This is a genomic window from Pseudomonas sp. SWRI111 (assembly GCF_014268555.1).
GTDB lineage: Bacteria > Pseudomonadota > Gammaproteobacteria > Pseudomonadales > Pseudomonadaceae > Aquipseudomonas > Aquipseudomonas hamedanensis.
On sequence record NZ_JABWQQ010000017.1, the window covers coordinates 1 to 114,159 of the forward strand.

General features: G+C 60.8%; 104 protein-coding genes and 1 pseudogene. 47 read left to right on the forward strand and 58 right to left on the reverse strand.

The genetic code is table 11. From position 1 onward, the window contains the following. Positions 1-168 precede the first annotated feature (168 nt). The 7 genes from HU755_RS19005 to HU755_RS19035 all read right to left on the reverse strand — a co-directional run bounded on the left by HU755_RS19005 (position 169) and on the right by HU755_RS19035 (position 5,231). Positions 169-981: a DUF3618 domain-containing protein gene (locus tag HU755_RS19005; RefSeq protein WP_186635416.1), complete on the reverse strand. Its 813-nt coding sequence runs from the start codon at positions 979-981 to the stop codon at positions 169-171. Then, complete coding sequence (locus HU755_RS19010) at positions 978-1,406, reverse strand: phage holin family protein (RefSeq protein ID WP_186546572.1); 429 nt, start codon at positions 1,404-1,406, stop codon at positions 978-980. The genes HU755_RS19005 and HU755_RS19010 overlap by 4 nt, the downstream gene beginning before the upstream one ends. Then, positions 1,406-2,053: a hypothetical protein gene (locus HU755_RS19015; RefSeq protein ID WP_186635419.1), complete on the reverse strand. Its 648-nt coding sequence runs from the start codon at positions 2,051-2,053 to the stop codon at positions 1,406-1,408. Before HU755_RS19015 ends, HU755_RS19010 begins: the two co-directional genes overlap by 1 nt. A 202-nt stretch (positions 2,054-2,255) precedes the next feature. After that, positions 2,256-3,392, reverse strand: coding sequence for a sensor histidine kinase (locus HU755_RS19020; RefSeq protein ID WP_186635422.1), 1,137 nt, complete (start codon positions 3,390-3,392; stop codon positions 2,256-2,258). Between the two features lie 160 nt (positions 3,393-3,552). Next, positions 3,553-3,855 (reverse strand): antibiotic biosynthesis monooxygenase, encoded by a 303-nt coding sequence (locus HU755_RS19025; RefSeq protein WP_186635425.1) that lies wholly within the window; start codon positions 3,853-3,855, stop codon positions 3,553-3,555. A gap of 35 nt (positions 3,856-3,890) precedes the next feature. Beyond that, complete coding sequence (locus tag HU755_RS19030) at positions 3,891-4,865, reverse strand: zinc-dependent alcohol dehydrogenase family protein (protein WP_186635428.1); 975 nt, start codon at positions 4,863-4,865, stop codon at positions 3,891-3,893. A gap of 63 nt (positions 4,866-4,928) precedes the next feature. Further along, positions 4,929-5,231: a helix-turn-helix transcriptional regulator gene (locus tag HU755_RS19035; RefSeq protein ID WP_186546582.1), complete on the reverse strand. Its 303-nt coding sequence runs from the start codon at positions 5,229-5,231 to the stop codon at positions 4,929-4,931. 254 nt (positions 5,232-5,485) lie between these two features. On the opposite strand from HU755_RS19035, the gene gstA reads away from it, so the two are divergent. Beyond that, positions 5,486-6,097: a glutathione transferase GstA gene (gstA, locus tag HU755_RS19040; RefSeq protein WP_186635431.1), complete on the forward strand. Its 612-nt coding sequence runs from the start codon at positions 5,486-5,488 to the stop codon at positions 6,095-6,097. Between the two features lie 183 nt (positions 6,098-6,280). Here the strand turns inward: gstA and HU755_RS19045 are convergent, their stop codons facing one another. Beyond that, on the reverse strand, positions 6,281-7,150 hold the full coding sequence (locus HU755_RS19045; RefSeq protein WP_186635434.1) for a LysR family transcriptional regulator: 870 nt from the start codon (positions 7,148-7,150) through the stop codon (positions 6,281-6,283). Between the two features lie 123 nt (positions 7,151-7,273). Here HU755_RS19045 and HU755_RS19050 point away from each other — a divergent pair, with 123 nt between their 5' ends. The 3 genes from HU755_RS19050 (at position 7,274) to HU755_RS19060 (ending at position 8,694) form a co-directional block, all read left to right on the forward strand. Continuing rightward, entirely contained in the window at positions 7,274-8,041 is a 768-nt protein-coding gene (locus HU755_RS19050; RefSeq protein ID WP_186635437.1) for a TSUP family transporter, read from the forward strand. Positions 8,042-8,131: 90 nt separating this feature from the next. Then, a complete protein-coding gene (locus tag HU755_RS19055; protein WP_186546596.1) occupies positions 8,132-8,371 on the forward strand; it encodes a hypothetical protein in 240 nt (79 codons plus the stop codon). Positions 8,372-8,445: 74 nt separating this feature from the next. After that, a complete protein-coding gene (locus tag HU755_RS19060) occupies positions 8,446-8,694 on the forward strand; it encodes a DUF6555 family protein (protein WP_186546597.1) in 249 nt (82 codons plus the stop codon). Positions 8,695-8,778: 84 nt separating this feature from the next. Here HU755_RS19060 and HU755_RS19065 read toward each other — a convergent pair whose 3' ends face one another. Together HU755_RS19065 and HU755_RS19070 are read right to left on the reverse strand one after the other, a co-directional pair. Continuing rightward, the gene (locus HU755_RS19065) at positions 8,779-9,159 is read right to left on the reverse strand and encodes a nuclear transport factor 2 family protein (protein ID WP_186635440.1); all 381 of its coding nucleotides are present in this window, start codon (positions 9,157-9,159) and stop codon (positions 8,779-8,781) included. Between the two features lie 58 nt (positions 9,160-9,217). Then, positions 9,218-9,643 (reverse strand): VOC family protein, encoded by a 426-nt coding sequence (locus HU755_RS19070; protein ID WP_186635443.1) that lies wholly within the window; start codon positions 9,641-9,643, stop codon positions 9,218-9,220. A 137-nt stretch (positions 9,644-9,780) separates the two neighbouring features. Here HU755_RS19070 and HU755_RS19075 point away from each other — a divergent pair, with 137 nt between their 5' ends. Beyond that, on the forward strand, positions 9,781-10,662 hold the full coding sequence (locus HU755_RS19075) for a LysR substrate-binding domain-containing protein (RefSeq protein WP_186635446.1): 882 nt from the start codon (positions 9,781-9,783) through the stop codon (positions 10,660-10,662). Between the two features lie 87 nt (positions 10,663-10,749). Here the strand turns inward: HU755_RS19075 and HU755_RS19080 are convergent, their stop codons facing one another. Beyond that, on the reverse strand, positions 10,750-11,199 hold the full coding sequence (locus HU755_RS19080) for a helix-turn-helix domain-containing protein (protein WP_186635449.1): 450 nt from the start codon (positions 11,197-11,199) through the stop codon (positions 10,750-10,752). 135 nt (positions 11,200-11,334) lie between these two features. On the opposite strand from HU755_RS19080, the gene HU755_RS19085 reads away from it, so the two are divergent. After that, positions 11,335-12,591, forward strand: coding sequence for an MFS transporter (locus HU755_RS19085; protein ID WP_186635452.1), 1,257 nt, complete (start codon positions 11,335-11,337; stop codon positions 12,589-12,591). A gap of 23 nt (positions 12,592-12,614) precedes the next feature. Here HU755_RS19085 and HU755_RS19090 read toward each other — a convergent pair whose 3' ends face one another. From HU755_RS19090 to HU755_RS19160, 15 genes and pseudogenes are all read right to left on the reverse strand, one after another. Then, entirely contained in the window at positions 12,615-12,761 is a 147-nt protein-coding gene (locus HU755_RS19090) for a hypothetical protein (RefSeq protein ID WP_186546607.1), read from the reverse strand. A 143-nt stretch (positions 12,762-12,904) separates the two neighbouring features. Next, entirely contained in the window at positions 12,905-13,360 is a 456-nt protein-coding gene (locus tag HU755_RS19095; RefSeq protein WP_186546609.1) for a DUF421 domain-containing protein, read from the reverse strand. Between the two features lie 7 nt (positions 13,361-13,367). Further along, entirely contained in the window at positions 13,368-13,886 is a 519-nt protein-coding gene (locus HU755_RS19100; protein WP_186635455.1) for a hypothetical protein, read from the reverse strand. Continuing rightward, positions 13,883-14,392 (reverse strand): CinA family protein, encoded by a 510-nt coding sequence (locus tag HU755_RS19105; protein WP_186635457.1) that lies wholly within the window; start codon positions 14,390-14,392, stop codon positions 13,883-13,885. Before HU755_RS19105 ends, HU755_RS19100 begins: the two co-directional genes overlap by 4 nt. A gap of 916 nt (positions 14,393-15,308) precedes the next feature. Further along, positions 15,309-17,942 (reverse strand): excinuclease ABC subunit UvrA, encoded by a 2,634-nt coding sequence (locus HU755_RS19110; RefSeq protein WP_186635460.1) that lies wholly within the window; start codon positions 17,940-17,942, stop codon positions 15,309-15,311. Between the two features lie 77 nt (positions 17,943-18,019). Beyond that, positions 18,020-20,131, reverse strand: coding sequence for a PAS domain-containing sensor histidine kinase (locus tag HU755_RS19115; RefSeq protein ID WP_186635463.1), 2,112 nt, complete (start codon positions 20,129-20,131; stop codon positions 18,020-18,022). Positions 20,132-20,265: 134 nt separating this feature from the next. Then, positions 20,266-20,355, reverse strand: a pseudogene (locus tag HU755_RS19120) (GntR family transcriptional regulator); the annotation flags it as partial. 243 nt (positions 20,356-20,598) lie between these two features. Beyond that, positions 20,599-21,258 carry a DUF799 domain-containing protein gene (locus tag HU755_RS19125; RefSeq protein ID WP_186546630.1) on the reverse strand — a complete coding sequence of 220 codons (660 nt, stop codon included), beginning with the start codon at positions 21,256-21,258 and terminating at the stop codon, positions 20,599-20,601. Continuing rightward, on the reverse strand, positions 21,255-21,623 hold the full coding sequence (locus HU755_RS19130; RefSeq protein WP_186546632.1) for a DUF4810 domain-containing protein: 369 nt from the start codon (positions 21,621-21,623) through the stop codon (positions 21,255-21,257). The genes HU755_RS19125 and HU755_RS19130 overlap by 4 nt, the downstream gene beginning before the upstream one ends. Positions 21,624-21,651: 28 nt before the next feature. Next, positions 21,652-22,338, reverse strand: a complete 687-nt coding sequence (locus tag HU755_RS19135) for a CsgG/HfaB family protein (protein ID WP_186635698.1) — start codon at positions 22,336-22,338, stop codon at positions 21,652-21,654. A 380-nt stretch (positions 22,339-22,718) separates the two neighbouring features. Continuing rightward, positions 22,719-25,817 (reverse strand): error-prone DNA polymerase, encoded by a 3,099-nt coding sequence (locus HU755_RS19140; RefSeq protein WP_346655439.1) that lies wholly within the window; start codon positions 25,815-25,817, stop codon positions 22,719-22,721. Next, the gene (locus HU755_RS19145) at positions 25,793-27,208 is read right to left on the reverse strand and encodes a DNA polymerase Y family protein (protein ID WP_186635469.1); all 1,416 of its coding nucleotides are present in this window, start codon (positions 27,206-27,208) and stop codon (positions 25,793-25,795) included. Before HU755_RS19145 ends, HU755_RS19140 begins: the two co-directional genes overlap by 25 nt. Positions 27,209-27,215: 7 nt before the next feature. After that, positions 27,216-27,833, reverse strand: coding sequence for a translesion DNA synthesis-associated protein ImuA (gene imuA / locus HU755_RS19150; RefSeq protein WP_186619692.1), 618 nt, complete (start codon positions 27,831-27,833; stop codon positions 27,216-27,218). Then, a complete protein-coding gene (gene lexA / locus HU755_RS19155) occupies positions 27,833-28,450 on the reverse strand; it encodes a transcriptional repressor LexA (RefSeq protein ID WP_186546639.1) in 618 nt (205 codons plus the stop codon). The genes imuA and lexA overlap by 1 nt, the downstream gene beginning before the upstream one ends. Before the next feature lie 196 nt (positions 28,451-28,646). After that, positions 28,647-29,564, reverse strand: coding sequence for a LysR family transcriptional regulator (locus tag HU755_RS19160; protein ID WP_186635472.1), 918 nt, complete (start codon positions 29,562-29,564; stop codon positions 28,647-28,649). Positions 29,565-29,667: 103 nt separating this feature from the next. On the opposite strand from HU755_RS19160, the gene HU755_RS19165 reads away from it, so the two are divergent. Beyond that, complete coding sequence (locus tag HU755_RS19165) at positions 29,668-31,410, forward strand: amidohydrolase (RefSeq protein ID WP_186635475.1); 1,743 nt, start codon at positions 29,668-29,670, stop codon at positions 31,408-31,410. Positions 31,411-31,596: 186 nt separating this feature from the next. Then, complete coding sequence (locus HU755_RS19170) at positions 31,597-32,334, forward strand: TorF family putative porin (RefSeq protein WP_186635478.1); 738 nt, start codon at positions 31,597-31,599, stop codon at positions 32,332-32,334. 165 nt (positions 32,335-32,499) lie between these two features. Here HU755_RS19170 and HU755_RS19175 read toward each other — a convergent pair whose 3' ends face one another. The 4 genes from HU755_RS19175 to HU755_RS19190 form a co-directional block, all read right to left on the reverse strand. Then, positions 32,500-33,465, reverse strand: coding sequence for a Gfo/Idh/MocA family protein (locus tag HU755_RS19175; RefSeq protein ID WP_186635481.1), 966 nt, complete (start codon positions 33,463-33,465; stop codon positions 32,500-32,502). Positions 33,466-33,475: 10 nt separating this feature from the next. Next, the gene (locus tag HU755_RS19180; RefSeq protein WP_186635484.1) at positions 33,476-34,363 is read right to left on the reverse strand and encodes a Dyp-type peroxidase; all 888 of its coding nucleotides are present in this window, start codon (positions 34,361-34,363) and stop codon (positions 33,476-33,478) included. An 84-nt stretch (positions 34,364-34,447) separates the two neighbouring features. Further along, the gene (locus HU755_RS19185; RefSeq protein WP_186635487.1) at positions 34,448-35,185 is read right to left on the reverse strand and encodes a DUF72 domain-containing protein; all 738 of its coding nucleotides are present in this window, start codon (positions 35,183-35,185) and stop codon (positions 34,448-34,450) included. A 10-nt stretch (positions 35,186-35,195) separates the two neighbouring features. After that, entirely contained in the window at positions 35,196-36,983 is a 1,788-nt protein-coding gene (locus tag HU755_RS19190; protein ID WP_186619706.1) for a thiamine pyrophosphate-requiring protein, read from the reverse strand. Between the two features lie 183 nt (positions 36,984-37,166). Here HU755_RS19190 and HU755_RS19195 point away from each other — a divergent pair, with 183 nt between their 5' ends. Together HU755_RS19195 and yghU are read left to right on the forward strand one after the other, a co-directional pair. Further along, the gene (locus HU755_RS19195; protein ID WP_186635490.1) at positions 37,167-37,667 is read left to right on the forward strand and encodes a cupin; all 501 of its coding nucleotides are present in this window, start codon (positions 37,167-37,169) and stop codon (positions 37,665-37,667) included. A 211-nt stretch (positions 37,668-37,878) separates the two neighbouring features. Continuing rightward, positions 37,879-38,718 carry a glutathione-dependent disulfide-bond oxidoreductase gene (gene yghU / locus HU755_RS19200; RefSeq protein WP_186635493.1) on the forward strand — a complete coding sequence of 280 codons (840 nt, stop codon included), beginning with the start codon at positions 37,879-37,881 and terminating at the stop codon, positions 38,716-38,718. 104 nt (positions 38,719-38,822) lie between these two features. Here the strand turns inward: yghU and HU755_RS19205 are convergent, their stop codons facing one another. Beyond that, complete coding sequence (locus HU755_RS19205) at positions 38,823-39,755, reverse strand: AraC family transcriptional regulator (protein ID WP_186635496.1); 933 nt, start codon at positions 39,753-39,755, stop codon at positions 38,823-38,825. Between the two features lie 562 nt (positions 39,756-40,317). On the opposite strand from HU755_RS19205, the gene HU755_RS19210 reads away from it, so the two are divergent. The 4 genes from HU755_RS19210 to HU755_RS19225 all read left to right on the forward strand — a co-directional run bounded on the left by HU755_RS19210 (position 40,318) and on the right by HU755_RS19225 (position 44,239). Beyond that, positions 40,318-41,667: an MFS transporter gene (locus HU755_RS19210; protein WP_186635499.1), complete on the forward strand. Its 1,350-nt coding sequence runs from the start codon at positions 40,318-40,320 to the stop codon at positions 41,665-41,667. A 99-nt stretch (positions 41,668-41,766) separates the two neighbouring features. Continuing rightward, positions 41,767-42,459 (forward strand): fumarylacetoacetate hydrolase family protein, encoded by a 693-nt coding sequence (locus HU755_RS19215; protein WP_186635502.1) that lies wholly within the window; start codon positions 41,767-41,769, stop codon positions 42,457-42,459. A 33-nt stretch (positions 42,460-42,492) separates the two neighbouring features. Next, on the forward strand, positions 42,493-43,251 hold the full coding sequence (locus HU755_RS19220; RefSeq protein WP_186635505.1) for an SDR family oxidoreductase: 759 nt from the start codon (positions 42,493-42,495) through the stop codon (positions 43,249-43,251). A gap of 31 nt (positions 43,252-43,282) precedes the next feature. Further along, positions 43,283-44,239, forward strand: coding sequence for a 2-hydroxyacid dehydrogenase (locus tag HU755_RS19225; RefSeq protein ID WP_186635508.1), 957 nt, complete (start codon positions 43,283-43,285; stop codon positions 44,237-44,239). Between the two features lie 770 nt (positions 44,240-45,009). Here HU755_RS19225 and HU755_RS19230 read toward each other — a convergent pair. Together HU755_RS19230 and HU755_RS19235 are read right to left on the reverse strand one after the other, a co-directional pair. Next, the gene (locus tag HU755_RS19230; protein ID WP_186635511.1) at positions 45,010-45,351 is read right to left on the reverse strand and encodes a hypothetical protein; all 342 of its coding nucleotides are present in this window, start codon (positions 45,349-45,351) and stop codon (positions 45,010-45,012) included. 86 nt (positions 45,352-45,437) lie between these two features. Further along, entirely contained in the window at positions 45,438-46,082 is a 645-nt protein-coding gene (locus HU755_RS19235) for a class II glutamine amidotransferase (protein WP_186635514.1), read from the reverse strand. A 167-nt stretch (positions 46,083-46,249) separates the two neighbouring features. Here HU755_RS19235 and HU755_RS19240 point away from each other — a divergent pair, with 167 nt between their 5' ends. Both HU755_RS19240 and HU755_RS19245 read left to right on the forward strand, forming a co-directional pair. Then, the gene (locus HU755_RS19240; RefSeq protein WP_186546676.1) at positions 46,250-46,495 is read left to right on the forward strand and encodes a hypothetical protein; all 246 of its coding nucleotides are present in this window, start codon (positions 46,250-46,252) and stop codon (positions 46,493-46,495) included. A gap of 32 nt (positions 46,496-46,527) precedes the next feature. Next, a complete protein-coding gene (locus HU755_RS19245; protein WP_186546677.1) occupies positions 46,528-47,022 on the forward strand; it encodes a PaaI family thioesterase in 495 nt (164 codons plus the stop codon). A gap of 58 nt (positions 47,023-47,080) precedes the next feature. On the opposite strand, the gene HU755_RS19250 is transcribed toward HU755_RS19245, so the two are convergent. Next, entirely contained in the window at positions 47,081-49,276 is a 2,196-nt protein-coding gene (locus tag HU755_RS19250; protein WP_186635517.1) for an OsmC domain/YcaO domain-containing protein, read from the reverse strand. A 222-nt stretch (positions 49,277-49,498) separates the two neighbouring features. On the opposite strand from HU755_RS19250, the gene HU755_RS19255 reads away from it, so the two are divergent. Beyond that, on the forward strand, positions 49,499-52,108 hold the full coding sequence (locus tag HU755_RS19255) for an EAL domain-containing protein (RefSeq protein ID WP_186635520.1): 2,610 nt from the start codon (positions 49,499-49,501) through the stop codon (positions 52,106-52,108). 3 nt (positions 52,109-52,111) lie between these two features. On the opposite strand, the gene cydB is transcribed toward HU755_RS19255, so the two are convergent. The 5 genes from cydB to HU755_RS19280 all read right to left on the reverse strand — a co-directional run bounded on the left by cydB (position 52,112) and on the right by HU755_RS19280 (position 55,946). Beyond that, positions 52,112-53,113, reverse strand: coding sequence for a cytochrome d ubiquinol oxidase subunit II (gene cydB / locus HU755_RS19260; protein WP_238350013.1), 1,002 nt, complete (start codon positions 53,111-53,113; stop codon positions 52,112-52,114). A 12-nt stretch (positions 53,114-53,125) separates the two neighbouring features. Beyond that, a complete protein-coding gene (locus HU755_RS19265; protein WP_186635526.1) occupies positions 53,126-54,499 on the reverse strand; it encodes a cytochrome ubiquinol oxidase subunit I in 1,374 nt (457 codons plus the stop codon). Between the two features lie 8 nt (positions 54,500-54,507). Next, positions 54,508-54,897 carry a VOC family protein gene (locus tag HU755_RS19270; RefSeq protein WP_186619719.1) on the reverse strand — a complete coding sequence of 130 codons (390 nt, stop codon included), beginning with the start codon at positions 54,895-54,897 and terminating at the stop codon, positions 54,508-54,510. Positions 54,898-54,921: 24 nt separating this feature from the next. Next, positions 54,922-55,137: a hypothetical protein gene (locus tag HU755_RS19275; protein ID WP_186546683.1), complete on the reverse strand. Its 216-nt coding sequence runs from the start codon at positions 55,135-55,137 to the stop codon at positions 54,922-54,924. A gap of 200 nt (positions 55,138-55,337) precedes the next feature. Then, positions 55,338-55,946: a tRNA-(ms[2]io[6]A)-hydroxylase gene (locus tag HU755_RS19280; RefSeq protein ID WP_186619721.1), complete on the reverse strand. Its 609-nt coding sequence runs from the start codon at positions 55,944-55,946 to the stop codon at positions 55,338-55,340. Between the two features lie 158 nt (positions 55,947-56,104). On the opposite strand from HU755_RS19280, the gene HU755_RS19285 reads away from it, so the two are divergent. Next, positions 56,105-56,968, forward strand: a complete 864-nt coding sequence (locus HU755_RS19285) for a universal stress protein (protein ID WP_186546685.1) — start codon at positions 56,105-56,107, stop codon at positions 56,966-56,968. A gap of 90 nt (positions 56,969-57,058) precedes the next feature. Here HU755_RS19285 and HU755_RS19290 read toward each other — a convergent pair whose 3' ends face one another. Continuing rightward, complete coding sequence (locus HU755_RS19290) at positions 57,059-57,529, reverse strand: DUF1289 domain-containing protein (protein ID WP_186635529.1); 471 nt, start codon at positions 57,527-57,529, stop codon at positions 57,059-57,061. A 467-nt stretch (positions 57,530-57,996) separates the two neighbouring features. Here HU755_RS19290 and acnB point away from each other — a divergent pair, with 467 nt between their 5' ends. Next, positions 57,997-60,606, forward strand: a complete 2,610-nt coding sequence (gene acnB, locus HU755_RS19295; RefSeq protein WP_186635702.1) for a bifunctional aconitate hydratase 2/2-methylisocitrate dehydratase — start codon at positions 57,997-57,999, stop codon at positions 60,604-60,606. Between the two features lie 252 nt (positions 60,607-60,858). Here the strand turns inward: acnB and HU755_RS19300 are convergent, their stop codons facing one another. From HU755_RS19300 to HU755_RS19310, 3 genes are all read right to left on the reverse strand, one after another. Next, on the reverse strand, positions 60,859-62,139 hold the full coding sequence (locus HU755_RS19300) for an HAAAP family serine/threonine permease (protein ID WP_186546706.1): 1,281 nt from the start codon (positions 62,137-62,139) through the stop codon (positions 60,859-60,861). 244 nt (positions 62,140-62,383) lie between these two features. Further along, positions 62,384-62,566 (reverse strand): hypothetical protein, encoded by a 183-nt coding sequence (locus HU755_RS19305; RefSeq protein WP_186546687.1) that lies wholly within the window; start codon positions 62,564-62,566, stop codon positions 62,384-62,386. A 58-nt stretch (positions 62,567-62,624) separates the two neighbouring features. Next, positions 62,625-62,819 (reverse strand): hypothetical protein, encoded by a 195-nt coding sequence (locus tag HU755_RS19310; RefSeq protein ID WP_186622627.1) that lies wholly within the window; start codon positions 62,817-62,819, stop codon positions 62,625-62,627. Positions 62,820-63,067: 248 nt separating this feature from the next. On the opposite strand from HU755_RS19310, the gene HU755_RS19315 reads away from it, so the two are divergent. The 5 genes from HU755_RS19315 to HU755_RS19335 all read left to right on the forward strand — a co-directional run bounded on the left by HU755_RS19315 (position 63,068) and on the right by HU755_RS19335 (position 66,637). Continuing rightward, entirely contained in the window at positions 63,068-63,451 is a 384-nt protein-coding gene (locus HU755_RS19315; RefSeq protein WP_186622628.1) for a tautomerase family protein, read from the forward strand. Between the two features lie 216 nt (positions 63,452-63,667). Beyond that, positions 63,668-64,192 carry a cysteine hydrolase family protein gene (locus HU755_RS19320; protein WP_186635532.1) on the forward strand — a complete coding sequence of 175 codons (525 nt, stop codon included), beginning with the start codon at positions 63,668-63,670 and terminating at the stop codon, positions 64,190-64,192. Positions 64,193-64,554: 362 nt separating this feature from the next. Continuing rightward, complete coding sequence (locus tag HU755_RS19325) at positions 64,555-65,052, forward strand: DUF4822 domain-containing protein (protein WP_186635535.1); 498 nt, start codon at positions 64,555-64,557, stop codon at positions 65,050-65,052. A gap of 18 nt (positions 65,053-65,070) precedes the next feature. After that, positions 65,071-65,496, forward strand: coding sequence for a hypothetical protein (locus HU755_RS19330; protein ID WP_186635538.1), 426 nt, complete (start codon positions 65,071-65,073; stop codon positions 65,494-65,496). A 172-nt stretch (positions 65,497-65,668) separates the two neighbouring features. Continuing rightward, positions 65,669-66,637 carry a 2-hydroxyacid dehydrogenase gene (locus HU755_RS19335; protein WP_186635541.1) on the forward strand — a complete coding sequence of 323 codons (969 nt, stop codon included), beginning with the start codon at positions 65,669-65,671 and terminating at the stop codon, positions 66,635-66,637. On the opposite strand, the gene tssA is transcribed toward HU755_RS19335, so the two are convergent. From tssA to HU755_RS19360, 5 genes are read right to left on the reverse strand one after another with little or no spacing between them, the layout of a single operon-like run. Then, positions 66,634-67,716: a type VI secretion system protein TssA gene (tssA, locus tag HU755_RS19340; RefSeq protein ID WP_186635544.1), complete on the reverse strand. Its 1,083-nt coding sequence runs from the start codon at positions 67,714-67,716 to the stop codon at positions 66,634-66,636. The genes HU755_RS19335 and tssA overlap by 4 nt on opposite strands. Beyond that, positions 67,713-71,537, reverse strand: a complete 3,825-nt coding sequence (locus HU755_RS19345) for a type VI secretion protein IcmF/TssM N-terminal domain-containing protein (protein WP_186635548.1) — start codon at positions 71,535-71,537, stop codon at positions 67,713-67,715. Before HU755_RS19345 ends, tssA begins: the two co-directional genes overlap by 4 nt. After that, complete coding sequence (locus tag HU755_RS19350; RefSeq protein WP_186635551.1) at positions 71,534-72,298, reverse strand: DotU/TssL family secretion system protein; 765 nt, start codon at positions 72,296-72,298, stop codon at positions 71,534-71,536. Before HU755_RS19350 ends, HU755_RS19345 begins: the two co-directional genes overlap by 4 nt. Positions 72,299-72,316: 18 nt before the next feature. Next, positions 72,317-73,648: a type VI secretion system baseplate subunit TssK gene (tssK, locus tag HU755_RS19355; protein ID WP_186635554.1), complete on the reverse strand. Its 1,332-nt coding sequence runs from the start codon at positions 73,646-73,648 to the stop codon at positions 72,317-72,319. A gap of 45 nt (positions 73,649-73,693) precedes the next feature. Further along, positions 73,694-74,140, reverse strand: a complete 447-nt coding sequence (locus tag HU755_RS19360) for a type VI secretion protein (protein WP_186635557.1) — start codon at positions 74,138-74,140, stop codon at positions 73,694-73,696. A gap of 227 nt (positions 74,141-74,367) precedes the next feature. On the opposite strand from HU755_RS19360, the gene tssB reads away from it, so the two are divergent. The 12 genes from tssB (at position 74,368) to HU755_RS19420 (ending at position 88,224) form a co-directional block, all read left to right on the forward strand. After that, complete coding sequence (gene tssB / locus HU755_RS19365) at positions 74,368-74,910, forward strand: type VI secretion system contractile sheath small subunit (RefSeq protein WP_186635560.1); 543 nt, start codon at positions 74,368-74,370, stop codon at positions 74,908-74,910. 30 nt (positions 74,911-74,940) lie between these two features. Further along, the gene (gene tssC / locus HU755_RS19370) at positions 74,941-76,419 is read left to right on the forward strand and encodes a type VI secretion system contractile sheath large subunit (protein ID WP_186635563.1); all 1,479 of its coding nucleotides are present in this window, start codon (positions 74,941-74,943) and stop codon (positions 76,417-76,419) included. Positions 76,420-76,700: 281 nt separating this feature from the next. Beyond that, the gene (locus tag HU755_RS19375; RefSeq protein WP_186635566.1) at positions 76,701-77,198 is read left to right on the forward strand and encodes an Hcp family type VI secretion system effector; all 498 of its coding nucleotides are present in this window, start codon (positions 76,701-76,703) and stop codon (positions 77,196-77,198) included. 15 nt (positions 77,199-77,213) lie between these two features. Beyond that, positions 77,214-77,657, forward strand: a complete 444-nt coding sequence (gene tssE / locus HU755_RS19380) for a type VI secretion system baseplate subunit TssE (RefSeq protein WP_186635569.1) — start codon at positions 77,214-77,216, stop codon at positions 77,655-77,657. Continuing rightward, positions 77,641-79,434 carry a type VI secretion system baseplate subunit TssF gene (gene tssF, locus HU755_RS19385; protein ID WP_186635572.1) on the forward strand — a complete coding sequence of 598 codons (1,794 nt, stop codon included), beginning with the start codon at positions 77,641-77,643 and terminating at the stop codon, positions 79,432-79,434. The genes tssE and tssF overlap by 17 nt, the downstream gene beginning before the upstream one ends. Continuing rightward, the gene (gene tssG, locus HU755_RS19390; protein ID WP_186635575.1) at positions 79,398-80,423 is read left to right on the forward strand and encodes a type VI secretion system baseplate subunit TssG; all 1,026 of its coding nucleotides are present in this window, start codon (positions 79,398-79,400) and stop codon (positions 80,421-80,423) included. Before tssF ends, tssG begins: the two co-directional genes overlap by 37 nt. A 1-nt stretch (position 80,424) precedes the next feature. Next, positions 80,425-82,965, forward strand: a complete 2,541-nt coding sequence (tssH, locus tag HU755_RS19395) for a type VI secretion system ATPase TssH (RefSeq protein WP_186635578.1) — start codon at positions 80,425-80,427, stop codon at positions 82,963-82,965. 79 nt (positions 82,966-83,044) lie between these two features. Continuing rightward, positions 83,045-84,016, forward strand: a complete 972-nt coding sequence (locus tag HU755_RS19400) for a hypothetical protein (protein WP_186635581.1) — start codon at positions 83,045-83,047, stop codon at positions 84,014-84,016. An 88-nt stretch (positions 84,017-84,104) separates the two neighbouring features. Further along, on the forward strand, positions 84,105-84,695 hold the full coding sequence (locus HU755_RS19405; RefSeq protein ID WP_186635584.1) for a hypothetical protein: 591 nt from the start codon (positions 84,105-84,107) through the stop codon (positions 84,693-84,695). A 29-nt stretch (positions 84,696-84,724) separates the two neighbouring features. Next, complete coding sequence (locus tag HU755_RS19410) at positions 84,725-85,639, forward strand: endonuclease/exonuclease/phosphatase family protein (RefSeq protein WP_186635587.1); 915 nt, start codon at positions 84,725-84,727, stop codon at positions 85,637-85,639. A 20-nt stretch (positions 85,640-85,659) separates the two neighbouring features. Further along, on the forward strand, positions 85,660-87,669 hold the full coding sequence (tssI, locus tag HU755_RS19415) for a type VI secretion system tip protein VgrG (protein ID WP_186635591.1): 2,010 nt from the start codon (positions 85,660-85,662) through the stop codon (positions 87,667-87,669). Between the two features lie 12 nt (positions 87,670-87,681). Beyond that, the gene (locus HU755_RS19420) at positions 87,682-88,224 is read left to right on the forward strand and encodes a toxin-antitoxin system YwqK family antitoxin (protein ID WP_186635594.1); all 543 of its coding nucleotides are present in this window, start codon (positions 87,682-87,684) and stop codon (positions 88,222-88,224) included. Between the two features lie 116 nt (positions 88,225-88,340). On the opposite strand, the gene HU755_RS19425 is transcribed toward HU755_RS19420, so the two are convergent. Continuing rightward, positions 88,341-88,736 (reverse strand): DUF4280 domain-containing protein, encoded by a 396-nt coding sequence (locus HU755_RS19425; RefSeq protein ID WP_186635597.1) that lies wholly within the window; start codon positions 88,734-88,736, stop codon positions 88,341-88,343. A gap of 190 nt (positions 88,737-88,926) precedes the next feature. On the opposite strand from HU755_RS19425, the gene HU755_RS19430 reads away from it, so the two are divergent. Then, on the forward strand, positions 88,927-89,994 hold the full coding sequence (locus HU755_RS19430; protein WP_186546691.1) for a phosphotransferase family protein: 1,068 nt from the start codon (positions 88,927-88,929) through the stop codon (positions 89,992-89,994). 37 nt (positions 89,995-90,031) lie between these two features. Next, positions 90,032-90,799, forward strand: coding sequence for an SDR family oxidoreductase (locus HU755_RS19435; protein WP_095120260.1), 768 nt, complete (start codon positions 90,032-90,034; stop codon positions 90,797-90,799). A gap of 1,100 nt (positions 90,800-91,899) precedes the next feature. Here HU755_RS19435 and HU755_RS19440 read toward each other — a convergent pair. From HU755_RS19440 to HU755_RS19455, 4 genes are all read right to left on the reverse strand, one after another. Beyond that, positions 91,900-92,157: a DUF1652 domain-containing protein gene (locus HU755_RS19440; RefSeq protein ID WP_186622633.1), complete on the reverse strand. Its 258-nt coding sequence runs from the start codon at positions 92,155-92,157 to the stop codon at positions 91,900-91,902. Between the two features lie 138 nt (positions 92,158-92,295). Continuing rightward, on the reverse strand, positions 92,296-93,792 hold the full coding sequence (locus tag HU755_RS19445) for a helix-turn-helix transcriptional regulator (protein WP_186635600.1): 1,497 nt from the start codon (positions 93,790-93,792) through the stop codon (positions 92,296-92,298). Positions 93,793-93,993: 201 nt separating this feature from the next. Further along, positions 93,994-95,277, reverse strand: coding sequence for a Zn-dependent hydrolase (locus HU755_RS19450; protein ID WP_186635603.1), 1,284 nt, complete (start codon positions 95,275-95,277; stop codon positions 93,994-93,996). Positions 95,278-95,405: 128 nt separating this feature from the next. Continuing rightward, positions 95,406-96,890 (reverse strand): NCS1 family nucleobase:cation symporter-1, encoded by a 1,485-nt coding sequence (locus HU755_RS19455; RefSeq protein ID WP_186635606.1) that lies wholly within the window; start codon positions 96,888-96,890, stop codon positions 95,406-95,408. Positions 96,891-97,514: 624 nt separating this feature from the next. Between HU755_RS19455 and hydA the strand changes: the two genes are divergently transcribed. The 3 genes from hydA (at position 97,515) to preA (ending at position 101,754) form a co-directional block, all read left to right on the forward strand. Further along, a complete protein-coding gene (gene hydA, locus HU755_RS19460; protein ID WP_186635609.1) occupies positions 97,515-98,954 on the forward strand; it encodes a dihydropyrimidinase in 1,440 nt (479 codons plus the stop codon). 157 nt (positions 98,955-99,111) lie between these two features. Continuing rightward, positions 99,112-100,479 carry an FAD-dependent oxidoreductase gene (locus HU755_RS19465; protein WP_186635612.1) on the forward strand — a complete coding sequence of 456 codons (1,368 nt, stop codon included), beginning with the start codon at positions 99,112-99,114 and terminating at the stop codon, positions 100,477-100,479. Next, the gene (gene preA, locus HU755_RS19470; RefSeq protein WP_186622651.1) at positions 100,480-101,754 is read left to right on the forward strand and encodes an NAD-dependent dihydropyrimidine dehydrogenase subunit PreA; all 1,275 of its coding nucleotides are present in this window, start codon (positions 100,480-100,482) and stop codon (positions 101,752-101,754) included. 115 nt (positions 101,755-101,869) lie between these two features. On the opposite strand, the gene HU755_RS19475 is transcribed toward preA, so the two are convergent. The 3 genes from HU755_RS19475 to HU755_RS19485 all read right to left on the reverse strand — a co-directional run bounded on the left by HU755_RS19475 (position 101,870) and on the right by HU755_RS19485 (position 105,436). Further along, entirely contained in the window at positions 101,870-102,490 is a 621-nt protein-coding gene (locus HU755_RS19475; protein ID WP_186635614.1) for a TetR/AcrR family transcriptional regulator, read from the reverse strand. A 151-nt stretch (positions 102,491-102,641) separates the two neighbouring features. Further along, a complete protein-coding gene (locus HU755_RS19480; protein WP_186635617.1) occupies positions 102,642-103,784 on the reverse strand; it encodes an HlyD family secretion protein in 1,143 nt (380 codons plus the stop codon). Then, complete coding sequence (locus HU755_RS19485) at positions 103,781-105,436, reverse strand: MFS transporter (protein ID WP_186635620.1); 1,656 nt, start codon at positions 105,434-105,436, stop codon at positions 103,781-103,783. The genes HU755_RS19480 and HU755_RS19485 overlap by 4 nt, the downstream gene beginning before the upstream one ends. A gap of 307 nt (positions 105,437-105,743) precedes the next feature. Between HU755_RS19485 and HU755_RS19490 the strand changes: the two genes are divergently transcribed. From HU755_RS19490 to HU755_RS19515, 6 genes are all read left to right on the forward strand, one after another. After that, positions 105,744-107,039: an OprD family porin gene (locus HU755_RS19490; RefSeq protein WP_186551872.1), complete on the forward strand. Its 1,296-nt coding sequence runs from the start codon at positions 105,744-105,746 to the stop codon at positions 107,037-107,039. Between the two features lie 266 nt (positions 107,040-107,305). After that, on the forward strand, positions 107,306-108,130 hold the full coding sequence (locus tag HU755_RS19495) for an NAD(P)-dependent oxidoreductase (RefSeq protein WP_186635623.1): 825 nt from the start codon (positions 107,306-107,308) through the stop codon (positions 108,128-108,130). Positions 108,131-108,174: 44 nt separating this feature from the next. Then, complete coding sequence (locus HU755_RS19500) at positions 108,175-109,068, forward strand: SMP-30/gluconolactonase/LRE family protein (RefSeq protein ID WP_186635626.1); 894 nt, start codon at positions 108,175-108,177, stop codon at positions 109,066-109,068. A 61-nt stretch (positions 109,069-109,129) separates the two neighbouring features. Beyond that, positions 109,130-110,101, forward strand: a complete 972-nt coding sequence (locus tag HU755_RS19505; protein WP_186635629.1) for a TRAP transporter substrate-binding protein — start codon at positions 109,130-109,132, stop codon at positions 110,099-110,101. 74 nt (positions 110,102-110,175) lie between these two features. Next, positions 110,176-110,703: a TRAP transporter small permease gene (locus HU755_RS19510; RefSeq protein ID WP_186635632.1), complete on the forward strand. Its 528-nt coding sequence runs from the start codon at positions 110,176-110,178 to the stop codon at positions 110,701-110,703. Then, positions 110,703-111,983, forward strand: coding sequence for a TRAP transporter large permease (locus tag HU755_RS19515; protein WP_186551867.1), 1,281 nt, complete (start codon positions 110,703-110,705; stop codon positions 111,981-111,983). Before HU755_RS19510 ends, HU755_RS19515 begins: the two co-directional genes overlap by 1 nt. A gap of 112 nt (positions 111,984-112,095) precedes the next feature. On the opposite strand, the gene HU755_RS19520 is transcribed toward HU755_RS19515, so the two are convergent. Both HU755_RS19520 and HU755_RS19525 read right to left on the reverse strand, forming a co-directional pair. Beyond that, positions 112,096-112,896: a sulfite exporter TauE/SafE family protein gene (locus HU755_RS19520; RefSeq protein ID WP_186635634.1), complete on the reverse strand. Its 801-nt coding sequence runs from the start codon at positions 112,894-112,896 to the stop codon at positions 112,096-112,098. Between the two features lie 9 nt (positions 112,897-112,905). Then, the gene (locus HU755_RS19525) at positions 112,906-114,150 is read right to left on the reverse strand and encodes an FAD/NAD(P)-binding oxidoreductase (RefSeq protein WP_186635637.1); all 1,245 of its coding nucleotides are present in this window, start codon (positions 114,148-114,150) and stop codon (positions 112,906-112,908) included. Between the last annotated feature and the right edge of the window lie 9 nt (positions 114,151-114,159).

The following is a 114,159-nucleotide window of genomic DNA, read 5'->3' on the forward strand; positions in this document are numbered from 1 at the left end:
GGCTCGCTCCCACAGGGATTAGCGTTGGGCACTCAATTTGCGGACCGCCACAAAACAGTGTGGGAGTGGGCTTGCTCACGAAGGGGCCGTGTCAGGTATACCCAGGTCGAATGACACACCACTTTCGCGAGCAAACCCTTCCCTACAGGTCCGCCTTTTTCACTCAGCTCAGGAGGTGCCCAAGCCTTCGGAGAGGTCCGAAGATGAGTTTTTCGGCGGTTCCGCTTGTGTTGCCGGCTCCTTGTGTTCAGTGGTTCGCGTCACCGTATCGCGCGCCGCGTCGTAACCCTCCTGGGCCTTCTGTTTTGCTTTGTCGACCATCCCGGCGCTGGCCCGGCCCATGTAGCGCTGTTCGGTCGAAGTCGTCGGCAAGGCCGCGCCGAGCAAGGCACCCAAGGCGACACCCGCGGCAGCGACCATTAGCGGTTGCTCCTTGAGCATTTGATTGAACTGTTGCCCCAAGGCCTGGGAACTGTGCGAAAGCCGATCGCTGGCACCATGCATCGCATGGCTGAGATGTTCCTTGGCAGTGCCGACGTTTTCCCCCAGGTGCCCGGCTTTGCCTCTGAACGACTGGTAGCCCTGCTTCAGAGAATCGCCGGTGTGATGCAAGTGCTCGCGGGCGCTGTCGATACCGTCCGCGAGACCATCCGCCCATTCGCCGGCCTGGTCCTGATCCGGCCCGGTGCGGTACGTCGGTTGCGGCGCCGGCGGACGATTCTGGCTCATCATCAGCCAGAGCAGGCCCACCGACGTCAGCACCGCAGGCACTGGATTGTTGCGCACGCTCGTGCCCAGGTTGGTGAAGAACATCGAACCGTTGTTCTGCATCATGCCCCACGCCTGGTCGATCATCTGGCCGGGGGTGAATTTGCTTTCCAGTTGATCGACGATGTTGCCGATGCTCGCGCGTTGCGCATCGATTTCCCGCTCGATCTGCTCAGGGCGCTTTTGCGCTTCGGTATCCAGTTCGCTTTTCATGAGGCTTTCCTCCGCAACGCTTCTTGATCTTTGTTCAACGCATCCAGGGTGCGATCAGGTTTGAAATGGGACGGCTCGAATTGTTTTTTCCCCGACTGCAACATGGCGAAGCCGATGATCATCACCACCACGCCGACGATCAGCGCGGCCAGCCAGGGCGCCATGAACAGGCTCAAGCCATAGACCGCCGCCAACAGCAGGATGATGAAGCCGGCCAGAAAAACGATCGCGCCACCGGCGACCGCGGCCATCCCGGCCTTGAGGGTGGTGAGGCTGGCCTGCAGTTCGGCTTTGGCCAGCGCAAGTTCCTTGGTGAACAACGCCGGCACTTCCCGGGACAGTTGCCGTAACAGGCCTACCACCGATGCATCGTCCGGTTGGCCAGTGGAGCGTGCTCCAGTCAGATCGGATTCGTCTCTGTTCATCACAGTTCTCCTTTGCGGTCGGTTGCAGGCGCCACGAAAGCGCCCGCGGCGTCAGACGGATGATCGTGTTCGTTGGGAGAGGTCGGCGTGATGCCGGTGGCGAGTCCCGGGCCGGGATCGGTCGCAGACGCCATGGAGGACTCATAAGGTCGCTGGGCGCCAAAGCCGCCGGCCGGTGGCGTAGACGTGCCGGCCGCCGGATCGTGCTCGGCACTGACCGTGGCCGCCGCCGCGGTGCCCGCCTTGAGAAACCGCGACAGACCGAAACCGATGGCGACGCTGCCGGCAATGAACAGCGCGGGGTTGCTGCGGGCCAGACTGGCCGCATCGTGCAACAGCTGCTCGGCGCTTTTGCCGCGCAGGTTATCGGCCAGCCCGGTCATCGACTCGGCCATGTCGTTGAGGTAATCGGACATGCCCAGCGTGTCACTGTCCGGCAGCTCGGAGACGAAACTTTTCGCACCCTGCGCCAGCGCTTCGATTTGCTCGGCGGCGGTGTCGCGATACTGACCGAATTGCGCATCGGCCTGCTGCCGCGCCCCGCCCAGCGCTTCGCTGACGTCATCCTTCAAATGCTGAAAACCCTGCTCAGGCTGGCCCTTCGGATCGCCTGATTCAAACCCTGACCTGCTGTCTGAAGTATTCATGTGGTCCCTCGCCTTCTCATTGAAAACGGGACTACACGGCAACGTTGCCCTGAGCCCCCACATAAAAAGGGACGAGGCTGGGTGCTGGAGAGTTCAAAGAGGTTGATGAGCGAGCAACGTGAGCAAAAGCTCGGCGACGAACGGTTTCAACTTGATCGCCGGTCACCGACACACCCTGACGTGCGCCGGCGCCGCGCATCGGCTAGGACTCGGCAAGAGCGATCGGCAGCCGCACGAGAAAAATCGTCCCGCCCGCCAAGTCTGAGCTGACATCGATCGAGCCGGCGTGTGAGGCGACAATTTCCGACGCGATGAACAGGCCCAGCCCCAGCCCCTCGACCGGCCCGTGATCAATGGCCGAACGCTGCGAAAACCGCCCCATCGGATTGAAAATAAACGGCAGGACGTCCTCAGGTATCGGCTCACCGCCGTTGTGCACCTTGAACACCGCGCAGTGCTCGGACAGGTCCAGCTCGACGGTGACCGGGATTCGATTGTTGCCGTGCGTCACCGCATTGCTGACGATGTTGGAAAACACCTGTTCCATCCTGGCGCCATCAAACTCGCCCGCCACCGCAGCCTTCGCTTCAAACACCACGTTGGCTTGAGGATGAAAGGCGCGGATTTCCTCGACAACGCGCTCGCACAGCGGCGTGAGATCGATACGTGTCTTTTTCACCGGAATGCCAGGGCCCATCTGGCAGCGCGTCAAGTCCAGCAGATCGCCGACGATCTGGCTCGCTCGCTGCACGCTGGAATATATCTGGTTGGCAACCTTGCTCGACCGGGCGTCGCCGGTCTTGGAACGCCTCAGCAGATCGGCACCCAACAGGATCGCGCCCAGCGGTGTGCGCAGGTCATGCCCCAGGATGCCCAAAAACACGTTGCGGGAGGCTTCAACCGCTCGGGAATAACTGGCAATCGACTCCGCCAGCGCCTGATCGATGGCTTCATGGAAGCGAGTCATGTCGTCGATATCGATCGACTTGCCTTGCTTGACTTGACTCATCCACTGATTCAGCACACTGGTGCGCAAGGCGCGGTATTCCGAGACCATCTGATCGATGGTGAAACCGGCCATCAGGCGCGTCACCGCATGGGTCTCGGCGGCGGTCTCGCGTTCGTCTCGCGGTGCCAGCCCCTGGGCTTTGGCCACTTGTTCGCGCACCGTCTGCCGGGTCCGCAGATCCAGGGCAATGGCCTGCAACATCTGCTCGGCATGATCGCGTAATGCCGCACTGTCGAGCTCCGCCCCCGGCGTCTCGATGGTTCTGGCGAAGTCTTCCCAGGCCTGCAGAATCGGCTCAAGGTTCTCAAGAATGAAATCTGGCAGGCGCATGTCGGGTGATCCTGAAGGGGGCTGTGTAGACGCCAGCAGGGCCGGCGCCTCGCAGCCTACCACCAAAGCACCCGTCACAAGCGGCCGGCGACTCAACTGCTCAAGCCACGGCCTGCCCGATCCAACGCCGTATGCGTATCGGCTGCAGGGTTAATCAGGCTCAGAAGCCAGGAAAGGCACCACCCTCAACGTGGTAGACGTTCGGTTCCGCTGAAAAATAGGCCTCCAGTCCCTGCATGAACCGCTGATGGTCGTCACTCTGCTCGAACCCCGGCGAGTGGTCCTTCAGTGATCGCCATCGCACGATCAGGTTGAATTGTTCGGGGCTTTCGATGCCTTGCGCCAGTAAGTGGCCGCCATACCCCTCGGCGCGGGTGAGCAACGGCTCGACCTGGCTAAATGCGCGTTTGAAGGCTTCGGTGCGTTCCAGGTGAACGGGCAGCACAGCGATCTCATAAACCATGACGTTTCTCCAAATGACGTGAATGCAGAGCGCATTCAAGCGATGAGCGAAGGCTCGACGGCAATGGCGATTTTGCCCAACAAACCGTTGTTGAGGCTCTCCAGGCGGGCGTGGGCGAGTGGGATGTCGGCCAGCGAATAGACGGCGCCTACGTGGGGCCGAAGCTGGCCGCGATCGACCAGTGCGCTCAATTCATCGAGCTTGCCGCGGTTCTGGCGAGTGAACACGAAGTGATAGCTGGCATTCTTGCCCCAGGCTTGAACGAGGTTTTGTGGCTGCGTGATGTCTACGATGGAAACGATGCGGCCCAACTGAGCGAGCGCGTCGGGGCTGCGCGTCAGGGTATCGCCGCCGATGGTGTCGAATACCACATCAACGCCATGGCCAGCGGTCTCACGCATGATTGCTTCGACGTAATCCTCTTGGGTGTAGTCGATGACCACGTCGGCGCCCATGCTTCGCGCGAAGTCGGCGTTGGCCTCGCGCACGGTCGTGAACACTCTGGCGCCAATGGCTTTCGCCAATTGGATCGCCACATGACCGACACCGCCCGCACCGCCGTGGATCAGAATGCTTTCGCCTACTCGCAGCGCCGCGCGCACGGTCAAAGCCTCCCAGACCGTGCCGCCCACCAGGCTCAGACTCGCCGCCTCAAGGTGGCTCAGTGAGGCAGGCTTGCGAGCGATGATGCTTTCAGCCGCCACGTGGTATTGGGCATAACTGCCCTGCCCGTCGAATATCTGCGGGGTGTACCAGACCTCGTCGCCCGGCGTGAAAGCTGTGACACCCGGCCCGACAGCTTCGACAACGCCGGAGACATCGTGGCCGGTGATGGCAGGCAGTGGCACCAGCTCGGGATAGTCACCACGCCGCACTTGATAATCCAGCGGATTAATGGAGGTGGCGTGCACCCGGACGAGGACTTGCCCCGCTTGCGGCACTGGCTTGGGCACGTCGCTGAGTTCAAAAGATTCAGGACCGCCGAATGCTTTGAGAATCATCGCTTTCATGGCAAAACCTCGTATCGATAAAGAGGGATATCGAGATATTTCGATATCCTGTAGTAAAAAAATCTACAGCTCTTTCCCTATGATCTCTGCAAGCGCGCTGATGGCTGCCTCATTGCGTTTGTAGTAGGTCCATTGACCGATGCGCCGCACTTCAACCAGCCCTACGCGTTGCAACGTGGCGAGGTAACTCGACACCGTAGACTGTGACAGGCCGATACCTTCCTGAATGCTGCTGACGCAGACGCCCTCGATGAAAACATCGCCCTCGTCCTGCGGGGGGAAATTTTTCACGGGATCCTTCAAGCCTTCGAGAATCTTCAGGCGTGTCGGGTTCGAGAGGGCTTTGAATATTTCGATCAGTTCCATGCGCCGAGGATATCGAGATTCTTAGATATGTCAATACACCACGTTTCAGAATCCGGACCGCGACCGACACTGATTTATCGATGCGCCAGCAAGGGCCCTCAATGGGTTATAAGGAAACGACCGCCATGGATAGGCTTCCATTGTCTGCAATCGATACGCCCATCCACAGGAGTTCGAGGAACAAATTCACAGCCGTTTCAGGCCAGGAATGGCCCCACGTTCGGGTACGCGTTGCCCACTAAAAGGAGATGCACATGAAGCTGTACTTCGCCCCCATGACCTGCTCGCTGTCGCCGCACATCGTGCTGCGCGAACTCGGTCTGCCTTTCGAATTGATCCGGGTCAACAACAAGACCAAAGCCACGGCAGACAACCGGGACTTTCGCGACATCAACCCCAAGGGCTACGTCGCCGCACTGGTGCTGGACAACGGCCAGGTACTGACCGAAGGGCCGGCCATCGTTCAATACCTCGCCGATCAAGTACCGGGCAACTCACTGGCCCCGGCCAACGGCACTTGGGAACGTGCGCGGCTGCAGGAATTGCTCAACTTCATCACCTCGGAAATCCACGGTGGCAGCGCACCGCTATTTAATCCGGACATTCCTGAGCCGGTAAAAGAAATCTTCCGTCAGAAACTGTTCAAGCGCCTGGATTACCTGAACGACGGTCTGGTGCACCAAGACTATCTGCTGGACGCCTTCGGCCTGGCCGACGCTTACCTGTTCACCGTCCTGAAGTGGTTGCCGTTCTTCGACATTGATATCAAGAACTGGCCAGCGCTGGACGCGTTCATGGCGCGCGTCGAAGCGCGTCCAAGCGTGCAAGCCGCGATTGCCGCTGAGGAGGCGACGCAGCCGGTTTGATTACGGATGACAGAAGCGGGCCGAGACCGGCTTCTGCCTCACTTCAACATTTAAAGACCCAGTGGTGGCAAGGTTTTGTGTCTTGGCGGGAGTGACCGCGCCCCGCCGTCACTTTTGATGATCAGCCCCGCGCCGTAACCTTAAGAGAAAATCTTCATACGGCGCAGCGGATGCCAATCCACCTCACAAAGGCTTGAACTCTTCTCTCAATAACTCGGCAAACTTGTCTTTCGCGCGATGAAACTCGACGGTCCTGTTCCAGATGAAATAATTTTGCACCGGCAGTAAATCCTCAAAAGCATATCCTTTGATGGTGCCGACCCGGTTGAATTGCTCAAATATGCCACTCGGCACCAGCGAGACACCCGCCCCAGAACTCACGCAACCCAGAATCGTGCCGTAACTGGCGATGCTTGTTATGCGACAGGTCACTTTATGAAGTTCCAGCCAGTTCACTAACGCCTGCCTGTAGGGGCATCCTTCGGGCCACATGAAGACGTCGGCATCATGCAAATCCTGTGGTTGACAAATAGGGCCCGCAGAAGCAGAGGCCATCAGCACCAGCTCTTCCTTGTAAATCTCGATACTTTCAACGTTCGACTGTTCAGGTCTAACCGCAACGATGGCCCCGTCCAACTTATGACTGACGACATCATTGGATAACTGCGTCCAGCCCCCTGTAGTGAATTGCATCTGCACTGAGGGATAGCGTTGATGGTACCTGGATAACACTTTGGGCAATCTGCCTGTGGCTGCCGACTCGATCGCGCCGATGGTCAAGGTGCCTGATGGCGCCGCCGAGGGATCAAGTGCTCTGCGTGATTCTTCGCATAAAGACAGGATTTTGTTGGCGTAATCTAGAAATAGCCTTCCGCAAGGGCTGATCACCAACCCTCTGCCTTTCCTGATGAACAAACCTACTCCCAACTCACGCTCCAGGAGTTTGATTCGGTTGGTGATGTTCGACGGCACACAGTGCAACTGTTCAGAAGCGCGAACGATGCTCCCTTGTTCGGCCACCGTCTTGAACATCAGCAGCTGTGACAACTCCATGGCATTGCTCACTAAAAGTGAATGATTCGCGCAGAATAAGTTACTTGTTACAAGCCATCAACGCCGTTAGTTTTCATCCCACCCCGACCTTCTCCCAGAAATCAAACCGCAAGGACCCGTTACGTGGATATTGAACACGCTGTCTTTGCACTGGGCTTTTTCGCATTTTGCGGCGGTTTGATAGATGCGGCGGTCGGCGGCGGCGGTCTGGTACAAGTGCCAGCGCTTCTCCACGCCCTGCCCCAGCACAGCCTCGCCGCTGTTTTCGGAACCAATAAACTCGCGGTTCTGGCGGGCAACCTTTCCTCCATATCCGGTTATCTGAAGCGAATAAAAATTCATTGGAAGCTAATACTTCCTACCCTGCTCGCTGCGTTTGTATTTTCGTTTTTGGGCGCCCTCTCAGTTTCCGTTGTCCCGAAGAGACTGATGGAGGTCGTAGTGTTCTTCGTACTGATAGCCATGGCCATCTATACCTTTGTCGAGAAAAACCTGGGGCTGGCGGGACGAGACAGACACTTCGGGACGAAAGATATTGCCCTGGGGGTGTTCTTTGGTGGCGTCATCGGTTTTTACGACGGTGTGTTCGGTCCGGGCAGTGGCAGCCTGCTGTTGTTCATTTTTGTTAAAGTCTTTGGCTTTGATTTCTTAAATGCCTCAGCTTCGGCCAAATTGGTCAATCTGGGGACATTCAGCGCTGCGCTTTTGTTCTTTATTCCCTCAGGTAATGTCTTGTGGGCGATTGGCGGTGTGGTTGCGTTGTGCAACATGGCCGGTTCGCTGACGGGAGTTTTTTTGGCATTACGTTATGGCAGTGGTTTTATCAGAATTTTTTTCCTGGTCCTGCTGGTGTTTCTGATAGGCAGAATGGGGATGAATATCTTTTTCTAGAGAATAAGCTTGAAACGCCTGAGCAGTGACCGGCCACCGGTTGCTGTGTAAGACTCATGCACTGAGAAAATCTGTGCAGAGGACAGAACGTTGGCGTATCTGGATTGGGTGCAATGGCCGGCGATGCTGGTCACCGTACTGGCCGCCTGGCTGATCGGTTCGCAGCAACCGCAACGGCGCATGAGCGGCTTCGTGTGTTTCAGTTTAAGCAATCTGTTGTGGGTGATCTGGGGGGCTTATTCCGGCGCCTATGCGTTGATCGTTTTGCAGATTTGCCTGTTCCTGATGAACCTTCGCGGTTTCAGAAAAAATCAGCGTTTGCGGCGCTGATCGGTCCTGGCGCAAAAGCTTTGAATTTTTTTTGTCGGACAAACTCCTTTGCGTATGAGCGTAAGGAGGAACTCATGCGTAACACTGATCTTTTTGTCATCGAGTACAAACTGCACGACCAGCCCAAATCATTCGTTATTCGCGCCAAGAGCATGCGCAACGCCGATGCCTGGCATTGGGCAAGCTGCGATGCGGGGATTGCGCCGATTCCGAAGCCGGGTAAACCGCCGTTGAAAGTGGTCTCGAAACCCCAGGCCGAGCGCTACGGCATCACGGGCGTGAAGTGGCGCGAGACGGCGGCGCTTGAGTGGACGGATGCTTAGTCAGGGATGGAGCATTGCGCAGATTGTTCCCACGCGAGCGCGCGGGAACAATCAAGCCGTATGGCGGGGGGTCACTGCTTCAACTCAGGCCGCCGAGTGGGTGTGATAAATCTTGCTGACAATGGTCCATCGGCCAGCCACTTTCAGCAGGTGGAAGAAGTCGGTGAAGCAAAACCCGGACACGTCGTCGGTATCGACCCGGGCACTGGCGGCGGTACCGACGATGTCGATACGCCCGATCACTGCGCGGGCTTCAGGAGATGGGCGGAAGTCCTTGTCGATCACCTCAAACAAATTCTCAATCGCGCCACCCGCCAGCGCGTCGCCGTTAACGCCAAACATCGTGGCCTGCTCGTGGAAAGCAGGTTTCATCAACGCGCTGTTCGCCTGTGTACAACCTTTGATGTAGTGATTGAGCACGCCAACGATGGCGCTGTATTCCTGAACGTAAGTAGGTGAAGTCATGAGTTTTCCTGAATGGAGCAAATGACCCGCCGCAGATCGGCGGGCATGGGGGATTGGGTTATTTGGCAAACAGCTGGCTCATGTCCTTGAACGCTTTGAACTCCAGCGCATTGCCACAGGGGTCCAAGAGAAACATCGTGGCTTGTTCGCCCACCTGCCCTTTAAATCGAATGTAAGGTTCGATCACAAACGGCGTAGCGAAGGACTTCAAACGCTCGGCCAGTGCTTCCCATTGTTCCCATTGCAGAACGATCCCGAAGTGCGGGACCGGGACGTCGTGACCGTCGACGGGGTTGCTGTGAACACTTTCTTGAGCTGCCGTCTGCGGCTGTTGGTGAATCACCAACTGGTGGCCATAAAAGTTGAAGTCGACCCATCGCGCGCTGGAACGACCTTCTTCCAGACCGAACACTTCGCCGTAGAAGCGACGGCAGGCCGCGAGGTCGTAAACCGGGATAGCGAGGTGGAAAGGCGAAAGGCTCATCAACGACTCCATGGCTTTGTCTTCAAGGAAACGGCTGCGGCGCAAGGCTGCTGGCCGGGGACGGAAGACATCCTAGGCGGAATCACCGAACAGAAAAATCAATATATATTTCTTAGAAACACAACTAATCTTTGTTAATGATCAAAGAACTGAAGACCCTTATCGCTGTGGCCCGGGAAGGCACTTTCGCTGCTGCGGGACATAAAATCGGCCTGACTCAGGCCGCTGTCAGCGCACAGATTCAGCGCCTGGAAGCGGAGCTGGGATTTGAAATATTCGACCGCAAGGGCCGCACGGCACACCTGAACAAAATGGGTCAGCAGGTCCTGATGCAAGCGCAGGATCTGCTGCGGCTTTACGACAATCTGGGCTCAACCACCACAGGAACCCCGGCGAATGTGCGGGTGACCCTTGGTGCCATCGCCTCGGTACAGCGTTCCTATCTGCCCGATGCCCTGGCCAGATTCCATCAGCAATGCCCGCACTGCAGGACGCGGGTGGTTCCCGGTTTGTCGATGGAAATGGTCAATCTGGTGGACGCTGGCGAAATCGATATGGCGGTGATCATCCGCCCGCCCTTCTCGCTGCAAAGTGATCTGCGCTGGACGACACTGGCGCTTGAGCCTTATCGGCTGATCGTGCCGCGCGACGTGCAAGGCGACGACTGGGCGGGATTGCTTTCCAGCCAGCCGTTCATCCGCTATGACCGCTCTTCGTTCGGCGGTCGACAAGTCGATCGGTTTCTACGGCAGATGCATTTCACCCCGCGCGAGGTGTGCGAGCTGGACGAACTGGAAGCCATCATCAAACTGGTCGAAAAAAACGTCGGCGTGGCGCTGGTGCCGCAAACCGCGCGAGAACCGCAATGGCCGGCCGGAGTGCGGGCAGTCGACCTCGGCGATCACACCTTTCACCGCGACATCGGTCTGGTGCACCGCTCGCGGCAGTCCTTGTCCGAGCCGGTACGGATGCTTGCGGACTTGATCAGTGCTGAGGTGAAAAGCGCTTTCAATGGCTGACGCCGAGCTGACACGGCGCAACCTTATGTGGGTCAGCGGCTGTGATCGTCTTGCCTGGCATCGCGCGCCTGCCAATGACTGATCGCCCTACCGCGTAACAACCCGGCGGTGACAATCCGCCGGGCTCAGCAACTCGCCATTACGCGAGCGCACAGCGAGGGTTTCGACGGGTTCGGAGCGTTCGTTGTCGAGCAATATCGAGCACTGTTCGCCGCTGTCAAACAGGTAGCGCTCGCCCCACTGGCGCAGGCTGACAATGATGGGAAACAGCGCGCGGCCCCGTCCGGTCAGGGCGTATTCCTTGTAGGCACTGCCGTCGGACGCTGGCTGAATCTCAAACACTCCCAACTCGACGAGCATTTTCAGTTTGACCGTGAGGATGTTCCTGGCGAGGCCAAGACGCTTCTGGAACTCACTGAAGCGGCGCACGTCGTCGAACGCATCACGAATGATCATCAACGCCCAACGATCGCCGATGGCCTCCAGTGCGCGGGCCACCGGGCATTCGCTTTGGGCCAGTAGTTTCTGCTTGGCCATGTCGCTCCAGAGTGCAGATCAATGAAAAGAACGCCGAACGATCGGCGGGAAAATCCGGTTGCATTTAACAACCTGAGTGGATGAAAATCAACGCATCGGTTTCTTTTCAAAACCAATATAGCCAAGGATGGAACGATGCCTTATCCGCCTCATCACCCGGTAAAACAGGACGCCGACGCTGAACAGGCGAGCGCTGGCTATTCGCGCGCTCCTCAGGGTTCAGCCGCGTCGTCCCTGAGCCGTTATCAGACGTTCCTCTTCGCTATTACCTGTGCCATGGCGGTGGCCAACGTCTATTTCGCCCAGCCGCTGCTGGAGTCGATGGCGGCCAGCCTCGGGGTTTCGTCCGGCACGATTGGTGTGGTCGTCACCGCTACCCAGGCCGGCTATGCGCTGGGCTTGCTGCTGATTGTTCCGCTGGGGGATTTGCTCAATCGCAAAAAACTCATCCTCAGCCAGTTGTTACTGTCGGCTGCGGCGTTGTGCGCTGTGGCCATGGCGCAGGATTGGGTCACGCTGCTCGGCGCGATGGCACTGGTGGGGCTGATGGCGGTTCTGGTGCAAGTGGTAGTCGCCTATGCCGCGGCGCTGGCGAGTCCCGAGCAGCGCGGCGCAACCGTGGGCACGGTGACCAGTGGCGTGGTGCTGGGCATTCTTCTGGCGCGTTTCGTGTCGGGCGTTGTGGCGGATCTGGCGGGGTGGCGCGGTGTTTACTGTGTCTCGGCGGCCTTGATGGTCGGCATGGCGCTGGTGCTATGGCGCACCCTGCCCGCCTCCGCCAAACCGCCCGCCCACGGCAGTTACTGGCAGTTGCTGCGATCGGTGCTGCAGTTGTTTCTGAGCGAACGCATCTTGCGCGTCCGAGGTATTTTCGCGCTGCTGATTTTTGCCGCTTTCAGCGTGTTGTGGACCTCGATGGTGTTACCGCTCAGTGCGCCGCCGCTGTCACTTTCGCACACCCAGATCGGCCTGTTCGGACTCGCCGGCGTCGCGGGTGCGCTGGCTGCCGCACGGGCCGGGCGTCTGGCTGATCGTGGACAGGGCAATCGCACCACGGGCATGGCGCTGACACTGTTGACGCTGTCCTGGTTGCCCATCGCCTGGGTCGAGCATTCGCTGCTGGCGATGGTCATCGGCGTGATCCTGCTCGATTTTGCTGTGCAAGCGGTGCATGTCACCAATCAGAGCCTGATCTTTGCCGCCCGGCCGGATGCGCAAAGCCGTCTCGTCGGCGCCTACATGTGCTTTTATTCGGTGGGCAGTGGCCTCGGAGCGGTCGCGGCGACGTACACCTACGCACATTTTGGCTGGTCAGCCGTCTGCGTGCTGGGTGCGGCCATCAGCGCCGTCGCCCTGTTGTATTGGCTGATGCAGGCGCTGACGGGCGACTGACACGGGCCGAACGGCAGGTTTGCTTATTGGCTTTCCGCTGCCTTGTCCTTCTGGATTTGCAGCGAGGCCTTGCTCTTGTCGCCCTCTTGGTTGGGGGCGTCGTTGGAGTCAAAACAGCCCTGCAGCAAAAACATCGAGCAGAGCCCCAGGCATACACAGAATCGTTTCATGACGGTCTCCTGACTAACGTTGTGTCGACACACGGTGATCCACAGGACCTGCTAAATGGAGAGGCGTGAGCGCCGCAAGGTTTCATGGGAAACGCCCGCGACGGACCAACGGTCGGTGCCCAATGAGCTATTGCGCACATTGCTCAGCCGTTTTCATCGTCTCGCGGTATCACCGATATCTTGCCGTTGCGCTCTATGATCGCGAACTTGATCTGCTCGATCCGCTCAATGCCCTGGCTGGAACGCGCAGCCTCCATGACATCGGCCTCCACCAACCGTGCGTGGCGCAGGCGGCGGTGCAGCAGCTTGCCGTTTTCGACGATGATCGTCGGTTCGCCGTCGATCAAGCGCGAGACCCAGCGCGAGCGTTGCTTGAGCAGGGAAAAGCCGACGTCGATGGCAATCAGTGTGACGATCACCAGAATCGAATTGGTCAGGGAAAAATCATCGCCCAGCAGCGCCTGTTGCGTGGCTTCGCCAATGATCATCAGCAGGACGAAGTCAAACGTCGTCAGCTCCGCCAGCGACCGCCGTCCGGCGATTTTGAACAGCACCATCAGTGCCAGATACATCGCGACTGCACGCAAGACCGAGTCCATGGGGCACCTATGGAAAAATGAATTGAGTGAGGGTGACCGACTCCGCGCCAGCCGCTTTGACCGTGCTGCGATACAGACCCAGGCCGTCGCCGCGCAACGTCAGGTAAAGCGTGGCCTGGCCCTGCGTATCGGCTTGCAGCCAGAGGTGCAGACCTTGCGCCGCACTGCGCGCGCGCAAGGGTGGCGGCTGCATCGTTTCAACGCTGAAGCCCTCCAGCAACGCGCCGTTCAACTCCACTTCCACCGTGGCCTCGGGCGCGCCGCGCACGCTGACTTTCATCGGGTTGGTCGAGCCGTTGCGGTGAAACCTGTCGTACTCGACGCGGACCGCGCCGTCAGCGCTGCGCACATCCTGCGAACTGATCGGCCCGCGGGAAAACAACCCCAGCAGGCCGAGCACCATGCACAGCACCAGCGCATACCAACCGCAGCGCTCGAAGCGCCAGACCTTGCGCTGATAAGCCATGTCCTCGCGTATCGGGATCTGCCGGCTGTGCAGGTCCGGATGATCGGCGTCGCGGCTCATCGGCTCCAGCCTCCTTCACCGCGCAAGGCACGCCGGTGAAACTGCGCCAGTTGCTGCAAGGCAAACTCCGAGGCATGGAGCTGAACCTCGCTGCGCGCCCCGGGGAACCATTGCTGACGGGTGAACACGAAGTGCTGCCCATCGAATTGAAACGCCCAGGCGAAGCACACCGTGCCGGCCTTGATGCCGTCCATGTCGTCAGGGCCAAGGATGCCCGTGGTCGCCACTGCCACGTTGGCGGTGCTGTCACGCAAGGCCCCTAGTGCCATTTCACGGGCGACCTCGACACTGGTCAGATTGAAGGTTTCAAGCGTATACGGGCTAACCCGCAGCAAGCGCTGCTTGGCCTGCGGTGAATAGACCACGTAGCCGCATTCAATGCGTTCACCGCTGCCGGGCACTTGCGACAAGAGCATGACGATTTGCCCGGCCGTGCAGGATTCGGCGGTAGTGATGATCAGGGAATGCTGACGCAGGTATTCAACAGTATCTTCGGCAACGGACATGGCGTGATCTCGTGACGTTATTGCCGGTTGACCGCTCGGAGCGCTGATCATTCCGCCGGATTTTTCCAAGCCTGTTGCCACACCGGTTTTCGCGACCGCTACCTCGGGGAAAGCGCAAAAACCTGTGGGAGCGAGCCTGCTCGCGAAGGCGTCGGGTCAGTCAGTTCAACGGTGGCTGACAGGCCGCTTTCGCGAGCAAGCTCGCTCCCACAGTGGGTTTGTGTGTATGGCGGATATCGCGGGGGTAGCGCCAGAACCTGTGGGAGCTGGCTTGCCAGCGAAGGCGTCGGGTCAGTCAGCTCAGCTGTGGCTGACAGGCCGCTTTCGCGAGCAGGCTCGCTCCTACAGTGGATTTGTGTGGGGCCGCTATCTCGGGGACAGCATCAAAAACTGTGGGAGCTGGCTTGCCAGCGAAGGCGTCGGGTCAGTCAGTGCAGCGGTGGCTGACAGTCCGCTTTCGCGAGCAGGCTCGCTCCTACAGTGAATTTGTGTTCGGCCCGCAATTGCCCATGCACCGCCAAAACCTGTGGGAGCTGGCTTGCCAGCGAAGGCGTCGGGTCAGTCAGCTCAGCGGTGGCTGACAGGCCGCTTTCGCGAGCAAGCTCGCTCCCACAGTGGGTTTGTGTGGGGCGCTATCTCGAGGGCAGCATCAAAACCTGTGGGAGCTGGCTTGCCAGCGAAGGCGTCGGGTCAGTCAGCTCGGCTGTGGCTGACAGTACGCTTTCGCGAGCAGGCTCGCTCCCACAGTGAGTTTGGTGTGTATGGCCGAGATGGCGAGGGCAGCGCCAGAACCTGTGGGAGCTGGCTTGCCAGCGAAGGCGTCGGGTCCGTCAGCTCAGCGGTGGCTGACAGGCCGCTTTCGCGAGCAGGCTCGCTCCCACAATGGGTTGTGCATGTGTGGTCGCCGCCTCGCCCATTATCGGCTCAAGGCGCGTGCCAAAAACGGCGCCGTCTTGCTGTGCTTGTTCGCCGCGACTGTCTGCGGTGTGCCGGCCACGACTATCCTGCCACCCTGATCGCCCGCCCCCGGGCCGATATCGATGACCCAGTCACTTTGCGCCACCACGCGCATTTCATGCTCGACGACGATCACCGTATGCCCCGCCGTCACCAAGGTATCCAGTTGCTCCAGCAAACGATCGACATCGCGCGGGTGCAGGCCCGTTGTCGGCTCATCCAGCACGTACAAGGTTGCACCGCGCTGGTTGCGCTGCAGTTCGGTGGCGAGTTTGATGCGCTGCGCTTCGCCGCCGGACAATTCCGTGGCGGGTTGTCCCAGCCGCAGGTAGCCGAGGCCGATGTCGCGCAGCACCTCCAGCGCGCGGCGGATCGCCGGTTGCTCGGCGAACACCGGCAACGCTTGACCGACGGTCAATTGCAGCACTTGGGCGATGCTCAGGCCATTCCACATGATCGCCAGTGTCGGCGGGTTATACCGCGCGCCATGGCAAGTCGGGCATGGCGCATACACGCTGGGCATGAACAGCAACTCGACACTGACGAAACCTTCGCCCTCGCAGGTGGCGCAACGGCCCTTGGCGACATTGAAGGAAAACTGCCCGGCATCGTAGCCGGCAGCCCGCGCCTGCTCAGTGGCGGCGAACAGCTTGCGTACGTTGTCGAACAACCCGGTGTAGGTCGCCAGGTTGGAGCGCGGCGTACGGCCGATGGGTTTCTGATCGACCTGTACCAGGCGTTTGATCGACTCCAGCCCGGACGTGACCTGCCCCGTGCTGACCTTCGGTGCTTCGTCTTCAAGGCTGAGTTCGTCAGGCTCGGCCTCCACCGTCGGCCGCCCCAGTTGTGCGCCGACCAGCTCCAGCAAGGCCTGACTGACCAGACTCGATTTGCCGGACCCGGACACGCCGGTCACTGAAGTAAAGCAGCCCAGGGGAAACTCGGCGCTGAGGTTGTCCAGGTTGTTGCGGGTGATGCCCTCCAGCTTCAGCCAGGCCGTCGGTTTGCGCGCCGTGCGGGCCTGGCGCGGCGATTCGGCAAACAGATACGCCCGCGTCTGCGACAGCTCAATCTCGGCCAGGCCGGCGGGCGGACCGCTGTACAACACCTGCCCGCCCTGCTCGCCCGCCGCCGGACCGACATCGATCAGCCAGTCGGCGCGGCGCATGGTTTCCACGTCATGCTCGACCACAAACAGTGTGTTGCCGTCAGCCTTCAAACGTTGCAGCGCCTCGAACAGCGCTTCGCCATCGGCCGGATGCAGCCCGGCGGACGGCTCATCGAGGACATAGATCACGCCGAACAGTTGCGAACCCAATTGCGTCGCCAGACGCAAGCGCTGCAACTCGCCCGAAGACAGGGTCGGCGTGCTGCGCTCCAGCGCCAGATACCCCAGGCCCAGATCGGTGAGGGTACTGACACGCTCGAGCAAATCCTCGGCGATACGCTGCGCCGCCAGGCGTTTTTCCAGCGACAGGTTTGGCGTGTGACGCACATCCGGGGCATTGGCGTGGGCGCTGGCGCCATGGGCTGCGCGCTGCTGGCGGGCTTCGCGCGTCTGCGCCGGGCTCAGGGTTTGCGTGGGTTCTTCGGCCAGTTCCAGGTAACTCGCCGTGGCGACGGGCCTCAATACTTCGGCCACTTGCAGCAACGGCATCCGCGACAGTTCACCGATGTCGTAGCCGGCAAAGGTCACTGACAGCGCCTCGCGTTTCAGGCGTTTACCGTCACATAGCGGACACGGACTGCCGAGCATGAACTGCGAAACACGCTTCTTCATCAGCGCACTTTGCGAGTGGGTGAAGGTATGCAGAATGTACCGTCGGGCGCCGGTAAAGGTGCCCTGATAGCTGGGTTCCAGCTTGCGCTTGAGCGCCACGCGGGTTTCTTCCGGGGTCAGCCCGGCGTACACCGGCACCGTCGGCGTTTCTTCGGTGAAGAGAATCCAGTCGCGCTGTTTTTTCGGCAGCTTCTTCCAGGGAATGTCGACATCGATGCCCAGGGTCACGAGGATGTCGCGCAGGTTCTGGCCCTGCCACGCCAGCGGCCACGAAGCCACGGCGCGTTGCCGGATGGTCAGGTTCGGATCCGGCACCATCAGCGCCTCGGTCACCTCATAGACGCGTCCAAGCCCGTGACATTCAGGGCACGCGCCCTGCGGCGTGTTTGGCGAAAAATCCTCGGCGTACAGCATCGGCTGCCCCGGCGGATAACTGCCGGCACGCGAATAGAGCATGCGGACCAGACTCGACAACGTGGTCACGCTGCCCACCGACGAACGCGTACTCGGCGTGCCGCGCTGTTGTTGCAGGGCGACGGCGGGCGGCAAACCTTCGATGGAGTCGACATCTGGCACGCCGACCTGATCGATCAGACGCCGGGCATAGGGCGCCACGGACTCGAAGTAGCGGCGCTGGGCTTCGGCATACAGGGTGGAAAACGCCAGGGATGATTTGCCCGAACCGGACACTCCGGTGAACACCACCAGCGCATCGCGGGGAATGTCGACGTCGACGTTTTTCAGATTATGCTCACGGGCACCGCGCACTCGAACCATGCCGCTGGGTGCTGTGGAATTACGCTTGGAAGTCATGGGCCGGCCTTGATCGGAAAAAAGGGATCACGCGCGAAACCGGTGGCGATGAGAGCGCCACCGTCAAGGGCCATGGATCAGGCACTGAGGACCGCGCGGATCATCTGCAACATCGCTTGCGGGCTATACGGTTTGCCGAGCAGGTGCGTGTCGGGGCTCAACTGGTGATTGCGCGAGATGATGTCGCGGGTGTGCCCGGAAGTGAACAGCACCGGCACCGGTGGCGCCTGGACCTTGGCCCAGCCGGCCAGGTCGGAACTTTTGATCAGCCCCGGCATGACCACGTCGGTGAAAATCAGGTCCACTTCGACACCTTCCAGCAACATCTGCATCGCCGCGTCGCCGTTGGCGGCAGTCAGTACGCGATACCCCTCCTCGCGCAGGAGTTCGACCGCCGAAGCCCGCACCGCGTCGTTGTCCTCGACCACCAGCAGCGTCTCGTGACCGCCGCTCTGCTGGCGTTGCAGGTTGGGCGCGTCATCGAGGATCGGGCGCAAGCTGCGCGGGAAGTACAGCTGCACCCGTGTGCCCTCGCCCACCGCGCTGTCGATCTCGACGTGACCGCCACTCTGTTTGACGAAACCGAACACCATGCTCAACCCCAGGCCGGTGCCCTGGCCGTCGGCCTTGGTGGTGAAAAAAGGTTCGAACACTTGCTCAAGCATCTGCGGCGCGATGCCGACGCCGGTGTCACTGACCGCGACCCGCACGAAGTCGCCGGCGGCGATACCTTTACCGTGACAGAACGGGTGGTCGAGGCGAACGTTGGCAGCGCTCAGGCCAATGGTGCCCTCGCCTTTCATGGCGTCGCGGGCGTTGATCGCCAGATTGAGGATGGCGTTTTCCAGTTGGTTGCGGTCGACGTAGACGTGCCACGGCTGCGAAGGCAGTTGCACGTCGATCTGAATGGTTTCGCCCAGTGCGCGTTGCAGCAGCTCACCGACACCTTCGAAGATTTGCCGCGGATTGCACACCGCCGGTGACAATGGTTGTCGGCGGGCAAACGCGAGCAGCTGCGAGGACAACTTGGCGCCTCGCTCGACCGCCGCCAGCGACGCACCGACCCGGCGTTGCACGTTGGCGTTATCCGGTTCATGCCGGGCCAGCAAGTGCAGGTTGCCGGCGATCACTTGCAGCAGATTGTTGAAATCGTGAGCGACGCCGCCAGTCAGGCCGCCGATGGCTTCGAGCTTCTGCGACTGGCGCAACTGCTCTTCCGCCGCCAGCCGCGCGTCGACCTCTTCAGCGACACGCTGTTCAAGGTTGCGGGTGAACTTGAGCAGGGACTCTTCGGCGTTTTTGCGCTCATGAATGTCGAGCAATACCCCGGGGAAACGCAACGGCTCGCCGTGTTCGTCAAACTCGCACGCGCCGCTGGCAAGTACCCATAGATAACTGCCATCGCTGCGCAGCACGCGGTATTCGGCATTATACGGCTCGCCGGTCTGCACAGCCCTGGCAATACGTTCCTTCACCCAGGCGCGGTCATCGGCATGGATGCGCGACTCGGCAACGTCCTGCGCCAGGTTGCTCAGGTCCTGATCCGGCGGGTAGGAGAAGGTACGGGCAAAGCGTTCATCGGCCGACAGCGTGTCGTGCTTGATGTCCCAGACAAAGGAGCCAAGCAAGGCCCCGGCATTCAGCGCCAGCCGCACCCGTTCGTTATCGGCCCGGTAAGCGTTTTCCGCTTCCTGGCGCAGGCGTTCGGAGAGTACGAACTCAGTGGTTTCCACCACCATCGCCATGACGCCGGCAGGGACGCCCTCGTCATTGGCCACGGGGCTGTAATAGAGGTCAAGCCAGACATCTTCCGGAACGCCGTCGCGCCATAGCACCAGGACTTTGTTGCGATACGACAAGGTGCCGCCCGCCAGGCAGGTGTCGACCACGTTGCGGTTGAAATCGGCGACTTCCGGCCAGCCCAGTTCCACTGGCGACCCCAGCAGCGAGGGGTGGCGGCCACCGGCAAACTGCGAATAGGCGTCGTTGTAGATCATGTACCCGGCGCGCCCCCAGAGCATCACCATCGGCATCTGCGAGGCGAGCATCAGTTGCACCGTGCTGCACAGACTGGCGGGCCAGGTATCCAGCGGGCCCAGTTCGGTGCGGCTCCAGTCGAACGTACGGATCCGCGCGGCCATTTCGCCTTTCCAGCCGTCACACCCGTAGCTATCGGATAAAAACTGCATCGATTGACTCGGTGTCCTGTGGTGGTTGGCTGACAAATCGCGACGCCGGCACGACGCGACGCCCGTCTGTTTCGAGCGTCTGCATTCGTATTGGTTTCATACGAGGTATAGCTGATTTCAACTGCGCGCGACGACTACACCCCAATCAGGTGTTTGAGCGGGTGGTAGCCGGTTTTCATTTTGGCGGCGACGTCAAGAATGGCCTTCTCGATGCCGTTCAGGTGCTCGGCTATGCGCGAACCCGCGACTACTTCGATTTGCCGACCCGCTCGTTGCAAGCGTGGACGGAAGCGCCGGGGGGCGGCGAGCGGTTTTGGCCGGCCGCCAAATAAACCAACAGAAAACGCATTCCCCTTGTAGGAGTGAGCCTGCTCGCGATAGCGGTGTGTCAGTCACTTCAATGTATCTGACACACCGCTATCGCGAGCAGGCTCACTCCTACAGGGTTTTCAGGGGTAATCGATAACTCAGTCAGTGCCGTACTTCGGCGAGCGCGGCCCATACAGCAAGCCCGCCGGATGCCCGGCCGACAGCAGGCGATTGCTCGCCACGCCGGCAATCGGATAACCGGCATCGGTGGCGCTGTTGATGACCTGCTTCACCGCCGCCGTGATCAGCATGCCGATCAGGCCGCCGCCACCGTTGTTGCCGCCCTCTTCACTCGACGCCCGCGCCGCGCCGGTCCACAGCGTGGTGCCGCTCTTCAGGTCGACCAGTTTGGCCGTTGCGGTCACTGCGGTTTCGCTGCTGATCACCATATAGCGCGTACCGTATTCGGTCACGGTGATGTACAGCGCCGCGTCAGCGCCGAAGATTTCCTTCAGCTTGGCCGGCGGGGCCTGATGAATATCGTCCGGGGTGGTCAAGCCGTTCTGGCGGAACGTCTCGTCCACCAGAGTGATCGGCAGCACGTAATAGCCCGCCTCGGCCAGTGGAAAGGTCACTTGCGACAACAGACTGTACGACGCTTTCACGTCCGGCGAGGTGTTCAGCGGTGGCAGCACCAGAATGGTCTTCGGCCGCGCCTGCTTGTACGCTGAATAATCCACGGTCTTGGGCGCGACACAGCCACCCAGCACGGTCAGTGCGAGACCGGCAACGAGCACTTTCAAAGTACGCGAGATCATTTGACGTCTCCGCTCTTGGCGTTTTTAAGCAGGAAATCCATGTACGTGCCGGACTCGGGGAACAGCGCCTTTTCGGTGTTGAACTGCTGCACCATCTGATCGTCCTTGCCCAGGCTCAGATAGAGCAGGCCCAGGTGCGCGTGATATCCCGGCGGTACGGCTTTGCCAGTGGAGCGGATTTTTTGCAGGTCGCGCTCCAGCGCTTCGGCCTGGGCTTCTTTCGGCTCTTCGCCTTTGAAGTATTCGTAGACCTGCGGTTCGTAGCCTTCCCACTGGTACAGGGTTTTCGGGGCGGCACAACCGGCCAGCAACGTGCTGGCGGCCAGCGTCAGCGCCAGCAGCGCGCGCGACAGAGTCAGATTCATGGGTGTTGCTCCTTGCAGTGGGCGACGATCAGTTGCCCGGTTTCCAGGCACCGGCGTTCATGCCATCGACCAGGCGATTGATCGCCTCGCGCATGGCCAGATCGAGGACTTTGCCGTTGAGGGTGGAGTCGTAGGCAGCGGTGCCGCCGAAGCCGATGATTTCGCGGTTGGACAAGGCGTACTCGCCGGCGCCCTGGGTCGAATAGACCACTTCCGAAGTATTGATGTTGACGATGTTCAGGTTGACCTTGGCGTACGCGACCTGAGTCTTGCCGCGGCCGAGAATGCCGAACAACTGGTGGTCGCCCGTTTCTTTGCGGCCGAATTCGGTGACGTCACCGGTGACCACGTAATCAGCACCTTTGAGACGCTGGGCCTGGCCCTTGATCGCCGCTTCCTGCTGGATTTCGCCCATGTTGTCGCGATCCAGCACCGAGAACCGGTTGGTCTGCTGCAAGTGGGTGATCAGGATGGTCTTGGCCTGACCGCCGAGTCGGTCGACGCCGTCGGAAAAGATCCCGCGCATGTAGCTGGAGCGGTTATCAAACTTGCCCACGGCCATCGGCACGCGAACGCCGGTCCAGACTTGCGTGGCGCTTTCAACCTTGGCCACCGGCAACGCACGGGAGCTTTCGGTGGCGCAACCGGCGAGTGTGCCGGCCAGCGTGCCGAGCACGGCAATCGCCACGCCAGAGACCAACATCCGAGAGATCATTCTCACTGAGTATTCCTTTTTAAAAACGGCGGTGTCCCGACGCGGCAGCGCGGCGGGAGCAGAAAGGCGCGGCATTATGACAAAGTGCCATCATTGATGACAGATTTTTTTGACGTCAGTGAAATGACTAGCCGTACATTGATCGTTCCTACGCTCTGCGTGGGAATGCTGCCATGGACGCTCCGCGGCCACTGTGACGCAGAGCGTCACGGGAGGCGTTACCACGCGGAGCGTGGGAACGATCAGAGACACAGAAATCCCTTGTGGGAGCGAGCCTGCTCGCGAAAGCGGTGCATCAGACGAATCATCTTTGACTGACAGATTGCTTTCGCGAGCAGGCTCGCTCCCACAGGGTTTGGTGTTTGGCTTTGGGGAAGGGATCAGTGGAAATCCCGGCTTTGCACACGAATACCGCTGAGCAGCGGGCTGAGGTCGCTCAGGCGGCCGGCGATCAGGTGGCGCACGTCGCCTTCGCGCTCCCAGCGGCCATCGACCCGGAGCAATTGCGCACCGACCAGCACTTGCCGCTGACGCTCGGCCAGGTCGCGCCAGACCACCACGTTGACGTTGCCGAACTCGTCTTCCAGGGTCACGAACGTCACGCCGCTGGCCGTGCCGGGGCGTTGCCGAACGGTGACCAATCCGGCGATGCTCACCGGTCTGCCATGTTCAATATCCTGCAACTCCCGCGAACTGCGGCAACGTCGCGCTTTCAATTCGCCGCGCAACAGCGCCAGTGGATGCGGCCCCAGCGTGGTACCCAACGTGGCGTAATCGGCGTGCAGGTCTTCACCCACACTGGGTTTGGGCAGCACGATTTGCACCTCTTCCTCGCTGGGCAGCCCGGCAAACAGGCCAAGTTGTTTCTGCACCCCCGCCACTTCCCAGCGCGCCCGATGGCGGTGCCCGGCCAGACCGCGTAGCGCTCCGGAATCGGCGAGCAGCGCTTGCGCCCGGCTGTCGAGGGCCGCCCGCTCGCCCAGGTCGGCGACATCGGCAAACGCCCCGCGCTGGCGCGCCGCTTCGATGCGCCGGGCGTCGTCCTCGCGAAAGCCCTTGATCATGCGCAAACCCATGCGAATCGCCGGCTGTGCCCCGGTGGTGGTTTCCAGGCTGCAATCCCAATCGCTGGCGCGCACGTCCACCGGACGGATCTGCAATTGATGGCGGCGCGCGTCCTGAAGAATCTGGTCCGGGCTGTAGAAGCCCATCGGCCAACTGTTGATCAGCGCACAGGCGAACGCCGCCGGTTCATGGCATTTGAGCCAGCAACTGGCGTAAGTCAGCAAGGCAAAACTGGCAGCGTGGGACTCGGGGAAACCGTAACTGCCAAAGCCCTTGATCTGCTCGAATATCTGCGCGGCGAATTCCGGTGTATAGCCGTTCTTCTTCATGCCGGCAGCGAGTCGTTCCTTGTGCGGTTCCAGTCCGCCGTGACGTTTCCATGCGGCCATGGAGCGGCGCAATTGATCGGCCTCGCCGGGGCTGTAGTCGGCGGCGACGATGGCAATCTGCATGACCTGCTCTTGAAACAGCGGTACGCCGAGGGTGCGTTTGAGCACCACTTCCAGCTCCGGCGACGGGTAGCTGTCTTTTTCTTCCTTATTACGCCGGCGCAGGTACGGATGGACCATCCCGCCCTGAATCGGTCCCGGCCGGACGATGGCCACTTGAATGACCAGATCGTAGAACGTCTGCGGGCGCAAGCGCGGCAGCATCGACATCTGCGCGCGCGATTCGATCTGGAACACGCCGACGGTATCGGCGCGGCTGATCATGTCGTAGGTCGGTTTGTCTTCGGGAGGAATCGTCGCCAGAGTCAAATTCAGATCGCGGTGGCGGCGCAGCAGATCGAAACAGCGGCGGATCGCACTGAGCATGCCCAACGCCAGGATATCCACCTTGAGCAGACCGACTGCATCGAGATCGTCCTTGTCCCACTGGATGATGGTGCGATCGGCCATCGCTGCGTTTTCAACGGGCACCAGGGTGTCCAGCGGTTGCTCGGAAATCACGAAACCGCCGGGGTGCTGCGACAGGTGCCGGGGGAAACCGATCAGTTGCCCGGTCAGGCTCAAGACGCGGCGCAGCAGCGGGCTGTCGGGGTCGAAGCCGCCTTCGCGCAAGCGTTCCAGCGGCGGCACTTCATCGCTCCAGCGACCACAACAATCGGCCAATGCGTTGATCTGGTCCGGCGGCAGGCCCAGGGCCTTGGCCACATCACGCACCGCGCCGGTGGCGTGATAGGTGCTGACCACGGCGGTCAGTGCCGCGCGCCGCCGGCCGTATCGATTGAACACGTATTGCAGGACTTCTTCGCGACGCTCGTGTTCGAAGTCGACATCGATGTCCGGCGGCTCGTTGCGCTCTTTGGACATGAAACGTTCGAACAGCAAGGTGGTGCGGTCCGGGTCGATTTCGGTGATGCCCAAGGCAAAGCACACCGCCGAGTTGGCCGCCGAACCACGCCCCTGGCAGAGAATTTCCTGCTTGCGGGCAAAATCCACCACGTCGTGCACGGTGAGAAAATAGCTTTCGTAGCCAAGTTCGGCGATCAGTTTCAATTCTTTGTTGATCTGCCTCAGCACCTTGAAGGGCGCGCCTTTTTTCCAGCGCCAGGCAATGCCCTGTTTTGTCAGATGGCGCAACCACGAACTGGCACTGTGGCCTTCGGGCACCAGCTCTTTGGGATACTGATAACGCAATTCGCCCAGATCGAAGGTGCAGCGCCGGGCCAGTTTTACCGATTCGTCCAGCAAGGCCGGCGGATACAGCGCTTGCAGCATCTCGACACTGCGCAAGTGCCGCTCGCCATTGGGATGCAGGCGCAAGCCTGCCTCGGCCACCGGGACGTGGTGCCGGATCGCCGTCATGGTGTCCTGCAAGGCACGGCGGCCACGGGCGTGCATGTGCACATCGCCGCTGGCGACCGCCGGAATCTGCCACTGCGCCGCCAGACTCAATAACGCTGCCAGCCGCTGCTGATCGTCCTGCCCGCGATGCAACTGCACCGCCAGCCACAGTTGCGCGCCGAACGTCTGTTTCAGCCAGGCGCCCTCTTCTCCTTGATCGGGCGAATCCGGCACCCACAACACCAGCAATCCCGGCAACGGCTCGTCGAAGTCCTCGCGAAGCACCTGATACTGGCCTTTTTGCGTGCGGCGCCGGGCGCGGGTGATCAAGCCGCACAACGCCTGATAACCGGCAAGGTTCTCCACCAGCAGCACCAGTTTCGGGCCGTTGTCGATGCGTATTTCGCTGCCGATGATCAGTGGCAATTCAACGGATTTCGCCACTTGCCAGGCGCGCACGATGCCCGCCAAGGTACATTCGTCGGTGATTGCCAAGGCGTGATAGCCGTGCTTTTTCGCGCGCTGAAACAGCTCCAGGGCACTGGAGGCACCGCGCTGGAAACTGAAGTTCGACAGGCAGTGCAGTTCGGCATAACCGGCGCTCATGCAAACCAGCCCTGCAGCCACAGGGGGCCGTCCTCGCCCACCGCACGCCAGGCCCAGCCCTGCTGGCCGGCGCGATTCTGGATGAGGTAGTAATCGCGGCGCACATCCTCACCGTCCCACCAGCCGGATTCGATGCGCTCCGGCCCCATGAGAATCCGCGCCGAGCCGTGCGGCACGCTCTGTGGTTCGTCGAGCAGCCAGCCCGGACGCAGGACGTTGGGCAAACCGCTGCAACGCTGTTTGTCGACGCCGTGCTGCCAGGCACGCTCGGGCCGGTGGTCGGCCTGAAAACGCAGTCCTTGCACCGCGTCATCGCCCAGCCGGGCACGCAGGCGCTCGCGCAATTGCTCCCAGGGCAGGGTCTGTTGCGTACGCTCATCGAACAATTGCTGAAACTGCGGGACGAAACTCGGCAGGTCCTCGGCGCGCAGGCGAAAGCCGCGCACCGGTGCCTCGACCTGCACCTGCTCCAGACGCCCACGGGCCAGCTCGAAGAGCATCGCCGGATCACGCTCGGCACTGAGCAGGCCGACCTTGATCACCGTGTCCGGCAGACCGGCGTGTTCCAGCAGCAGGTCGAAGCGCTGCACGCCGCTGTCGCGTCCACAGAGGAATGCCGACAGATCGCCGGTCAGACGGCGTAACGGAAACAGCAGTGCCTGATGAGATTGCACGTCGAAATTCAGCTCGATGCGCACGTCGAAACGGTCTGGCGGCAGGTAAAACTCCAGCGCCAGTGGGCGCGCGCCGAACAAGGTGTCGAGGTGCTTGAGCATCTGCGCTTCGAACCGCCGGGCCAGGGCCTGACGCGGCAGGCTCTGCACTTGATTGAGCGTGCGCAGGCCCATACGCGTCAACGCCGTGGCCACGCTCGGCTCCAGCCCGACGCGGTCGACAGGCAATCGCCCCAGGTGATGTTGCAAAGCCTCACCGTCCGGCACCACCAGACCGTCATACGCATTGGCCAACACCCGCGCCGCTGCCGGGTTCGGCGCCGCGACGATGCGGTGGCGAAAGCCCAGGTCGGTCAGTTCCTGACGCAGGCGCGCCTCGAACTGCACCCAGGTGCCGAACAGTCCCAGGCTCGACTCGATCTCGAACACCACGGTCCGCGGGTAATGCACGCTGACCTGCGCACTGAAACGGTAGGCCCACGCGGCGAGAAACTGCTGCCAGTGTTCGACCTCGGCCACCTCATAATCGGCGGTGGCAAAGCCTTTGCTCATGGCCTGGGCGGCAGTCATCGACATGCCGGAACGCAAGCCGAGTTGGCGCGCCGCCGGATTCACCGCTTGCAACACCCGGCGCTGGGCCGGACCGCTGAGCAAGACCAACGGCTCAGCGGCATCGGGGCGCTGGCGCAGCACGGCGTCGAGGGCCAGTTGCGGAAACACGATACACACCCAGCGCATGGCGGCCTCAGTGCCCCACGGCAAAGGCAATTGGCGTCGTCCGCGCCAGCCCGCCACGGCATTTGAGGACGCGCAGTTGTGCAGGCCTGGCGTCGATGGCAATACGCAGTGCTGCCGGTGACGGGTTGACGGCTTCGCTCAACGGTCGCCAGGCAAACGCGAGGGTCTGGCCGGTTTCCGCCGCCACTTGCAAACGCCGCAATGCGCGGTCATCGGCCTTGTTTGGCCAGCACAGCACCGCGCCGCAACTGCCCGAACGCAAACATTGCTCCGCCGCCCACAAGGCATCGCGCTCGCTGGCCTGAATCACCGACAACTGACGCAGATCGACCCCGGCGTTTTCCCACGCTTGCGGGTACGGCAAGAACGGCGGCGCCACCAGCACAATGCGCTCGCCGGCCGCGGCCAATCGCGCCAGCGTCGGCCAGACCAGTTGCAACTCACCGACACCGGGGCCGGCCAGAAGGATTTCACTCAGCGCAGCCTCCGGCCAGCCACCGCTGGGCAGTGCCGCGTCCAGCGCGGCGTGGCCGGTCGGCTGCGGGCTGGCGGCCGGTGGCGCAGGCCGGCCTCTCCAGACCTGGCCGCCATTGAACAGGGTATCCAACGCAACGACGGCGCCCATCAGCCTTGCCTCACCAGACCGCAGAACACCCCTTCGATGGCCAGGTCCTGATCGTCGCGCACGACAATCGGCTGATACGCCGGGTTGCGTGGTAACAGCCGCACCTCTGCGCCGACACGTTCGAAGCGCTTGATGGTGACTTCGCCGTCGAGCCGTGCCACCACGATCTGCCCATTGAGTGCCTCGGGATTGCGCCGCACGCCGACCAGATCGCCGTCGAGAATGCCGTCCTCGATCATCGAATCGCCCTGCACCCGCAGCAGGTAGTCGGGGGTGCGGGAGAAAAGTGCCGGGTCGAGCATCAAGCGACTATGAATGTCGGCATCGGCGCCAATCGGCGCGCCGGCGGCCACGCGACCGAGCACGGGGATGTCGAGCAGCTCGGGGCGCGCCGGCTGTCCGAGCAGGCGAATGCCCCGGGCCTGATGCGCATTGACCTCGATAAATCCGGCCTCGGTGAGCGCCAGCACGTGCTTGCGCGCCACGCTGCGGGAGGCAAAACCAAAAGCCTCGCTGATCTCAGCGAGGCTTGGGGGCTGACCGTGTTCGGCGATGCGTTCGCGGATAAAGGTCAGGATGGCGGTACGGCGGGGAGTCAGGTTTGTCATGGAGTACATTTGTACTCCTGTAGGATTTTCCTGACAAGAACCGCCAGTCGGCCTAAGCCGACGTAGGAGCTGCCGAAGGCTGCGATCTTTTGATCTGATCGTTCCCACGCCCTGCGTGGGAATGCCCCAAGGGACGCTCCGCGTCCAGTGGCGCGGAGCGTCACGGGCTGCGTTCCTTTGCTGCGCGTGGGAGCGATCAATGTCGTCAGTTCAGCCCACGTTCGGCGAGAAACCCTGCGATGTAATCGATAAACGCCACAACTTTCGCCGTCGCCCGCCGATGGCTCGGATACACCGCAAGAATGTGCGGGCCGAAGGTGTCGGGGTCGATCGCGTAATCAGCCATGACCCGCACCAGTCGCCCATCCGCGAGGTACGGCGCGGCGCTCCACAACGGCGTATGCAATAAACCGCGACCGGCCAGGGCGCTGGCCAGCAGCAGATCGTAATTGTCGCTGCGCAACCGCGGCGCCGTCGGTTGGGCCAGGCTCAGGCGCTGGCCATCGCGCTCGGCCCACCAGAACTCGCGGCTGAGCAACGGATGCTGATACCACAGCCACTCATGCTGTTCGAGGGTTTGCGGATTGACCGGCAAACCTGCGCGCGCCAAATATTGCGGGCTGCCACACAAGGCCAGGCGATTGCTGCCGACCACCCGCGCGATCAACCCCGGCAAATCGTCATGCCCCTCACGCAGCGCCAGGTCATAGCCGCTTTCCAGCAAATTGACGAAGGCGTCGCACAGGTCCACTTGCAGGCTGATCTGCGGGTACTGCTGCAAAAAGCCGTCGCACACCTGATCGAGAAAAGCCCGACCATAGGCCAGCGGTGCGGTGATTTTCAGACTGCCGCGCAGGCCGTGTTGCAACTGTTCGATTTCCTCCCCTGCCTCGTCCAGTCGCTGCAATACCAGCCGCGCGGTTTCCAGGTACACCCGGCCGATCTCGGTCAGCAGAATTCGCCGTGTGCTGCGCTCGAACAGCCGCGCACCCAACTCCGACTCCAGGTGGTTGACCGCTTTGGTCAAGGCCGACGGGGTCTTGCCCAATTGCTCGGCGGCGCGGCTGAAACTGCCGAGCTGCGCGGTGACCACGAACATTTTCAGTGCACCCAGCTTGTCCATGCTTTTTCCATTCAGGCAAAAACGTTTTTCGTGAGGGAAGCGTTCTGTCGGCCGATTGCAGCCAGTAATCTGGCCATCAGACGCAATAACAAGGAAATCTTCAATGATAAGATTCATTCCCAAGCTGCTGGTTGCCGCTGTAAGTTTTGCCTCGATGGAAGCCATGGCCGCTGCCGATCTGGTGTTGCTCAATGGCAAGATTTTCACTGCCGACCGCACGCAACCGAAGGTCCAGGCGCTTGCCGTGGGACAGGGCAAAGTGCTGCAAGTCGGCACCGATGCACAGATCAAGGCGCTGATCGAGACCGCCACCCAAGTTATCGATCTGCAAGGTAAAGCCCTGATGCCGGGGCTGGTCGACAGCCATTCCCACGCCATTTTCGGCGGGCTGGAAATGGTCTCGGCGAACATGGCTGACGAAATCGTCAGTCTCGACGAACTGCAAAACCGCCTGCGTGGCTGGCGCGAAGACGGCAAGGCAAAACACGGCGATGTGCTGAGCATTGCCGGCATGAGTTCGGTGTACTGGGCGCAGGCCGAAGCCTTGGGCAAAACCTTCAACAGCGGCGAATGGGCCGACGTGCCGGTGGTGTTCGTCGGCAGCGATCACCACACCGCGTGGGCCAACAACGTCATGCTCAAACGCGCCGGCATCGACGCCGCGCTGCTGCAATCCTTGCCAGAGGCCGAGAAGGACACCATTGGCAAACTGGCCAACGGCGAGCCCAACGGCTTTGTGGTCGACGCTGGCTGGGATCGGGTCGCCTCGAAGATGCCGGTGCCAAGCCCTGCCGACATGCTCAGCGCCGCCAAATCAGCCGTGCGCTACAACAACAGTCTGGGCATCACGGCATGGATGGACCCGGCGGCCAACGCCGCACCGGGTGAAGCAGTGTTCGCTCTCAAACCCACCGAGAAGTCCGTCGGTGTGCTGCCGGCCTACAAGGCACTGGCCGAAAGTGGCGAGATGAGCGTGCATGTCGCCGCGCTGCTGGTCGCCAATCCGAAAAGTGTTCCGGCCGATCTTGATACGCTGGACAAGGTGCGCCAGCAGTTTCAAGGCATACCCAACCTGACCCTGCCAGGGGTGAAGATTTTCGCCGACGGCGTGATCGAATTTCCGGCGCAAAGCGCGGCGATGATTGACCCCTACAGCAACTCGCACAAACAGGGCGAATTGCTCATCGATCCGCAGCACTTCGGCGAACTGGTCAGCGCCATCGACCAGCGCGGCTGGCGGGTACACATCCACGCCATCGGTGACCGTGCGGTGCGCGAAGCGCTCAACGGCATCGCCCAGGCGCGCAAGGATCGCCAGAGCGGCATCAGCCACTCGATCACTCACCTGCAGATGGTCAACCCGAAAGAATTCGCCCGCTTCAAGCCGCTTGGGGTCATCGCCTCGATGCAACTGCTCTGGGCCAGCGCCGACGACTACACCACCGAGATGATCAAGCCCTACGTCAGCGCCCTCGCCTTTCGCTATCAATACCCGGCGCACTCACTGCTCAAGCAGGGCGCGACGATTGCCGGCGCCAGTGACTGGCCGGTCTCATCACCGAACCCGTTCAACGCCATGGCCCAGGCGATCACTCGTGTCGGCCCGCTGGGCGTGCTCAATGCCGACGAGCGCCTGGACCGCGAAACCCTGTTTTATGCCTACACCGCCAACGCCGCGCGAGCCATTGGCCTGGACCGGCAGATTGGCTCGCTGACCCCGGGCAAGCAGGCGGACTTCATTGTTCTGGATCGCGATGTGTTCAGCGTCGATGACAAAGCCCTGCACGACACCCAGGTGTTGCAGACCTGGTTTGCCGGTCGCAAGGTCTACACCGCCGCTCAATAACAACACCATCGCCCTTTGTAGGAGTGAGCCTGCTCGCGATAGCGGTGTATCAGATGTCGATGTGTTGTCTGACACACCGCTATCGCGAGCAGGCTCACTCCTACAGGGACTTTTGGGGCGGCTGAGATTGCATTCCCGCCCCAGTTTTCATACTGCCCAACAATAATCACAACATCGGGACTTCACATGAAAGCCTTGCCCCTGTTCGCCCTGAGTTTCTTCAGCGTGCTGCCGTTGAGCAGCCACGCGATCGCGTTGAACGACGATTTCGCCGTGCTGGTGGATCTGACCCTCGCCAGTGATTACCGCACGCGCGGCATTTCGCAAACCCAAAATGACCCTGCCGCGCAGGCCGGCCTGACCCTGGCGCACAGCAGCGGTCTGTATCTGGGCGCGTGGAGTTCCAACGTCGATTTCGGCGGTGGCCTGAAGACCCGTCAGGAAGTCGATTACTACGCCGGTTGGCTATGGCAGGCGAGCGAGGATGTCAGTCTGGACCTGGGCTATCTCAAGTATGCCTACCCCAGGGAAAGCCAGTTCAACCAGAGCGAGGTCTACGCGATTTTCGGCGCGTACGGCGTCAGCGTGGCGGCGTACTACTCCAGCGATGCGCCGGGCATCGATAGCCAGCAGAACTCGCTCTACACCTACGTCAGTTATGAAACGCCATTGCCTTTCGATTCGGCGTTGGCACTGCGTTACGGCCGTATGGATTTCAAGGACCCGTACCTGTATTCGGCGTCCGGGCAGGCGCAGGACAGTTATCGGGAATGGGAGGTCAAAGTCACCCACAACCTGGCCGGCGTGGTGCTGGGCCTCAGCTATATCGACACTGACCTCTCGCAAACGCAATGCCTGAGCAACTGGGGCTTCAAAGACGTCTGCGCCGCGACCGTCGTCGCCAGCGTCAGCAAATCTTTCTGATAACCGCTCCCACAGGGGATTTATGATTCGGCTCGATATGCGGGGTTCACCGCGAAAAACTGTGGGAGCGAGCCTGCTCGCGAAGGCGGTGTGTCAGTCACCGAAGTATTGACTGACGGAATGCTTTCGCGAGCAGGCTCGCTCCCACAGGGGGTCGTGGTCTATTCAGCGTTTGAGGATCTGGTCCATGACCCAGTCGGTTTTGACGGCTTGCTCGGCCACGGCGGGATGGCGGGATTCGCCACGAATGTGCGCATTCATCCCGAGCACGTGATGCCATTGAATATGCTCATGATGAGCAATCTCCAGACTGATCTGCTCATCGGCAAACAAGTGCAGCGGATGCTCGTCAAACACCGAAAAGCCAATCCGCCCCTGGCTGCCGATGATTTCGACGCGGTCTTCGCGCCGGTCCGCAACGAAATTCCAGCAGCCCATGCCCAGTGCTCCCGAAGCAAACCGCCAACTGGCACTGACCGCATCTTCCGCCGCATACAGACCCGCTTGCCGTGCGGTGAAACCGGCGACTTCAACGATGTCGCCGAGCAAATACTGGAACAAGTCCAAACCATGGCTGGCCAGATCGGCGAAATAACCACCGCCCGCCACCGCCGGATCGGTGCGCCAATTGTCACGGCCCTCCAGATCCACCGGCGACGGCGCTTTGGTCAGTGTCCAGCTCAGGTGGCGGACCTCGCCGATACGCCCTTCCTCCAGCCACTGGCGCACTTGCGCGAAGCGCGGTAGCGAGCGGCGGTAATAGCTGACAAACAAATGCAGACCGGCAGCGGCAAACGCCTGCAGCATCTCGCGGCTCTGCCCGGCATTGAGCGCCATGGGTTTTTCCACGCAGCAATGCTTGCCGGCGGCGGCGACTTTCAGGCTGTAGGCGTGGTGGCTGTCGGGTGGTGTGGCGATGTACACCGCGTCCACCTGCGGATCGTTGATCAGCGCATCGACCTCGGTGTACACCCGTTCGATGCCGTGACGCGCGGCGTAATCGCTCACCGCTTCCAGGCGACGGCCCATCACCGCCACCAGCGCCGAACCGGGCGCCTTGTAAAAGGCCGGCCCACTCTTGCGTTCCGCCACGCTGCCACAACCGATCATGCCCCAGCGCACCACGTTCATGCCCCAGTCCTCAGCCGATGCGCAGAGCGCGCAGATCGAGGTGACCGTCCTTGAGCGGCGGGCACCAGTAATAGCCGCCGGTAATCGGTCGGCTGATGCGATACAGGCCATCGGTGATGCCGTCTTCCAGACCGCTCATGCGCCGCAGTTGCGCTTCGAAGGCATCCAGCGAGAAGCCGAAAGCCAGGAACATCAAACCCGCGCGATCACCTTCGATCCATGGCATCGAACGGCGCACGACAAACGCCTCCGGCGCGAAGCTTTCCTGGGCGGTACGTTTGACGTGAGCGGAGATTGGCGCGTCGTCGATTTCTTCGTTATCGCTCAAGCGACGGCCCATGATGTCGTCCTTGGCACTAGCGGATAACCGATGGAAACCCTTGAGGTCGTGCTGCCACTGCTGGATGGCGGCGAAGCTGCCGCCGATCAATCCATCAGCACCAGTGCTTTGCAGCGCGGCGGCAATGGCGGCGTCATCGTGCGGGTTTTCCGTGCCGTCTTCGTAACCGGTGAGATCGTGGCCGTCCATGTGGCGGAAGGCTTCCTGCACCTGCACCAGGCGCAAGGCCGGGGCCAGCGCGGCTTCGAAGGCATTGCAGCGGTTGAGCAGTTCACCGCGGTCGACGCCGTGCAGCCAGACCCACAGCGCGTGCTGGGTCGACGGGTTGTTCACGCCAACGCCAGTCATTGCCGGGAAACTGCGCAGGCCGTCGATTTCCACATCCAGCGCCTTGGTCAACGACTCACCAAAACCGACCACCGCCGACTTGCCATCCACCAGCATCAGCAGGTTGTCGATCGCTTGCGGCAAGGCTTCAACCGACGCCAGGGCGAAAAACAGATGACGTGCTTGCGCAGGAACAGGGGTGGCGAGAATGCCCGGCTGGTAGTAACTCATGTGAACTCCTTGAAAAAGTGCGCGGAGTTTACCTGTAGCCGGATGGTTTGTGTGGGTTCCGATAGCGGCCATGAGGCCATCGTATCAGCGCTCGCTGACTTCGGTCAGCGCGCTCAATGCCAACGCATTGGCGGTGGCTGCGCCACTGGCGGTGTTATCGAAGATGCACCAAGTGTCTTTGCCCGCGCCGCTCGCGCTTCGCAGGACCTGAGCAAGACGCTGGAGATAAGCCGAGTCATAGGCGCTGTGATAAATACGCGGCGAGCCGTGCAGGCGCCAATATTGCAGGCCTAGCCAGCCGCCCGGCGCCGCGTCGGTGCTGATCCGCGACGGATCGACCACCGCCCGGGCAATCTGCAAATCCTGCAACAGCGCCTCGGCGCCGGTCCACGATTCGTGTCGCGGCTCCAGCACCACGGCGCCCTGGAAACGTTCGCGCAAGACGCGAAAAAACGCCTCGGCAGCGGGCGCGTCGAACGCCAGTTTCGGCGGCAATTGCAGCAGCAGACAGCCCAGTTTTTCACCCAGACCTTCGCACTGTCCGAGAAACTCATCAAGCGCAGCCGCGCTGCCCGCCAGACGCTGCTCATGGCTGATGAGCTTGGGTACTTTGACTGCGAAGCGAAAGCCTGGCGGAACCGAATCGGCCCAACGCTCATAGGTCTGCCGACGATGCGGGCGATAGAACGAACTGTTGATTTCCACACAGTTGAAACGCGCCGCATAGCGTTGCAGATGCGTGCCTTCCTCCGGGAAGGCCGGCCAGTGCTCGCGGCCAAGGCTTGAGCCCGCGCAACCGATGAAAATCGCTGGTTCGTTCAAGCGCCTGGCATCATTTCTTGCGCGGCAGCACGGCGCCAAGCACCTGCTTGGCCGTTTGCACGATCACCCCCGCCTCGTCCGGATCGCCTTTGAGCAAGGTCGTGGCGAATGCCTTTGCCTGCTCCAGCTTGATGTGCGGTGGCAACGGCGGCACGTTCGGGTCGGTCTTGAACTCGATCAGCACGGGCACATCCGAGGCCAGTGCCTGCTCCCAGGCCGCCGCCACGTCTTCTTCGCGATCGACAAAGATGCCCTTGAGGCCGATGGAAATGGCGAACAGGTGATAAGGCACATCGGGGATGCTTTGTGACGCCTCGAACTTCGGATCGCCCTCCATCACCCGCTGTTCCCAGGTCACCTGGTTGAGGTCCTCGTTGTTGAACACTGCGCAGATCCATTTCGGGCTCGCCCATTGCCGCCAGTATTTGGCGACGGTGATCAGCTCGGCCATGTTGTTCATCTGCATCGCGCCGTCGCCGACCAGGGCAATCACCGGGCGTTCCGGAAAAGCGAATTTGGCCGCGATCGCATAGGGCACCGCAGCGCCCATCGAGGCCAGGCCACCGGACAGCGAGCATTTCATCCCGCGGCGGATTTTCAAGTCACGGGCGTACCAGTTGGCGCAGGAGCCGGAGTCGCTGGTGATGATCGCCTGATCGGGCAAGCGCGGTGACAGCTCGAACACCACGCGTTGCGGATTGATCGGCTTGGCCTTGACCATGGCGCGCTTTTCCAGGGTTTTCTCCCAGGTGCTGCGCCAGCCCTCGACTTTTTTGCGCCACTTGTTTGAGGTTTTCTGCTCGAGCAAAGGCAACAGCGCGGCGAGGGTTTCGGCTGAATCGCCGACCAGATTGACCTCCATCGGATAACGCAGGCTGAGCATGTCCGGTTGCAAATCGATCTGCACCCCACGCGCCTGGCCTTCCTTGGGCAGGAATTCGGAATAGGGAAAGCCCGAGCCGACCATCAGCAAGGTGTCGCATTCGCTCATCAGCTTGTAGCTGGGTTCGGTGCCGAGCAGGCCGATGCTGCCGGTGACCCACGGCAGATCGTCGGGCAACGCGGCTTTGCCGAGCAAAGCCTTGGCGACGCCGGCACCGAGTTTTTCCGCCACGGCGATCACCTGGTCGGTCGCTTCCAGCGCCCCGGCACCGACCAGAATTGCGACTTTCTCGCCGCGGTTGAGGACCTCGGCGGCGCGCTGCAAATCGGCGTCGTAAGGCACGACTTTCGGCTTGCTGTAGCCGACGCCGGAGTGCGCGGTGCCGTGAGCGCGGGGTGGTTGTTCGTAAGGCAGATCCTGCAAATCGTTGGGCAGGATCAGCGCAGTAACGCGGCGCTCGCCCACAGCCGTGCGCACGGCGCGGTCGAGCAGATGGCGCACCTGTGCCGGCGCCGAAGCCTGCTGCACGAACGCGCCGGCGACGTCCTTGAACATCGACACCAAGTCCAGTTCCTGCTGGTAATGACTGCCCAGCGCCGTGCGCGCCTGCTGACCGACAATGGCCAACACCGGCATGTGATCCATGCGCGCATCGTAAAGACCAGTGATCAGGTGTGAAGCGCCGGGGCCGGAGGTGGCGATACACACGCCCAGCTCACCGGTGAATTTGGCGTGCGCCGAGGCCATGAACGCGGCCATTTCCTCATGTCGCGCCTGTACGAATTCGATCTTGCCTTTCGCCCGGGCCATGGCGCCGAAGACGCCATTGATACCGTCGCCCGGATATCCAAAAATCCGCGTCACGCCCCATTCGCTGAGCCGCTCGACCAGAAAATCCCCTACCGTCATCGTCATCTCGATCCTCGCCTTTCACCGCTGCATGGATGTGTAAGGGTCTGGACAGTGAGGTGCGCGGCGAAGTTTCGATGGATTGCACCCGGGCCGGAATTGCCCAGGGCGCCAGGGCAGCCATTGACGAATTTATTGAGGCGAGCACCCTGTCCTGCGGTCGATTGATGAATGATCGGAGGATTCGTCATGACTGAAGTACAAACCTTGTTGCTCGAACGCAACGACTGGGTGCCAAACAATCCGCGTCTGCCGGTGTTGATCTATCGCAACGCGATTGCCATCGAGGGCGACGATCCGGCGGTGCGCTTCGAGCAGGTTTTCAGCGCCAATGGCTGGCCGCCGCAGTGGCGCTACGGGATTTATGATTATCACCACTACCACACTGAAGGCCATGAGGTGCTCGGCGTGGCGGCAGGCAAAGCGCGGTTGATGCTGGGCGGGCCCGATGGCCACGCGGTCGAGGTCAACGCCGGAGATGCGCTGTTACTGCCGGTCGGGACCGGGCATTGCAACCTGTGGTCGAGCGAAGATTTCCTGGTGGTGGGGGCGTATCCGCCGGGGCAGCAAGCGGATATTTGCCGGGATGCGCCGAGTGAAGAGCAGTTGGCGCGTATTGCGAAGCTTGCATTTCCTGAGACTGATCCGGTGCAAGGAAACGGTGGCGCGTTAGCCCAATACTGGCATTGATGGTTCAACACATAACCCTGTAGGAGTGAGCCTGCTCGCGATAGCGGTGTACCAGTCAATACATTATTTGCCTGACACACCGCTATCGCGAGCAGGCGAAGGCCTACAAGGGGGTTTGGGTTGACAGGGAAATCTGTGGGGGGTGGCATGGGCGGGCATTTTTCCCTACGGTGTCTACCTACGCCATCCCAGCATCGACGAGGTCCGTTTCATGAGCAAAACGTCTTACGTTCCGCCCAAGGTCTGGAAACACGAAGCCCCTTCCGGCGGCCATTTCGCCAGCATCAACCGCCCGGTCGCCGGGCCGACCCATGACAAGCCATTGCCGGTCGGCAAGCACCCGTTGCAACTGTATTCGCTGGCCACGCCCAACGGCGTCAAAGTCACCATCCTGCTTGAAGAACTGCTCGCGCTCGGGCACAGCGGGGCCGAGTACGACGCGTGGCTGATCCGCATTGGCGAAGGCGACCAGTTCTCCAGCGGCTTCGTCGAGATCAATCCGAATTCAAAGATCCCCGCACTGCTCGATCGCAGCGTCGAACCGCCGATCCGGGTGTTCGAGTCCGGTTCGATCCTGCTGTATCTGGCGGAAAAATTCGGCGCCCTGCTACCCAGGGATCCGGCCGGGCGCACCGAAACCCTCAACTGGCTGTTCTGGCAAATGGGCTCGGCGCCGTATCTGGGCGGCGGTTTCGGGCATTTCTATGCCTACGCGCCGGAGAAGCTCGAATACCCGATCAACCGCTTCACCATGGAAGCCAAGCGGCAGCTGGACGTACTGAATCGCCGTCTCGCCGATAACCGTTACCTGGCCGGCGACAGCTACACCATCGCCGATATCGCGGTCTGGCCGTGGTACGGGCAACTGGTGCGCAACAATGTGTATTCGGCGGCGGAGTTTCTGGCAGCGCATGAATACACCCACGTGCAGCGCTGGGCGGAAGAAATCGCCCAGCGGCCGGCAGTTAGTCGCGGACAGCGGGTGAATCGTACCTGGGGCGATGAAGAGAGTCAGGTGCCGGAGCGGCATCAGGCGCAGGATCTAGACTGAGACCGAAAACCGCATAACCCTGTGGGAGCGAGCTTGCTCGCGAAAGCGGAGTATCAGACAACGCATCTGTTGAATGACACACCGCGTTCGCGAGCAGGCTCGCTTCAAGTGTCGAGCGGCGTTTGCGGCGTATCCGGATTGAGCTGGCGGCGGCGAAACTGCCCGGGCGGCTGACCATGGATCTGGCGAAAACGGCGCGAGAAATACGCCTCGTCGGCAAACCCGCACAAGCGCGCGACCTCGCCCACCGAGCGCGTGCTGTTGAGCAGAAAATTGCGTGCGGCGTGCATGCGCCGCTCCAGCACCAGTTCGGTGAATGTCTTGCCGATTTCCTTGCGCAGCCAGTGCGTCAGGTAAGTCGGTGACAGATACGTCGCGGCAGCGACCTTGATCAGGTTGAGATCGGGATCGGCGATGTTCTTGCGCAAGTATTCGAACATCCGGCTCAGAGCGTCACGACGGCTGTTCTCCGCAGCATTCTCCTCCGCCAGACGCTTGAGTGGTTCGGCGTAGAGAAAACACACGCTGCCAATCAGTTGCAGCAACAAGCCCTTGAGCATTTCCCGCGTGCCGAACTGACGGTTCTCATCGAGGGCGCGCATCTGCTCGATCAGGCCGCAGACCTGAGCGAAATCTTCGTCGCCAAGGATGAAGTCCAGATGCTCCTGAAAGCGGAACGGCGACAGCTCCGGCGCCAACAGGATCGAGACCTCTTCCAGATCCATCGGGTCGCACTGCAAATGCGGCAACAGAAAGGTCTGGGAAAAGTTGATCACGATGAAATTGCTGTCCGCCGGATGCGGAATGACGTGTACGCGATGGGGCAGGATGAAGGCCAGAGTGTTACGCGGGAATGGCCGTTGCACGCTGCCGATGTGCTGAACGGTGTCGCCACCGAGGTTGATCTGAATTTGAAAATACTCATGGCGGTGAGGACTGGTCTCGGCGCGCCGGCCCCTTTTGTCGCGAATATAGAAATCGGTCAATTCGCTGCGTTGCTGCATGACGTAGGTCGGGATACGGCTGAGTGACGACATGGGTGGGGAGTCCTCCGGGCAGTGAGGTGGCGTCTGTCATCTTGCAGGGTTGGGCTGAGGGCGGCAACAAGTCATACGATGACATCAACGCTCGGCAACTATTTCCCCTGCTGAGTGGCAATGCGCGTGTCCAAAAACAAGATTCTTTTTAATTCCTGACAGGTCCTTATTAATCAAACAGTTATCACTGTTTAGCAGGTCGGACCGCCAACGATATTCAGATTTATGTTTTTGGACAGGTTAGCCAAAGTTGTTTCCCTCAAGAAAAAACGTTCTAACACCTCGGTTGATTTAGCGATGTTGTACGACCACTGTAATGACCAACGCAGCCCAACCTCTTTCAAAAACAATCAAAGGTGCGCACGTCATGATCCTGCTATTCCCCCTCGCCACCCCTCTCGACCTCACCTTGATGACAGTCGCAGACCGACGTTGTTGAACGTCTGAAGCCTGCGCTTCAGCCACGCCCGCTTCACGTTCGATTGCCCTGCCCGCCATCTACGGGCAACGGCGTCGGCTGCTCGAAAAATCTCGACTCTTCTAACAATAACGAGGTCTTTGCATGTCCAACTCTCATTCCTCCAGTGCCACCGTGCCGCCGGTGATTGCCGGTTCACGCGATGCCGTCTCGGCACAGCGGCTGCCAACCCGGCGGCGCTGGTTCATGCTGTCGTTGTTGCTGATTGCGACGATCATCAATTACATCGACCGTGTGAACATCTCGATTGCCGCGCCCTTCATGGCCAAGGATCTTGGCCTGGACAAGATCGAGATGGGCCTGATCTTTTCCGCCTTCGCCTGGACCTACGCCCTGGCGCTGGTGCCGGCCGGCTTCATCGCCGACCGTTTCGGCTCGCGCTTTACCTACGGCGTTTCGCTGATCAGTTGGTCGACCGTCACCGTCTGCCAGGGTTTCGCCACCGGGTTTGCCTCGCTGTTCGGCCTGCGCCTGGCCGTCGGCGCCATGGAAGCTCCGGCCTTTCCGGCCAACAGTCGTGCGGTCACTGTGTGGTTTCCGGCGCGAGAACGCGGGCTGGCCAGCAGCATCTACGTCTGCGGCCAATACCTGGGCACGGCGCTGTTCACCGGCGCACTGCTCTGGCTGGCGACCACTTTCGACTGGCGCCATGTGTTCTACAGTACCGGCGCACTCGGCATCGTGTTCGGTGTGTTGTGGCTGTATCTGTATCGCGATCCGTTGAACTGCAAAAAAGTCAGCCAGGCAGAATTGCAGTACATCGAAACCGGCGGCGGTCTGGTCAAGAGCAGCCAGGAACGCACCCGCTTCAACTGGCGGCAGGTTGCCGAACTGTTCAGCTATCGGCAGGTCTGGGCGATCTGCATCGGCAAGTTCGCCAGCACCTCGGCGCTGTACTTTTTCCTGACCTGGTTCCCGACCTACCTGATCGAAGAACGCAAGCTGACCATGATCAAGGCCGGGATCTTCGCCGTGCTGCCATTCGTGGGCGCCACGGTGGGGATTTTGCTGGCCGGCATCGTCTCGGATCTGCTGATCCGTCGCGGCTATTCGATGTCCTTCGCACGCAAGCTGCCACTGGTGGTCGGTTCGATGCTGGGCATGTCCATCGTGCTGGTGAACTTCACCGATTCGAACCTGATCTGCATCGCCGTGCTGACCATCGCCTTCTTCGCCCAGGGCATCGCCTCCTCGTCGTGGGCCGCGGTGTCGGAAGTGGCGCCCAAAGAGCTGATCGGACTGACCGGCGGCGTCACCAGCCTGGCCGCGAACATTGGCGGCATCGTCACCCCGATCGTAATCGGCGCCATTGTCCATGCCACCGGCACCTTCGCTTATGCCTTCTGGTTCATCGGCGGTGTGGCGCTGATCGGCACCCTCTCCTACTCGTTGCTGCTCGGACGCTTGTACCGCATCGAGCTGAAAGTGCGCTAAGGCGAAAAAACCCATTTTCTCCAAACGCAGGCGGCTTTCGTCCAACTTCGCCGACGCCAGCCGCCGTACGCTGCTACTTCAAACAGGATGACCCGCAGGATGAACATGACCGAATACGTCTTTACCCCGGATCTGCCCGTGACCTTGCCTGTGCTCGGCACTGAACAACGCTTCCCCGTCGCCCGGGTGTTTTGCGTCGGCCGCAACTACCCGTGGCCGGACAGCCAGGGCCAGTCGCGCCAGCCACCGGTGTTCTTCATGAAACCGGCAAGCTGTGTAGTCGATGCCGTCGGCGACGTGGCCTTCCCCACGCTGTGCGAGGACTTCGTTCACGAAATCGAACTGGTGGTGGCCATCGGCGAAGGCGGCGCCAACATTCCCGAGGAACAGGCGCTGGCCTACGTCTGGGGCTACGCCGCCGGCCTCGACCTGACCCGCCGTGATGTGCAGCGCGCCGCCAAAAGCAACGGCTTGCCGTGGGAAGGCGCCAAGGTGTTCGACGGTGCCGCGCCAATGACCGCCGTCGTTCCGGTAAGCCGCTCTGGCCATCCCGAGGGTGAGTTATGGCTGAACGTTAATGGTGCAGAACGCCAGCGCGACAACCTCGACAGCCAGATCTGGTCAGTCAGTGAAGTGATCAGCCGCATCTCGCAATCCGTGGCACTGCGCGCCGGCGACCTGATCATGACCGGCAGCCCGGCGGGCGTCGATGGGCTGCAACCAGGCGATGTGATCAACGCCGGCATCGACGGCATCGGCCAACTGGAAATGCGCGTCGGCCCACGGACCTGATCCGTCGGCCTTTGAAAACAGGAGAACAATAAAATGACCACCCCTTTGAAAGTCGCGTTGGTGACCGGAGCCGGCAGTGGCATTGGCCGCGCCGTGGCCCTGGGCCTGATGGCCGACGGCTTCACTCTGGTGCTTGCCGGACGCCGGCCCGAGCCGTTGCAGGCGCTGGTTGAACTGGCGCTAAGCCAAGGGCATCAAGCCTTGGCGGTGCCCACCGACGTGCGCGACCCGGCCAGTGTCGACGTCCTGTTCGCAACGATTGCCGAGGTCTATGGCCGCCTCGACGTGGTCTTCAACAACGCCGGGGTCAACGCACCCGCCGTGCCGCTGGATGAACTGACGTTCGAGCAGTGGCGCAACGTGATCGATACCAACCTGAACGGGGTGTTCCTCTGCGCTCGCGGCGCCTTCGGGATAATGCGCAAGCAGCAGCCACAGGGCGGACGGATCATCAATAACGGTTCGATTTCTGCGCACACCCCCCGCCCGTTCAGCAGCGCCTATACCGCCAGCAAACACGCCGTACTGGGCTTGACCAAATCCCTGGCGCTCGACGGTCGCGAATTCAACATCGCCTGCAGCCAGATCGACATCGGCAATGCCCTGACGGAAATGTCGGTACGCATGACCCAAGGCGTGCGCCAGGCCAACGGCAGCATCGCCGTGGAGCCAATGGTCGACGTCAAACACGTCGCCGACGCCGTGCGCTACATCGCCGGCCTGCCGCTGTCGGCCAACGTTCTGAACATGACCGTCATGGCCAGCGCCATGCCGTTTGCCGGCCGCGGTTGAACCGGCCTTTTTATTGCGTAACGAGGTAGCCATGAAGCCAGAAATCCTGCAACTGAGCCCGATTCTGATCCCCGAAATCAATACGCGCCTTGACGAACTGTTCACCGTGCGTCGCTACTTCCAGCAAGCGGACAAGCCCGCGTATATAGAAGAACACGGCGCCAACATTCGCGGCGTCATCACCGGCGGACACACCGGCATCAGCCAGGCGCTGATGGCGCAACTGCCGAACCTGGAAGTGGTCGCGGTCAACGGCGTCGGCACCGACGCCGTTGACCTGGCCTACGCCCGCGACCGCGGCATCCGCGTCACCGCCACCATCGGCGCCCTCACCGAAGACGTCGCCGACCTCGCTATCGGCCTGCTGATCTCGGTGTGCCGCGGCCTGTGCACCAGTGATCGTTACGTGCGCTCCGGCCAATGGCCGCACAGCCCGACACCGCTGGCCCCGCTGCCCCTGGCCCGCCAGGTATCGGGCATGCGCATCGGCATCGTCGGCATGGGCCGCGTCGGCCGCGCCATCGCCGTACGCGCGGCCGCCTTCGGTTGCCCGATCAGCTACACCGACCTGCAACCGATGAGCGACGTACCGCACACCTTCGTCGCCGACCTCAAGCAACTGGCGCGCGACAGCGATGCGCTGATCCTCGCCGCTGCGGCTGACAAGGGCGAAGCGATCATCGATGCGCAAGTGCTGCATGCGTTGGGCAAGGACGGTTATCTGATCAACGTGGCGCGGGGCAAACTGGTGAACGAAGCCGATCTGGTTGCGGCGCTTTCTGCCGGCGAAATTGCCGGGGCCGCGCTGGATGTTTTTGTCGATGAACCAAACGTGCCGCAAGTGTTGTTTGGCAACGAACAGGTGGTGCTGCAACCGCATCGGGCCAGCGCCACGTTGCAGACCCGCACGCGGATGGGGGAAATGGTGGTGGCGAGTCTGGTAGATACGTTTGCGGGGAAAGTGCCGGTTGGGTGTGTGACGGGGTGAATGCGTAATGGAGCGCCGTTCACGATTGCGGCACAGACCGCCTTCGCGAGCAGGCTCGCTCCCACAGGTTACGCGGCGTGATCGGGAAATCGCCAGCACCCAAAGTCCAATGTAGGAGTGAGCCTGCTCGCGATGGCGGCGGGTCAGTCAGCGATACGTTGTCTGGTATGACCCTATCGCGAGCAGGCTCACTCCTACAGTTTGGAGCGGTGTACATCTGCAAGAGACAGGTCGGCTGTCAGGCCGCCTTCGCGAGCAAGCCCGCTCCCACAAAAGAGCAAAAGCAAATCAAACCGCTTTTGCTTCTCACCACTCAACACAATGAGCGTTAGCTCGAGTAAGGCTCTTGATCTTGATGCACGGCGCCCGTCGGAAGGCTGAGCGGAGGGATTGATCCGGGCGTGGGAGCGCAGCGACCGTACGACGAAGTCGTACACAGCGAGAGGAGGTGCAGCGAAGCAAACCGGAGACGCTGCGCCCGGATCGATCCCGCAGCGAAGGCACCCCGAGCCACAGCGAGGGGCCGCACGTCAGGGCAAAAGGCCTTTGGTTACTTTGGGCCCCCAAAGTCACCCGCCGTAAGGGCGGAACCCTAAGCAGCCGTTACCGCAGCAACGGATACACCCCCCAAACCACCCAAAACCTGGTCGGCCCAAAGGCCGCCAAGTCCAAAAAAAAGCCCCACAACCAACAACCGGTGTGGGGCAAAAAAATTGGTTGGTTGCGGCCAACCAAAGGAGCTCTGTCAAAAACCCATCCAGGCGCTCAGATCAAATGCAATCCTGAGCCGCCCGCTCAAAACTCGACGGCAACAAATTCGACGCCAGCAAATGCCGCTCATAAATAAACACCTTGCCGCCCTTCCCGTCTTTATAAGCCTCAAGCACGTTATCCGCCGCGACCTTGCTCGGCACCACAATCCGATAACTACGCTGACTCTGCGAAACCGTTGGATGCAACGCACTGCCCTGCAACTTTGGCACCACGCATTCGGCGTACTGCGCCGGTGTCTTGCTGGTCTGCAACGTCAGGGTCGGATCGTTCGGCGCAGAGGCGCAGCCAGCAAGCAGCAACGAAGCAAAAGCCATCACAGGCACAAATAAAGGACGCATCGGGGTAATCCTGAAAAATAAAGGTTCGGTTCAACCGGCAACGGTCCAGCCTCACGGAGCCGCCGTTGCCATTTACGTTTTAGTGATCAGCTCGACGCCACCAGCGCTTTGAGCGACACATCGAATTGCTTCAAGGCGTCAAGTTGCAGGTCACGTTGCTGATTGATCCGCGCAGCGATCTGCGGCGCCGCCTGGTCATGCACCCAGACCGAGGGCAGTTGTTGCTCGATCGCCCCTTCAGCCTTGCCGATGTATTGCAGGTCAGCGTCGTAGAACCGCGCGGAAAACCGCGCCTCGACCAGACTGTTGCGCTGCGTCAGCAGACGGTTGAACGTATCAAGCTTGACCACGATGTCCGGATGCGCCTGCACCAATGCATCGAGATTGTCGTAGACGGTCACCGAGACAAACTGCTGCTGCAACGAACTGAGCAACCAATCCATGGCCAGTTCCGGGTCGGAGCTGCCGACAAAGGCCTCACGAATCCGCGAATCCAGTGCGTCTTTCGCGCCGTTCAGCGCCATGTCGTGGTAACGCTCCAGGTATTGCAGATTCTGCAGAGTGTTCTCGCTCAACAGCACACCCACGGTCTGCGTGTGCCGCAACGTCGACGCACTGGCGGCGATGGGCTGCAAGTGGCACGACTTGGCGGCGTCTGCGTAAGCCGGTGCAGTGGCAACCACCCCGCCCATCAGCAGGGCGATCAAAGCCAGTCGTGTCAGCGTCTTCATCGCGCATTTCCTTGAGCTGCGTATTCGATGGAGGCGATTTTCCGCCTGTTGCCGGCAAAGCAGAACTTGCGTTTCTTGATGGTCACTATTACTTCTAGCAATAGTTGCCTGCCGAACAGACTGAGGCACACTCACAACAAGCAGAAAAATCAACCGAGGATCTCGCCTTGAGAACGTTCGACCTGATCCGTGACGCCGTACTGCCTGACTTCCGCGACCGCGTGGCGGAGTACCTGGTCCAGTACGAAACCGTCCTGCTGGACAAAAACACCCGCGATCCGCAGCTCGTCAAAGACACCGCCCATCAATTGCGCGGCTACCTGCGCGGGCTGAACACCACCCGCGTGCTGGGCATGGCGTACTGGGAAGAGCTGGATCGCCGCGTCGTCGATACCTGGCTGACGCCCGCCTGACCGCACTCTTCTACTTCAGGATGACCACGCTCATGTCCAGCCTCGACATTCCCCTGCAAGACCTCGCCGCCCCCGAAGGCGTTTGCTACGGCTGCGGCGGCCGCAATCCGCACGGCCTGCACGTCAAAAGCCGCTGGGACGACGACGGCGTCCACGTCATCGCCGAACATCTGCCCGACGCCCGTTACTGCGGCTGGCCAGATCTGGTCTACGGCGGGTTGATCGCCATGCTCGTCGACTGTCATTCGAACTGGACAGCCATGGCCTGGCACTACCGCGCCGAACACCGCGAAGCCGGCAGCCTGCCGCGCATCGACTGCGTCACCGGCAACCTTGGGATCAAGTTCATCAAGCCGACGCCGATGGGCGTGCCGCTGATTCTGCGCGCGCGTGTCGAAGGTGATGTCGGGCGCAAGACGCGGGTGATTTGCGAGGTGTATGCGGGGGAAGTGCTGACGGCGGTGGGCGATTCGGTGTTTGTGCGGGTGGATACGGGGCAATTGGCAGATGCGGCGCATGGCCGTTAGCCGGGCTGCGGCGCTACCCCTGTGGCGAGGGAGCTTGCTCCCTCGCCACAGTTGACGGTCAGACCGTCACATTCGCCCGCGCCGCATGCAGCTTCTTATAGCTCTCAATCAAGCGCAGATGCCGGTCCAGCCCTTCGAGCTTCATGCTCGTCGGGGTCAAGCCGTAAAACCGCACGCTGCCGTTGACCGAACCAATCGCCGCATCCATACGCTCGTCACCGAACATCCGGCGGAAGTTGGCTTCGTAATCTTCCAGTTGCAGATCCTCGTCCAGTTCCATCTCCAGCACGACGTTGACGGCTTGATAGAACAAGCCGCGCTCAACCGTGTTGTCGTTGTACTGCAGGAACGCCTCAACCAAGTCCTTGGCTTCGTCAAACTTCTGCAAGGCGAGGTAGATCAGCAAACGCAGTTCCAGAATCGTCAATTTGCCCCACGGCGTGTTGTCGTCGAACTCGACGCCGATCAGCGTGGTGATGTCGGTGTAATCGTCCTGCTCGCTGCGTTCCAGACCCTGGACGAGGTTGCGCAGGCCGACTTTGCTGAGGTTGTGCAGATTAAGGATGTCGGCGCGAAATTGCAGGGCTTTGTTGGTGTTGTCCCAGATCAGGTCTTCGACCGGGTAGATCTCCGAGTAATCCGGCACGAGAATGCGGCATGCCTTGGCGCCGATGTGCTCGTAGACCGCCATGTAGACTTCTTTACCCATGTCTTCGAGGATGCCGAACAGGGTCGCGGCTTCTTCGGCATTGGAGTTTTCGCCTTGGCCTGAGAAGTCCCACTCGACGAATTCGAAGTCCGCTTTGGCGCTGAAGAAACGCCACGACACCACACCACTGGAATCGATGAAGTGCTCGACGAAGTTGTTCGGCTCGGTGACGGCCTGACCGGAGAAAGTCGGTTGTGGCAAGTCGTTCAAACCTTCGAAACTGCGGCCCTGCAACAGTTCGGTGAGGCTGCGCTCCAGGGCGACTTCCAGGCTCGGGTGGGCGCCGAACGAGGCGAAGACGCCGCCGGTGCGCGGGTTCATCAGGGTTACGCACATCACCGGGAATTCACCGCCCAGCGAGGCGTCCTTGACCAGTACCGGGAAGCCCTGCTCTTCAAGGCCTTTGATGCCGGCGAGAATGCTCGGGTATTTCTCCAGCACTTCCTGCGGTACGTCCGGCAGGGCCATTTCGCCTTCGAGGATTTCGCGCTTGACCGCACGTTCGAAGATTTCCGACAAACACTGCACCTGCGCTTCGGCCAACGTGTTGCCGGCGCTCATGCCGTTGCTCAGGTAGAGGTTTTCGATCAGATTCGACGGGAAGTACACCACTTCACCGTCCGACTGGCGCACGAACGGCAGCGAGCAGATGCCGCGCTGGGTGTTGCCCGAGTTGGTGTCGAACAGGTGCGAGCCACGCAGTTCGCCGTCGCGGTTGTAAATGCCGAGCGTGTAGTCGTCAAGGATTTCGCTTGGCAATTCGTCCTTCGGCCCCGGTTTGAACCATTTTTCGTCCGGGTAATGGACGAATTCGGCGTTGGCGATTTCCTCGCCCCAGAACTGGTCGTTGTAGAAGAAGTTGCAGTTCAGGCGCTCGATGAACTCGCCCAGCGCCGAGGCCAACGCGCCTTCCTTGGTGGCGCCCTTGCCGTTGGAGAAGCACATCGGCGAATGCGCATCGCGAATATGCAACGACCAGACGTTAGGCACGATGTTGCGCCACGAGGCGATTTCGATCTTCATCCCGAGGTCGGCAAGAATCCCCGACATGTTGGCGATGGTCTGCTCCAGCGGCAGGTCCTTGCCGGCGATGAAGGTGCCCCCCTGCGAACCGGAGTGCGGCATCAGCAGCGCCTGGGCGTCGGCGTCGAGGTTGTCGACTTCTTCGATGATGAACTCGGGGCCGGTCTGCACCACCTTCTTCACGGTGCAACGGTCGATCGAACGCAGGATGCCCTGGCGATCCTTGTCGGAGATATCGGCGGGCAATTCGACCTGGATCTTGAAAATCTGGTTGTAGCGGTTTTCCGGGTCGACGATGTTGTTTTGCGACAGGCGAATATTCTCTGTCGGGATGTTGCGGGTATCGCAGTACAACTTGACGAAGTAAGCCGCGCACAAGGCCGACGACGCGAGGAAGTAGTCGAACGGCCCCGGCGCCGAGCCATCGCCCTTGTAACGGATGGGCTGATCGGCGATCACCGTGAAGTCGTCGAACTTGGCTTCAAGTCGAAGGTTGTCGAGAAAGTTGACCTTGATTTCCATGCGGGATTACCAGAATACGGCTAAACGAATGGCGGCCATTATCCGGTTTTTGCGCGGGAAGTCTCGCCCTTTCGGGAATGGCCGCCGGCCGGTGCCGCTGGGATTTTCGGCAAATTCGCTACACTTCGATCAATTGCAGACCACGCGATCCCGACATCAATCTGAACATTGTGCCCGCGCCATTGTTCTAGATTCAGTAGACACCGGATCAAGGACGAGCACATGGCCGATTCCGTTTCCGCGCCACCCCAGCCCAGCCCGCAACGCGCAGTCACCCGACGCCTGGCCATTGCAGTCGGCGCACTGTTCGTCGCCGGGGTCATCGCCGCCATCAGCGCCCTGCTGAGCATCGCCAGTCAGCTGGACAGCCAGGATGTCGAGCAAAACCGCTTCTATTCGGCGCGTGCCCTGGAAAATCGCATTAGCACCTCGAAGAACTACATCACCAGTTACGCCTACTGGACCACCGCCTATGAGGCACTGAGCGGGCCAGTCGACATCAACTGGGCCTACACCGAGCAGAACATGGGCAAGACCTTGTTCACCAGCGACGGTTACGACGGCGTGTTTGTGCTGGACCGCAATGCCACCAAGTACGCGGTGATACGCGGGCAAATGGTGCAAACCGATGTCTCTGCGGTGCTGCAGGTGCCCGCCGCCGCGCTGTTGGACCCAGTGCTCAGCCAGCCCGACCTGACCAAACCTGTCGCCACTTATTCGCTGTTCGAAGGCTGGCCGGCGCTGATCACTGCCGCCGCGATCATTCCCAATGACGAACGCCCGCTAGATGAGCTGAAAAATACTTCGGTGCTGGTGTTCGTCGACAAGCTGACGCCGACCAAACTGCGCAAGATCGGTAGCGGTTATGGCCTGACGAATCTGACCCTGGCCCCGGACGACACCATTGACGCCGCGCAGCCACGGGTGCCGCTCGACAGCACCGGCTACAGCCTGATCGCCGATCTGCAGCGGCCCGGCCAGCAACTGTTGTGGTCACTGGTTCCGCCACTCGGCGCAACGATGGTCGTGCTGATGCTGCTGACCGCGTACTTTTTCCGTCACGCGTTGCGCTCCTCACAATACGTCGATAACAGCATCCACGCGATGCAAGCGTCGAATCTGGCGCTTGAGGCGGCCAACCATGCGCTCGAGGCCAGTGAGGAGCGTTTCCGGGCTGTCGCCGAGGCGGCTTCGGACTGGATCTGGGAAGTCGATGGCGACTTGTCGCTGACTTACCTGTCGGCGCGTTTCAGCGAGGTCACCGGTTACCCGCAAGCCCTGTGGCTGGGCAGAGCGATCGGTGCGTTGCTGTCCTGCGACACCACGCCCCTTGAGCTGTGGCTGAAGAAACTTACCGAAGAAGCCAATAGCAGCGATCTGCGCTGCACCTATCGCGACCAGTCCGGGCAGCCCCGGCACTGCCGGCTTTCTGCCAGGCCGATCTTCGACAAGCATCGCGTCATCGGCTATCGCGGCACCGCCAGCGATATCACCGATGAAGTCGCCGCCCACGCGCAGATTCAGCACCTGTCCATGCACGATGCCCTGACCGGCCTGCCCAATCGCAATAAGCTGGCGCGCTACCTGGACGACGCATTGCAACTCAAGGAACACGCACCGGCGCTGTCGCTGCTGATGATCGATCTCGACAATTTCAAACCGATCAACGATTCCCTCGGGCACCCGGCCGGCGACGCCGTGCTGCAAGAAGTCGCCGCGCGCCTGCGCGAATGCACCCGTGAACATGACATCGTCGCCCGCCTCGGTGGCGATGAATTCGTCGTGGTGCTCAACGGCATGGACAGCCACCACGAGATCGACAAGTTCTGCACCCGCCTGATCGACAGCCTGCATCAGCCCGTCCTCTACGAACAGCATCCGCTGCACATCGGCGCCAGTGTCGGCATCGCCCTCAGCCGCCGCCACGGCTTTGTCGCCAGCGACCTGATCCGCTACGCCGACATCGCGTTGTATCAGGCCAAGTCCGACGGCAAGAACACCTGGTGCTATTTCGAAGCGCACATGAGCGACCAGATCCAGACCCGGCGGCAGATGGAGGATGATCTGCGCCGTGCGCTCAAACACAACGAGTTCGTCCTGCACTATCAGCCGCGCTACAAGGTCGATGGCAAACAGATCGTTTCGGTCGAGGCTCTGGTGCGCTGGCAACACCCGACCCAGGGTTTGCTCGGGCCGGACGTGTTTATTCCGCTGGCCGAGCAGACCGACCTGATCGTCCCGCTCGGCCGCTGGGTGCTGCGCGAGGCCTGCGAAACCGCGCTGGAGTGGCCGCAGGATGTCCTGCTTTCGGTCAATCTTTCCCCCGCGCAATTTGCCTTGAGTGACGTGGTCGAGGATGTTCGTGATGTGCTGGTGCAAACGCGTTTCCCGGCCAGTCGACTGGAACTGGAAATCACCGAAAACGTCATGCTCAACGACACCGACGGTGCGCTGACCACCATGAATTCGCTGAAAGAACTCGGCGTGCGCCTGAACATGGACGACTTCGGCACCGGTTATTCGTCCCTGGGCTACTTGCGCGCCTATCCGTTCGACGGGATCAAGATCGACAAACGTTTCATCGCCTCGATCAGCAGCGGCACCAATGACCGTGCCGTGGTGCAAGCGATCATCGGTCTGGGCAAGGCCATGGGCCTGACGGTTACCGCTGAAGGGGTCGAGACCGAAGAGCAACTGGCGATTCTCGGCAAGGATCAATGCAACGAGGTGCAGGGTTATTTCATGAGCCGGCCGATCGACAAGGCAGCCTTCGCCGACTTGTTGCGGGCTTCTCGCTTGTCAGCGGCGGGCAAAAAGGGTCGGGTGACATGACTCTCAGGTGTGTTTGCCCACGCGTACCTTGCCGCTGAAGACACGGAAACCGAAGGTGTTGTAAGCCAGCGTGATCGGTACCAACACCGCGAAACCGACCAGCATGAAGATCTGGCTGTTCGGGCTGGCGGCTGCTTCGCTCAAGGTCAAGTCCGGCGGGATGATGTAGGGATACACGGCGACCAGCATCACGGCAAACGCCAGCACGAATACGCCCAGTGCGGCGAACAGCGGCACACAGTCGAAGCGGCTGCGAAAACCTCTAGCGAACACCGCTGCTAAAACGCCAAGGAACAATCCCGCCGGCAACCCTAGCCGAACATCCATAAGCCGCCGGGCGTATTGCGGCTGCAACGTCGCCGTCCAGGCAATCAGCACCAGCAGCAACACCACGATAACCAGCGCCAAGCCACGCGCCTGGCGGGCGGCGCGCCGCTGCAACTCATCCAGGGTGCGCCAATACAGCCAGCACGTGCCCAGCCAAACGTAGCCGAGCACCAGCAGCAGACCGCAGAACAACGGGAACGGGCTCAGCCAGTCGCGACCCTCGCCGTGGTACTGACCGCCCTGATGCGCAACACCCTGAACCAACGTGCCGAGCACCATGCCTTGCACACATCCGCTGACCAGCGAAGCAAGCGCCAACACGCTATCGACGGCGCGCTTGCGCTGCTCGTTCGCGGCGTAATCGCGAAATTCCAAGGCCATGGCGCGCGCGATCAATGCCAGAAACATCACAATGAACGGCACATACAGCGCCGGCAGCAGGATGGCGTACGCCAGCGGAAACATCGCAAGCAGTCCACCGCCGCCGAGCACCAGCCAGGTTTCGTTGGCGTCCCAAACGGGCAAAATGGTCACCGCCATGGCCCGGCGCTGCTGGCTGCAGTTCGTCAGGCCCATGAGCATGCCCACACCCAGATCGGTGCCGTCGAGCAACACGTAATTAAGCACCGAGAAGGCCAGCGCAGCGGCGCACAGCAGGGTCAGCCAATCGGTGTCCATGCCGGCCATTGCTCAGTGCCCGGTCTCGTCGGCCAGCGTCGGCTGCGGCCCGGCTTGATCCTGCTGCGGCGGCTCACGCAAGAGGCGCAGCAACACCCACAGGCCGATCCCGAAAATCAGCAGATAAAACAGCAAAATCAGCCAGGTCGACCCGACGACTTGAGCCTTGGAAACCGACGACAGACTGTCCGCCGTACGCATCAATCCATACACGGTAAACGGCTGGCGCCCCACCTCAGTGACGACCCAGCCGCTGAGCATCGCCAGAAAACCCGCCGGGGCCAGCAGCACGCAGCCGCCCAGCCACCAGCGCGCGCTGTACAGGCGTTGGCGCCGTCGCAGGATCAGGCTGAGCACGCCCTGCCCCAGCATCAGTAGCCCCAGCCCGACCATCAGCCGAAACGCGAAAAACACCGGCGCCACCGGGGGAATGTTCTGCGCGGGGAATTCGTCGAGTGCGGCGATAGTGCTGGTCAAGTCGTGATGCAGGTACAACGAGCCGAGCCTCGGAATCGCGACTTCCCAACGATTGCCGCGCGCCTCGCTGTCCGGCCAGGCAAACAGGCGCAACGGCTCCCCCGCGCCCTCGGCAGGGCGCGTCCACGAACCTTCGATGGCGGCAACTTTCGCCGGCTGGCTTTGCAGGGTGTGCCGACCGTGCAAATCGCCGACCAGCATCTGCACCGGCACCAACACGACAATCAACCACAGCGCCATGGAAAATTGCAGGCGCGCCCGTGGGTTGTCAGAGGCCTTGCGCAACTGCCAGGCACTGATGCCAGCAACCAGACTGGCAGTGCCTAGCAACACCGCCAACGTCATGTGCGCCAGCCGATAGGGAAACGATGGATTGAAGATGATCGCCCACCAATCCTCGGCGATAAAACGCCCGTCGGCGCTTAACGAATAGCCGACGGGCGTGTGCATCCACGAGTTGGCCGAGAGAATCCAGAACGCGCTGATCAGCGACCCCACCGCCACCGCGCAGGTGGCGAAGAAATGCAAACGCGGGCCGACCTTTTTCTGCCCGAACAGCATGATGCCGAGAAACCCCGCTTCGATGAAAAACGCCGCCAGCACCTCGTAGAACATCAACGGACCGAGAATATCGCCGGCCTGCACCGCCAGCCGCGACCAGTTCAGGCCGAACTGGTATTCCAGAATCAACCCGGAGGCCGTCCCCACCGCCACATTAAGCGCGAACACTTTCAGCCAGTAGCGGTAAACATCCAGATAGACCTGTCTCCCGCTCTTCAACCACAACGCTTCGAGCACCATGAGGAAGTTCGCCAGGCCGATGCTGAACGCCGCCAGCACGATATGAAAACTGATCGTGATCGCGAACTGCGCGCGGGCCGCCATCAGGGCGGAATCGACGGGCTCCATGCAAGCATTCAGCCGCTGAAGAACACCGCAAGTTTGTTGCCTTCGGGGTCGCGCAGATAGGCCACGTAGAAGTCTGGCGTGTACGCCTCGCGGGTGCCGGGTGGACCTTCGTCGGTGCCGCCATGGCTTAGCCCGGCTTTATGCACCTGATCGACCTGCTGCCGGGACTCGGCGCGAAACGCCGGCATCATGCCGTTGCCCGCGGTTGCCGGCTGACCATTGAACGGTTTAGCGATGTGAACGCTGCCGGGGCCGTTGGACTTGTCCGCGGTACCGGGCAGATAGAAACAGTCGTGCTCTTCGCGGTCGTGTTGATAACCCAGCGGGGTCAGGATTGCGTGATAGAAGGCCGCCGAACGCTCCACGTCGTTGGCACCGATAAACAGATAACTGAGCATGGGCTATTCCTCCGAAGGCAGTGTTCAGCGGTGGGGCTGCTGTTCATTCAGGGTGAACAGATTGCCGGCTTCGCGCACCAATTGACGCCACTCGGCACTGGTGATCAGGCCCTGCTCTTCCATCTGGTCGGCAGCCTTGAGCAGTTCGTCATATTGATCTTCCGGATCGACGTCGGCCTCGGTTTGCCCTGCCCGTTTGCGCCAGGCCGCCAGTAACGCCTCTTTTAGCTGATCGGACATAGGGGTATCTCCTGAAGGACATACCCGATAGAAAGAATCAGCCGCGAGGAGGTTCAGCGCAGTCGACGGATGGAAGGCCTCGCCCGAAAAACCATGGGGGCGAGCCTGCCCTCGGACCGTTTTCGGAGAACTTTCATACTCACAAGAGTTTTTAACAATCAGACATTAAGGACTGGATTTGCGATGCAGCGCCTACCCGATCATGCGGCGGCCGGGACACCGCTGTGGAAGCGGAACTCCTCGTCCGGTGACTCGATCAGCGCCTGCTCGGCAGCGCGGACGCGCTCGATCACCTGCGCGACATCCTTCGCCTCACCATATTGATAAGCCAGTTTCAGATAGCCCTGAAAGTGCCGCGCCTCGCTTTTCAGCAAACCGAAATAGAACTTGCCCAACTCTTCGTCCAGGTGCGGCACCAGCGCTTCGAAGCGCTCGCAACTGCGCGCTTCGATAAACGCGCCGACCACCAGCGTATCCACCAGTTTCACCGGCTCATGGCTGCGCACCACCTTGCGCAGGCCCGAGGCATAACGCCCCGCGTGAAGCTGGCGCAGCTCGATCTTGCGGCGTTTCATGATGCGCATGACCTGCTCGTGGTGCACCAGCTCTTCCCGGGCCAGACGCGACATCATGTTGATCAGGTCGACGTGGGAGTGGTACTTGGCAATCAGGCTCAGTGCGGTGCTGGCGGCCTTGAACTCGCAGTTCTTGTGGTCGATCAGCAGGGTTTCCTGATTGGCCAGTGCCGCCTGGACCCAGGCGTCGGGCGTGCGGCAGCCGAGGAATTCGTGGATTTCGGGAAGGATCATGGGGCTCACGGTAAAGGTGTTCGAGCGAAGGGCGCCGATTATACCGGCCTGCCCGCAGACCACCAGTCGCGAGCGTTGATATGTATCAAGTCACGATTGATCGCGCAGCAACTATAGTTGTGCAACGCCGTGCCTTTTCTTTGCTGGAGACTCCGCTCATGCAAGCCATTCGCAGCATTCTGGTGGTCATCGACCCTGAACATTCGGAAAGCCTGGCGCTCAAACGGGCCAAATTGATCGCGGGCGTGACCCAGGCCCATCTGCATCTGTTGGTGTGCGACAAAAAGCACGACCACGCCGGCCTGCTCAGCGTGCTCAAGGCCGCGTTGCTTGCCGAGGGCTACAGTGTGACCACCGAACAGGCGTGGAACGACAGCCTCCACGAAACCATCATCGACGTGCAGCAGGCCGAAGGTTGCGGGCTGGTGATCAAACAGCACTTTCCCGACAGTTCGCTGAAAAAAGCCCTGCTGACCCCGGCCGACTGGAAACTGCTGCGCCATTGCCCCACTCCGGTGCTGCTGGTGAAAACCTCGGGGTCGTGGAAAGACAAGGTGATCCTCGCCGCCGTCGATGTCGGCAATGCCGACGGCGAGCACCGGCATCTGCACACCACCATCATCGATCATGGCTACGACATAGCGAGCCTGGCCAAGGCGCATTTGCACGTCATCACCGCGCATCCCTCGCCGATGCTGTCGGCAGCGGACCCGACGTTTCAGCTCAAGGAAACCATCCAGGCGCGTTATCGCGAGCAATGCCGGGCGTTCCAGGCCGAATTTGATGTCGATGACGAACACCTGCACATCGAGGAAGGCCCGGCCGATGTGTTGATTCCGTTCATGGCGCACAAACTGCAGGCGGCGGTAACGGTGATAGGCACAGTGGCACGCAGCGGCTTGTCAGGCGCATTGATCGGCAACACCGCCGAAGCGGTACTGGATGCGCTGGAAAGCGATGTGCTGGTGCTCAAGCCGCAAGAGGTTGAAGATCACCTAGTGGAGTTGGCGGTGAAACATTAGACCCCCTGTAGGAGCGAGCCTGCTCGCGATCGCGGCGGATCATTAAGTGATGCGTTGACTGACACACCGCCATCGCGAGCAGGCTCACTCTTACACTTGAAAAGCGTCTTTGAGGAACCCGGGTGCGATATAGCGCTGATAATGCGCTTCCGACAGCAGGAAAAATTCCCGATCAATGGCATCGCGCAACTCCGGCAGATTCCATTCGCGAAACTCCGGCAGCAGCACCATCCCGTACGCTTCCAGATTAATGATCACCCGTGCGCCCCGGGCAATCAGCTGATACGCCCAGCAATATTCCGACTGATGCGGCACAAAGCGGATCTTGCGCTGTTCCAGTTGCTCGCGCAGGCGCGCCGGGTCGAAGATCTCGATCTTGCTGGCCATCACTTGTGACAGCAATTGCTCCAGACGCAGCCAGACCGCGCGCTTTTCCTCCTCGTTGTAACCGTTCCAATGGATCACTTCGTGGTGGAATCGCTTGCAGCCACGGCACACCAGATCTCCATAAACCGTGGAGCAGAGGCCGACGCAAGGGGTCTTGATGGTCTGATTGGGCATAAGTAGACAAAACACTGAAACGCGGAACAGGCCGGCATGTTAGCCCTTTGTAGGGCATTGATCACCCCTCAAACACCAAGGTCTCAGGCGCGCCGTGGCTTTGCCGCCCCGGCGCGCATTGCCACGAAAGTCCAATAGAGCGCGACTTACCTTTAAATTTTTTTTGCCGTAGAATCAGCCAGCCTTTTAAGGCGCCAATGTCCGTTAGAAGCTGTTTTCAAAGCGTCACGAGCACAGTCGTTCCTTCAGAGCGGTGTTGGCGAAGGGTTTTTCCAGCGGGGAAAAGCCCAACGCCAACCCTCATCAGCTCCCCGTTCTGCAGGCGTAAAACTTTGAAAGCAGCTTCTGTAAGGAATGGTCGGTAATTCTGGCTAAGCGGCCCACAACGCCACGCAGCGCATGAGTACGAGCATTTCGCGACGAGCGTCCCGGACACCCATTTGGGACCACTGATGAGGGTAATAACTGTGCTTGAAGCCTACCGCAAACATATCGAAGAGCGTGCAGCCCTGGGTATCGTTCCCCAGCCGCTTAACGCCGAACAAACAGCAGGCCTGGTCGAGCTGCTGAAGAACCCTCCGGCTGGCGAAGAAGCTTTCCTCGTTGACCTGATCACCAATCGTGTACCACCAGGCGTTGACGAAGCCGCTTACGTCAAGGCCGGTTTCCTGTCTGCCCTGGCCAAGGGCGAAGTCTCCTCCCCTCTGCTGGACAAGAAGCGCGCTGTCGAACTGCTCGGCACCATGCAGGGCGGCTACAACATCGTCACCCTGGTCGAACTGCTGGACGACGCCGAGCTGGCGCCAGTCGCCGCCGAAGAACTCAAGCACACCCTGCTGATGTTCGACGCCTTCCACGACGTCGCGGAAAAAGCCAAGAACGGCAACGTTCACGCCAAGGCCGTGCTGCAATCCTGGGCTGACGGCGAGTGGTTCAAGAAGCGCCCGGTGCTGGCCGACAAGATCAGCCTGCGCGTGTTCAAGGTGACCGGCGAAACCAACACCGACGACCTGTCGCCTGCGCCAGACGCCTGGTCGCGTCCTGACATCCCGCTGCACGCCCTGGCCATGCTGAAAATGGCCCGTGACGGCATCGTTCCGGACGAGCAAGGCAAGACCGGCCCGATGAAGCAGATCGAAGAAATGCGCGGCCAGGGCTTCCCGATCGCCTACGTCGGTGACGTGGTTGGTACCGGTTCCTCGCGTAAATCGGCAACCAACTCGGTGCTGTGGTTCTTCGGCGACGACATTCCTTACGTGCCGAACAAGCGCGCCGGCGGTTTCTGCTTCGGCAGCAAAATTGCACCGATCTTCTACAACACCATGGAAGATGCTGGCGCCCTGCCGATCGAGTTTGACGTATCGAACATGAACATGGGCGACGTGATCGACCTGTACCCGCACGCTGGCAAAGTCTGCAAGCACGGTACCGACGAAGTCATCACCACCTTCGAAATGAAGACCCCTGTGCTGCTGGACGAAGTCCGTGCCGGCGGTCGTATTCCGCTGATCATCGGCCGTGGCCTGACCGAGAAGGCTCGCGCCGAACTGGGTCTGCCAGCGTTCGACCTGTTCAAGAAGCCTGATGCACCGATTGAAAGCACCAAGGGTTACACCCTGGCGCAGAAAATGGTCGGCAAGGCTTGCGGTCTGGCAGAAGGCAAAGGCATCCGCCCTGGCACCTACTGCGAACCGAAGATGACCACCGTGGGTTCTCAGGACACTACAGGTCCAATGACCCGTGACGAACTGAAAGACCTGGCGTGCCTGGGCTTCTCCGCTGATCTGGTGATGCAGTCGTTCTGCCACACCGCGGCTTATCCGAAGCCGATCGACGTGACCACCCACCACACCCTGCCTGACTTCATCATGACCCGCGGCGGCGTTTCCCTGCGTCCGGGCGACGGCATCATCCACTCGTGGCTGAACCGCATGCTGCTGCCAGACACCGTCGGTACCGGTGGTGACTCGCACACCCGTTTCCCGATGGGCATCTCGTTCCCGGCCGGTTCCGGTCTGGTTGCGTTCGCTGCGGCCACCGGCGTCATGCCGCTGGACATGCCGGAATCGATCCTGGTGCGCTTCAAAGGCAAGATGAAACCTGGCATCACCCTGCGTGACCTGGTTCATGCCATTCCGTACTTCGCCATCCAGAACGGTCTGCTGACCGTCGAGAAGAAAGGCAAGAAAAACGCCTTCTCCGGCCGCATCCTGGAAATCGAAGGCCTGGAAGGTCTGACCCTGGAGCAGGCGTTCGAGCTGTCCGACGCCTCGGCCGAACGTTCGGCTGCCGGTTGCACCATCAAGCTGTCGAAAGAATCGATCACCGAGTACCTGAACTCCAACATCACCCTGCTGCGCTGGATGATCGGCGAAGGCTACGGCGATGCGCGTACCCTGGAACGTCGTGCGCAAGCGATGGAAGCCTGGGTTGCCAACCCGCAACTGATGGAAGCCGATGCAGACGCCGAATACGCCGAAGTCATCGAAATCGATCTGGCCGACATCAACGAGCCTGTGCTCTGCGCACCGAACGATCCGGACGACGCCCGTCTGCTGTCCAGCGTTGCTGGCGAGAAGATCGACGAAGTGTTCATCGGTTCGTGCATGACCAACATCGGTCACTTCCGCGCTGCCGGCAAGCTGCTGGATCAGGTCAAGGGTCAGCTGCCAACTCGTCTGTGGCTGTCGCCGCCGACCAAGATGGACGCTCACCAGCTGACCGAAGAAGGCTACTACGGCATCTACGGCAAGGCTGGCGCACGCATGGAAATGCCAGGCTGCTCGCTGTGCATGGGTAACCAGGCACGCGTTGAGCCGAACAGCACCGTGGTCTCCACTTCGACCCGTAACTTCCCGAACCGTCTGGGCGACGGCGCGAACGTCTACCTGGCTTCGGCTGAGCTGGCGTCCGTTGCGTCGATCCTGGGTCGCCTGCCGACCGTCGAGGAGTACATGGAATACGCTGGCAAGATCGACAGCATGGCGGCCGATATCTACCGCTACCTGTCCTTCGACCAGATTGCCGAGTTCCGTGAGGCTGCTGCGAACGCCAACATCCCGGTCGTTCAAGCCTAACGCTGCAACGCAATAAAAAACGCCGCCCATCGTCAGATGAGCGGCGTTTTTTTTGCCTGTAACAATCCAGAACCACCGCAAATCCCCTGTAGGAGTGAGCCTGCTCGCGATAGCGCTTATTCAGACACGTATGTATACCTGACGCACCGCTATCGCGAGCAGGCTCACTCCTACAAGGGATCGTCGCCATGCGAACGTAAAAAAACCGCTGCACACAGGGCGTGCAGCGGCTGTCGTTCACTTGAAGCGACGTTACATCGTCAGCTTGTAAACCAGCGCCGAAATCGCCACCAGGCCCACCGCCGTGACAAACACGTTCGAGGCCTGGCCGCGATAACGGGCCATCGCTGGCACTTTACGGATGGCGTACATCGGCATCAGAAACAGGATCGCGGCAATCACCGGACCACCGATGGTTTCGATCATCCCGAGAATACTCGGGTTCAGCGTCGCCACAATCCAGCAGATCACCAGCATGAACGCCGCGACGATGCGATCCAGCGCCTTGGCCCCCGGACGCTTGCCACTCTTGACGATCAGGCCTTTGAGGCCTTCGCTGGCACCGATGTAGTGACCGAGGAATGACTTGGAAATCGCCACGAACGCAATCAACGGCGCGGCGAAGGCGATGGTCGGGTTACTGAAGTGGTTGGCCAGGTACGACAGGATCGACAGGTTCTGCGCTTTCGCCTCAGCCAGTTGTTCCGGCGACAGGGTCAGCACGCAGCTGAACACAAAGAACAGCACCATCAGCACCATCAACGCATGGGCGCGGGAGAGGATCTGCGAGCTGCGCGCCTCGGCGTGCACGCCGTAACGGCGTTTCTGATCCACCGCAAACGCCGAGATGATGGGTGAATGGTTGAACGAGAACACCATCACCGGAATTGCCAGCCACAGGGTGTGCAGCAGCGCCGACGGCGCCGGCACCTGCGATGCCGTGGCGAGGATGCCGCCGTTCCAGTGCGGAATCAGGTACACCGCGAGAAACAGCAGCGCGACGATGAACGGGTAAACCATCAGGCTCATGGCCTTGACGATGGCCTGCTCACCGCAACGCACCACGGCCAGCAGCCCGAGAATCAGCACGAACGACAGCAGCACACGCGGCGGCGGCGTGATGTGCAGTTGGTGCTCAAGGAAACTGGCGACCGTGTTGGTCAGGCCGACGCTGTAGATCAGCAGGATCGGAAAGATCGCGAAGAAGTACAGCAGCGTGATCAACGCACCGGCCTTGATGCCGAAATGCTGCTCGACCACTTCGGTGATGTCAGCGCCCTCACGACCGGACAATACAAAACGGGTCAATCCACGGTGCGCATAGAACGTCATCGGGAACGCCAGCAGCGCGAGGATCACCAGCGGCCAGAAGCCACCCAGCCCTGCGTTGATCGGCAAAAACAGGGTACCGGCGCCAATGGCCGTCCCAAACAGTCCCAGCATCCAGGTGGTGTCCTGGCGATTCCAGCTCGAAAGTTCAGCGGGGGCTGCTGCGTCAAAGCGCTTTTCGAGGCTATTGGCCTGATCATTCATCCGGTCGGATCTCCGCATTCCGGTCACTTGCCACTCGGTCGGGACGCGTCGGAAAAAACCGACAGACATGCTCCGGCCGAAACAGGGGCGCGATTCTCCGTGATAAATCAAGCGAAGCAAAGACTTAGCTGAGGAATGGTTGTGCGGAGCAGATTGATGAGCAGTCGTTTTCAGGATATTAACTGTCGTTATCCGACATTATACGTGTCGTTTACTGGAACGAAGCGGACCCCGATGCGCAACATCAAAGGGTTCGGGCCAACACGAACGCGAGTCCGATACCGATGGCAGCCAACAACATACCAAGACCAAAAAGCATAAGCGCTTCACGCATCTCGGCTTTGTGGAAAGGTCTCATGGCCTCCCTGAAATCAAGCTCTTCTTCATACAGCCTTTCTATTCTGGCCCTGCGTTGTTCTGAATTCATAATCGTCTCGTTATTTGAAATAAGCGGAGGGTTGTGACGAGTTCCTTGTCCGGTGGTTTCACAATTTGAGGAAAAGTCCAAACACAGACGCGAATGCAGTTAACACTGCGGCGCCTGCCACGAGCGGATAAAAGAACGTCTCGCGCTTCAGCTTTGCTTCCTCAGCCAAGAGCTTGCGCTTCTCCGCCCCGAGTTTTTGAGCTTCCGTCTGAAGCTTTTCAATTTCAGTACTTTCGCGATCATCAAAAAACATGTGCCTTCCCTGGCTTGTCATGGGCATCCGCGGCAAGCACATACTTGATCAGCGTCGCCTTCTTGCATCCATCATTTCGGTTTCAGCAAATGCTGGCTAGCAGACACATCTGCCATCCCCGTAGGCAAAATCCGCGAGTCTCGTAAGCTCCCTCATACACAGAAATCCAAACGATTCCAGACCAATCGCCCGCCAGAATCCTGTGTTTGATCTAGCTTGAGAGAAGCCACTCACCCCAGGAGTCTGTCATGCCACTGGTTCGCGTCGACATCCAGCAAAACCCCGACCCCACCTTCGCCAAACGTATCGGCGAACAGATCTACGCCGCCCTGCGCAGCTGTATCGATGTGCCGGAACACGATAACTTTCAGATCCTCGCCGAACACGACCGCCAGCACTTTGTCTACGATCCGCAATACCTCGGCATCCAGCGCAGCGAGGGCGTGGTGTTCATCCAGATCACCATCAGCGAAGGTCGCACGGTGGAGAAAAAGCAGTTGCTGTTCAAAACCATCGCCGAGAGTCTTCACGCACAATTGGCGGTGCGCCTGGAGGATGTGTTCATCAATCTTGTGGAGGTGAAAAAAGAGAACTGGTCATTCGGCAACGGCCTGGCGCAGTACGTCACCTGATCCGCCGGTTGACAGCCCGAGCGCGCCATGGGCATGCTCGGCCCATGAACCTTTGCGCGCTGTACCTCACCCGCACCACCACGACCACCACCGGCGGGTCGTGGTGTTTCTGTCTGAGGTAACCAGCGCAGCAGACCCACGGCCCCGCCAGCAATGGACGGGGCCTTTTTGTGTCTCCCGTCCGTGCGGCTTGTGCAGCACCCAAGGAGAACCACCATGTCCGCAGCACTGTTGATCATCGATATGCAGGTCGGTCTGTTCCACGGCCCCGAAAAGCCCCACGACGGCGAGCGGGTTCTGGCGAATATTCAGCGCCTGATTGCGCAGGCTCGGGAACGTCGAGTGCCGATTTTCGCCGTACGCCACACCGGACCTACAGGCTCAGCGATTGCCCCTGGCAGCCCATACTGGCAAGCGCTGCCCGCGCTTGAGCTGAACGCTGAAACTGACACGCTCCTCAACAAATTCCGCCCCAATGCTTTCCACGACACCGATCTCGCGCAGCAACTCAACGCCGCGCAGGTCGAAGAGCTTTATCTGGCCGGCATGAAAACCCAGTTCTGCATCGACAGCACCTGCCGCGCCGCCGCCGACCTGGGCTTCAAACCGCTGCTGGTCGCAGACGCCCACACCTGCATGGACACTGCCACGCTGCCGGCCAACGCGATCATCGCGCATCACAACGCGACCCTCGGTGGCGCATTCGCGCAATTGATCAATAGCGCCGAAGTCACGTTCTGAGCCGACACTCGCCAGAGTTGACGTAACTTCGCTAAATAAAGTTGCGTCAATCGGGCACTTGCATTCGATCCCTTCCGCCCTGCAACCCTGTTTAATCAACAACTATATACACGACATTACTGACAGAAGCTCAAGCCTATTTCCGTCGGATATTTCTGAATTATCCTACAACTCAATCCGACCAAAACAACCATGACAACGCATTACCAAAAGTAACTATCAGCCATTTGTTACAAGCGACTACTCGACCATTGAATACTCGCTCTCGACAGGACTATATTCCTTGCGGCCTCACAAGAACTACAAGAACAACAAGAACTACATAGCCTGCTTAATTTCATTGCTGATCCAGAGGACACCGTATGCATAAGAAAACGATGACCTGCCTGTTACTTGCATCGCTGTTTTTGCCGCTGGCCAGCGTTGCGCAACAGACCCCTTCGACAGCGGACGCGCGCGACCTGGCTTCCTCTGCGCGATGGCTGACCACCCGGGTCTATATCGACGGCGCCCCTGAAACCGACGTGAAAGCAAAGTACCCCGGCGTTGTTGGAATATCGACGTGGGATCCGGAGCGCAATCGATATGAGTTCTTTTACACCGACACCGGAGAATCGAAGTACAACAACGGTGGCGGCGGTTATTTCTTCGTCACTGGCGATAGAAAACACCATGTTCTGGTGCCAGATATCGGGACAACCAAAACGATTGCCCGACGCCTGGAAACATTGAACAACAATGAGTTCACCTACTCCCGGGAAGTCCCCCGCGACATGATCGACGGCAATCCCCTTGTCCGCATTCATGTCGTTCATGCGCCTTATACCGGAACAGTCGAAACCAAATCTGCCATCAAATAATAATTCCAGAGGTCGGACATGCAAAAGATATTTAAAACCTTGCTGATATCGACGCTAATTGCGTCCTCGGTCTATTGCACCGGAGTCAGCGCCCAGGCCGCCAGCCCAACCGCAAAAAGTGTCGCCACCGCAGACAACGCCATGATGCTTACGGTGTTTCTCAAGCACGATCAGTCCCGCCCCTTGAGCGAACTCAAGGCCCAACTCACACAACAAGGCTTCTACAAAGCCTTTCCCCCGGCCGGAGTAGAGGTGGTGAGCTGGAATATCATGATGGGCATCGGGCAAGTCGTGACCGTGCGTTTTCCCGCCTCCCGACTGGCTGAAGTGAATCTGGCTCTGGAAAATACCGCTTGGGGCAGTTACCGCACCGAGTTCTACCCGACTTACGATTTCAAGCCAATCGCGCTGGCAGAGCAGAACAAGGCCAAAGCGGCGCAATGAAGGCCATGGCACACCGGACAACCGGTGTGCTGCAAATCCTTGCTTCTTGCTCGATGCCGTCCAGAATCACAGCATTGCGGCGCGGATGACAGCGATTGCCAAGCCGCTGCGGATTCAGCACTCTGAATGACTTTCGCGACCATCCCCCGCCGCCGATCACAGGAGCCGCGCAATGCCCGCAACCGTTCTGGTACTGGTTGAAACCATCAATGACTATCTGCCGATTCTCGAACGTCAAGGCTTTCACCTGATTCTCGCCCCTACGCCGGCCGAGCGTGCGCAAGCCATCGTCACCCACGGCAGTCGCATCGATGCGGTGCTGACCCGTGGCCCGCTGGGCCTGAACGCCGATGAAATCGCCGCCCTGCCCGCGCTGAAAATCATCACGGTGATCGGCGCCGGTTACGAGCAAGTCGACCTGCAAGCGGCCAGCGACCGCGGCATTACCGTCACCAACGGGGCCGGCGTCAACGCGTCCTCGGTAGCCGACCATGCAATGGCGATGCTGTTGGCGCTGGTGCGTGACATTGCGCGTTGCGACGCTGCCGTTCGCCGCGGTGAATGGCCGAAGATCATGCGTCCGTCGCTGGCCGGCAAACGCCTGGGCATTCTGGGATTGGGTGCGGTGGGCATGGCAATCGCCAAACGCGCGGCCCTGGGCTTTGATATGCAGATCTGCTATCACAGCCGCCAGATGCGCAGCGATGTGCCTTATGCCTTCTGCTCGACACCGACCGAGCTGGCGCGGGCTGCGGACTTCCTGATCGTCGCCACCCCCGGCGGACTCGGCACCCAGCATCTGGTGACCCGCACGGTGCTGGACGCCCTCGGACCGAACGGTTTTATCGTCAACATTGCCCGGGCCAGCGTGATCGCCACGGCGGACCTGATCAGCGCGCTCGAGCAACGGCGGATCGCCGGCGCCGCGCTGGATGTGTTCGACCACGAGCCGCACGTGCCGGATGCGCTGAAAACCCTGAGCAACGTGCTGCTGACGCCACACGTCGCCGGCCTGTCACCGGAAGCCACCCAGGGCACGGTGGAACTGGTGGGCAAAAATCTTATGGCGTTCTTTTCCGGCGAGCCGGTACTGACGCCCATCACACTGCCGCCCAGGCTCAACGACCAGCGTGTGCACTAAAGCACACCGAGCAAGGTCCACAACCGCCGCGATTCGGCATCGGCGCTGATCAACTCCCCCAATAACTCGCTCAACGGTTTATTGCCCCATTCGACCCCGCGCCGGATCAGGTACGGCACCGGGCTGTGGGGTTCGGTGCGGGCCAGGTACTCGGCGATCAGCAGCAACTGCCGATACGCCTCGACACGGCTGGCCGGCTCGCGCAAAGCCTGGGCCACCGCTGCCGGCGCTTCAGGCTGCGTCATGGCGGCCGGTGTTTCGAGCTGGGGTGCCGGCGCTGCCGGTTGTTGAGGGTGCATGGCAATAAACTCCTGAACCAGGGTCAGCAGCGCTTGAATGGTGTCCTGCAAGGGACGCAACCCCGGTCCCTGCTCTCCCAGATACGCCTCGCACCAGTTTTCCAACCGTTGCAGGTGTTGCAGGCTCAGCAGCAGATTGCCCTGCGTGCGCAGCCAGAAGGCCAGCGGCGTGGCGCGGATCTGATCGCTGAGTTTTTTCTGTTGGTTGCGCGCGGCTTCCGCCGAGCTTTTGGCATTTTTGCTGTCGTTGGCCTGCACTTGCTGAATCTGCAAGCGCCGCCAGACTTCCAGGGTACAGGCTTCAAAATCGCTGTTGCCGGCACCGAACAACGGCACGCGTGTCAGCAACACTTCAGTGTATCGGCGCACCAGCCACTCCAGCGGAATCACCCGCCACGACTGATCGCCCTCTTCGGCCAGCGGGTGCACATCCTCGGGAAAACGCTCGCACAGACCGCTGATCAGCGCCAGGCTGCCTGGCAGCCCATCCAGCGCTTGCAGGTGCAGCCACGCTTCGCCGAGCCAGGCGCTGAGCATCAAATCCTTGCTGCGTTCCAGCAACAAAGTAGTGGTGAGCCTCTCGACTTGCGGCCAGTCCGCTCGCTTGAGCGTCGACTGCCAGACCCCGGTCGGCAGGCTGGCGTCGTCTTCGCGGCGCAAGTCGCGCAATTGATCGAACTCGCGCTCATAGCGCAGATCGACACCGCAGGGCGCCTGTTCGCTGATCGGTGCGAGCAACTGATCCATCAGGTCCGGCAAGGTCGTCGACGGCAGGCTCACATATCCTCCTTCTGCGCTTCAAGGGCGGCGGTGCTACCGGTCAGCTGAAACGGTGAACGCGGCGCGCGGGTCGGTAACGGGGTAATCGCCAGCGGTAATTTCGAGCCCTGGCTCATCAACGACAGGCGCACGAACATGCGGGTAAATTCGCTGGTGACGCTGTCGGTAGACGCCGTCACGGGCAGGCGCAATGTCAGCGGAAAATCGGTGTAATCCATGCTCGGTTGGCGCTGTACCGAATAGTGCGCACGCATCAGCCGCAGCAACGACCACGGCCCGCCATATTCCCAGCCAGCCTCCAGATCGCGCACCACCAGGTTCGGTTGCAGCGGATCATTGACCGGGCGTTCCTTGCCATTACGGGCCCAACGCAGGGACAGCCGGATCGGCTGGCCGACCAGCCAGCGCAAATTCGCTTGTTCGGCCGGTACCGGATAGCTGATCTGCTGGCTACCGGCGAGCAGACCCCAGGCGATCACTTGATCGGCGCCCTTCTCGTCATCGCGATCGGTACGCCAGCGCACCTCCAGTTCGACGCCGAGCAGGCCGCTTTTGTCGCGCACAAACAACGGTGTCAGCCAGGTGCTCGCCTGTTGCAGACGATTGAGGAAATCCTGTGCTGCCAACCGCTCGGGTGTCTGGCTCAATACCAGCCCGGCCTGCGCGACAGGCAGACGCTTTTCAATGATGTCGAGGAAATGCTGGACCCGCGCCGGATCGGCATCCTGCGCCTGCACACCGTTGGCAAACGGAAAGCGGTCGGCCAGGTACTGATTGAAATAATTGGCCAGCTCATTCCAGGCGGCCGCTGCCTGACGCTGTTGCAGAAACTGGCAACGCTGCAGGGCCGACTGTTGCAACTCCAACGCACGCATCGCCAGCGTGCCGCGCCCTCCGGCGACATTGGCGGTCTGTAGCGTCTGGACGCAGGAGCTCGTGTCCATCTCGACAAAATCCCGACTGACCAGTTGTTCAATCTGCGCGGGTGCACTGGCCGGGTTGGCATCCTTGTACTTGAGCAGTTCCTCATTGAGCGCGCTGAACTGGGTGACGCGCTCGTAGTCGAGCGCCGACAACGCGCCCTGCTGGGTCAGCAACCACTGCAGGGCCGACTGCCGACGTTCAGTGATGCCGAGCATGGTGTTGAACTGCTGCTTGAGGCTCAGCTTCAAGTCCTGCACATCGCTGGCGGCGTACAGTTGCAGGCCAAGGTTCTTCGAGCCGTCCCACTGACTGATTTCTGCCCGACCGCCGAACAGCGGTTGCTCGGTAATTTCATCCAGACCGCTGACAATCTGCGCCAGGGCGCGGCGGTTGAGCGCGCCTTGCAGCCGCGTTGCCAGATCGCTGCGGTGCACCTCGACGAAGGCTTTTTGCAGGGCCATGGCTTGTTCGGCCTGCACATTGAATACCTCAAAGGGGTGGGTCTGATCGTTGTGATCCTTGAGACTCAGCCACATCGCCTGGGCGGCGGCGCTTTCGGCCGTTTGCAGCAAGGCCTGGCGATAGGCCGGTGGAATGCGCGGCAGCTCTTCAGCGATATAGCTTTTGTAACTGGCGTAATAGTTGAGCGAGGTATTCAGGTCATCGCCATCGACGGTCTGGCCTTCCAGGTTCACGTTGTCTTGACTGGCGCGCAGGGCGAGCGAAACGAAGTCGCGCTTGAACAAGGCCTGCACGGCGTTGTTGAGTTTGATCACTTGTTCTTGCAGCGCCAGTTGCCCACTGCCCTGCTGGATCAGCAAGTTGCCGCGCGAGCCGACCTGAGCGATCCACTGGTCGCGAAAACTCTGCTGCAGTTTGCCTGCCTGCCGGTCCAGCTGCTGCTCGACGCCCGGGCCGAGCAGGCTGCTCTTGCGCACTTTTTCAAGAAAATCGCGATATCCCGGCACCAGCTCCTGGCCTTTGCCGCGGCTCCACGTCGAGTTGGTCAGGGCAACCGCTGCCTGCAAGTCTTCGATCAGCGCGCGCAAATCTTCCAGTTCACGCAGGCTGTTGCCGCTGCCAACCTCCAGGCGCTCCAGGTGCAGCTTGAGGTAACCGGCCTTGCTGACGAAGTTGTCGGCGAGGAAATACTGATCGAGCCAGCGCTGCATCAGTGCGGAAAAGTTGCTTTCGATCAGCGGCCGCTCAGCGCTCAAATCCAGCGCCTGCAACTCGTCGCCATTGCCCGCGGCCAACACCCGGTTGTAGTAGGCCGCATGAGCCAGGGCTCCGACATTGAGATTGAGCGACAGCGCGTTGTTGCTCAATTGCACCAGATCATCCAGCGGCGTGCGCTGATTGTTCTGCACCTGGGCAAACAATAGGTTTTGCTGTTCCAGGCGCAACGCACGCTCTACCAGATCCGTAGCCTTCTGATAGCTCTGCCACTGCGCCGGGTCTTCACTCTCGACGCTGCTGCGCCGATCGGTGGGACGTATCGCTTTGAGTTTGCTCAGCTCGGCGCCGAGCAGTTCGTGCAATGGCAGCAGCACATGGCGCTGAGTAGACCGCAATACTTGCTGCTCGAGCTGTGAGTCGAAGGCGGAAAACCACGAGGTCGGCAACACCAGCGAGGCATAGCGCCAACGCGGCGCCCGCTCCAGCACGCGCCAGACACTTTGTACGTTGCGCCGGGTCGGCTCGACGCGATGGGCGTCATCGGTGACGGCCACATAGCTTTTTTGCGCGCTCTGCATCAGCCGCGCCAGCTCATGGGCATCCTTGACCGATTGCTGCCAGACCCACAGCATCGCCACCGCCCACAGCACGCCAACCACCAGCGCCACGCCGGCGCTCAAGCGCTGCCAACGCTGACGCAAGCGCAACAGCCGCGGCACACCTTGCGCCAGCCCGCGCTCGCCGACCAGACGCTGGCGCCACAACTGGCGCACGAACACGCTTTGCTGCAAAGCACGGTCGTCGGCATAGACCCCGTCCCGGGCGGTCTCCGGGGCCTGACTGGCGCTGAAATAGACGCCGCGAAAGCACGGCGCCTCCCCTTGGGCATTGCCCTGAAACACCGGTTCCAGAACACTTTGCAAACCACGGCGCAGGGTTTCCAGACGTTCCGGCAAGGCATACAGATCGGCGCTCAACTGTCCGGACAAGGTGCCGATTTCGATGACCGCCTCGGCCACGGCACGCTGGAGTTGATTGAGTGCCTGATCGCTCCATTGCCCTTGCCACAGCGCATCGCGCGCGTAGGGTGACGACCAGCCTAACGTGCGCTCACGGGCCTCTTCGGGCAAAGCGCTGATGAGCGCCTGAAAGCCCGGCAATTCGTCCAGGCCGGTGACAATCACGTACACCGGCACACTCAAGCCGAAGCGTTGCAGCAGATCGATGAAGCGCCGGCGTGCGGCCAGACCGAGGTTCGCGGCCTGTTCCAGGTCGCTCAGACGACTGACCGGCACCAGCCAGACCACGCCATCCAGCGGCCGTTTGCTGCGCAGGCGCAGGATCAGGCCGAGCAACCGCCACCAGCCACCGCGCTGCAAATGCATGCCGTCCTCGGGCAGAAACAGCGCTTGCGGCACCACCAGCACCGCGCCTTCGGGGTCCGACCACCAGCGGCCGAACCACGCCGGTTTGTCGGTGGGTTGCAGACGCCATTGGCTGACCAGTTGCGTACCCTGGACTTCATCGCCGAGCATCAGCAGCCAGGGCAACTGATAACGATCGTGGCTACCCTGTTCTTGCTCCATGTGCCGCACCGACGTGTAAAAACTGCGCACCGCCGCACCGCTGCGAGTGCGCAACCACCACACGGCCACGGCGGTGATCAGCAGCAACACCAGCAGCGCGGCGACCCATGCGACGATCGTCAGGGTGCTCATTCGTCTGGCTCCGCAACGCCCATCGACTCGGTGATTTGCAGCACCGGCTCCAGCTGCGCACGAATGTCACGCCAGAACCACTGACCAAGCCCGGTCAGCAGCAGCACCATGGCCAGAATGCCCAGCGCCAGACGCAAGCCGTCCGGCAAAATCGTGCGCACCGGCAGTTGCAACGGTGTGGCCAGGGACGGTTGCACCAGACGCTGACTGACGCCTTCGTAGCTGGCCTCGTCCTGCCAGGCAAATCGGTACAGCGCCAACCGCCATTTTTCCAGTTGCGCCTGACTGTGCTCGCCCCGCAGGCGACCGTGAAAACCAAGAATCAGGCACTGCAAATACACGTTGGCCAGATCGCGCGCGGTCGGTTGCTGCTCCTCAAGCAAAGTCTGGATCGCCGCCGGCACTTGCTCCCCCGCCTGACGGCTGGCGTACAGACGCGACTCCAGCGGTTTATCCTGCCACGCCGCTTGTCCCGGCCATGGCGTGAACAATAGGGTTTCGTCGACCAGGGCGACGAACGCATACACCAGCGCCTTGACCTGCTCGGTCGCGGAATCGCCGACCCGTGAATACGCCGTTCGCCAGAGTCGCTGGGAGGCTTGCGTCGACAGTTCGACCACGGTTTCCACCAGCGCCACATCGTCTTCGCTGTCCTTGGGCAAATGCAGCCAGTCCTGTTGCCACTGCTGCCAGGTCTGGCGGAACGCGCTGCTCAACGGTGCGTCCTGCAACCCAAGGCTTGCGGCACTTCCTTGCGACATACGGCGTTCCTTGTGTGATCAGGCACTTTCACTGTGCTGGGCGACAAACAGCACCACTTGCCAGGGACTGCTCGTCAGTTTTGCGGCGGGCGCGGCGATCATCAGTGGCAGTTGCGCGTCAAACCAGGCCCCTTCGGCAGTCACCACAAACAGCCGCGTGTCATCGCCGACGCTGTAGGCGACTTGCTCGCTGCGGCTCATCGCCTGATGGGCCAGGCCGCTCATGCGCTGACGGCTGAGCAGCGCAATGTGCGGCGCCGAGGCGATGATCGCCGCGCGCAGCCAATCACTGGCCGCCTGCTCGCTGGCACCGTTGGGCATGCGCAACCCGATGACCAGACGCTGGCTCGGCTGCTCATTGGGTAATTGAATGGAAAAGCTCTGTTCGCCACGTTCGAACGGCAGGCTGCGATAGCCGGCCCGGATCAGCTCAAGGGTGGTTTCCAGCCATTGCAGCAGCGCATCGAAACCGCGCTGCAATTCGACGAAATCCAGCGCGGAAAACGCCGGCACACCGGCCAGCGGATCGAGCGCCGACCACGCGCCGGCCAGCCCCAGCAGCAGCCCGTAAACCGCCTGCGGGGTCGCGACGCGACTGCTCAGCGCGCCCTCGACTTCCGGCAGGCGCGCCCACAATGCGGTCAACTGCCGACGGATCTCCAGCGCATCGTCCTGATTGCCGGCCTGCTGCGCCTGACGCAGACGGCCAGCGAGAAACAGACACTTCTCCCGTGCCCGTGCGCAGAGACCGGCGACGCGCTGACCCAGCACAGATTCGGGCAACAGGATGGGGGTTGGCGGTGTGTAAGACAGCGGCAGATAACCGCCCCCCTCCTTGCGGATTTTCAGCAGCGGCAGGCAGATCGAGTCGGCTTTGTTCAGTTGCGTGCACAGCCGCGGGTTGGGACGCCACACCGTGATCGATTCAGGAAACTCGCCACTGGTCAGGTCCGGCAGCGCGGCGCCGACCATCGACTGCAAGCGCCCCTTGAGCGGCAGCAATTGCCCGGCCCGCCACAGCGGACTGATCGCCAGGTACACCGTGACCGTGGCATCGTCGCAGGCGTCGATCGCGGCGCTGACATCCAGTTCCAGAGTCGGCCCGATACCGGCCTGCAGGTCCACCGGCAAGCCATCGGGCATCGTGCCTTGCAGGGACAACACCCGCACCACCCCACCGCTGAGCGCCGAGGGATCGAACGCCAGATGGCTGACGCCCCAGAACCACGGGTTGCACGCCTGCGCCAGGTGCGCACCGAGCGCTTCGGCCCGCAGCCCTTGCAACTGAAAGTGCTGTGGCAGCAACTGCATGCCTTCGTGCCAGCAGACCGCGTCAGGTAGCAGACTCATACGACTCCCTTCGACTGCGCCGCGAACCGGCGGCAAACGGTATTTTCAGTTTTCCTGGCTGACCAGAGTCATCTCGCGACTGTCGAACTTCAGCCACGCTTCACTCTGATCGTCGAGCCGCAAGCGGTGCGCTCCGGGTGTGTTATAGCTGGCGAAGACCAAAAGTCCAGCAGCCTTCTTGCCCCCCAACGGAAACGGCTGGCGGTCGATAAATTGCCCCGGCACCAGTTCCAGCCCCCACACACTCATCAACTGACGATAGTCGCGCTGGTACTGCTCGCGCCCGGCAAACCATTGGCTGGCACTGATGCCGGACAGCTGTTTGAGCAGGTCGGGATCGGCCACCGCGATGAAGTCCACGGCAATCGGCGTGTCGTCATTGGCTTTGGGCGCGACGTCGAGGGTCAGGCTGTCGAGTCCGACTTTCGGTCCGAACAACGAGCACCCCGCGAGCAAGAAAAACACCCACGTTAAAAAAAGTCGTCGATACAAAATGAATTTTCCTTTTCTTGAACTTGTCCAAAAATGTTTTTCCTTGCTTTTTTATAGACCTGTTCTAGCTTCTTGGGTAGTTCGGTTCCTACAGCCGAATGAGGAAGGTTTGTCAAAGGAACGACAGGTCATCTGCCTCCCTTTCTAACCTACGGTCCAGCAAGGGAAAGCGATGAACGGGCCACCCCGATGCATTGCGCCCGCTCATCGCATCGGAGTTCGCCGACATGGCAGAAAGTACTCAGCACAAGCTCGACCGGGTGCGTCCGCCCCGTGTGCAAATCACCTACGACGTCGAAATCGGTAATGCCATCGAGAAAAAGGAATTGCCGTTGGTGGTCGGGATTCTCGCCGACCTCTCCGGCAAACCGCTGGAGCCATTGGCAAAACTGACCGAGCGACGTTTTACCGAAATCGACCGTGATAATTTCAACGAGGTGCTCGCCTCGATCGGCCCGCGCGCCACCCTGCAGGTCAACAACACCCTCAGCGGCGACGACAGCAAGCTCAACATCGAACTCAACTTCAAACACATCGACGACTTCGACCCGGTCAAGGTGGTGGAACAGGTCACGCCGCTGCGGCGCCTGTTCGAAGCACGCCAGCGCTTGCGCGATCTGCTGACCAAACTCGACGGCAACGATGACCTGGACAAGCTGTTGCGCGACGTCATCGCCAACACCGAAGGCTTGCAGGAAATCAAATCGGCTCGCCCGGACACCGCTGTCCCGGCTGCTGATGCCGAGACGCCGGCCGAACCGCAAGCCTGATCGTCCATTCCACCGAGGGGAGAATTCGCCATGCCCGCCGCGCAGAAACAAGCCAGTGAAGGTGCAACCCAAACCCTGTCCCTGCTCGACCAGATCATCCTCGAAGGCCGTATGGCCCACGATGACAGTCAGCAGGATTACGCCCGCGACATGCTCGCGGAGTTCGCCACTCAGGTTCTCGACGAAGGCATGGCCATCGACAAGGACACCGTGGCGATGATCAACGACCGCATCAGCCAGATTGACCAGCTGATCAGTGCCCAGCTCAACGAGGTGTTACATCACCCCGACCTGCAAAAACTCGAAGCCTCGTGGCGCGGCTTGCACCTGCTGGTGCAGAACACCGAAACCAGCAGCCGGTTGAAACTGCGCCTGCTCAACGTCACGCAAAAAGAGCTGCAGAACGATCTGGAAAAAGCCGTCGAATTCGACCAGAGCGCGCTGTTCAAGAAGATCTACGAAGAGGAATACGGCACCTTCGGCGGGCATCCGTTCAGCCTGCTGGTCGGCGATTACACGTTCGGCCGTCATCCGCAGGATATCGGCCTGCTGGAAAAACTCTCGAACGTTGCCGCTGCCGCTCACGCGCCCTTCATCGCCGCCGCCAGCCCGCGCCTGTTCGACATGAACAGCTTCACCGAACTGGCCGTGCCGCGTGACCTGTCGAAGGTGTTCGAGAGCCAGGAGTTGATCAAGTGGCGCTCGTTTCGCGAAAGCGAAGATTCGCGCTACGTCTCGCTGGTGCTGCCGCACTTCCTCCTGCGCCTGCCTTACGGTCCTGACACCTCGCCGGTGGAAGGCATCAACTACGTCGAAGACGTCAACGGCACCGACCACAGCAAATACCTCTGGGGCAACGCTGCGTGGGCACTGTCGCAACGCATCACCGAGGCGTTCGCCAAGTACGGCTGGTGCGCGGCGATTCGCGGTGCTGAAGGCGGCGGCGCGGTCGAAGGGTTGCCAGCGCATACCTTCCGCACCAGCTCAGGCGACCTGTCGCTGAAATGCCCGACCGAAGTGGCGATTACCGATCGCCGCGAAAAAGAGCTCAACGACCTCGGTTTCATCGCCCTGTGCCACAAGAAAAACAGTGACGTTGCGGTGTTCTTCGGCGGCCAGAGCACCAACAAGGCCAAGGTTTACAACACCAATGAGGCCAACGCCAACGCGCGGATCTCGGCGATGTTGCCGTACGTGCTGGCGGCCTCGCGTTTCGCCCATTACCTGAAGGTGATCATGCGCGACAAGGTCGGCAGTTTCATGACCCGCGACAACGTGCAGACCTACCTCAACAACTGGATAGCCGACTACGTGCTGATCAACGACAACGCGCCGCAGGAGATCAAGGCGCAGTACCCGCTGCGCGAAGCGCGGGTGGACGTCACCGAGGTGGCCGGCAAGCCGGGCGCCTATCGGGCGACGGTGTTTTTACGCCCGCACTTCCAACTGGAAGAGCTGACCGCGTCGATCCGTCTGGTGGCAACCTTGCCGCCGCCGGTTGCTGCGTGAGGTGATGGACTTTTGTGTTGCTGCCTGAGGTGACGGGCTTTTGTGGCGAGGGGATTTATCCCCGCTGGGCTGTGCAGCGGCCCTGAAAAAGCGGGGCCGCTGCGCGCCCCAGCGGGGATAAATCCCCTCGCCACAGTCACTCACCACAGTCTCTCGCCACAGTGTTTCACCACAGTGCCCTTGCCACAGGTCCGGCTTCACTCTTGCACATCAGTATTCAGTTTTACAGATCAGTGTCCGGCCCATTTGCCTAATGTGATTTTCTTCAGGAGTTTCAAGCGATGGATGCAATCATTCTCGACCTCGGCGGCGACATCAAAGGCGACAGCCTGCTCGAAGGTTTTGCGGATAAGATCGAAGTCATGTCCTACAGCCACAACGTCGCGATGCAAGTGACCAACGACGTCAGCAACTCGGAACGCACCTCCGGTAAACCGCATATCGGCGAGTTCACCCTGACCAAGTTCGTCGACAGCTCGACACCGTCACTCAACGAGTACTGCTGTGCCGGTAAACCGATCCCTGAAGCGAAAATCACCGTCGGGCGCAACGCCGCCGAAGGCAGTGGGCAGTTGATGCCCTTCATCGTCTACACCCTGACCAATGTCGTGCTGTCCAACGTCAGTGTCAGCGGCGGCACCGGCGGCAAACCCGTGGAGACCCTGTCGCTGAACTTCACCAAGATCAAATGGGAGCTCACCGCGCAGAAAGACGACGGCACCAAGGAAGGCACGGCCGCATCGACCTGGGACATGGCCGCCAACAAGCTTGTCAGCTAAGCCGGCGTCGCGGCCATGGCAGGCACCGGCATGCTCCCCCCGCTGTTCGAACGCCTCGCTTCGAGCGAGGCCGACGACGTACGGACATTCGACCGGCAGGACTTGCTCGACTCGGTACACACCGAGCTCGGGCGCCTGTTCAATACCCGGCGTGGTCCGCGCACACTGACCCAGCCACCCAGCGTGATCGACTACGGCATCGCTGACTGGAGCGCTTTGCAACAACAGCGCAGCGATGACCGTCGTCGCCTGGCGCGCGATATTCGCGAAGCCATCACCTGGTTCGAACCGCGTCTGGAGCTCGCCGAAGTTCAGATCAACCCCCTGCCCGATCAGCCGCAACGCATGAGCATTCGCCTGCTCGGCGAGTTGCGCAGCGGTCAGCAACACTGGCCGGTAGCGTTTGTCATCGAGCCCGGCGGTCAAGGGCTGGAGGTGCGCCATGAGCGACTCGATTGACCCGCAACTGCTCGACTATTACCAACGCGAACTGACCTGGCTGCGCCATGCCGGCAGTCAATTCGCCGAGCGCTATCCGAAAGTCGCGCGGCGCCTGGAACTGTCACCCGGCGAATGCCCCGACCCGCATGTCGAGCGCCTGCTCGAAGGTTTTGCGCTGCTGGCGGCGCGTCTGCAACGGCGCCTCGATGACGATTACGCCGAGTTCAGCGATGCGCTGCTGGAACAGCTTTATCCCTTGGCGATGCGTCCGCTGCCATCGTGCGCCATCGTCCAGTTCGAGCCGGACCCGAGCAAGGGCAACCTTGATGGCGGTTATCCGCTGCCCCGCGACACACCGCTGTTCGTCACCACCGACAAGGGCCAGAGCATTCACTTTCGCACCTCGGCGGCAGTGAATCTGTGGCCCATAGTGGTCAGCGAAGCGTTGCTGCTGGGCAGCGACGAAGCACAGGCCCTGACCGGTGTGGCGCAGTCGCGCTCAGCATTGCGCCTGAGTTTGCGTTGCCTGGACGACAGCCAATGGTCAACGCTTGCCATCGAACAACTGCGCATTCATTTGGCAGCCTCGCCGGTAATCAATGCCTGCCTGTATGACCTGCTCGGCGCGCACGCCGTGCAAGTGCTGGCGGGGTCGCCGGGCAGTGTGCCGGTGGCGGTAAAAGGCTTGCCGAAAATCGTCGGCTTCAGCGACGACGAAGTGCTGCTACCCGATGAGGATGGCGTGCACCCGGGCATGCGCCTGCTCGCCGAATACTTTGCCTTCCCGGACAAATTTCATTTTTTCGACCTGCCGCTGAGCGGTGTCACCAGCGACAGTCAAACGCTGTACCTGTACATCGTGTTTGACCGCGCTCCCGGCAGTCGCCTGCATTTACAGGCCAGTGACATTGCCCTCGGTTGCGCACCGGTGATCAATCTGTTCCCACGCACATCGGAGCCGTTGCGTCCCGACGGTACCCGCAGCGAATACCGCTTGATCGCCGACAGCCACCGCGAAAACAGCGTCGAAATTCATAGCATTCGCGGCATGCGCTCAAGCTCCAGTGCTGGCGTGCAAAGGCTGCCCGCCTACTACGGCAGTCAGCACAGCGGCGGCGATCAACAGCGTTACTGGCATGCGCGGCGCGTCAGCGGCATGACACCCAACCGGCTGGGCAGCGACTTGCTGGTCAGCGTGGTCGACACCCGTTTCGAGCCGCAAACCGATCTACCCGATTACAGCCTCACCGCAGAACTGCTCTGTACTAACCGGCATCTTGCGCAGAGTTTGCCGGCGGGCACCCCGCTGGGTTTCGAACGCCCAGGCCCGGTCGCGTGGGCGCGTTTGCGCAACCCGCCGAGCCCGCAGAGTTTGCCGCGCCTGGACGGCGATTCCCGCTGGCGGCTGGTGTCGCAACTGACCCTCAATCACCTGTCGCTGGTTGAAGGTCCGCAGGCGCTGGATGCCCTGAAAGAGATTCTGCTGCTGCACAACCTGCGCGATGAGGCCAGCGCGCTACGGCAGATCGAAGGCTTGCTGAGCCTCCGTTGCGAACGCGTGATCGGCCATGTCGGCGCCGATGCCTGGCGCGGCTGGCGTAATGGGCTTGAGGTGCAGTTGCAACTCGATCCGCAGCATTTTGTCGGCAGCAGCGCCGTGCTGTTTTGCGCGGTACTGGCGCAGTTCTTTTCGGTGTACGCCACGGCCAATCGCTTTGTGCGCACAGTCCTGATGCAGTCCGACAAGGAGGTCAAGGCATGGCAACCCCAAGCCGGCATGCCGCTGTCGCTCTGACCTTGAGCCAACGCCTGCGCCGCGATCCGCAGGCGTTCGAGTTATTGCAGGCGCTGTTGCTGCTGGAGCGGGAACAGCCGCAAGCCGATTCGCTCGGTAGCGGTACTGCGCCTCAGGCCGAAGCGGTGAAACTGCGCGGGCCATTGACGCCGATGTTTGCCGCCAGCCAGATCGAAGCCCTGCGCGAGGAGCCGGGCCAGCCGTTGATCCTCGACACGCCTGTGTTCGGCCTCGGCGGCCCGGACGGCCCCCTGCCCTACGCCTATCAGGAATGGCTGCAACAACGGGCGCGGGCCAAGGATCACGCGCCGGCCGAGTTTCTCGACCTGTTTCAGCATCGCCTGCTGAGTCTGCTGTACAAAGTGATGCGCAAACACCGGATCGCCCTCGGGTTCGTCACGCCGGGTGCTTCGCCGGTGCAGGCGCAATTGCGTGCACTGACCGGGTTGCTGCCCAAATCCTTGCAGGAACGCCAAGCCGTCCCCGATTGTGCAGTGCTGGCGTGTACTGCGCTGTATGCCGATGGCCGCCGCTCACTGGCCGGGTTCGCGGCGATTGTCCGCGAGCAATTTTCCGTGCCCGTGGAGCTGAGCGCCTACGAAGGTGCCTGGCGAGAGATTCCAGCCGCCAGCCGCAGCGTCATGAAAGCGGGTGGACGCAATCTGCAACTCGGTCGCAGCGCGGTCGCCGGTACTCGGGTGTGGGATGAACACGCCGGGATTCGCCTGACCCTCGGCCCTCTGTCCTCGGCGCAAGCCGGACGCTTTCTGCCAGACGGCGAAATGCACCCGGCATTGGCCAGTCTTGCAGCGCTGTATTTCGGCCCGGACCTGGACGTGAAGCTGGTGCTGCTGGTGCGTGGCGCCGGGCCGATGAAACTGGGGCGCCTGGCCCCGGCGCTGCTGAGCTGGAACGGTGGTTTGCAGCGTCAGGCCAGCGTCGCGGTGCAAGCCATTGAAACCCGTCTTCGTCAGCTGGAGATCACCTGACATGGAACTGGCCAGCCTGATCGGACGCCTCAACCCGGACAACCGCCGCGCACTCGAACGCGCGGCGCAACGGTGTTTGCAACGCGGCCATCACTTTGTCGAGATCGAACATTTGCTGCTGGAATTACTCGACATCGAGGGTGGGGATTTTGCTTTTCTGCTGCCGCGTTTTGGCCTTGAGCGGGATGCGCTGACGGCGGAAATCAACAAGGCGCTGGATCTGTTCAAGGCTGGCAGCACACGCACGCCAGCGCTCTCGTCCCACACGTTGGGATTGCTGGAAGACGCGGTGGTACAGGCCAGTGTGCTCGGCATCGACAACATCCGCTCGGGGCTGCTGTTACTGGCGCTGCTTGATCGAGATGAGCGCCGCAGCCTGCTGCTCAACAGTGCGTCGTCGTTGCTGCGTATCCCCAAGGAAGCCCTGCGCACCAACCTGTTGGAGTGGACGGAAAACTCGCGCGAGCATGTCGGCCCACGCTCTGTGTCGTCTGGCAATAATGCGCCACGGCAAGACTCGGTGCTGGATCAATACACTCAGGACCTGACAGCGGATGCCCACGCCGGACGCATCGATCCAATTGTTGGTCGCGACGGAGAGATCCGTCAGTGCATCGACATTCTTCTTCGTCGCCGGCAGAACAATCCGATTCTGGTAGGCGCACCCGGCGTAGGCAAAACCGCCGTCGTCGAGGGCCTGGCTTTGCGTATTGCAGCGGGCGACGTGCCGCCGTCGTTGCAAGAAGTCAGCCTGCGCGTGCTCGACCTCGGCTTGTTGCAGGCCGGCGCCGGGGTCAAAGGTGAATTCGAGCAGCGTTTGAAAGGCGTGATCGACGCGGTGCGCAGTGCCGACAAACCGATCATCCTGTTTATCGACGAAGCCCACACGCTGATTGGCGCGGGTGGTGCCGAGGGCGGCAGTGATGCGGCCAACCTGTTGAAACCGGCGCTGGCCCGTGGCGAGTTGCGCACCCTCGCTGCCACGACCTGGATGGAGTACAAAAAATATTTCGAGAAAGACCCGGCCCTCGCCCGTCGTTTCCAGCTGGTGCAGGTTGAAGAGCCGGACGAAATCACTGCCGTGGAAATGCTCCGCGGTGTCGCTGCCAAACTCGAACAGCACCACGGCGTGCAAGTGCTCGACGCCGCGATTCACGAGGCGGTGAAGCTTTCGCATCGCTACATCTCTGGCCGCCAATTGCCGGACAAAGCCATCAGCGTCCTCGACACTGCGTGCGCCCGCGTCGCCCTCGGCCAGCACGACGTGCCGCCACCGCTGGAAAGCCTGCGCCACCGGCAAAACAGCCTCAAGGATGAGGTCGAGCGCCTGCGCCGTGAACAGGCTACCGGCCTGGATCACAGGGAACGCATCACCCTGCTGGAAGATGAATCGAAAACCAATGTGCAAGCGATCCGCGAGCTGGAAACCCGCTGGGGCGAAGAGCGCGTGGCCGTGCGCGAACTGCTCGACACCCGCCGCGAACTGCTGGCCTTGAGCGAACGCGCCGACAGCGACAAACCCGATGAGGCCACCGACAATCGCATCGATCATCTGGCTGGCGAGTTGCTGCGTCTTGAAGCTGGACTGGATGCCATCCGCCAGGACGATCCGCTGGTGCCTGAACAAGTGGATACCAAAACCGTCGCCGCTGTCATCGCGGGCTGGACCGGCATCCCCGTCGGCAAAATGCTTGCTGACGAAGCCCACGCCGTCCGCACACTCGGTCAGCGCATGGGCCAACGGGTGATGGGGCAAAGCACTGCGCTTAACACCATCGCCCAGCGTTTACAGGCTTATCGCGCCGGACTGACCGACCCGCAAAAACCGGTCGGCGTGTTCCTGCTGGTCGGCCCCACCGGCGTCGGCAAAACCGAGACCGCCTATGCGCTGGCCGACGCCTTGTATGGCGGCGAACGCAACCTGATCAGCATCAATCTTTCCGAGTACCAGGAAGCCCACACCGTCAGCCAGCTCAAGGGCGCCCCGCCCGGTTATGTCGGTTACGGCAGTGGCGGCGTGCTGACCGAAGCGGTTCGGCGCAAACCGTATTCGGTGGTGTTGCTGGATGAAATCGAGAAGGCCCACCCGGATGTGCTGGAAGCGTTCTACAACGTATTCGACAAGGGCTTGATGGAGGACGGCACCGGGTTGGTGGTGGACTTCAAGAACACCGTGATGTTGGCCACCAGCAATGTCGGCGCTGAGCTTTTGCTTGATACGCCGGTCGCGCAACTCGGCAGCGAAGCCTTCAACGAAGCGCTGCATAAGGTCCTCCTGCAAGCCTTCCGCCCGGCGTTTCTGGCACGCATGACTGTGGTCGCGTATCGGCCGCTGGATGAGGCGACGCTGGAAGGGATTGTGCTCGCCAAGCTTGAGAAGTTGCGCGGCCGCTACAAGGCGGCAACCGGCAAGCAGTTCGAGTTTGATTCCGGGATTGTCAAAGCGGTGCTCGCCAAGTGCAGCGCAGCGGGCGCGCGGGATATCGAGAATGTGTTGATGACGCAGGTGACGGGGAAGTTGGCGGAGTGGGTGTTGGAGTAGAGAAACACTATGAGCAAGAGCAAGAGCAACAGCACTGCAGGCGCAGGTTTTTATTGATGACAGAGAGAAGGCGACACGCATGGAGCTTAGCAATCAATACGATCTGGCCAAGATCTCGATTATTCTGGGCTCGCTCGCCAGCGGGCAAAACTGGGTCACCCATGCTTACGAGCAATCCAGGGCTTTTGATATCCAGGAAGTGCAGTGCGCGTTCTTCCAGGGCGAGGAACGACTTTTTATCGCAGCAAACCCGCGCGAGCATGCAGGCGTGCTCAGTATGCTCAATCGGTGTGGCGTCACCAATCTCAGCAGCCTGATGCAGCTCTTGTATAAAGCGCACAAGATTTTCAGCGCGCCGAGCATGACCTTGAATTCGCTGGGTATGGAGTACTTTTACTCAGCTCAGGACCGAGAGGGTTACCGTGCCGTCCACACCGCCAATGCATCGTTCAACCCCGCGCCCCTGACCGAAGAACAAACGGCAAAAATCAAAAGAATCGTCGACATTCAAACCCGTCTGCCAAAAGACATCGAGGCTCCGCATGCGTGGCTGTATAAAAAACTGGCGGGCAAAACTATTGATCCGAAGAAAATAAACACCACCACCGGCGGCCTTCATCTCGTCACGTCGTTAGCCAGTATCGGTACGCAAACCGTCAACGTGATCGAGAACAGTGAAGAGAACGTTCACGCGGAATTGGCATTGCTCAAATTTTTAACGAAGGGCATGGTGGAAGGTCATTTTTCAAAGAGCAAAATCTTCCTCGGTGGCAAAAAAGCCGCCTGTGAGAATTGTCAGAAATGGATTGATAACTACAAGAAAATTCTCGTCAACGGCGCCTCACTTCATACCCCGGAAGATGAGCGCCCATCGACCACGGCGACCGATTCCACCTGTCCTTCGCAGTTCACACCCGCCCTCGTGGCGCCGCAAATGTGCAAAGTCGACACCGCCAATCCTCGATTCAACTTGCTGTTCAGCGGCAGCAGAGTGGATGCAGTGACCTGGCCTGCGCCCCTTGTCGCCGTGCCCGTAGCCGTCCTGGTGTAACGAACGACGTACAGATTCATGGTGTTCCCCTTGCCGCTGTGCGCTGAGGGGTTGTTGTCTGATATTCAATGAGTGCGAAGGAGTGCATATGTACCGGACCGTTCTATACCGCGGCACCACCGAACTTTGGGAGCAGGTCGTCATCGAGGCCAGTCTGCCACCGATCAATGTTCCGATTGCCGTCGGCAGCTACCTGCAGAAGGTAAAGGTCATCAAACCCAATCTGGAAAAAGAAATACGCACCCGGATCGCGCAAAAACCTTGTTCGACGTTGCGCAGCGGCAAGGAAATCATCCTCGGCAATGTTCCTGTTCCATTGAGTCAATTGAACGCCCAGCAGATCAATCAAGAGATCATTGCGCGGGTGGGTGTGGAAACGGCTTTCGGTACGCCCAATTACTTCAGTCACTTTGTCCCGTGCGGGACCTACTCCGGTATTTCCGAGAATTTCGGCCACGGTGGTTACTACCGATTCGAAATTCAGGGAAAGATCTACGGCCCCACCCCGCAGGACATCGAAGAATACGTCGCCGAACGCCATACGCTGCCTTCCTATGTCATCCCACTGTTCAGGGGCGGCAGTAACGAAGTGCTTGCCTATACCGGGAGCCTGATTACTTCGGTGGTATTGATGCGCGGCAGCGACGTGTACCGAACGGTTCTGAACTCACTCGATTAGTCGAAAAGCGGTTGCACAAGGAGCGTTGCATGTACTCGATCATGATCTGGAATACGCAACACTTCGATAACCAGCGGGCCAAACTCTCAAGTGCGTATTCGGATAAAAAGCAGTTTCTGGACTACTTCATCCAGCAAAAGAAGCCAGACATCATCGCTTTGTTTGAAGTGGGGAAAACCGGATCGATCAATGAAAGCCTGGTCAGCGACTTGATGGGCAGCTACACCCTCGCCTCCGTGCTCGCGCAGGAAGGCGGCAAGAAGAAACACACCACGCTCGGTTCCATGGTGCTTATTCGCGATGCCATCGCCAAAGAGTTCGACGATGTCACCGCGAGTTACATCCTCTCGCACACCGAACAACGGGCGCCGTTGATCATTCGGCACAAAGCTTCGGGTTATGGCTTTGCGTTCTATCACGCCAACGCGTCATACATGGCGCCCGGCAATATTCTCGACACCATCGAGTTCATCGAACGCAACGTCGGAAATCTTGGCATCAAGCAATTGCTGTTTTTCGGCGGCGATCTGAACGTGAATGCCGTCGAAGGGCCCGAGACCATGCTTGGCATGAGCCGATTGCTACCCAAAGGCGCCGGCTATACCCATCTGAGCGTGCGCAATGTCACCTTGCAGCGGGCGACCAACGAACTACGCCTGCGCCAGGGATACGGAGAGGACATGCACCATACGCCGCAATCCTATCTTGAACACTACATGAACATGGAGGCCATCGAGCGTTGCGAAATACTGCCCATCCTGTTGATGCTCGACTATGCCTATGTGCATGCCCCGCACGCTTGGGAAGCCAGCTGCGACGGCAGCATTCAAATCAACAGCGACACGGATGGAAACACCGTCAGCATTTCGCCGCGCTGCCTGGGACAGGCTATTCGCAGCGACCATTTCCCGGTGCTGTTCACGCTCAAGGCCACACTCGAATAACTCTGCACAAAGGTCGCTAAATGCCCCGTTCCACCGACAGCAACACCATGCTCTCTCTCACCGCCACCTCGCTGTCGGCGCTTTATCCTGAGTCGCTGTCCGGTGAAGAAGCCCTTAATTCGCTTGGTGTGCAGACTCTCAACGGTCTTAACGACGGCGCCTCGCTCACCCTGACCAGCGCCGTGGCCAGCCACGTCACCACGACTTTTCACAACGACGCGCAACTGCGCCCGTTCGACGCCCTGGTCGCGGAAATCCGCCAACTGCCCGCCGACGCCACCGCCGAGCGCTATCAACTAATCCTGCGCCCGTGGCTCTGGTGGCTGACCCTCGCCAGCAACAACCGCGTGTTCCAGAACCTCGCCACCTCGGACATCGTCACCACGATCTTCAAGGCCCACGGTTTCAACGATTTCAAACTCTCGCTGACCGGCAGCTACACCCCGCGCGAATACTGCGTGCAGTACGGTGAAACCGATTTCGCCTTCGTCTCGCGGCTGCTGGAAGAAGAAGGCATCTTCTGGTTTTTCACCCACGCCGACGGCAAGCACACGCTGGTGCTCGGCGACAGCAACGACGCGTTCGTGCCGATCCCCAATGGGCCGAAGGTCAAGTATCTGGGGCAGCAAATGGGCTCGCGCGAGTTGCATGGCATTCGCTCGGGGCAGGTGTGCTTGCAGGCGGTCGTCGGGGTCTATCGGGCGACGGATTACGAGTTCACCACGCCATCCACTTCGCTCTATGCCCAGGCCGAAGCGGTGGCCGGGCCGCGCTCGATTTATGAGCATCCGGGCGGCTACTACGCCAAGGCGCGCGGCGATGCGCTGAGCAAGCAACGGGTCGACGGCTTGCGCAGTGAAGAGAAACGTTTCGTTGGCGAGAGCGACTGTCGCTGGCTGATACCGGGCCACTGGTTCACCCTCGACGGCCACGACGATGCGAGCCTGAATATCGATTGGGTGGTGACGCGGGTCACCCATGACGCGAGCCATGAGAGCTATCGCAACCGCTTCGAGGCCATCCCCAAAGCCACGCCGTTTCGCCCGCAACGGGTCACACCGAAACCGCGCATGCACCCACAAACCGCCATCGTCGTCGGCAAGTCCGGCGAAGAAATCTGGACCGACGAATACGGCCGTATCAAGCTGCAGTTTCCATGGGATCGCGACGGCAAGAATGACGAAACCAGTTCCTGCTGGGTGCGCGTGGTGTTGCCGTGGAGTGGCAAAGGCTTCGGCATGCAGTTCATTCCGCGCATCGGCCAGGAAGTCATCGTGACGTTTATCGATGGCGATCCGGATCGTCCGCTGGTCACCGGGTGCGTCTACAACGGTGACAACGCCCTGCCCTACGCGTTGCCGGCCAATCAGACGCAGTCGGGGATCAAGACGCAATCATCCAAGGGCGGCGGTGGGTTCAATGAACTGCGTTTCGAGGACAAGAAGGATGCTGAAGAGGTGTTCCTGCAGGCGCAGAGAGATTTGAGGATCAACGTACTCAACGACACCACGGCCACCGTGGGCCATGACGAAGCCCTCACCGTACAAAACGCACGCACGCGCACGGTGAAGGACGGCGACGAAACCGTGACGCTGGAGAAAGGCAAACGCAGCGTGACCATCCAGACCGGCAGCGACAGCCTCGATGTGAAGGACACTCGCACGGTGAAAGTCGGCGCCGACCAGAACCACAGCACCGGCGGCAATTACACCGACAAGGTCACCGGCGATTACAGCCTGACGGTGGATGGCAACCTGACCATCAAGGTCAGCGGCACCCTCACCTTGCAGAGTGGCGGCAGTTTCACGATCAAGAGCGGTGCCGATCTGACGACGTCGGCCAGTACTTCGATCACCCACAAGGCCGGCACTGCCTTGACCAATCAGGCCGGTACTTCGCTGGATAACAAGGCCGGCACCACACTGACCAATGACGCCGGGATCAGCCTGACCAACAAGGGCGCGGCCTCGCAGACCGTCGATGGCGGCGGCATGCTGACGATCAAGGGCGGACTGGTGCAGGTCAACTGACAAGGAAAGGCAATGGCGATCACACCGCTGGATCTGCAGCAGGATGACAAGCAACTCAAGGGCCGCTTGCACGACGGGCAGCTTGAGGGGCCGTTGAGCATCAAGGATGACGGGCGCAAACAGGCCGACCTGAATTACAGCGCGGGTGAGTTGGAGGGCACCTCTGTGCTTTATCACCCCAACGGCAAGGTCTCGGCGCAGATGCCGTTTGTGCGTGGAAAGTTGCAAGGCGTGGCGAGCTTTTTTGCCGCCGAGGGATTTCTACAACGCAAGGCCAGTTACCGACGCGGGTTGTTGCACGGTGAGGCGTTCAATTACTTTCCCGACGGTCAGGTGGCCGAAGCCGAATTTTTTCGCGATGGCGTGCGTGAGGGGCGTTATCAGCGTTTCCATCCCAACGGCAAACTGGCGGCGCAAGCGCGGTACATGAACGGGCAGTTGCTGGAGCCGGAACAGGGCTTTGCCGAGGACGGGCGGCCGTTGGGAGCGGATGGCAAACCGATTTCGCGGGTGCGCTGGTGGTATCGCCATTGGGCGGATCCGCAGCAGGCCTGACAGCTCTCTGTTGGCAGAACCGGCCTCTTCGCGAGCAAGCCCGCTCCCACAGTTGATCGCATTCCCATGTGGGAGCGGGCTTGCCCGCGAAGGGGCCGGCACACTCAATTCGGATCTCAGGGAATGAGCATCTGCATCTGCCCCGGCATCACGATCTTGATCACCCCCGCCCAGTTGCACATCAATGTGCTGTTGGCATCGATCGCCGGCATCCCGCCGAGCAACAGCGTCGGCGCCCCCCCTGGGATCCACGGCGTCGCCGTCGCCGGAATGCACGGCATCGGCGTCAGCACGCCGAGCGCCGCCGCGGTGGCGGCCGCCACCATCGGATTGGCCATGCTCATGCACACGCCGAACGGCAGGATGTTGACCAGCGGGATTTGATCCATGATGTTCGCCGCTGGCATCCCACCCGTCAGGGTGCGATTGACCGGTAACACGTTGAGCATCGACGGCGCAGCGCCGAAGCTGCATTGCAAGGTGGCGCTGGCACAGACTTGCGGGCAGCCCATTTGCGCTCTCCCTGTTGGACACGGCATACCTGCTACACCTTAGTCGGCTGCGTCCCGTTGTGCACATTCCCACAGGTGATTATTCGGCAACACGCTAACCTATAAGACCTGCCCGCGCTTGTGAGCGACCGAGCGCGCCATTAGATTAGCCAATGATGTCTGGCCTCCAAAATAAGCAGAAGGGATAAGCATGGCGCTTACTGACCAGTCCACCCGTATCCGCTCCGGCGAAGAACTCGATGCCAGCCTGATCGATCCGTACCTCAAGGCGCACATTCCGGGCCTGACCGGCACACCTGCAATCAGCCAGTTTCCCGGCGGTGCGTCGAACCTGACCTACCTGTTGGAATACCCGCAGCAGGAGTTTGTCCTGCGTCGCCCACCGTTCGGCCACAAGGCCAAATCGGCCCACGACATGGGCCGTGAATTCCGCATCCTCAATCAATTGCGTGACGGCTTTCCCTACTGCCCGAAAGCCTACGTGCATTGCACCGACGAAGCCGTGATTGGCGCCGAGTTCTACGTGATGGAACGCGTCAACGGCATTATCCTGCGCGCCGAACTGCCACCGGAACTGGGTCTCGATTCGGCAAAAACCGAAGCGCTGTGCAAAAGCTTCATCGACCGTTTCGTCGAACTGCACCGCGTTGACTACAACGCCTGCGGCCTCGGCGACCTCGGCAAGCCTGAAGGCTACGTCGCTCGCCAGATCAAAGGCTGGAGCGAACGCTACGAAAAAGCCCTGACCCCGGACGCCCCACACTGGGAGAAAGTCAAAACCTGGCTCAACGACAAGATGCCGGCCGACCACCCGACCTCGAGCATCGTCCACAACGATTACCGCTTCGATAACGTCATCCTCGACCCGGACAACCCGATGCAAATCATCGGCGTACTCGACTGGGAACTGACCACCCTCGGCGACCCGCTGATGGACCTGGGCAACACCCTCGCCTACTGGATCCAGGCCGACGATCCGGCGCCGGTGCAACTGATGCGCCGCCAGCCGAGCCACGCACCGGGCATGCTGACCCGCCGTGAATTCGTCGATTACTACGCCGAGCGCTCGGGCATCCAGATCGACAATTTCGACTTCTACTACACCTACGGCCTGTTCCGTCTGGCCGGCATCGTGCAGCAGATCTACTACCGCTTCTACCATGGCCAGACCCAGGACAAACGCTTCGCGCAGTTCATTCACATGAACAAACTGCTCGAGCAGATGAGCTTGCAGGTCATTTCGAAATCGAGCCTCTGACCCAGGCCTCCAACAAGACTTTTCACAAGGGAACCCTATGTCCAAGACTCAGTTGTTCGACCTCGACGGCAAAATCGCGTTCGTCTCCGGCGCCAGCCGTGGCATCGGTGAAGCCATCGCCAAACTGCTGGCCCAGCAAGGCGCCCACGTGATCGTTTCGAGCCGCAAACTCGACGGCTGCCAGCACGTCGCCGACGCGATCATCGCCGCCGGCGGCAAAGCCACCGCCGTCGCCTGTCACATCGGTGAAATGGAGCAGATCAGCCAAGTGTTTGCCGGGATCAAGGAACAGTTCGGCCGCCTCGATATCCTGGTCAACAACGCCGCCACCAACCCACAGTTCTGCAACGTGCTCGACACCGATCTGGGTGCCTTTCAGAAAACCGTCGACGTGAACATTCGCGGCTACTTCTTCATGTCGGTGGAAGCCGGCAAGTTGATGCGCGAAAACGGTGGCGGCAGCATCATCAACGTCGCCTCGATCAACGGCATCTCGCCGGGGATCTTCCAGGGGATCTACTCGGTGACCAAGGCCGCGGTGATCAACATGACCAAAGTCTTCGCCAAGGAATGCGCGCAGTTCGGCATCCGCTGCAATGCCCTGCTGCCAGGCCTGACCGACACCAAATTCGCCTCGGCGCTGGTGAAGAACGACGCGATCCTGAAACAGGCACTGACGCAAATCCCGCTCAAGCGCGTCGCCGACCCGAGCGAAATGGCCGGAGCGGTGCTCTACCTGGCCAGCGACGCGTCGAGCTACACCACCGGTGTTGCGCTGAATGTGGACGGCGGGTTCCTGTCCTGATTTTTCAAGACACGCTTAACTTCCGTGGGAAAGAGCTTGCTGGCGAACGGTGTATCAGTCACCTGCATCCGGACTGACACAACGCCTTCGCGAGCAAGCCCGCTCCCACAGGATCGGTGCATGATTCCAGGCTTCCTGCACCCGAGTCATCGCCAATCTTATTGCGTGACGCAGCGGGTAGTCGTGATATGGCGTGTCACCTGCTCATCCACATACATATCCCCGACCACCTCAGTATTTTCCAATACCTCACACCTGCGTTCCGGCGGTGGCGGCGGCGCTGCCGGCGGAGGGGGTGGCGGACTGGCACAGCCAGCCATCAACACTGCAAAAAAAGCCAACGGCAACACGCGTTTCCCAAGATTATTCATAGGACGACCCGCGGAAAGTGAGAGACAAACTCCCGCAACTGAACCGGCCACGGGAGACCTGACACCCATTCTTTATAGCCGAGCCCCCGGCGAGCGCCAGTAAAGCCGGGTTTTCGGAGGAGACTGGCTGTCGAATTTGCGTTGCCGGACAGGCCGCCTTCGCGAGCAGGCTCGCTCCCACAGTGGGATTGTGGTGGGTCAGGAGGATATGGGTCGGCTGGTCGGCCGCCTTCGCTGGCAGGCCAGCTCCCACAGTTGGGGTTGAGTGAATCTGATGGAGATGAGGCGGCTGGTGGGCCGTCATCGCGAGCAGGCTCACTCCTACAAAAAAAGCAAAAGCAAACTGCTTTTGCTTCTCACCACTCAACACAATGAGCGTTAGCTCGAGTAAGGCTCTTGATCTTGATGCACGGCGCCCGTCGGAAGGCTGAGCGGAGGGATTGATCCGGGGGTGGGAGCGCAGCGACCGTACGACGAAGTCGTACACAGCGGAAGGAGGTGCAGCGAAGCAAACCGGAAACGCTGCGCCCGGATCGATCCCGCAGCGAAGGCACCCCGAGCCACAGCGAGGGGCCGCACGTCAGGGCAAAAGGCCTTTGGTTACTTTGGGCCCCCAAAGTCACCCGCCGTCAGGGCGGAACCCTAAGCAGCCGTTACCGCAGCAACGGATACATACCCCAACCCCCCCAAAACCTGGTCGGCCCAAAGGCCGCCAAGACCAACCGCCCCCTAAGCCAACCCCGAATCCCGCGCCGAGCGCAAAGAATTGCTCTCAAGCTCATACCGCAACTCATCCACCAACGCCTCAACCGACTCAGGCGTACGCAGCGAACCCAGATCAAGACCACTGATCACCAGATCCACCTCCCCCGACTCGGGGTGATACAACTTGACCGTCAGCGAATGATCACCATCCACCGAACAATCACAAGCCAGCGGCGCAAAACTCTGCTCAAGCCGCACGCGCAACTGCGCAAGATTCAACATGGACGTGGTTCCTATAGCCGTTTCGAAGGGGCACGATCGCAAGCCCGACATGGCTCGCACCGCACCCCACCAGCGTAAGAACCCGCAGCCCTAGCCAAAACATGAATTTGCACCCTTGCACCTAGTGCATTTGCACCACTAGCGCTGCCCTTTGGTGCCCCACTCTCCGGAAAACAAGCCACGCTCCCGGGCCCAGACAATCGCCTCGCTGCGGCTGTGCACGTCGAGTTTGGAATACACCGTCGCCACATGATTACGCACGGTATTGGGCGCCAGCTTCAGTCGGGCGGCGATCTCCTTGTCGGCCAGACCTTCGCAGATCAACCCCAGCACATCGCGCTCGCGCGCCGTCAGATCGGTAAACGAGGCGCTGGGCAACTGTGGCGAATTGAACTTCTTCACGTTCGCGAGCTTTTCGATCAGGGTCCGGCTGAACCACGAGGCATCCTTCATCACCTCTTCAATCGCGGCCACCAGCTCCAGCTCCGTACGCTTGCGTTCGGTCATGTCCATCAACACCAGCAAATAGCAGGAGGTGTCGTGAATATTCACGGTGTCGGCCGACAATGCGCAGTCCAGCAGATCCTCATTCTTCTTGCGCACCCGTACGTCTACGCGGTCCACCCGACCGTTTTTCGCCAGCGCCGCAAGCAACCCCGCACGCACACCGTCGTCGTCAATGAAGTTCAACTGCGTCACGGTTTTGCCCAGCACCTCCTCGCTGTCATAAGCGAGGGTTTCGAGGAAGGCCTGATTGACGTCGATGACGTGCTGATCCTCGGCGCTGCAGATCAGAATCGGCACAGGACTCAGACGAAAAGCCTTGGCGAACCGCTCCTCGCTCTGGCGCAGGGCCACTTCGACTTTGCGCCGTGGCTCCATGTCGACGAAAGACAACAACATGCAGTTCTCGTCGTTGAGCAGCAGCGGCTGCCCGGCAACGATCACCTGTTTGCTGCCGCCATCGGGCAGGCGCAGTTCGGCCTGCATTTGCGGAATGGTCGCAACGTCGCGCAGACGCTGAATGGCAAGGTCGCGTCGCTCGGCCTGTTCGAAAATATCGATTTCATAGGCCGACGTGCCGATCACCTGCTCGCGGGTGTAGCCGGTCATCTCCAGGAAACCCGGATTGACCTTGATATAGCGCAAATCGCTGAGCCGGCAGATCACCGCCGGTGCCGGGTTGGCATTGAAGGTTTTTTCGAAGCGCTGCTCGGCGTTGGCCCAATCGGTGACGTCGCTCATGATCAGCACCAGCGACTCGGGCTGGCCTTCACGGTCAGTCAGCACCATGCTGCGCACACTGTGCACCCAGAGGCGCTCCGGATCGTCCACGGGTGAAACTTCGATGAGCACGTCATTGAACACCTCACAGCGCGCGACACGGCTGATCGGGTAGTGCTCCGGCGACAAGGTGTGATTATTGCGATAGCGCAGGCTGAAGCGCTTGGCGTACTCGTCGGCGTGGGTGCCCAGATCGCCGATAGTGCTGACGCCGTGCATGGCCAGCGCCGCCTCGTTGGCCCAGAGAATGCTCTGGTCGAGCTCCAGCAAAATGACGCCATCGGACAGGCCGGCAATGATTTGCTGCAACTGACGACGATTGGTTTCGGTGGTCAGGACTTCCTGGCTCATTGGATCTCCACAACGTAATGCGGCTAGGTGAAGAGTACGACCGCAGCGGTTCGGGATCGTGCCACAGCCTCAAAATCGCCAAAAATCCAATGTGGGAGCGAGCCTGCTCGCGAAAGCGCGGTGTCATTCAGAGCATTCATTGACTGACTCAGCGCATTCGCGAGCAGGCTCGCTCCCACAGGTTTGCTGGGTGCGTTTACCTTAGGCGGCACGGTCGCTGGCCGCCACCGCCGCCGAAGCCGCCAGCATCGCCCGCAACAACACCGCGCATCCCGCCGCCAGATCATCCGGTGCCGCGTTCTCGATTTCGTTGTGGCTGATCCCGCCTTCACACGGCACAAAAATCATTCCCGCCGGGCCGAGTTCGGCGAGGAAGATCGCGTCGTGGCCGGCGCCGCTGACGATGTCCATGTGCGACAGACCTAGCCCTTTCGCTGCGCCACGCACCGCCTCCACGCAGCCCTTTTCAAAGTACAGCGGCGGGAAGTCGGCGGTCGGGGTCAATTCGTAGGTGAGGCCGTGCTGTTGGCAAGTGGCGTCGATCACCTGCTGCACTTCGGCGATCATCGAATCCAGGCGCGCCGGTTCCAGATGCCGAAAGTCTAGGGTCATGCGCACCTCGCCAGGGATGACGTTGCGTGAGCCGGGATAGGCTTGCAGGCAGCCGACCGTGCCGCAGGCGTGGGGCTGGTGGCCGAGGGCGGCGCGGTTGACGGCGCCGACGATCACGGCGGCACCGACCAGGGCGTCCTTGCGCAAGTGCATCGGCGTTGGGCCTGCGTGTGCTTCGACGCCGCGCAGCTTGAGGTCGAACCACTTCTGCCCTAGCGCGCCGAGTACCACACCAATGGTTTTCTGCTCATCTTCGAGGATCGGGCCTTGTTCGATGTGCGCTTCGAAATAGGCGCCAACCTTGTGTCCGCTGACCTTGCGCGGACCGGCGTAGCCAATGGCGTTGAGCGCTTGGCCGACCGTGACGCCGTCGGCATCGACCTTGGCCAGGGTTTCTTCCAGGGTGAATTTCTCGGCGAAGACGCCGGAGCCCATCATGCACGGAGCGAAGCGCGAGCCCTCTTCGTTGGTCCAGACCACCACTTCCAGCGGCGCTTCGGTTTGCACGCCGAGGTCATTGAGGGTACGCAGCACTTCGACACCCGCCAGAACACCAAAGCAACCGTCGAACTTGCCGCCGGTGGGCTGGGTGTCGATGTGGCTGCCGGTCATCACTGGCGGCAGATCCGGATTGCGCCCCGGGCGCCGGGCGAAGATGTTGCCGACCGCATCGACCGTGACGCTGCAACCCGCGTCCGTGCACCATTGCACGAACAGGTCGCGGGCCTGCCGGTCGAGGTCGGTCAGGGCCAGGCGACAGACACCGCCCTTGACCGTCGCGCCGAGTTTGGCCAGTTCCATGAGCGAGGCCCACAGGCGATCGCGGTTGATGTGCTGATGGGTCGATTGCAGAACGTCTACGGCTGCGTTCATGGGGATCTCCTCAGTGCTGATACCGATAGGGACGCGGAGCGTCCCGGGCTGCATTCCCACGCAGAGCGTGGGAACGATCAAATGCGTTTCCCCTGTGGGAGTGAGCCTGCTCGCGATGACGGCAGTCGCTACACCGCTGTTTTCACGGCAGAAGGCTGCGCCCGCATCACGCACAACCCGTAATAAATAACCCCGCCCAGTGCCGAGCCGGTAAACCAGCCATAGCTGTAGAACCAGCTGAACGCGTCACTGCCCAGCGACAGCAAGGTCAGCACCACCGGCACGCCAAACGCGACAAACCCGGCCAGGTTCCACGCCGGATAGACGTCGTCACGGTACAAACCGGCGAGGTCCAGTTGCTGTTTCTTGATCAGGAAATAGTCCACCACCATGATTCCGGCAATCGGTCCGAGCAGGCTCGAATAGCCCAGCAGCCAGTTGGAATAGACACTCTCCAGGCTGACCTCGGAAACGATCCAGCCGAGCTTTTTCATCAGTTCGTGGGCCATCAGCGCCAGCCCCACCAGCCCGGTCAACAACACCGCTTTGGTGCGATTGATGACCTTCGGCGCGAGGTTCTGAAAGTCGTTGGTGGGCGAGACGATATTCGCCGCAGTGTTAGTCGACAGCGTGGCAATGATGATCAGCGCCATCGCCAGCGCGACCCATACCGGACTCTGAATATGGCCGATCAGCGTGACCGGATCAGACACCGTGACGCCGACCAGTTTCACCGACGCGGCGGTCATCACCACGCCCAGCGCGGCAAACAAAAACATGGTCAGCGGCAAGCCGATGATCTGCCCCAGAATCTGGTCCTTCTGGCTCTTGGCGTAACGGCTGAAGTCGGGAATGTTCAGCGACAACGTCGCCCAGAAACCGACCATCGCCGTCAGCCCGGCGGCGAAGTAACTGACCACACTGGCGCCTTCGGGCCGTTTCGGCGGGATCGCCAGCAACTCCGTCATCGACACATTGGGCATCGCCCACACCAGCAGGCCGATACCTACCGCGACCAGCAGCGGCGCGGACAGGGTTTCGAGCCACTTGATCGATTCGGCGCCACGAATCACTACCCATAGGTTCAGCGCCCAGAACACCATGAAACCGATGACCTCGCCCGTGCCGCCAAGGGATTTCCAGCCCTCGAACACCGACCCGAGGAACAGGTGAATCGCCAGCCCGCCGAACATCGTTTGAATGCCGAACCAGCCGCACGCCACCAGCGCGCGAATCAGGCACGGCACGTTGGAGCCGAGGATGCCGAACGACGAGCGCAGCAGCACCGGGAACGGTATGCCGTACTTGGTGCCGGGGAAGGCGTTCAGCGTGAGTGGGATCAGCACGATGATGTTGGCGAACAGAATCGCCAGCAGCGCCTCACCCACGGTCAGGCCAAAGTAGGCGGTGAGCACACCGCCGAGGGTGTACGTCGGCACGCAGATCGCCATGCCGACCCACAACGCGGTGATGTGCCATTTGTTCCAGGTGCGTTCGCGCACCTGAGTCGGTGCCATGTCGTGGTTGTAACGGGGACTGTCGAGGACGTCGCTGCCGGCTTCGAGTTCGTACAAGCCGTCGCGCTCGGTCACTTGCGATCTGATCTGTTGCATGGCCGCTCCACTGTTCTTCTGATTATTTTTTGCTCATCAGGCGGCTGGCACACGCAGGTGCAAGCCGGACGATGGCCGGAGGAACTGACAACTTTCTGCACCGGCCATCGTGCCAGCGGCGGCATCAATAAACGTGCCGGGTGTCCCGCTTGTGCCGCGGACGGTGTCGCCAATGCGGTGCAACTTTCTGATATTCATCAGTTTTAATTGTTGATCGGTGGAGTCCTCGAAAACCGCGCGGCGCGTTCAAGCTAAACGACCGACAAGTTGTCCGAACTGTCAGGACTCAAACTGGTGCACTGCACTTTTTTTTCATCACGGGCGAGCAATCGCAGCTCAACTTCAAGCGGCTGATTTCACATAGGAAATCTTGCTCATATTTCCATCCTGTCAAGTGCGTCAAAATGGTGAGCCGCCTCACCATTTTGGTGATTTGACGATTTAATCGTTATTTTTCAATTAGTTAATTCAGACATAAGCTTATAAAAAATAATCTTGATCTATTACAAATCTGCGACTAGTTTCTATTCCTGACAGCACTGACAGGAATGCAACCCGCTGTGTTGTCTATCAATAAAACATCTAGAGCCGGCACAAGTCGGTCATGCCTGCGAGGAACTCGGAATGTCTCTGTTGATCCGTGGCGCCACCGTTCTTACCCATGATGAAAGTTATCGCGCCGACGTCTATTGCGCTGACGGCGTGATCAAAGCCATCGGTGAAAACCTCGATATTCCCGCCGGCGCCGAAATGCTCGACGGCAGCGGCCAGTACCTGATGCCCGGCGGCATCGATCCGCACACGCACATGCAATTGCCCTTCATGGGCACGGTCGCCAGCGAAGATTTCTACAGTGGCACGGCGGCCGGCCTGGCCGGCGGCACGACCTCGATCATCGACTTTGTGATTCCCAATCCGCAGCAATCTTTGATGGAAGCGTTTCATCAATGGCGCGGCTGGGCGGAAAAGTCCGCGTCGGATTACGGTTTTCACGTGGCGATCACCTGGTGGAGCGAACAGGTGCGCGAGGAAATGGCTGAGTTGGTCAGCCAGCACGGCGTCAACAGCTTCAAGCATTTCATGGCCTATAAAAACGCGATCATGGCCGCCGACGACACCCTGGTGGCGAGTTTCGAGCGCTGCCTTGAACTCGGCGCCGTGCCGACCGTGCACGCCGAAAACGGCGAGTTGGTCTATCACCTGCAACGCAAGCTGATGGCGCAGGGCATCACCGGCCCTGAGGCGCATCCGCTGTCGCGTCCGTCGCAAGTTGAAGGCGAAGCGGCGAGTCGCGCCATTCGCATCGCCGAGACCCTTGGCACGCCGCTGTATCTGGTCCATGTCTCGACCAAAGAAGCCCTCGATGAAATCACCTACGCGCGCAGCAAGGGCCAGCCGGTTTACGGCGAGGTATTGGCCGGACACCTGCTGCTCGATGACAGCGTCTACCAACACCCGGACTGGCAGACCGCCGCCGGTTACGTGATGAGTCCGCCGTTTCGCCCGCGCGGTCACCAAGAAGCGCTTTGGCACGGGCTGCAAAACGGCAATCTGCACACCACCGCCACTGATCACTGCTGCTTCTGCGCGGAACAGAAAGCCGCCGGGCGCGACGATTTCAGCAAAATCCCTAACGGCACCGCCGGTATCGAAGACCGCATGGCGGTGCTCTGGGACGAAGGGGTGAACACCGGGCGATTGTCGATGCAGGACTTCGTAGCCCTGACCTCAACCAACACCGCGAAGATTTTCAATCTGTACCCGCGCAAAGGCGCCGTCCGCGTCGGTGCCGATGCCGACCTGGTGCTGTGGGACCCGCACGGCACGCGAACCATTTCCGCCAAGACCCACCATCAGCAGGTGGACTTCAACATTTTCGAAGGCAAGACCGTGCGCGGCGTGCCGAGCCATACCGTCAGCCAGGGCCGGGTGGTCTGGGCCGATGGCGATCTGCGCGCCGAGCGCGGCGCGGGCCGCTACATCGAACGGCCGGCGTATCCGGCGGTGTTTGATTTGCTCAGCAAGCGAGCTGAGTTGCAGCGCCCGACCGCCGTCAAGCGCTGAAGCGAGGCCTTCGGCCTCATCGCGAGCAGGCTCACTCCTACATTTGAAATGCGTTCCCCCTGTAGGAGTGAGCCTGCTCGCGAAGAGGCCCTGCCTAACGACACAAAACCACTGCCCATCAGAGGCAGCACCTCAATTAGCCATGAGGCAATAAACCGTGATCGAGACCCTGAACCACCTCCCCCACCCGCACGAAAGCGCGGCCGCCCTCGCCGGCCATTTCACTGATCTGGCGCCGCCGCTCAATGCCCGGCAGGCGCATCTGGAAGCGTCGCGCTGCCTGTATTGCTACGACGCGCCTTGCGTCAACGCATGCCCGAGCGAGATCGATATCCCTTCGTTCATCCGCAACATCCATCAAGACAACGTAGCGGGCGCCGCGCAGAAAATCCTTTCGGCGAACATCCTCGGCGGCAGTTGCGCGCGGGTCTGTCCGACCGAAATCCTTTGCCAACAGGCTTGCGTACGCAACAACGCTCAGGAATGCGCACCAGTGCTGATTGGCCTGCTGCAACGCTACGCCGTCGATAACGCCCACTTCACCGAGCATCCGTTTCAACGCGCCGCCGCCACCGGCAAACGTATCGCCGTGGTCGGTGCCGGACCTGCCGGTTTGTCCTGCGCACACCGCAGTGCCATGCACGGTCATGAGGTGGTGATTTTCGAAGCCCGGGACAAGGCTGGCGGCCTCAACGAATACGGGATCGCCAAGTACAAACTGGTCGATGATTACGCGCAGAAGGAACTGGATTTCCTCCTGCAAATCGGCGGCATCGAGATCCGTCATGGGCACAAACTCGGTGAGAACCTGACCCTCAGCGAACTGCATCAGCAGTTCGACGCCGTGTTTCTCGGCCTGGGTCTGAATGCCAGCAAACAACTCGGGTTGGCCCACGAAGATGCGCCCGGCCTGCTCGCCGCCACCGACTACATTCGCGAACTGCGCCAGGCCGACGACCTCACGCAACTACCATTGGCCGATCGCTGCATCGTCCTTGGCGCCGGTAACACAGCCATCGACATGGCCGTGCAGATGGCCCGTCTCGGAGCACGCGAGGTGAATCTGGTCTATCGCCGTGGCGCGGCGGACATGGGTGCGACTGTTCATGAGCAAGACATCGCCAAAGCCAATCAGGTGCGCCTGCTGACCTGGGCACAACCGGAGCACGTGCTGCTCGACGATCTGGGCCGCGTGCGCGGCATGCGTTTCGTCCGTACCGCCCTGGTCGACGGTCGCCTGCAAAGCACCGCAGAGACCTTCGAACTGGCGGCCGACGCGATCTTCAAGGCCATCGGCCAGAGCTTCGACGGTGCGGCCCTCAGCGATCCACTGGCGCGCGAACTCAAGCGCCAGGGCGAACGGATTCAGGTCGATGAAAACCTGCGCACCAGCATCCCCGGGGTGTACGCCGGCGGTGATTGCACCAGCCTCGATCAGGACCTCACCGTGCAAGCGGTGCAGCATGGCAAACGCGCCGCCGAGGCGATCAATGTGCAACTGATGCTCAACGTGGAGGCTGCGTAAATGGCCGATCTCTCGATAGTCTTCGCCGGCATCAAGGCGCCGAACCCGTTCTGGCTGGCCTCCGCGCCACCCACCGACAAGGCTTACAACGTCGTCCGCGCCTTTGAAGCAGGCTGGGGCGGTGTGGTCTGGAAAACCCTTGGTGAGGACCCGGCGGCGGTCAACGTCTCGTCACGTTACTCGGCGCACTACGGTGCCAACCGCGAAGTGCTGGGCATCAACAACATCGAACTGATCACCGACCGTTCGCTGGAGATCAACCTGCGCGAAATCACCCAAGTGAAGAAGGACTGGCCGGACCGCGCGCTGATCGTTTCGCTGATGGTGCCGTGTGTCGAGGAGTCGTGGAAACACATTTTGCCGCTGGTCGAGGCCACCGGCGCTGACGGCATAGAACTGAACTTCGGCTGCCCCCACGGCATGCCCGAACGCGGCATGGGCGCGGCGGTCGGTCAGGTGCCGGAATACGTCGAGCAAGTGACGCGCTGGTGCAAGACGTATTGCTCGCTGCCGGTGATCGTCAAACTGACGCCGAACATCACCGACATTCGTGTCGCCGCGCGTGCCGCCCATCGTGGCGGTGCGGATGCGGTGTCGCTGATCAACACGATCAACTCGATCACCAGTGTCGACCTGGAACACATGGTCGCCCTGCCCACCGTCGGCAGCAAAAGCACCCACGGCGGTTATTGCGGCTCGGCGGTCAAGCCGATTGCGCTGAACATGGTTGCGGAAATCGCCCGTGATCCGCAGACCCAGGGCCTGCCAATCTGCGGCATCGGTGGCATTGGCAGTTGGCGCGACGCAGCCGAGTTCATGGCATTGGGGAGCGGCGCGGTGCAAGTGTGCACGGCGGCGATGCTGCATGGCTTCCGCATTGTCGAGGAGATGAAGGACGGCTTGTCGCGGTGGATGGACAGCCAGGGTTACGCCAACATCGCCGAATTTTCCGGGCGTGCCGTGGGCAACACCACGGACTGGAAATACCTCGATATCAACTATCAGGTCATCGCAAAGATTGATCAGGACGCGTGTATTGGTTGCGGGCGCTGCCACATTGCGTGTGAAGACACCTCACACCAGGCGATCGGCAGTCTCAGACAGGCCGACGGCACCCATAAATACGAAGTGATCGATGACGAATGTGTGGGCTGCAATTTGTGCCAGATCACCTGTCCGGTGGCGGACTGCATCGAGATGGTCGCGGTGGAGACGGGCAAGCCGTTTCTGGACTGGAACCATGATCCGAGGAATCCTTACCATGTTTCTGCTTGAGGGAAGCGGTGCCTGAACCGAAGCCATCGCGAGCAGGCTCACTCCTACATTTGGAATGCGTTCCCCTGTAGGAGTGAGCCTGCTCGCGAAGAGGCCAGCCCGGCCACCACAAGATTCAAGGCTCCAGGCCGATCCCTCGCAATATGACCGCGGTCACCGTCTGCACCGCCCGCTCGAACTGCATATCCGACAACGGCTGATGTTCGTTGAGGATATTCACCTGATGATCGAAGTCGGCATAGTGCTGCGTCGACGCCCAGATCATGTACAGCAGGCTCGACGGTTCAACCGGCAGGATCCGCTGGTCCTCGACCCACTGGCGGATCTTCGCTTCCTTCATTTTCGCCCAGTCGTACAGGCTGACATCCAGTGCCTCGCCCAGCGTCGGTGCGCCGTGGATGATTTCGTTGGCCCAGACTTTCGAGCCGTACGGCCGGCTGCGCGAATGGTTCATCTTGGCGCGGATGTAGCTGCTCAACACCACGCGCGGATCGTCAAACATTTCGAAGCACAGCGCGTCCTGCTTCCACACTTCCAGCAGGTCGAACAGCACCGCACTGTACAGCTCGCTCTTGGTGCTGAAGTAGTAATGCAGGTTGGAGCGCGGCAGTTGCGCCTGGGCCGCGATGTCGGCCATGGCCGTACCGCCGAAGCCTTTTTCGGCGAAGACTTTTTCCGCCGCCAGAAGGATTTTCTCGACGTTGCTGCGGCGAATTTCGATTTTGTGATTGCCCATGTGGGCTCCCTGACGGCGGCGTTGCTGAAGACTAGCGGATAATGACCTGTAGGAGTGAGCCTGCTCGCGATAGCGGTCTTTCAGGCAATTGATCATCGACTGACAGACCGCTATCGCGAGCAGGCTCACTCCTACAATTGATCGCGGTGGATCAATGCGGTTGGGTATCGCCCGCCGCCGTGTCGATGCTGACCACCACCGACATCCCCGGCCGCAGGCGCTCTTCTTCCGGCTGATCCGGGTCAATGGTGATCCTGACCGGCACCCGCTGGGCGATTTTGACGAAATTGCCGGTCGCATTATCGGCCTGCAACAAGGCGAATTCAGAGCCGGTGCCCGGCGAAATATGCTGCACATGCCCGGTGAATCGGCGGTGGTTCAGCGCATCGACAGTGAACCGCACCGGTTGCCCGACGCGCACGTTGGCCATCTGGGTTTCCTTCATGTTGGCGATCACCCATTTCTGCTCGGGCACTAACGCCATCAGTTGCGCGCCGGAGTTGACGTAGGCGCCGAGGCGCACGCCAATCTGGCCGAGCTGACCGTCACGCGGCGCGACAATCCGTGTGTTCGACAGGTCAATCCGCGCCAGTTGCACCGCCGCTTCGGCACTGGCCACCGCCGCTTCCAGCGAGCCGCGATTGACGATCACCGTTTGCAGATCCTGGCGGGCGATTTCCAGATTGGCCTTGGCTTGGGCCACTGCCGCCGTGCTTTGCGCATTGGCCGCGAGGGTCACGTCGAATTCGCGCTTCGACACCGAGCCGTCGCGCACCAGTTCCTGATTGCGGCGCAGGTCCGCCTCGCTCTTGCGCAACTGCGCCTGGCTGTCGGCCAACACGGCTTGACGCAACTTGATCGTCGCTTCGGCGCTGTTGCGTTGCTGCACCACATTGGCCAGCCCGGCTTTTTGCACCGCCAGTTGCGCCAGTGACTGGTCGAGGCGCTGCTGATAGATGCGATCGTCCAGACGCACCAGCAGGTCACCGGCCTTCACGTACTGGAAGTCCTGCACCGGCACCTCGAACACATAACCGCTGAGCTGCGGCCCGATGATCGTCACCTGCCCCCGGACCAAGGCGTTTTCTGTGGTTTCGACGGCGCTGCTGAACGGCGGCAGTTGCCAGGCATACAAGACGATCAGCACGCCGACGATGGCGATTGCCGCAAAGCCCAGCGAAGAAATGATCCGCACGCGTAAAGAACGCGGCTCGGTGTTTGGCGATGACGGCGGCGCCTCGCCTTCAGGGGTGGCGGCAATGGCGTTAGTGGTTGTGGTGGTCGGTTCGGTCATGAAGAAGGGGCGCCGCTGGAAGGTCCGTTAGGTGTCGGTTCGACGGTTTTGGTGGTGCTCATCAGCCACAGCGCCCGGATCGAAATCCAGATCATGGTCAGCACCGCAATCACCGCGATCAGCATGAAGACATCGTTATAGGCCAACACGTTCGCTTCACGCGTGGCCGCATTGGCCAGACTGCGGATGCCGGCCAGGTTGCGCAGGCTCGGGTCGGCGAGCAGCGAGCCGTACGCCGAACCGCCGCTTTGCACCCGCGCTGCAACCAACGGGTCGGACATCACCAGGTGATCGACGATGTGGCTGGAATGAAACTTCTCCCGCACGACCTGGAACGTACCCAGCAGCGCCGCGCCAATCAACCCGCCGAGGTTGTTACAGATCCCGAAGAGCACGGAAAAACTCACCAGATTGCGCGGATTGGTCAGCACGTTGCGCGTCCCCAGCACCATGGTCGGACCGAGGAAAAACGTGCTGCCGAACGCCAGCAGGAACTGACTGAAATACAGGTTCTCGGGACGGGTCAGATTGTTCGAAAAACTGTCCATCACTGAACCGGTGGCCATCAGCGCCAGCGAGATGATCAGCGGCAGCAGCAGGTGTTTCGGGTCGATCGTCAGCGCACTGATCAGCAACCCGGCGACGCTGCCCAGCAGCATCACCACGTACAGGCTGTGCAATTGCTGACTGCTCATGTTGAGGTTCTGCATGAAGCCCACGGCACCGGTCGATTGTTCGGAGGTGACCATGCGGATCAGCACCACCGCCAGCGCCAGTCGCACCATCGCCCCGCTGCCCAGCCAACGGGTCATCAGCATCGGGTTGCTGCGGTTATGTTCGATCGCCAGGCCCATGATGATCAGCGCAATCGACCCGGCCAGGGCAATGCCGATCCAGTCCGCCTCGAGCCACCAGTCGATGCGTCCCAGCGACAGCACCGCGCACAGCAGTGCCACGCCGCTGGCGAGAATCGCGAAGGTCAGAAAGTCGAGCTTTTCAAACGTTTTGAAGCGGTCACCGGGGGGCAACTTCAGCAGCAGCACACAACCGAGCGAGAGCAGCGCCATGCCCAATTCAAACAGGTACAAGCCGCGCCACTCGGCGATCTGCAGCAAATCTTCGGAGAACAGCCGTGCCAGCGGCAGGGCCAGTTGCGAGGTGCCGAGGCCCAGCACCAACGCCTTCAGTCGCCACTTCGCCGGGAACGCCTGGACCATGTAATACAGACCCAGCGAACTCAGCGCCGCACCGACCATGCCGTGGGCCGCACGCACCGCCACGGCGGAATTCAAGTCGTTGACGAACAAGTGGCCGAAGGTCACCAACGCGTACAGCACCAGGAACACTTCGGTGAAAGCGCGCAAGCCGAACTGCTGGCGAAACTTCACCAGCAGCAGGTTCATTGACACGTTGGTCATCACATACGCCGCCGGCAGCCAGGCCATTTCCGCAGTGGTCGCGCCGAGCGAACCTTGCAGATAAGGCAGGTTGGCGACCACCAGCGAGTTACCCAAACCACCGGTCACCGCCACCAGCACCCCGACCGCCGCATACGCCAGGCGTTTGGGCGTTGAGTGCAGTGGTGTCGAGGGAGAACCGGGCAGGCTGGGCTTTTCGTGCGGCTGCCAGTTGCGCGGGGCGTATTTATCCATGGATCGGCCTTGTGCGGGGGTGAGGGAAGTTTGCCGCAATTTCACTGGCAACACACTTTCCCGTAGACAACAAAAAAACCCTGTAGGAGTGAGCCTGCTCGCGATTGCGGTGTGTCAGTCACCAATTGATTGTCTGATAGATCGCTATCGCGAGCAGGCTCACTCCTACAGGGGGAACGTTGCGCCTGGGAGTCATCGTATAACTTCCAGTTGACATTCCCTGAAAATCTGGGAAATATCCGCATCCATGTTGTACGACGACGTATGACAAATAATAAAAACAACAAACGATCCAGGGAGCGTCACAGTGAGCACACTCGCCCGCAATTCCGTCCGCCCTTCCCGCTTTACCGCCATTCGCACGCGTTCCACCTTGAGCCTGGTCGGCTGCAGCAGCCTCGCCTTTGCCTTGCCAATGAGCGCCGAAGCCGAGGGCTTTCTCGAAGACAGCAAAGCCACGCTGAACCTGCGCAACGCCTATTTCAACCGCAACTTCGTCAACCCGGCCAACCCGCAGGGCAAGGCCGAAGAGTGGACGCAGAACTTTATCCTCGATGCCAAATCCGGCTTCAGCCAAGGCACCGTCGGCTTCGGTCTCGACATCCTCGGCATGTATTCGCAGAAGCTCGATGGCGGCAAAGGCACGGGCGGCACGCAGCTGTTGCCGATCCACGATGACGGGCGTCCGGCCGATAACTTCGGCCGTCTCGGCGTGGCGCTGAAAGCCAAGGTGTCGAAAACGGAATTGAAAGTCGGTGAATGGATGCCGGTGCTGCCGATCCTGCGTTCCGACGACGGTCGCTCGCTGCCGCAGACCTTTCGCGGCGGCCAGATCACCTCCACCGAGATCAACGGCCTGACCGTCTACGGCGGCCAGTTCCGCGGCAACAGCCCGCGCAACGACGCCAGCATGGAAGACATGTCGATGAACGGCCGCGGCGCGTTCACTTCCGACCGCTTCAACTTCGGCGGCGGCGAATACAGCTTCAATGAAAAGCGCACCATGGTCGGCGTGTGGTACGCCGAACTCACTGATATCTATCAGCAGCAGTATTTCAACCTCAGCCACAGCCAGCCGATGGGCGACTGGACGCTGGGCGCCAACCTCGGTTTTTTCACCGGCAAGGAAGACGGCAGCGCCCAGGCCGGCGACCTCGACAACAAAACCGCATTCGCCCTGCTTTCAGCCAAATACGGTGGCAACACCTTCTACGTCGGCCTGCAGAAACTCACTGGCGACGATGGCTGGATGCGCGTCAACGGCACCAGCGGCGGCACCCTGGCCAACGACAGCTACAACGCCAGTTACGACAATGCCAAAGAGCGCTCCTGGCAGTTGCGCCACGACTACAACTTCGCCGCCCTTGGCGTGCCGGGCCTGACCCTGATGAACCGCTACATCAGCGGTGACAACGTGCACACCGCCACCACCAGCGATGGCAAGGAATGGGGGCGCGAGTCGGAACTGGCCTACACCGTGCAGAGTGGCCCATTGAAGAGCCTGAACGTGAAATGGCGCAACGCGACGATTCGCCGCGACTTCAGCACCAACGAGTTTGACGAGAACCGGATCTTTATCAGCTATCCGATTTCGTTGTTGTAATTTCCGAGGCGACACCGCCCCCCTGTAGGAGTGAGCCTGCTCGCGATAGCGTCGTGTCAGCCAACATATTCCTTGACTGATACACCGCTATCGCGAGCAGGCTCACTCCTACAATGGGATCGCGTTGCAAGGAAGGAAAACGGGCTGGCCCTTCCGTCATCTACACCAAAAGTCGCGTTGACAAGATCCGGAAACCCTACCGATACTTCAGCGCAGTCATACGACAACCTACAACAAACCTAATAACAATGTGTTCAGGGATTGCCATGACGTCTACTTCTACCCCCCGCGCTCCATTCAACCGCCTGCTGCTGACCGGTGCTGCCGGAGGCCTGGGCAAAGTGCTGCGCGAACGCCTGCGCCCCTACGCCAACGTGCTGCGCCTGTCCGACATCGCCGCCCTTGCCCCGGCGACCGATGAGCATGAAGAAGTCGTGCTCTGCGACCTCGCCGACAAGCAAGCCGTGCATCAATTGGTCGAAGGTGTCGACGCGATCCTGCATTTCGGCGGCGTCTCGGTTGAGCGTCCGTTCGAAGAGATCCTCGGCGCCAACATCAGCGGCGTTTTCCACATTTACGAAGCGGCGCGCCGGCATGGCGTCAAACGCGTGATTTTCGCCAGCTCCAACCACGTCATCGGATTCTACAAACAGGACGAAAAGCTCGACGCCACTTCCGCGCGCCGCCCGGACGGTTACTACGGTCTGTCCAAGTCCTACGGCGAAGACATGGCCAGTTTCTACTTCGATCGCTATGGCATCGAAACCGTCAGCATCCGCATCGGCTCCTCGTTCCCCGAGCCGCAAAACCGCCGGATGATGCACACCTGGCTGAGCTTCGACGACCTCACGCAACTGCTCGAACGCTCGCTGTACACGCCGAATGTCGGTCACACCGTGGTTTACGGCATGTCCGCCAACAAGGACGTCTGGTGGGACAACCGCTACGCCAGCCACCTCGGCTTCGAAGCCCGCGACACCTCGGAAGTATTCCGCGACAAGGTCGAAGCGCAGCCGATGCCGGCCGATGATGATCCGGCGCGGATCTATCAGGGCGGCGCCTTCGTTGCAGCAGGCCCGTTCGGCGACTGACCGCTCGACTTGATCCCCCTCCAATAAAAGCCAAGGGAATGAGTATGCAAGCCGAATTGATCGTCGACGCCCGCAACGCGGTCGGTGAAAGCCCGGTCTGGGTGCCGCAGGAAAACGCGCTGTACTGGGTCGACATCCCCAACGGCGGACTGCAACGCTGGAGCGCTGACACCGGGCACGTCGCATCGTGGAAAGCGCCAGAAATGCTCGCCTGCATTACTCGCCACCGCAGGGGTGGCTGGATCGCCGGCATGGAAAGCGGTTTCTTCCATTTGCATCCGCACAGCGACGGCAGCCTGGACGCCACGTTGCTGGCGACCGTCGACCACAGCCGCCCCGACATGCGCCTCAACGACGGTCGCTGCGACCGTCAGGGCCGTTTCTGGGCCGGCAGCATGGTCTTGAACATGGGCCTGAACGCGTCTGAAGGCCGGCTCTATCGCTACAGCGCCGGGCAGAATGGCGTGGTCGAAGCGCAACTTGACGGTTTCATCGTGCCCAACGGTCTGGGTTTCAGCCCCGACGGCAAAACCATGTACCTGTCGGATTCGCATCCCGACGTGCAATTGATCTGGGCTTTCGATTACGACACCGAGACCGGCACGCCGTCGAATCGGCGCGTGTTTGTGGACATGAACCACTTCCCCGGCCGTCCCGATGGCGCCGCCGTGGATGCCGACGGTTGCTACTGGATCTGCGCCAACGATGCCGGCCTGATCCACCGCTTCGCCCCTGACGGCCGCCTCGATTTCTCACTGGAAGTGCCGGTGAAAAAACCGACCATGTGTGCGTTCGGCGGGCGCGACATGGACACCTTGCTCGTCGCCTCGATTCGACCTGGCGACGATCAGGATCCGCAGTCCCTGGCCGGCGGCGTGTTCGCCTTGAAGCCCGGCGTCAAAGGCCTCGCCGAACCTGAATTCAACGATTTGCTTTAAAACCCTCTGCTGCACCGCTGCGCCTTGAACACAAAAATAACAAGACTGGAGACTCACCCCCATGAACTTCAAACGCACCTTGCTCGCCGCTGCACTCCCGCTGATGTTTACCCTCGCTGGCGCCGCCCAGGCGCTGGAACTCAAAGTCGCCGACATCCACCCCAAGGGTTATCCGACCACGGTGGCGGAAGAAAACATGGGCAAGACGCTGACCAAAGAGACCAACGGCGAGCTGACCTTCAAGTACTTCCCAGGCGGTGTGCTGGGTTCTGAAAAAGAAGTCATCGAACAGATGCAAGTCGGCGCGATACAGATGTCCCGGGTCAGTCTGGGGATCGTCGGCCCGGTGGTGCCGGACGTGAACGTGTTCAACATGCCGTTCATCTTCCGAGACCACCAGCACATGCGCAACGTCATCGACGGCGCAGTGGGCGATGAAATCCTCGACAAGATCACCAACTCCGAATTCGGCCTGGTGGCCCTCGCCTGGATGGACGGCGGCACGCGCAACATCTACACCAAGAAGCCAGTACGCAAGCTCGAAGACCTCAAGGGCATGAAAATCCGCGTACAAGGCAACCCGATGTTCATCGAGATGATGAACGCCATGGGCGCCAACGGTATCGCCATGGACACCGGCGAAATCTTCAGCGCCCTGCAGACCGGCGTGATCGACGGCGCGGAAAACAACCCGCCGACCTTGCTCGAACACAACCACTTCCAGAACGCCAAGTTTTACAGCCTGACCGGTCACCTGATCCTGCCAGAGCCAATCGTGATGTCGAAAATCACTTGGGAAAAACTCACCCCGGATCAACAGACCCTGGTCAAGAAAGCCGCCAAGGCTGCCCAGGCTGAAGAGCGCGTGTTGTGGGACGCGAAGTCCAGCGCCAGTGAGGAAAAACTCAAGGCCGCCGGCGTCGAGTTCATCACCGTCGACAAAAAACCGTTCTACGACGCCACTGCACCGGTGCGGGCCAAGTACGGCGCGCCGTATGCCGACCTGATCAAGAAAATCGAAGCCGTTCAGTAACCTCCCGCTCTGTACTTATGAAAAAGGCCCGGCGCGCCTGATGTTCGAGGCGCGCCCGGTTACGGTGAAACCCGATGAAGAATTTGCTGCTGCGTATCAACGATAAGATCTACATGACGTGCATCTGGGTGGCCGGCCTTTCCGTTCTGGCAGTCTCCCTGATGATTCCCTGGGGCGTGTTTGCCCGCTACGTGCTGGGCACCGGCTCGAGCTGGCCGGAGCCTACGGCCATCCTGCTGATGATCGTGTTTACGTTCATTGGCGCCGCTGCCAGCTACCGCGCCGGTGCGCACATGGCGGTGGCCATGGTGACCGATCGCATGCCGCCGCACCTGCGCAGCGCAGCGTCGATTTTTTCCCAACTGCTGATGGCCCTGATCTGTATTTTCATGACGATCTGGGGCTTCAAGTTGTGCATGTCCACCTGGAACCAGTTCATGGCGTCCCTGCCCACCCTGCGGGTGGGCGTGACCTATTTGCCGATTCCCGTGGGCGGTTTGCTGACCCTGGTTTTTGTCCTGGAAAAACTCTTTCTGGGTGACCAGAGCAAACGTCGGGTCGTGCAGTTCGATCTGGTTGAAGAAAGTGAAGGTGCCGTTTAATGGACGCTCTGATTCTGCTGGGCAGTTTTATCGTATTGATCCTGATCGGCATGCCGGTCGCCTACGCATTGGGCGCCGCCGCCCTGATCGGTGCATGGTGGATCGACATCCCGTTCCAGGCCGTGATGATTCAGGTCGCGGGCGGGGTTAACAAGTTCTCGCTGCTGGCCATTCCGTTCTTCGTACTGGCCGGCGCGATCATGGCCGAGGGCGGCATGTCCCGCCGGTTGGTGGCGTGCGCCGGGGTGCTGGTAGGTTTCGTCCGTGGCGGCCTGTCCTTGGTCAACATCGTGGCATCGACCTTCTTCGGCGCGATTTCCGGTTCGTCAGTGGCCGACACCGCTTCGGTGGGTTCGGTGCTGATTCCGGAAATGGAACGCAAGGGCTATCCACGGGATTTCTCCACCGCCGTGACCGTCAGCGGTTCGGTGCAGGCCTTGCTGACCCCGCCAAGCCACAACTCGGTGCTCTACTCGCTGGCAGCCGGCGGTACCGTTTCGATCGCCTCGCTGTTCATGGCGGGCATCGTGCCGGGCTTGCTGATGAGCGCATGCCTGATGGTGCTGTGCCTGATCTTCGCGAAAAAGCGCAACTACCCCAAGGGCGAAGTGATCCCGATGCGCCAGGCGCTGAAAATCGTCGGCGAAGCCCTCTGGGGCCTGATGGCGATGGTGATCATTCTCGGCGGTATCCTCTCCGGTGTCTTCACCGCCACCGAATCGGCCGCTATCGCCGTGCTGTGGTCGTTCTTCGTGACCATGTTCATCTACCGCGACTACAAGTGGCGTGAACTGCCCAAGCTGATGCATCGCACGGTGCGCACCATCTCCATCGTGATGATCCTGATCGGCTTCGCCGCCAGCTTCGGCTACATCATGACGCTGATGCAGATCCCGGCGAAGATCACCACCATGTTCCTGACCCTGTCGGACAACCGCTACGTGATCCTGATGTGCATCAACGTGATGTTACTGCTGTTGGGCACGGTGATGGACATGGCGCCGCTGATCCTGATTCTCACGCCGATCCTGATGCCGGTGATTCTGGACATCGGTGTCGATCCGGTGCAGTTCGGCATGATCATGCTGGTGAACCTGGGGATCGGACTGATAACGCCGCCCGTGGGCGCGGTGCTATTCGTCGGCTCCGCCATTGGCAAGGTCAGCATCGAAAGTACCGTGAAGGCACTGCTGCCGTTCTACGCCGTGTTGTTCCTGGTGCTGATGCTGGTGACTTACGTCCCGGCCCTGTCGCTGTGGCTACCGCATCTGGTCCTGTAACAATGTGACTTGTGGCGAGGGAGCTTGCTCCCGCTGGACTGCGTAGCAGGCCCTTAAAGAGCGGCCGCTGCGCGCCCGAGCGGGAGCAAGCTCCCTCGCCACAGGTTTTGCTTCATGCCTGCAACAACATGTACCCCGCCACCACCAGACACACACTCGCAAACCCCACCTGCAACGCCCGCGCCGGCACCCGAGCGCACAACTGGCGTCCGACGATCATGCCGACCACGCTGGCAACGATGAACGCCGCTCCCTGGCTGTCGATCCGCACACCGGCGTGAAACGAGCCGACCACCCCGATCGCCGAAATCAGACTGATCACCATCAGCGACGTCGCCACGATCCCGCGCATCTGCACGTCGGTCAGTTGCTTGAACGCCGGCACGATCAGGAACCCGCCACCGACACCCAGCAACCCCGACACCACGCCGGTAACCGCACCCAGCGCTGCCAGGGTGGCGGTGCACTTGGCGGTCCAGTCAAAGCGCCCGGTCTGCTCGTTGAGCATGCAGTTTTTCTGCCCCCAACTGGCGTGCCCGTGATCGCTCGGCCCCGCTTGCTGACGCTCTTTCCTGAACATTCGCCAGGCGACCATGACCATCAGCAGGCTGAACAGGATCATCAGAATTTTTTCCGGCAACTGATGCGCGAAATAGATGCCCAGCGGCGAAAACACCGCGCCCAATGCCGCAATCAACAACGCCGCACGATAGCGCACCAGACCATGGCGCAGACCATCGATGGCGCCGACCGCCGCCGCACTGCCGACCGCAAACAGCGCCACGGGCGCGGCCTGGGTCATCGTCCAGCCGAGGCCGAGCACCAGCGCCGGCACCGCGAGAATCCCGCCGCCGGCCCCTGTCAGGCCAAGCACCAACCCCATCACCACGCCAAACAGACTTGCCAGCAACATAGGGTTATCTCAATCGACCTTGGACACACGCGTCAGCCACTCGCGGCCCTTGAGCATGCCGTTCCAGTAGAACCAGGGCAGCAGCGTCGCTTTCAGCCACCACGCCGAGCGGCGGGGCACGGTCGGGTCCAGTGCAAAAGTCGGCAGCAGTTTGCCGCCGTAGCCGAACTCGGCGAGGATCACCTTGCCCTTCTCCACCGTCAGCGGACAGGAACCGTAGCCGTCGTACTTGAGTGGCAGCGGTTGCTGCTTGCGCAAGGCCAAGAGATTTTGCGCAACCACCACGACCTGCTTGCGCACCGCCGCAGCGGTTTTGGCGTTGCTGGTGCCACAGACATCGCCCAGCGCGAACACCTCGGGATATCGCAAATGCTGCAGGCTGTGCGGATCGACTTCACACCAGCCGGCGGTGTCGGCCAGCGGACTTTGCGCGATGAAATCCGGCGAGACCTGCGGCGGGACGACGTGTAGCAAATCAAAGGTTTTCGCTATGCGGCTGACGTTGCCATCGGCGTCCTTGACCTCGAACCACGCGGTTTTCGCCGGGCCGTCGACCTTGACCAGATTCGAGTTGAAAGCCAGTTGCGCGTTGTATTTCTCGATGTATTTCATCAGCGGCGGCACGAACGTCGCCACACCGAACAGCGCGGCGCCGGCCAGATTGAATTCAACGTTGATGTTGTGCAGCACAGCGGATCTGCGCCAGTGGTCGCAGGACAGGTACAGCGCCTTTTGCGGCGCGCCCGCGCATTTGATCGGCATCGCTGGCTGGGTAAACAAGGCTCGTCCATCGCGCAGTTTCTGCACTTGATCCCAGGTGTACTGGGCGTGTTGATAGCTGTAGTTGGAAGTGACGCCGTACTGGCCGAGGCTTTCCTGCAAGCCTTCGATTTTCTCCCAGGCCAGGCGCAGGCCGGGGCAGACGATCAGGTTTTGATAGCTGATGGTGCGTTGGTCATTGAGGGTGAGTTGGCGCTTGTCCGGATCAATGGCGCTGACGCTGGCCTGAATCCAAGTCGCTTGGCGCGGCATGACTTTGCTCATCGGCCTGACAGTGTCTTTCACATCAAAGGCGCCACCGCCGACCAACGTCCAGGCCGGTTGGTAGAAGTGCTGTGAACTCGGTTCGATCACGGTGACGTTGAGGTGCGGGTCACGCTTGAGCAGGCTGGCGACGAAACCGATGCCGGCCGTCCCGCCGCCGATGACCACGATGTCTGCACTGATGGATGGGCCCCAGTGTTGATCGTTCATTGCTTGTTC

What these genes read in the sequence shown, in the direction of transcription:
- HU755_RS19005 (WP_186635416.1), bottom strand. Translation starts at nt 981, where the DNA reads ATGAAAAGCGAACTGGATACCGAAGCGCAAAAGCGCCCTGAGCAGATC.
- HU755_RS19010 (WP_186546572.1), bottom strand. Translation starts at nt 1,406, where the DNA reads ATGAACAGAGACGAATCCGATCTGACTGGAGCACGCTCCACTGGCCAA.
- HU755_RS19015 (WP_186635419.1), bottom strand. Translation starts at nt 2,053, where the DNA reads ATGAATACTTCAGACAGCAGGTCAGGGTTTGAATCAGGCGATCCGAAG.
- HU755_RS19020 (WP_186635422.1), bottom strand. Translation starts at nt 3,392, where the DNA reads ATGCGCCTGCCAGATTTCATTCTTGAGAACCTTGAGCCGATTCTGCAG.
- HU755_RS19025 (WP_186635425.1), bottom strand. Translation starts at nt 3,855, where the DNA reads ATGGTTTATGAGATCGCTGTGCTGCCCGTTCACCTGGAACGCACCGAA.
- HU755_RS19030 (WP_186635428.1), bottom strand. Translation starts at nt 4,865, where the DNA reads ATGAAAGCGATGATTCTCAAAGCATTCGGCGGTCCTGAATCTTTTGAA.
- HU755_RS19035 (WP_186546582.1), bottom strand. Translation starts at nt 5,231, where the DNA reads ATGGAACTGATCGAAATATTCAAAGCCCTCTCGAACCCGACACGCCTG.
- gstA (WP_186635431.1), top strand. Translation starts at nt 5,486, where the DNA reads ATGAAGCTGTACTTCGCCCCCATGACCTGCTCGCTGTCGCCGCACATC.
- HU755_RS19045 (WP_186635434.1), bottom strand. Translation starts at nt 7,150, where the DNA reads ATGGAGTTGTCACAGCTGCTGATGTTCAAGACGGTGGCCGAACAAGGG.
- HU755_RS19060 (WP_186546597.1), top strand. Translation starts at nt 8,446, where the DNA reads ATGCGTAACACTGATCTTTTTGTCATCGAGTACAAACTGCACGACCAG.
- HU755_RS19065 (WP_186635440.1), bottom strand. Translation starts at nt 9,159, where the DNA reads ATGACTTCACCTACTTACGTTCAGGAATACAGCGCCATCGTTGGCGTG.
- HU755_RS19070 (WP_186635443.1), bottom strand. Translation starts at nt 9,643, where the DNA reads ATGAGCCTTTCGCCTTTCCACCTCGCTATCCCGGTTTACGACCTCGCG.
- HU755_RS19075 (WP_186635446.1), top strand. Translation starts at nt 9,781, where the DNA reads ATGATCAAAGAACTGAAGACCCTTATCGCTGTGGCCCGGGAAGGCACT.
- HU755_RS19080 (WP_186635449.1), bottom strand. Translation starts at nt 11,199, where the DNA reads ATGGCCAAGCAGAAACTACTGGCCCAAAGCGAATGCCCGGTGGCCCGC.
- HU755_RS19085 (WP_186635452.1), top strand. Translation starts at nt 11,335, where the DNA reads ATGCCTTATCCGCCTCATCACCCGGTAAAACAGGACGCCGACGCTGAA.
- HU755_RS19090 (WP_186546607.1), bottom strand. Translation starts at nt 12,761, where the DNA reads ATGAAACGATTCTGTGTATGCCTGGGGCTCTGCTCGATGTTTTTGCTG.
- HU755_RS19095 (WP_186546609.1), bottom strand. Translation starts at nt 13,360, where the DNA reads ATGGACTCGGTCTTGCGTGCAGTCGCGATGTATCTGGCACTGATGGTG.
- HU755_RS19100 (WP_186635455.1), bottom strand. Translation starts at nt 13,886, where the DNA reads ATGAGCCGCGACGCCGATCATCCGGACCTGCACAGCCGGCAGATCCCG.
- HU755_RS19105 (WP_186635457.1), bottom strand. Translation starts at nt 14,392, where the DNA reads ATGTCCGTTGCCGAAGATACTGTTGAATACCTGCGTCAGCATTCCCTG.
- HU755_RS19110 (WP_186635460.1), bottom strand. Translation starts at nt 17,942, where the DNA reads ATGACTTCCAAGCGTAATTCCACAGCACCCAGCGGCATGGTTCGAGTG.
- HU755_RS19115 (WP_186635463.1), bottom strand. Translation starts at nt 20,131, where the DNA reads ATGCAGTTTTTATCCGATAGCTACGGGTGTGACGGCTGGAAAGGCGAA.
- HU755_RS19125 (WP_186546630.1), bottom strand. Translation starts at nt 21,258, where the DNA reads ATGATCTCGCGTACTTTGAAAGTGCTCGTTGCCGGTCTCGCACTGACC.
- HU755_RS19130 (WP_186546632.1), bottom strand. Translation starts at nt 21,623, where the DNA reads ATGAATCTGACTCTGTCGCGCGCGCTGCTGGCGCTGACGCTGGCCGCC.
- HU755_RS19135 (WP_186635698.1), bottom strand. Translation starts at nt 22,338, where the DNA reads ATGATCTCTCGGATGTTGGTCTCTGGCGTGGCGATTGCCGTGCTCGGC.
- HU755_RS19145 (WP_186635469.1), bottom strand. Translation starts at nt 27,208, where the DNA reads ATGCGCTGGGTGTGTATCGTGTTTCCGCAACTGGCCCTCGACGCCGTG.
- imuA (WP_186619692.1), bottom strand. Translation starts at nt 27,833, where the DNA reads ATGGGCGCCGTCGTTGCGTTGGATACCCTGTTCAATGGCGGCCAGGTC.
- lexA (WP_186546639.1), bottom strand. Translation starts at nt 28,450, where the DNA reads ATGTACTCCATGACAAACCTGACTCCCCGCCGTACCGCCATCCTGACC.
- HU755_RS19160 (WP_186635472.1), bottom strand. Translation starts at nt 29,564, where the DNA reads ATGGACAAGCTGGGTGCACTGAAAATGTTCGTGGTCACCGCGCAGCTC.
- HU755_RS19165 (WP_186635475.1), top strand. Translation starts at nt 29,668, where the DNA reads ATGATAAGATTCATTCCCAAGCTGCTGGTTGCCGCTGTAAGTTTTGCC.
- HU755_RS19170 (WP_186635478.1), top strand. Translation starts at nt 31,597, where the DNA reads ATGAAAGCCTTGCCCCTGTTCGCCCTGAGTTTCTTCAGCGTGCTGCCG.
- HU755_RS19175 (WP_186635481.1), bottom strand. Translation starts at nt 33,465, where the DNA reads ATGAACGTGGTGCGCTGGGGCATGATCGGTTGTGGCAGCGTGGCGGAA.
- HU755_RS19180 (WP_186635484.1), bottom strand. Translation starts at nt 34,363, where the DNA reads ATGAGTTACTACCAGCCGGGCATTCTCGCCACCCCTGTTCCTGCGCAA.
- HU755_RS19190 (WP_186619706.1), bottom strand. Translation starts at nt 36,983, where the DNA reads ATGACGATGACGGTAGGGGATTTTCTGGTCGAGCGGCTCAGCGAATGG.
- HU755_RS19195 (WP_186635490.1), top strand. Translation starts at nt 37,167, where the DNA reads ATGACTGAAGTACAAACCTTGTTGCTCGAACGCAACGACTGGGTGCCA.
- yghU (WP_186635493.1), top strand. Translation starts at nt 37,879, where the DNA reads ATGAGCAAAACGTCTTACGTTCCGCCCAAGGTCTGGAAACACGAAGCC.
- HU755_RS19205 (WP_186635496.1), bottom strand. Translation starts at nt 39,755, where the DNA reads ATGTCGTCACTCAGCCGTATCCCGACCTACGTCATGCAGCAACGCAGC.
- HU755_RS19210 (WP_186635499.1), top strand. Translation starts at nt 40,318, where the DNA reads ATGTCCAACTCTCATTCCTCCAGTGCCACCGTGCCGCCGGTGATTGCC.
- HU755_RS19215 (WP_186635502.1), top strand. Translation starts at nt 41,767, where the DNA reads ATGAACATGACCGAATACGTCTTTACCCCGGATCTGCCCGTGACCTTG.
- HU755_RS19220 (WP_186635505.1), top strand. Translation starts at nt 42,493, where the DNA reads ATGACCACCCCTTTGAAAGTCGCGTTGGTGACCGGAGCCGGCAGTGGC.
- HU755_RS19225 (WP_186635508.1), top strand. Translation starts at nt 43,283, where the DNA reads ATGAAGCCAGAAATCCTGCAACTGAGCCCGATTCTGATCCCCGAAATC.
- HU755_RS19230 (WP_186635511.1), bottom strand. Translation starts at nt 45,351, where the DNA reads ATGCGTCCTTTATTTGTGCCTGTGATGGCTTTTGCTTCGTTGCTGCTT.
- HU755_RS19235 (WP_186635514.1), bottom strand. Translation starts at nt 46,082, where the DNA reads ATGAAGACGCTGACACGACTGGCTTTGATCGCCCTGCTGATGGGCGGG.
- HU755_RS19245 (WP_186546677.1), top strand. Translation starts at nt 46,528, where the DNA reads ATGTCCAGCCTCGACATTCCCCTGCAAGACCTCGCCGCCCCCGAAGGC.
- HU755_RS19250 (WP_186635517.1), bottom strand. Translation starts at nt 49,276, where the DNA reads ATGGAAATCAAGGTCAACTTTCTCGACAACCTTCGACTTGAAGCCAAG.
- HU755_RS19255 (WP_186635520.1), top strand. Translation starts at nt 49,499, where the DNA reads ATGGCCGATTCCGTTTCCGCGCCACCCCAGCCCAGCCCGCAACGCGCA.
- cydB (WP_238350013.1), bottom strand. Translation starts at nt 53,113, where the DNA reads ATGGACACCGATTGGCTGACCCTGCTGTGCGCCGCTGCGCTGGCCTTC.
- HU755_RS19265 (WP_186635526.1), bottom strand. Translation starts at nt 54,499, where the DNA reads ATGGAGCCCGTCGATTCCGCCCTGATGGCGGCCCGCGCGCAGTTCGCG.
- HU755_RS19270 (WP_186619719.1), bottom strand. Translation starts at nt 54,897, where the DNA reads ATGCTCAGTTATCTGTTTATCGGTGCCAACGACGTGGAGCGTTCGGCG.
- HU755_RS19275 (WP_186546683.1), bottom strand. Translation starts at nt 55,137, where the DNA reads ATGTCCGATCAGCTAAAAGAGGCGTTACTGGCGGCCTGGCGCAAACGG.
- HU755_RS19280 (WP_186619721.1), bottom strand. Translation starts at nt 55,946, where the DNA reads ATGATCCTTCCCGAAATCCACGAATTCCTCGGCTGCCGCACGCCCGAC.
- HU755_RS19285 (WP_186546685.1), top strand. Translation starts at nt 56,105, where the DNA reads ATGCAAGCCATTCGCAGCATTCTGGTGGTCATCGACCCTGAACATTCG.
- HU755_RS19290 (WP_186635529.1), bottom strand. Translation starts at nt 57,529, where the DNA reads ATGCCCAATCAGACCATCAAGACCCCTTGCGTCGGCCTCTGCTCCACG.
- HU755_RS19300 (WP_186546706.1), bottom strand. Translation starts at nt 62,139, where the DNA reads ATGAATGATCAGGCCAATAGCCTCGAAAAGCGCTTTGACGCAGCAGCC.
- HU755_RS19305 (WP_186546687.1), bottom strand. Translation starts at nt 62,566, where the DNA reads ATGAATTCAGAACAACGCAGGGCCAGAATAGAAAGGCTGTATGAAGAA.
- HU755_RS19310 (WP_186622627.1), bottom strand. Translation starts at nt 62,819, where the DNA reads ATGTTTTTTGATGATCGCGAAAGTACTGAAATTGAAAAGCTTCAGACG.
- HU755_RS19315 (WP_186622628.1), top strand. Translation starts at nt 63,068, where the DNA reads ATGCCACTGGTTCGCGTCGACATCCAGCAAAACCCCGACCCCACCTTC.
- HU755_RS19320 (WP_186635532.1), top strand. Translation starts at nt 63,668, where the DNA reads ATGTCCGCAGCACTGTTGATCATCGATATGCAGGTCGGTCTGTTCCAC.
- HU755_RS19325 (WP_186635535.1), top strand. Translation starts at nt 64,555, where the DNA reads ATGCATAAGAAAACGATGACCTGCCTGTTACTTGCATCGCTGTTTTTG.
- HU755_RS19330 (WP_186635538.1), top strand. Translation starts at nt 65,071, where the DNA reads ATGCAAAAGATATTTAAAACCTTGCTGATATCGACGCTAATTGCGTCC.
- HU755_RS19335 (WP_186635541.1), top strand. Translation starts at nt 65,669, where the DNA reads ATGCCCGCAACCGTTCTGGTACTGGTTGAAACCATCAATGACTATCTG.
- HU755_RS19345 (WP_186635548.1), bottom strand. Translation starts at nt 71,537, where the DNA reads ATGAGCACCCTGACGATCGTCGCATGGGTCGCCGCGCTGCTGGTGTTG.
- HU755_RS19350 (WP_186635551.1), bottom strand. Translation starts at nt 72,298, where the DNA reads ATGTCGCAAGGAAGTGCCGCAAGCCTTGGGTTGCAGGACGCACCGTTG.
- tssK (WP_186635554.1), bottom strand. Translation starts at nt 73,648, where the DNA reads ATGAGTCTGCTACCTGACGCGGTCTGCTGGCACGAAGGCATGCAGTTG.
- tssB (WP_186635560.1), top strand. Translation starts at nt 74,368, where the DNA reads ATGGCAGAAAGTACTCAGCACAAGCTCGACCGGGTGCGTCCGCCCCGT.
- tssC (WP_186635563.1), top strand. Translation starts at nt 74,941, where the DNA reads ATGCCCGCCGCGCAGAAACAAGCCAGTGAAGGTGCAACCCAAACCCTG.
- HU755_RS19375 (WP_186635566.1), top strand. Translation starts at nt 76,701, where the DNA reads ATGGATGCAATCATTCTCGACCTCGGCGGCGACATCAAAGGCGACAGC.
- tssE (WP_186635569.1), top strand. Translation starts at nt 77,214, where the DNA reads ATGGCAGGCACCGGCATGCTCCCCCCGCTGTTCGAACGCCTCGCTTCG.
- tssF (WP_186635572.1), top strand. Translation starts at nt 77,641, where the DNA reads ATGAGCGACTCGATTGACCCGCAACTGCTCGACTATTACCAACGCGAA.
- tssG (WP_186635575.1), top strand. Translation starts at nt 79,398, where the DNA reads ATGGCAACCCCAAGCCGGCATGCCGCTGTCGCTCTGACCTTGAGCCAA.
- tssH (WP_186635578.1), top strand. Translation starts at nt 80,425, where the DNA reads ATGGAACTGGCCAGCCTGATCGGACGCCTCAACCCGGACAACCGCCGC.
- HU755_RS19400 (WP_186635581.1), top strand. Translation starts at nt 83,045, where the DNA reads ATGGAGCTTAGCAATCAATACGATCTGGCCAAGATCTCGATTATTCTG.
- HU755_RS19405 (WP_186635584.1), top strand. Translation starts at nt 84,105, where the DNA reads ATGTACCGGACCGTTCTATACCGCGGCACCACCGAACTTTGGGAGCAG.
- HU755_RS19410 (WP_186635587.1), top strand. Translation starts at nt 84,725, where the DNA reads ATGTACTCGATCATGATCTGGAATACGCAACACTTCGATAACCAGCGG.
- tssI (WP_186635591.1), top strand. Translation starts at nt 85,660, where the DNA reads ATGCCCCGTTCCACCGACAGCAACACCATGCTCTCTCTCACCGCCACC.
- HU755_RS19420 (WP_186635594.1), top strand. Translation starts at nt 87,682, where the DNA reads ATGGCGATCACACCGCTGGATCTGCAGCAGGATGACAAGCAACTCAAG.
- HU755_RS19425 (WP_186635597.1), bottom strand. Translation starts at nt 88,736, where the DNA reads ATGGGCTGCCCGCAAGTCTGTGCCAGCGCCACCTTGCAATGCAGCTTC.
- HU755_RS19430 (WP_186546691.1), top strand. Translation starts at nt 88,927, where the DNA reads ATGGCGCTTACTGACCAGTCCACCCGTATCCGCTCCGGCGAAGAACTC.
- HU755_RS19435 (WP_095120260.1), top strand. Translation starts at nt 90,032, where the DNA reads ATGTCCAAGACTCAGTTGTTCGACCTCGACGGCAAAATCGCGTTCGTC.
- HU755_RS19440 (WP_186622633.1), bottom strand. Translation starts at nt 92,157, where the DNA reads ATGTTGAATCTTGCGCAGTTGCGCGTGCGGCTTGAGCAGAGTTTTGCG.
- HU755_RS19445 (WP_186635600.1), bottom strand. Translation starts at nt 93,792, where the DNA reads ATGAGCCAGGAAGTCCTGACCACCGAAACCAATCGTCGTCAGTTGCAG.
- HU755_RS19450 (WP_186635603.1), bottom strand. Translation starts at nt 95,277, where the DNA reads ATGAACGCAGCCGTAGACGTTCTGCAATCGACCCATCAGCACATCAAC.
- HU755_RS19455 (WP_186635606.1), bottom strand. Translation starts at nt 96,890, where the DNA reads ATGCAACAGATCAGATCGCAAGTGACCGAGCGCGACGGCTTGTACGAA.
- hydA (WP_186635609.1), top strand. Translation starts at nt 97,515, where the DNA reads ATGTCTCTGTTGATCCGTGGCGCCACCGTTCTTACCCATGATGAAAGT.
- preA (WP_186622651.1), top strand. Translation starts at nt 100,480, where the DNA reads ATGGCCGATCTCTCGATAGTCTTCGCCGGCATCAAGGCGCCGAACCCG.
- HU755_RS19475 (WP_186635614.1), bottom strand. Translation starts at nt 102,490, where the DNA reads ATGGGCAATCACAAAATCGAAATTCGCCGCAGCAACGTCGAGAAAATC.
- HU755_RS19480 (WP_186635617.1), bottom strand. Translation starts at nt 103,784, where the DNA reads ATGACCGAACCGACCACCACAACCACTAACGCCATTGCCGCCACCCCT.
- HU755_RS19485 (WP_186635620.1), bottom strand. Translation starts at nt 105,436, where the DNA reads ATGGATAAATACGCCCCGCGCAACTGGCAGCCGCACGAAAAGCCCAGC.
- HU755_RS19495 (WP_186635623.1), top strand. Translation starts at nt 107,306, where the DNA reads ATGACGTCTACTTCTACCCCCCGCGCTCCATTCAACCGCCTGCTGCTG.
- HU755_RS19500 (WP_186635626.1), top strand. Translation starts at nt 108,175, where the DNA reads ATGCAAGCCGAATTGATCGTCGACGCCCGCAACGCGGTCGGTGAAAGC.
- HU755_RS19505 (WP_186635629.1), top strand. Translation starts at nt 109,130, where the DNA reads ATGAACTTCAAACGCACCTTGCTCGCCGCTGCACTCCCGCTGATGTTT.
- HU755_RS19510 (WP_186635632.1), top strand. Translation starts at nt 110,176, where the DNA reads ATGAAGAATTTGCTGCTGCGTATCAACGATAAGATCTACATGACGTGC.
- HU755_RS19515 (WP_186551867.1), top strand. Translation starts at nt 110,703, where the DNA reads ATGGACGCTCTGATTCTGCTGGGCAGTTTTATCGTATTGATCCTGATC.
- HU755_RS19520 (WP_186635634.1), bottom strand. Translation starts at nt 112,896, where the DNA reads ATGTTGCTGGCAAGTCTGTTTGGCGTGGTGATGGGGTTGGTGCTTGGC.
- HU755_RS19525 (WP_186635637.1), bottom strand. Translation starts at nt 114,150, where the DNA reads ATGAACGATCAACACTGGGGCCCATCCATCAGTGCAGACATCGTGGTC.